This is a genomic window from Variovorax sp. EL159, from assembly GCF_900100965.1.
GTDB lineage: Bacteria > Pseudomonadota > Gammaproteobacteria > Burkholderiales > Burkholderiaceae_C > Variovorax.
The window spans coordinates 390,693-501,996 of record NZ_FMUJ01000001.1 but is presented as its reverse complement, the minus strand read 5'-3'; the positions used below and the strand labels follow the sequence as shown (position 1 = coordinate 501,996).

General features: G+C 66.9%; 109 protein-coding genes and 2 pseudogenes (2 of these 111 only partly in view). 74 read left to right on the top strand and 37 right to left on the bottom strand.

Going from position 1 to position 111,304, the window contains the following annotated elements; all coding sequences use genetic code 11:
• A protein-coding gene (gene dnaG, locus BLQ28_RS02355) for a DNA primase (RefSeq protein WP_093237669.1) crosses the window boundary here: on the top strand, positions 1 to 1,755 show its 3' portion. Its footprint begins 279 nt before the window's first position; only the last 1,755 of its 2,034 coding nucleotides appear in the window; its start codon lies off the left edge, out of view; its stop codon occupies positions 1,753 to 1,755.
• A gap of 181 nt (positions 1,756 to 1,936) precedes the next feature.
• Here the strand turns inward: dnaG and BLQ28_RS33190 are convergent, their stop codons facing one another.
• Positions 1,937 to 2,209, bottom strand: a complete 273-nt coding sequence (locus BLQ28_RS33190) for a hypothetical protein (protein ID WP_256327145.1) — start codon at positions 2,207 to 2,209, stop codon at positions 1,937 to 1,939.
• Between BLQ28_RS33190 and rpoD the strand changes: the two genes are divergently transcribed.
• Positions 2,202 to 4,406, top strand: coding sequence for an RNA polymerase sigma factor RpoD (gene rpoD, locus BLQ28_RS02350; protein WP_256327144.1), 2,205 nt, complete (start codon positions 2,202 to 2,204; stop codon positions 4,404 to 4,406). The genes BLQ28_RS33190 and rpoD overlap by 8 nt on opposite strands.
• Positions 4,407 to 4,545: 139 nt before the next feature.
• On the opposite strand, the gene BLQ28_RS02345 is transcribed toward rpoD, so the two are convergent.
• The gene (locus tag BLQ28_RS02345; RefSeq protein ID WP_093236948.1) at positions 4,546 to 5,721 is read right to left on the bottom strand and encodes a hypothetical protein; all 1,176 of its coding nucleotides are present in this window, start codon (positions 5,719 to 5,721) and stop codon (positions 4,546 to 4,548) included.
• 157 nt (positions 5,722 to 5,878) lie between these two features.
• Here BLQ28_RS02345 and BLQ28_RS02340 point away from each other — a divergent pair, with 157 nt between their 5' ends.
• The 3 genes from BLQ28_RS02340 to sugE are packed head-to-tail and all read left to right on the top strand — an operon-like array spanning position 5,879 to position 8,613.
• The gene (locus BLQ28_RS02340; RefSeq protein WP_093236947.1) at positions 5,879 to 7,114 is read left to right on the top strand and encodes a multidrug effflux MFS transporter; all 1,236 of its coding nucleotides are present in this window, start codon (positions 5,879 to 5,881) and stop codon (positions 7,112 to 7,114) included.
• Between the two features lie 22 nt (positions 7,115 to 7,136).
• A complete protein-coding gene (locus tag BLQ28_RS02335) occupies positions 7,137 to 8,273 on the top strand; it encodes an HPP family protein (RefSeq protein WP_093236946.1) in 1,137 nt (378 codons plus the stop codon).
• A gap of 19 nt (positions 8,274 to 8,292) precedes the next feature.
• Positions 8,293 to 8,613 carry a quaternary ammonium compound efflux SMR transporter SugE gene (sugE, locus tag BLQ28_RS02330; RefSeq protein ID WP_093236945.1) on the top strand — a complete coding sequence of 107 codons (321 nt, stop codon included), beginning with the start codon at positions 8,293 to 8,295 and terminating at the stop codon, positions 8,611 to 8,613.
• A 12-nt stretch (positions 8,614 to 8,625) separates the two neighbouring features.
• Here sugE and BLQ28_RS02325 read toward each other — a convergent pair whose 3' ends face one another.
• Genes BLQ28_RS02325 through BLQ28_RS02315 form a run of 3 tightly spaced genes read right to left on the bottom strand, consistent with a single transcriptional unit; the run spans position 8,626 to position 11,825 of the window.
• Positions 8,626 to 9,612, bottom strand: a complete 987-nt coding sequence (locus BLQ28_RS02325) for a tripartite tricarboxylate transporter substrate binding protein (protein ID WP_093236944.1) — start codon at positions 9,610 to 9,612, stop codon at positions 8,626 to 8,628.
• Positions 9,613 to 9,651: 39 nt separating this feature from the next.
• Positions 9,652 to 10,860: a CaiB/BaiF CoA transferase family protein gene (locus BLQ28_RS02320; protein ID WP_093237667.1), complete on the bottom strand. Its 1,209-nt coding sequence runs from the start codon at positions 10,858 to 10,860 to the stop codon at positions 9,652 to 9,654.
• A complete protein-coding gene (locus tag BLQ28_RS02315; protein WP_093237666.1) occupies positions 10,857 to 11,825 on the bottom strand; it encodes a hydroxymethylglutaryl-CoA lyase in 969 nt (322 codons plus the stop codon). Before BLQ28_RS02315 ends, BLQ28_RS02320 begins: the two co-directional genes overlap by 4 nt.
• A 126-nt stretch (positions 11,826 to 11,951) precedes the next feature.
• Between BLQ28_RS02315 and BLQ28_RS02310 the strand changes: the two genes are divergently transcribed.
• From BLQ28_RS02310 to BLQ28_RS02300, 3 genes and pseudogenes are all read left to right on the top strand, one after another.
• Positions 11,952 to 12,869 (top strand): LysR substrate-binding domain-containing protein, encoded by a 918-nt coding sequence (locus BLQ28_RS02310; RefSeq protein ID WP_093236943.1) that lies wholly within the window; start codon positions 11,952 to 11,954, stop codon positions 12,867 to 12,869.
• A gap of 124 nt (positions 12,870 to 12,993) precedes the next feature.
• Positions 12,994 to 13,887: pseudogene (locus BLQ28_RS02305) on the top strand (MBL fold metallo-hydrolase); the annotation flags it as partial.
• The gene (locus tag BLQ28_RS02300; RefSeq protein WP_093236942.1) at positions 13,881 to 14,621 is read left to right on the top strand and encodes a DsbA family protein; all 741 of its coding nucleotides are present in this window, start codon (positions 13,881 to 13,883) and stop codon (positions 14,619 to 14,621) included. The pseudogene BLQ28_RS02305 and the gene BLQ28_RS02300, both read left to right, overlap by 7 nt.
• A 24-nt stretch (positions 14,622 to 14,645) precedes the next feature.
• Here BLQ28_RS02300 and BLQ28_RS02295 read toward each other — a convergent pair whose 3' ends face one another.
• From BLQ28_RS02295 to BLQ28_RS02260, 8 genes are all read right to left on the bottom strand, one after another.
• Entirely contained in the window at positions 14,646 to 15,350 is a 705-nt protein-coding gene (locus tag BLQ28_RS02295) for an ABC transporter ATP-binding protein (protein WP_093236941.1), read from the bottom strand.
• Entirely contained in the window at positions 15,343 to 16,104 is a 762-nt protein-coding gene (locus BLQ28_RS02290) for an ABC transporter ATP-binding protein (protein ID WP_093236940.1), read from the bottom strand. Before BLQ28_RS02290 ends, BLQ28_RS02295 begins: the two co-directional genes overlap by 8 nt.
• The gene (locus BLQ28_RS02285; RefSeq protein WP_093236939.1) at positions 16,101 to 17,099 is read right to left on the bottom strand and encodes a branched-chain amino acid ABC transporter permease; all 999 of its coding nucleotides are present in this window, start codon (positions 17,097 to 17,099) and stop codon (positions 16,101 to 16,103) included. The genes BLQ28_RS02290 and BLQ28_RS02285 overlap by 4 nt, the downstream gene beginning before the upstream one ends.
• Complete coding sequence (locus tag BLQ28_RS02280; RefSeq protein ID WP_093236938.1) at positions 17,100 to 17,972, bottom strand: branched-chain amino acid ABC transporter permease; 873 nt, start codon at positions 17,970 to 17,972, stop codon at positions 17,100 to 17,102.
• 140 nt (positions 17,973 to 18,112) lie between these two features.
• Positions 18,113 to 19,285: an ABC transporter substrate-binding protein gene (locus BLQ28_RS02275; protein ID WP_093236937.1), complete on the bottom strand. Its 1,173-nt coding sequence runs from the start codon at positions 19,283 to 19,285 to the stop codon at positions 18,113 to 18,115.
• Positions 19,286 to 19,452: 167 nt separating this feature from the next.
• Complete coding sequence (locus BLQ28_RS02270) at positions 19,453 to 20,439, bottom strand: PDR/VanB family oxidoreductase (RefSeq protein ID WP_093236936.1); 987 nt, start codon at positions 20,437 to 20,439, stop codon at positions 19,453 to 19,455.
• A 44-nt stretch (positions 20,440 to 20,483) separates the two neighbouring features.
• Positions 20,484 to 21,260: a GntR family transcriptional regulator gene (locus BLQ28_RS02265; RefSeq protein WP_093236935.1), complete on the bottom strand. Its 777-nt coding sequence runs from the start codon at positions 21,258 to 21,260 to the stop codon at positions 20,484 to 20,486.
• Positions 21,257 to 22,378, bottom strand: coding sequence for an aromatic ring-hydroxylating dioxygenase subunit alpha (locus tag BLQ28_RS02260; protein WP_093236934.1), 1,122 nt, complete (start codon positions 22,376 to 22,378; stop codon positions 21,257 to 21,259). Before BLQ28_RS02260 ends, BLQ28_RS02265 begins: the two co-directional genes overlap by 4 nt.
• A 146-nt stretch (positions 22,379 to 22,524) precedes the next feature.
• Here BLQ28_RS02260 and BLQ28_RS02255 point away from each other — a divergent pair, with 146 nt between their 5' ends.
• The 4 genes from BLQ28_RS02255 (at position 22,525) to BLQ28_RS02240 (ending at position 28,016) form a co-directional block, all read left to right on the top strand.
• Positions 22,525 to 23,646, top strand: coding sequence for a 5-methyltetrahydropteroyltriglutamate--homocysteine S-methyltransferase (locus BLQ28_RS02255; RefSeq protein ID WP_093236933.1), 1,122 nt, complete (start codon positions 22,525 to 22,527; stop codon positions 23,644 to 23,646).
• A gap of 27 nt (positions 23,647 to 23,673) precedes the next feature.
• Positions 23,674 to 24,348 carry a glutathione S-transferase family protein gene (locus BLQ28_RS02250; RefSeq protein ID WP_093236932.1) on the top strand — a complete coding sequence of 225 codons (675 nt, stop codon included), beginning with the start codon at positions 23,674 to 23,676 and terminating at the stop codon, positions 24,346 to 24,348.
• A gap of 37 nt (positions 24,349 to 24,385) precedes the next feature.
• Positions 24,386 to 25,765, top strand: a complete 1,380-nt coding sequence (locus tag BLQ28_RS02245) for a phospholipase D-like domain-containing protein (protein ID WP_093236931.1) — start codon at positions 24,386 to 24,388, stop codon at positions 25,763 to 25,765.
• A 481-nt stretch (positions 25,766 to 26,246) separates the two neighbouring features.
• The gene (locus BLQ28_RS02240; RefSeq protein WP_093236930.1) at positions 26,247 to 28,016 is read left to right on the top strand and encodes an Ig-like domain-containing protein; all 1,770 of its coding nucleotides are present in this window, start codon (positions 26,247 to 26,249) and stop codon (positions 28,014 to 28,016) included.
• 42 nt (positions 28,017 to 28,058) lie between these two features.
• Here the strand turns inward: BLQ28_RS02240 and BLQ28_RS02235 are convergent, their stop codons facing one another.
• A complete protein-coding gene (locus BLQ28_RS02235) occupies positions 28,059 to 29,165 on the bottom strand; it encodes an ROK family protein (protein ID WP_256327140.1) in 1,107 nt (368 codons plus the stop codon).
• Between the two features lie 111 nt (positions 29,166 to 29,276).
• Between BLQ28_RS02235 and BLQ28_RS02230 the strand changes: the two genes are divergently transcribed.
• Entirely contained in the window at positions 29,277 to 30,830 is a 1,554-nt protein-coding gene (locus BLQ28_RS02230; protein WP_093236929.1) for a glycine betaine ABC transporter substrate-binding protein, read from the top strand.
• A gap of 7 nt (positions 30,831 to 30,837) precedes the next feature.
• On the opposite strand, the gene BLQ28_RS02225 is transcribed toward BLQ28_RS02230, so the two are convergent.
• From BLQ28_RS02225 to BLQ28_RS02195, 7 genes are all read right to left on the bottom strand, one after another.
• Positions 30,838 to 32,274 (bottom strand): aldehyde dehydrogenase family protein, encoded by a 1,437-nt coding sequence (locus tag BLQ28_RS02225; RefSeq protein ID WP_093236928.1) that lies wholly within the window; start codon positions 32,272 to 32,274, stop codon positions 30,838 to 30,840.
• Between the two features lie 93 nt (positions 32,275 to 32,367).
• The gene (gene gudD / locus BLQ28_RS02220) at positions 32,368 to 33,729 is read right to left on the bottom strand and encodes a glucarate dehydratase (protein ID WP_093236927.1); all 1,362 of its coding nucleotides are present in this window, start codon (positions 33,727 to 33,729) and stop codon (positions 32,368 to 32,370) included.
• Between the two features lie 16 nt (positions 33,730 to 33,745).
• Complete coding sequence (locus BLQ28_RS02215; RefSeq protein WP_176800990.1) at positions 33,746 to 34,732, bottom strand: Bug family tripartite tricarboxylate transporter substrate binding protein; 987 nt, start codon at positions 34,730 to 34,732, stop codon at positions 33,746 to 33,748.
• Positions 34,733 to 34,744: 12 nt separating this feature from the next.
• The gene (locus tag BLQ28_RS02210) at positions 34,745 to 35,200 is read right to left on the bottom strand and encodes a nuclear transport factor 2 family protein (protein WP_093236926.1); all 456 of its coding nucleotides are present in this window, start codon (positions 35,198 to 35,200) and stop codon (positions 34,745 to 34,747) included.
• Between the two features lie 43 nt (positions 35,201 to 35,243).
• The gene (gene kdgD, locus BLQ28_RS02205; protein ID WP_093236925.1) at positions 35,244 to 36,155 is read right to left on the bottom strand and encodes a 5-dehydro-4-deoxyglucarate dehydratase; all 912 of its coding nucleotides are present in this window, start codon (positions 36,153 to 36,155) and stop codon (positions 35,244 to 35,246) included.
• Between the two features lie 148 nt (positions 36,156 to 36,303).
• Entirely contained in the window at positions 36,304 to 37,293 is a 990-nt protein-coding gene (locus BLQ28_RS02200) for a Bug family tripartite tricarboxylate transporter substrate binding protein (RefSeq protein ID WP_093236924.1), read from the bottom strand.
• Between the two features lie 114 nt (positions 37,294 to 37,407).
• Positions 37,408 to 38,292 carry a FadR/GntR family transcriptional regulator gene (locus tag BLQ28_RS02195; protein WP_093237660.1) on the bottom strand — a complete coding sequence of 295 codons (885 nt, stop codon included), beginning with the start codon at positions 38,290 to 38,292 and terminating at the stop codon, positions 37,408 to 37,410.
• A 116-nt stretch (positions 38,293 to 38,408) separates the two neighbouring features.
• Here BLQ28_RS02195 and BLQ28_RS02190 point away from each other — a divergent pair, with 116 nt between their 5' ends.
• From BLQ28_RS02190 to BLQ28_RS02085, 22 genes and pseudogenes are all read left to right on the top strand, one after another.
• Positions 38,409 to 39,158: an amino acid ABC transporter permease gene (locus BLQ28_RS02190; RefSeq protein ID WP_093236923.1), complete on the top strand. Its 750-nt coding sequence runs from the start codon at positions 38,409 to 38,411 to the stop codon at positions 39,156 to 39,158.
• A 29-nt stretch (positions 39,159 to 39,187) separates the two neighbouring features.
• On the top strand, positions 39,188 to 39,811 hold the full coding sequence (locus tag BLQ28_RS02185; RefSeq protein ID WP_093237658.1) for an amino acid ABC transporter permease: 624 nt from the start codon (positions 39,188 to 39,190) through the stop codon (positions 39,809 to 39,811).
• The gene (locus BLQ28_RS02180; protein ID WP_093236922.1) at positions 39,795 to 40,523 is read left to right on the top strand and encodes an amino acid ABC transporter ATP-binding protein; all 729 of its coding nucleotides are present in this window, start codon (positions 39,795 to 39,797) and stop codon (positions 40,521 to 40,523) included. The genes BLQ28_RS02185 and BLQ28_RS02180 overlap by 17 nt, the downstream gene beginning before the upstream one ends.
• A gap of 57 nt (positions 40,524 to 40,580) precedes the next feature.
• Positions 40,581 to 41,375: a transporter substrate-binding domain-containing protein gene (locus BLQ28_RS02175; protein ID WP_093236921.1), complete on the top strand. Its 795-nt coding sequence runs from the start codon at positions 40,581 to 40,583 to the stop codon at positions 41,373 to 41,375.
• A 13-nt stretch (positions 41,376 to 41,388) separates the two neighbouring features.
• Positions 41,389 to 42,207, top strand: coding sequence for an NAD-dependent epimerase/dehydratase family protein (locus tag BLQ28_RS02170; protein ID WP_093236920.1), 819 nt, complete (start codon positions 41,389 to 41,391; stop codon positions 42,205 to 42,207).
• Positions 42,197 to 43,087 carry an SMP-30/gluconolactonase/LRE family protein gene (locus tag BLQ28_RS02165; protein WP_093236919.1) on the top strand — a complete coding sequence of 297 codons (891 nt, stop codon included), beginning with the start codon at positions 42,197 to 42,199 and terminating at the stop codon, positions 43,085 to 43,087. Before BLQ28_RS02170 ends, BLQ28_RS02165 begins: the two co-directional genes overlap by 11 nt.
• 58 nt (positions 43,088 to 43,145) lie before the next feature.
• Positions 43,146 to 44,138: a TRAP transporter substrate-binding protein gene (locus BLQ28_RS02160; RefSeq protein ID WP_093236918.1), complete on the top strand. Its 993-nt coding sequence runs from the start codon at positions 43,146 to 43,148 to the stop codon at positions 44,136 to 44,138.
• Positions 44,139 to 44,280: 142 nt separating this feature from the next.
• A complete protein-coding gene (locus tag BLQ28_RS02155; RefSeq protein WP_093236917.1) occupies positions 44,281 to 44,775 on the top strand; it encodes a TRAP transporter small permease in 495 nt (164 codons plus the stop codon).
• Entirely contained in the window at positions 44,766 to 46,118 is a 1,353-nt protein-coding gene (locus BLQ28_RS02150; protein ID WP_093236916.1) for a TRAP transporter large permease, read from the top strand. The genes BLQ28_RS02155 and BLQ28_RS02150 overlap by 10 nt, the downstream gene beginning before the upstream one ends.
• An 18-nt stretch (positions 46,119 to 46,136) precedes the next feature.
• Positions 46,137 to 47,717: a galactarate dehydratase gene (gene garD, locus BLQ28_RS02145; protein ID WP_093236915.1), complete on the top strand. Its 1,581-nt coding sequence runs from the start codon at positions 46,137 to 46,139 to the stop codon at positions 47,715 to 47,717.
• Positions 47,718 to 47,742: 25 nt separating this feature from the next.
• A complete protein-coding gene (locus BLQ28_RS02140) occupies positions 47,743 to 48,504 on the top strand; it encodes an SDR family NAD(P)-dependent oxidoreductase (protein ID WP_093236914.1) in 762 nt (253 codons plus the stop codon).
• A 54-nt stretch (positions 48,505 to 48,558) separates the two neighbouring features.
• Positions 48,559 to 49,539, top strand: a complete 981-nt coding sequence (locus tag BLQ28_RS02135) for a Bug family tripartite tricarboxylate transporter substrate binding protein (protein WP_093236913.1) — start codon at positions 48,559 to 48,561, stop codon at positions 49,537 to 49,539.
• A gap of 28 nt (positions 49,540 to 49,567) precedes the next feature.
• The gene (locus BLQ28_RS02130) at positions 49,568 to 50,560 is read left to right on the top strand and encodes a Bug family tripartite tricarboxylate transporter substrate binding protein (RefSeq protein WP_093236912.1); all 993 of its coding nucleotides are present in this window, start codon (positions 49,568 to 49,570) and stop codon (positions 50,558 to 50,560) included.
• Positions 50,561 to 50,710: 150 nt separating this feature from the next.
• Positions 50,711 to 51,562 (top strand): archaetidylserine decarboxylase, encoded by an 852-nt coding sequence (gene asd, locus BLQ28_RS02125; protein ID WP_093236911.1) that lies wholly within the window; start codon positions 50,711 to 50,713, stop codon positions 51,560 to 51,562.
• 177 nt (positions 51,563 to 51,739) lie between these two features.
• A pseudogene (locus tag BLQ28_RS02120) lies at positions 51,740 to 52,042 on the top strand (winged helix-turn-helix transcriptional regulator); the annotation flags it as partial.
• Between the two features lie 217 nt (positions 52,043 to 52,259).
• Complete coding sequence (locus tag BLQ28_RS02115) at positions 52,260 to 52,610, top strand: FKBP-type peptidyl-prolyl cis-trans isomerase (protein WP_093236910.1); 351 nt, start codon at positions 52,260 to 52,262, stop codon at positions 52,608 to 52,610.
• A 219-nt stretch (positions 52,611 to 52,829) separates the two neighbouring features.
• Positions 52,830 to 53,402 carry a nucleotide exchange factor GrpE gene (gene grpE / locus BLQ28_RS02110; protein WP_093236909.1) on the top strand — a complete coding sequence of 191 codons (573 nt, stop codon included), beginning with the start codon at positions 52,830 to 52,832 and terminating at the stop codon, positions 53,400 to 53,402.
• Between the two features lie 118 nt (positions 53,403 to 53,520).
• Positions 53,521 to 55,458 (top strand): molecular chaperone DnaK, encoded by a 1,938-nt coding sequence (gene dnaK / locus BLQ28_RS02105; RefSeq protein WP_093236908.1) that lies wholly within the window; start codon positions 53,521 to 53,523, stop codon positions 55,456 to 55,458.
• Positions 55,459 to 55,566: 108 nt separating this feature from the next.
• On the top strand, positions 55,567 to 56,706 hold the full coding sequence (dnaJ, locus tag BLQ28_RS02100; protein WP_093236907.1) for a molecular chaperone DnaJ: 1,140 nt from the start codon (positions 55,567 to 55,569) through the stop codon (positions 56,704 to 56,706).
• An 803-nt stretch (positions 56,707 to 57,509) separates the two neighbouring features.
• Entirely contained in the window at positions 57,510 to 59,432 is a 1,923-nt protein-coding gene (locus BLQ28_RS02095; protein ID WP_093236906.1) for a PrkA family serine protein kinase, read from the top strand.
• Positions 59,433 to 59,479: 47 nt separating this feature from the next.
• Positions 59,480 to 60,772: a YeaH/YhbH family protein gene (locus BLQ28_RS02090; protein ID WP_093236905.1), complete on the top strand. Its 1,293-nt coding sequence runs from the start codon at positions 59,480 to 59,482 to the stop codon at positions 60,770 to 60,772.
• Entirely contained in the window at positions 60,769 to 62,307 is a 1,539-nt protein-coding gene (locus BLQ28_RS02085; protein ID WP_093236904.1) for a SpoVR family protein, read from the top strand. Before BLQ28_RS02090 ends, BLQ28_RS02085 begins: the two co-directional genes overlap by 4 nt.
• Before the next feature lie 19 nt (positions 62,308 to 62,326).
• Here the strand turns inward: BLQ28_RS02085 and aroQ are convergent, their stop codons facing one another.
• Positions 62,327 to 62,767, bottom strand: a complete 441-nt coding sequence (aroQ, locus tag BLQ28_RS02080; RefSeq protein WP_093237655.1) for a type II 3-dehydroquinate dehydratase — start codon at positions 62,765 to 62,767, stop codon at positions 62,327 to 62,329.
• A 40-nt stretch (positions 62,768 to 62,807) separates the two neighbouring features.
• Positions 62,808 to 63,779, bottom strand: coding sequence for a LysR family transcriptional regulator (locus BLQ28_RS02075; RefSeq protein WP_093236903.1), 972 nt, complete (start codon positions 63,777 to 63,779; stop codon positions 62,808 to 62,810).
• Positions 63,780 to 63,937: 158 nt separating this feature from the next.
• Here BLQ28_RS02075 and BLQ28_RS02070 point away from each other — a divergent pair, with 158 nt between their 5' ends.
• The 10 genes from BLQ28_RS02070 to BLQ28_RS02025 are packed head-to-tail and all read left to right on the top strand — an operon-like array spanning position 63,938 to position 71,101.
• On the top strand, positions 63,938 to 64,615 hold the full coding sequence (locus tag BLQ28_RS02070) for a Rieske (2Fe-2S) protein (RefSeq protein ID WP_093236902.1): 678 nt from the start codon (positions 63,938 to 63,940) through the stop codon (positions 64,613 to 64,615).
• Positions 64,616 to 64,626: 11 nt separating this feature from the next.
• The gene (locus BLQ28_RS02065) at positions 64,627 to 65,478 is read left to right on the top strand and encodes an aromatic ring-hydroxylating oxygenase subunit alpha (protein ID WP_093236901.1); all 852 of its coding nucleotides are present in this window, start codon (positions 64,627 to 64,629) and stop codon (positions 65,476 to 65,478) included.
• Complete coding sequence (locus BLQ28_RS02060; RefSeq protein WP_093236900.1) at positions 65,475 to 66,125, top strand: glutathione S-transferase family protein; 651 nt, start codon at positions 65,475 to 65,477, stop codon at positions 66,123 to 66,125. The genes BLQ28_RS02065 and BLQ28_RS02060 overlap by 4 nt, the downstream gene beginning before the upstream one ends.
• 52 nt (positions 66,126 to 66,177) lie before the next feature.
• The gene (locus tag BLQ28_RS02055; protein ID WP_093236899.1) at positions 66,178 to 67,284 is read left to right on the top strand and encodes an S-(hydroxymethyl)glutathione dehydrogenase/class III alcohol dehydrogenase; all 1,107 of its coding nucleotides are present in this window, start codon (positions 66,178 to 66,180) and stop codon (positions 67,282 to 67,284) included.
• Positions 67,285 to 67,306: 22 nt separating this feature from the next.
• Positions 67,307 to 68,227 carry an alpha/beta fold hydrolase gene (locus tag BLQ28_RS02050; protein WP_093236898.1) on the top strand — a complete coding sequence of 307 codons (921 nt, stop codon included), beginning with the start codon at positions 67,307 to 67,309 and terminating at the stop codon, positions 68,225 to 68,227.
• The gene (gene fghA / locus BLQ28_RS02045; RefSeq protein WP_093236897.1) at positions 68,224 to 69,102 is read left to right on the top strand and encodes an S-formylglutathione hydrolase; all 879 of its coding nucleotides are present in this window, start codon (positions 68,224 to 68,226) and stop codon (positions 69,100 to 69,102) included. The genes BLQ28_RS02050 and fghA overlap by 4 nt, the downstream gene beginning before the upstream one ends.
• A gap of 36 nt (positions 69,103 to 69,138) precedes the next feature.
• Positions 69,139 to 69,633, top strand: a complete 495-nt coding sequence (locus BLQ28_RS02040) for a GNAT family N-acetyltransferase (RefSeq protein WP_256327139.1) — start codon at positions 69,139 to 69,141, stop codon at positions 69,631 to 69,633.
• Between the two features lie 25 nt (positions 69,634 to 69,658).
• Positions 69,659 to 70,048 carry a VOC family protein gene (locus BLQ28_RS02035; protein ID WP_093236895.1) on the top strand — a complete coding sequence of 130 codons (390 nt, stop codon included), beginning with the start codon at positions 69,659 to 69,661 and terminating at the stop codon, positions 70,046 to 70,048.
• Positions 70,049 to 70,070: 22 nt separating this feature from the next.
• Positions 70,071 to 70,493, top strand: coding sequence for a TfoX/Sxy family protein (locus BLQ28_RS02030; protein WP_093236894.1), 423 nt, complete (start codon positions 70,071 to 70,073; stop codon positions 70,491 to 70,493).
• Positions 70,490 to 71,101, top strand: a complete 612-nt coding sequence (locus BLQ28_RS02025; protein WP_093236893.1) for a 3'-5' exonuclease — start codon at positions 70,490 to 70,492, stop codon at positions 71,099 to 71,101. The genes BLQ28_RS02030 and BLQ28_RS02025 overlap by 4 nt, the downstream gene beginning before the upstream one ends.
• A 10-nt stretch (positions 71,102 to 71,111) precedes the next feature.
• Here BLQ28_RS02025 and BLQ28_RS02020 read toward each other — a convergent pair whose 3' ends face one another.
• Positions 71,112 to 71,840: an alpha/beta fold hydrolase gene (locus tag BLQ28_RS02020; RefSeq protein ID WP_093236892.1), complete on the bottom strand. Its 729-nt coding sequence runs from the start codon at positions 71,838 to 71,840 to the stop codon at positions 71,112 to 71,114.
• A gap of 138 nt (positions 71,841 to 71,978) precedes the next feature.
• Here BLQ28_RS02020 and BLQ28_RS02015 point away from each other — a divergent pair, with 138 nt between their 5' ends.
• Genes BLQ28_RS02015 through arsH form a run of 4 tightly spaced genes read left to right on the top strand, consistent with a single transcriptional unit; the run spans position 71,979 to position 74,784 of the window.
• The gene (locus BLQ28_RS02015) at positions 71,979 to 72,302 is read left to right on the top strand and encodes an ArsR/SmtB family transcription factor (RefSeq protein WP_093236891.1); all 324 of its coding nucleotides are present in this window, start codon (positions 71,979 to 71,981) and stop codon (positions 72,300 to 72,302) included.
• A gap of 21 nt (positions 72,303 to 72,323) precedes the next feature.
• The gene (locus tag BLQ28_RS02010; RefSeq protein WP_093236890.1) at positions 72,324 to 73,610 is read left to right on the top strand and encodes an arsenic transporter; all 1,287 of its coding nucleotides are present in this window, start codon (positions 72,324 to 72,326) and stop codon (positions 73,608 to 73,610) included.
• A gap of 39 nt (positions 73,611 to 73,649) precedes the next feature.
• Complete coding sequence (gene arsC / locus BLQ28_RS02005; RefSeq protein WP_093236889.1) at positions 73,650 to 74,081, top strand: arsenate reductase (glutaredoxin); 432 nt, start codon at positions 73,650 to 73,652, stop codon at positions 74,079 to 74,081.
• Positions 74,065 to 74,784, top strand: a complete 720-nt coding sequence (arsH, locus tag BLQ28_RS02000) for an arsenical resistance protein ArsH (RefSeq protein ID WP_093236888.1) — start codon at positions 74,065 to 74,067, stop codon at positions 74,782 to 74,784. Before arsC ends, arsH begins: the two co-directional genes overlap by 17 nt.
• Before the next feature lie 18 nt (positions 74,785 to 74,802).
• On the opposite strand, the gene BLQ28_RS01995 is transcribed toward arsH, so the two are convergent.
• Complete coding sequence (locus BLQ28_RS01995; RefSeq protein WP_093236887.1) at positions 74,803 to 75,774, bottom strand: AraC-like ligand-binding domain-containing protein; 972 nt, start codon at positions 75,772 to 75,774, stop codon at positions 74,803 to 74,805.
• A gap of 130 nt (positions 75,775 to 75,904) precedes the next feature.
• On the opposite strand from BLQ28_RS01995, the gene gnd reads away from it, so the two are divergent.
• The 5 genes from gnd (at position 75,905) to BLQ28_RS01970 (ending at position 84,096) form a co-directional block, all read left to right on the top strand.
• A complete protein-coding gene (gene gnd / locus BLQ28_RS01990; protein WP_093236886.1) occupies positions 75,905 to 77,326 on the top strand; it encodes a decarboxylating NADP(+)-dependent phosphogluconate dehydrogenase in 1,422 nt (473 codons plus the stop codon).
• 7 nt (positions 77,327 to 77,333) lie between these two features.
• A complete protein-coding gene (locus tag BLQ28_RS01985) occupies positions 77,334 to 77,888 on the top strand; it encodes a GNAT family N-acetyltransferase (protein ID WP_093236885.1) in 555 nt (184 codons plus the stop codon).
• 220 nt (positions 77,889 to 78,108) lie between these two features.
• Positions 78,109 to 81,342 carry an efflux RND transporter permease subunit gene (locus tag BLQ28_RS01980; protein WP_093236884.1) on the top strand — a complete coding sequence of 1,078 codons (3,234 nt, stop codon included), beginning with the start codon at positions 78,109 to 78,111 and terminating at the stop codon, positions 81,340 to 81,342.
• Between the two features lie 4 nt (positions 81,343 to 81,346).
• Positions 81,347 to 82,603, top strand: coding sequence for an efflux RND transporter periplasmic adaptor subunit (locus tag BLQ28_RS01975; RefSeq protein WP_093236883.1), 1,257 nt, complete (start codon positions 81,347 to 81,349; stop codon positions 82,601 to 82,603).
• The gene (locus BLQ28_RS01970; protein WP_093236882.1) at positions 82,600 to 84,096 is read left to right on the top strand and encodes an efflux transporter outer membrane subunit; all 1,497 of its coding nucleotides are present in this window, start codon (positions 82,600 to 82,602) and stop codon (positions 84,094 to 84,096) included. Before BLQ28_RS01975 ends, BLQ28_RS01970 begins: the two co-directional genes overlap by 4 nt.
• Here BLQ28_RS01970 and BLQ28_RS01965 read toward each other — a convergent pair.
• Positions 84,047 to 85,141: a PA0069 family radical SAM protein gene (locus tag BLQ28_RS01965; RefSeq protein WP_093236881.1), complete on the bottom strand. Its 1,095-nt coding sequence runs from the start codon at positions 85,139 to 85,141 to the stop codon at positions 84,047 to 84,049. The genes BLQ28_RS01970 and BLQ28_RS01965 overlap by 50 nt on opposite strands.
• A gap of 121 nt (positions 85,142 to 85,262) precedes the next feature.
• Between BLQ28_RS01965 and BLQ28_RS01960 the strand changes: the two genes are divergently transcribed.
• The 6 genes from BLQ28_RS01960 to BLQ28_RS01935 all read left to right on the top strand — a co-directional run bounded on the left by BLQ28_RS01960 (position 85,263) and on the right by BLQ28_RS01935 (position 89,510).
• On the top strand, positions 85,263 to 85,868 hold the full coding sequence (locus tag BLQ28_RS01960; protein ID WP_093236880.1) for a GbsR/MarR family transcriptional regulator: 606 nt from the start codon (positions 85,263 to 85,265) through the stop codon (positions 85,866 to 85,868).
• Positions 85,869 to 85,928: 60 nt separating this feature from the next.
• Positions 85,929 to 86,363 carry a thiol-disulfide oxidoreductase DCC family protein gene (locus BLQ28_RS01955; protein ID WP_093236879.1) on the top strand — a complete coding sequence of 145 codons (435 nt, stop codon included), beginning with the start codon at positions 85,929 to 85,931 and terminating at the stop codon, positions 86,361 to 86,363.
• A gap of 70 nt (positions 86,364 to 86,433) precedes the next feature.
• Positions 86,434 to 87,390 (top strand): class I SAM-dependent methyltransferase, encoded by a 957-nt coding sequence (locus BLQ28_RS01950; protein WP_093236878.1) that lies wholly within the window; start codon positions 86,434 to 86,436, stop codon positions 87,388 to 87,390.
• Between the two features lie 83 nt (positions 87,391 to 87,473).
• Positions 87,474 to 88,523 carry an SRPBCC family protein gene (locus BLQ28_RS01945; RefSeq protein ID WP_093236877.1) on the top strand — a complete coding sequence of 350 codons (1,050 nt, stop codon included), beginning with the start codon at positions 87,474 to 87,476 and terminating at the stop codon, positions 88,521 to 88,523.
• The gene (locus tag BLQ28_RS01940) at positions 88,520 to 89,155 is read left to right on the top strand and encodes a DUF4166 domain-containing protein (RefSeq protein WP_093236876.1); all 636 of its coding nucleotides are present in this window, start codon (positions 88,520 to 88,522) and stop codon (positions 89,153 to 89,155) included. Before BLQ28_RS01945 ends, BLQ28_RS01940 begins: the two co-directional genes overlap by 4 nt.
• Before the next feature lie 7 nt (positions 89,156 to 89,162).
• Positions 89,163 to 89,510, top strand: a complete 348-nt coding sequence (locus BLQ28_RS01935; RefSeq protein WP_093236875.1) for a DOPA 4,5-dioxygenase family protein — start codon at positions 89,163 to 89,165, stop codon at positions 89,508 to 89,510.
• On the opposite strand, the gene BLQ28_RS01930 is transcribed toward BLQ28_RS01935, so the two are convergent.
• Both BLQ28_RS01930 and BLQ28_RS01925 read right to left on the bottom strand, forming a co-directional pair.
• Positions 89,507 to 90,832 (bottom strand): aromatic ring-hydroxylating oxygenase subunit alpha, encoded by a 1,326-nt coding sequence (locus BLQ28_RS01930; protein ID WP_093236874.1) that lies wholly within the window; start codon positions 90,830 to 90,832, stop codon positions 89,507 to 89,509. The genes BLQ28_RS01935 and BLQ28_RS01930 overlap by 4 nt on opposite strands.
• 13 nt (positions 90,833 to 90,845) lie before the next feature.
• Positions 90,846 to 91,832, bottom strand: coding sequence for a Bug family tripartite tricarboxylate transporter substrate binding protein (locus BLQ28_RS01925; RefSeq protein ID WP_093236873.1), 987 nt, complete (start codon positions 91,830 to 91,832; stop codon positions 90,846 to 90,848).
• A gap of 109 nt (positions 91,833 to 91,941) precedes the next feature.
• Here BLQ28_RS01925 and BLQ28_RS01920 point away from each other — a divergent pair, with 109 nt between their 5' ends.
• Positions 91,942 to 92,763 carry a helix-turn-helix domain-containing protein gene (locus BLQ28_RS01920; RefSeq protein ID WP_093236872.1) on the top strand — a complete coding sequence of 274 codons (822 nt, stop codon included), beginning with the start codon at positions 91,942 to 91,944 and terminating at the stop codon, positions 92,761 to 92,763.
• 38 nt (positions 92,764 to 92,801) lie between these two features.
• Here BLQ28_RS01920 and BLQ28_RS01915 read toward each other — a convergent pair whose 3' ends face one another.
• Positions 92,802 to 93,458: a glutathione S-transferase gene (locus tag BLQ28_RS01915; protein ID WP_093236871.1), complete on the bottom strand. Its 657-nt coding sequence runs from the start codon at positions 93,456 to 93,458 to the stop codon at positions 92,802 to 92,804.
• Between the two features lie 80 nt (positions 93,459 to 93,538).
• On the opposite strand from BLQ28_RS01915, the gene BLQ28_RS01910 reads away from it, so the two are divergent.
• The 4 genes from BLQ28_RS01910 to BLQ28_RS01900 all read left to right on the top strand — a co-directional run bounded on the left by BLQ28_RS01910 (position 93,539) and on the right by BLQ28_RS01900 (position 96,732).
• Positions 93,539 to 94,756, top strand: coding sequence for a polyhydroxyalkanoate depolymerase (locus BLQ28_RS01910; protein WP_093236870.1), 1,218 nt, complete (start codon positions 93,539 to 93,541; stop codon positions 94,754 to 94,756).
• Positions 94,757 to 94,849: 93 nt separating this feature from the next.
• Entirely contained in the window at positions 94,850 to 94,984 is a 135-nt protein-coding gene (locus tag BLQ28_RS33185; protein ID WP_256327138.1) for a hypothetical protein, read from the top strand.
• Between the two features lie 205 nt (positions 94,985 to 95,189).
• Positions 95,190 to 96,098 carry a universal stress protein gene (locus tag BLQ28_RS01905; protein WP_093236869.1) on the top strand — a complete coding sequence of 303 codons (909 nt, stop codon included), beginning with the start codon at positions 95,190 to 95,192 and terminating at the stop codon, positions 96,096 to 96,098.
• A 7-nt stretch (positions 96,099 to 96,105) separates the two neighbouring features.
• Complete coding sequence (locus tag BLQ28_RS01900; protein WP_093236868.1) at positions 96,106 to 96,732, top strand: N-acetyltransferase; 627 nt, start codon at positions 96,106 to 96,108, stop codon at positions 96,730 to 96,732.
• Positions 96,733 to 96,747: 15 nt separating this feature from the next.
• On the opposite strand, the gene BLQ28_RS01895 is transcribed toward BLQ28_RS01900, so the two are convergent.
• A complete protein-coding gene (locus BLQ28_RS01895; RefSeq protein WP_093236867.1) occupies positions 96,748 to 97,701 on the bottom strand; it encodes a LysR family transcriptional regulator in 954 nt (317 codons plus the stop codon).
• A 101-nt stretch (positions 97,702 to 97,802) separates the two neighbouring features.
• Here BLQ28_RS01895 and BLQ28_RS01890 point away from each other — a divergent pair, with 101 nt between their 5' ends.
• From BLQ28_RS01890 to BLQ28_RS01880, 3 genes are read left to right on the top strand one after another with little or no spacing between them, the layout of a single operon-like run.
• A complete protein-coding gene (locus BLQ28_RS01890) occupies positions 97,803 to 98,900 on the top strand; it encodes an adenosine deaminase family protein (RefSeq protein ID WP_176800989.1) in 1,098 nt (365 codons plus the stop codon).
• Between the two features lie 11 nt (positions 98,901 to 98,911).
• Positions 98,912 to 99,889: a Bug family tripartite tricarboxylate transporter substrate binding protein gene (locus BLQ28_RS01885; RefSeq protein WP_093236865.1), complete on the top strand. Its 978-nt coding sequence runs from the start codon at positions 98,912 to 98,914 to the stop codon at positions 99,887 to 99,889.
• Between the two features lie 7 nt (positions 99,890 to 99,896).
• Positions 99,897 to 100,988 (top strand): nucleoside hydrolase, encoded by a 1,092-nt coding sequence (locus BLQ28_RS01880; RefSeq protein WP_093236864.1) that lies wholly within the window; start codon positions 99,897 to 99,899, stop codon positions 100,986 to 100,988.
• Between the two features lie 42 nt (positions 100,989 to 101,030).
• Here the strand turns inward: BLQ28_RS01880 and BLQ28_RS01875 are convergent, their stop codons facing one another.
• The gene (locus tag BLQ28_RS01875) at positions 101,031 to 101,483 is read right to left on the bottom strand and encodes a CBS domain-containing protein (RefSeq protein ID WP_093236863.1); all 453 of its coding nucleotides are present in this window, start codon (positions 101,481 to 101,483) and stop codon (positions 101,031 to 101,033) included.
• Between the two features lie 164 nt (positions 101,484 to 101,647).
• On the opposite strand from BLQ28_RS01875, the gene BLQ28_RS01870 reads away from it, so the two are divergent.
• The 3 genes from BLQ28_RS01870 to BLQ28_RS01860 are packed head-to-tail and all read left to right on the top strand — an operon-like array spanning position 101,648 to position 105,230.
• On the top strand, positions 101,648 to 102,952 hold the full coding sequence (locus tag BLQ28_RS01870) for an O-acetylhomoserine aminocarboxypropyltransferase (RefSeq protein WP_093236862.1): 1,305 nt from the start codon (positions 101,648 to 101,650) through the stop codon (positions 102,950 to 102,952).
• An 8-nt stretch (positions 102,953 to 102,960) separates the two neighbouring features.
• A complete protein-coding gene (locus BLQ28_RS01865) occupies positions 102,961 to 104,358 on the top strand; it encodes a hypothetical protein (protein WP_093236861.1) in 1,398 nt (465 codons plus the stop codon).
• Between the two features lie 56 nt (positions 104,359 to 104,414).
• Entirely contained in the window at positions 104,415 to 105,230 is an 816-nt protein-coding gene (locus tag BLQ28_RS01860) for an alpha/beta fold hydrolase (RefSeq protein ID WP_093236860.1), read from the top strand.
• Here the strand turns inward: BLQ28_RS01860 and BLQ28_RS01855 are convergent.
• Together BLQ28_RS01855 and BLQ28_RS01850 are read right to left on the bottom strand one after the other, a co-directional pair.
• Positions 105,214 to 105,876 (bottom strand): NAD-dependent epimerase/dehydratase family protein, encoded by a 663-nt coding sequence (locus BLQ28_RS01855; protein ID WP_093236859.1) that lies wholly within the window; start codon positions 105,874 to 105,876, stop codon positions 105,214 to 105,216. The two genes, BLQ28_RS01860 and BLQ28_RS01855, sit on opposite strands and share 17 nt — an antisense overlap.
• Before the next feature lie 14 nt (positions 105,877 to 105,890).
• Positions 105,891 to 106,277 carry a thioredoxin family protein gene (locus BLQ28_RS01850; RefSeq protein WP_093236858.1) on the bottom strand — a complete coding sequence of 129 codons (387 nt, stop codon included), beginning with the start codon at positions 106,275 to 106,277 and terminating at the stop codon, positions 105,891 to 105,893.
• A gap of 102 nt (positions 106,278 to 106,379) precedes the next feature.
• Between BLQ28_RS01850 and BLQ28_RS01845 the strand changes: the two genes are divergently transcribed.
• The gene (locus tag BLQ28_RS01845; RefSeq protein WP_093236857.1) at positions 106,380 to 106,718 is read left to right on the top strand and encodes an Mpo1-like protein; all 339 of its coding nucleotides are present in this window, start codon (positions 106,380 to 106,382) and stop codon (positions 106,716 to 106,718) included.
• 31 nt (positions 106,719 to 106,749) lie between these two features.
• Here BLQ28_RS01845 and BLQ28_RS01840 read toward each other — a convergent pair whose 3' ends face one another.
• Positions 106,750 to 107,961 (bottom strand): YihY family inner membrane protein, encoded by a 1,212-nt coding sequence (locus BLQ28_RS01840; protein WP_093236856.1) that lies wholly within the window; start codon positions 107,959 to 107,961, stop codon positions 106,750 to 106,752.
• On the opposite strand from BLQ28_RS01840, the gene BLQ28_RS01835 reads away from it, so the two are divergent.
• Positions 107,960 to 108,430, top strand: coding sequence for a DUF2069 domain-containing protein (locus tag BLQ28_RS01835; protein WP_256327137.1), 471 nt, complete (start codon positions 107,960 to 107,962; stop codon positions 108,428 to 108,430). The genes BLQ28_RS01840 and BLQ28_RS01835 overlap by 2 nt on opposite strands.
• A complete protein-coding gene (locus BLQ28_RS01830; RefSeq protein ID WP_093236855.1) occupies positions 108,427 to 109,857 on the top strand; it encodes an FAD-binding oxidoreductase in 1,431 nt (476 codons plus the stop codon). Before BLQ28_RS01835 ends, BLQ28_RS01830 begins: the two co-directional genes overlap by 4 nt.
• Before the next feature lie 139 nt (positions 109,858 to 109,996).
• On the opposite strand, the gene BLQ28_RS01825 is transcribed toward BLQ28_RS01830, so the two are convergent.
• The 3 genes in view from BLQ28_RS01825 to nthA are tightly spaced (each overlapping or abutting the next) and all read right to left on the bottom strand, a layout consistent with a single transcriptional unit that may run on beyond the window.
• Entirely contained in the window at positions 109,997 to 110,380 is a 384-nt protein-coding gene (locus tag BLQ28_RS01825) for a nitrile hydratase accessory protein (protein ID WP_093236854.1), read from the bottom strand.
• The gene (gene nthB / locus BLQ28_RS01820) at positions 110,377 to 111,042 is read right to left on the bottom strand and encodes a nitrile hydratase subunit beta (RefSeq protein WP_093236853.1); all 666 of its coding nucleotides are present in this window, start codon (positions 111,040 to 111,042) and stop codon (positions 110,377 to 110,379) included. The genes BLQ28_RS01825 and nthB overlap by 4 nt, the downstream gene beginning before the upstream one ends.
• Positions 111,039 to 111,304 carry the 3' portion of a nitrile hydratase subunit alpha gene (gene nthA / locus BLQ28_RS01815; protein WP_093236852.1) on the bottom strand. Its footprint extends 400 nt past the window's final position, so 266 of the gene's 666 nt are visible here — the last part of the coding sequence; its start codon lies off the right edge, out of view — the gene reads right to left on this strand; the stop codon is at positions 111,039 to 111,041. Before nthA ends, nthB begins: the two co-directional genes overlap by 4 nt.

Here is a 111,304-nt window from a genome sequence, read left to right as displayed (position 1 = left end):
CAGGTGCCCGAGGACGACGCCTCGCCCGCCGAGCGTGCCCGTGCCGCCAGCCAGCGCCAGAAACAGGCCACGCTGAGCGACGTGCTTGAAAAAGCGGGCGATGCCTACCGCAAGCATCTGCGGCAGGCGCCGGGTGCCATCGAATACCTGAAGGGCCGCGGCGTCTCGGGCGAGGTGGCCAAGCAGTTCGGTATCGGCTATGCACCGGCCGGCTGGCGCGCGCTGGCCAGCGTGTTCCCCGACTACGACGACCCGCTGCTCGCCGAAAGCGGACTGGTGATCGTCAACAACGAGGAAGGCCAGCTCAGCGAGAGCGAGGCCAAGCGCTACGACCGCTTCCGCGACCGCGTGATGTTCCCGATCCGCAACGTCAAGGGCGAATGCATCGGCTTCGGCGGGCGCGTGCTCGGCGACGAGAAACCCAAGTACCTGAACTCGCCCGAAACGCCCGTGTTCAGCAAGGGGCGGGAGCTTTACGGCCTGTACGAAGCCCGTTCCGCTTTCCGCGACCGTGGCTATGCACTCGTGACCGAGGGCTACATGGACGTCGTCGCCCTCGCCCAGCTCGGCTTTCCGAACGCGGTGGCCACGCTCGGCACGGCCTGCACGACGGAGCACGTGCAAAAGCTCTTTCGCTTCACCGAATCGGTGGTGTTCAGCTTCGACGGCGACGCCGCCGGCCGCCGCGCCGCACGCAAGGCGCTCGACGGCGCACTGCCCTACGCCACCGACGTGCGCAGCATCAAGTTCTTGTTCCTGCCGGCCGAGCACGACCCGGACAGCTTCATCCGCGAACACGGCGCCGAGGCCTTCGCGCGCTTCGTCACCGAAGCCACGCCGCTGTCGCGCTTCATGCTCGAAGCCGCTCGCGAGGGCTGCGACCTGACCACCGCAGAAGGCCGCGCGCACATGACCAGCAACGTGCGCCCGCTCTGGAGCGCCATGCCCGACGGCGCGCTCAAGCGCCAGTTGCTGAGCGAGATCGCGACGCTGGTTCAGCTCGACGCGCCCGCGCTGTCGGACCTCTGGGCCTCCACGCCCGGCCCGCGCAAGGCCGGCGGCGCACCCGCGCCGCAGCGCCACAGCGAGCCATCCGGTCATGGCGGTGGCGGCGGCTCAGGCAGCGATGGCGATTACTACCCGGACATGCCCCCGCCGCAGGACTTCGAGCCGCCTCGCTATGAAAGCGATAGCAAGCCCAAGTTCCAGCAGCGCAAGTTCACCAAGGGCAAGCGCTGGGGCGGCAAGTTCGAGGAGCCCATCGAGCCTCTGCGCGGACGCGGCGCGCCACCCAGCCGGCCCGACGTGGCGGTGCGGCTGCTGCTGTCGAACATGGCGCAATGGGATGCGCTGTCGCACGAGCTCCACCTGATGCTGTGCGACCTGCCCGGATCGCACGGCGCGCTGTTCACCTGGCTCGACAGCCAACTGCACGAACATGGCGTTCAGCCGTGGGCAGCTTTGCGCGAAGGCATGCGCGGGCTGGACTTCGAGGGCCTGGCCCAACGGCTGATGAGCGTTTCCGAAGCCGGCCCGGTTCCGGAGGGCGAAGAAGAACAACACCTGGCCGACGCCGCCAAGGAGCTCACCAGCGTGCTCGACTTCATGCTGGACGACCGCCTCAAGGCCCAGCAAAGCGAAGCGATCGCGGCTGTCGGCAAAGATCCCAAGGCCCTGGAACGCTACAAGGCGCTGGAGGCGCGGCGGCTTGAATTGCGAAATCGCTTGCGGCCGTCCGGTACAGAAACTGCTTGAAATTTCCGCAACACGCTATAATGTAGGGCTTCGCAACTGGCGAAATTAGGCAAGAGCGACAGCAGCACCTCCGGGCCGACCCCTAGCGCAACGCACTCCAACGGTAAATTCCGGCGGAAAGGGTCAATAACCGCAAGGACTGCATACCAAATGTTCGCCCGACATCTTGCCTGTTGAGGAATTACTTCCTCTTTCCCAATTGTTTTGTCCGTGCCTGTGCACGGGCTGTGGTGGCGTTGTCCAAAGGACGGCGCGCCTGTGATTCCGCTTGTCTTTTCTTGCCGTAACGAGGTCGTATGCCCAGTTCAAAGAAGCCTGCCATTTCACTTGCCAAAAGCGTCGCCACCAAGCCCGCAACAGAAAAACCGTTGAAAGCCGGCGCGAAGCCAGCAACTAAGACGGGTGCCGCCGCGTCCAAACCGGCAGCCGCAACGAAAGTGAAAACCGTGCCCACGAAATCGACCTCTCTCGACGATCCCAAAAAAGCTGCCGCCAAGACGGTTGCTGCCGCCCCCGCCGCCAAGAAAGTCGGCCGCCCGCCCAAGGCCGCCGGCGCTGCCGCACCCGCCACGGGCGCCAAGCGCGGCCGCAAGCCGAAGGCCGGCAATGAAGCCGCCGAGAGCGACATCGATCTGTCGGACATCGAAGAAGACCTGGCCGGCGAAGAGCCGGCGGCTGCAACGACCACCGAAGAGAAGGTCAAGCCGCTGCGCATGAAGATCAGCAAGGCGAAGGAACGCGCCTTGATGAAGGAGTTCGGCCTCGACGAGACCGTGCTCTCCGAAGAAGACCTGGCCAAGCGCCGCTCGCGCCTGAAGACCCTGATCACGCTGGGCAAGACCCGCGGCTACCTCACGCACGGCGAAATCTCCGACCACCTGCCCGACAAGCTGGTCGACGCCGAGACCATGGAAGTCGTGGTCACCATGCTCAACGACATGGGCGTGGCAGTGTACGAGCAGACGCCCGACGCCGAAACCCTGCTGCTGAACAACACCGCACCCACCGCCACCACGGTGGAAGAAGCCGAGGAAGAAGCCGAAGCGGCCCTGTCCACGGTGGACAGCGAATTCGGCCGCACCACCGACCCGGTCCGCATGTACATGCGCGAAATGGGCACGGTCGAGCTGCTGACCCGCGAAGGCGAAATCGAAATCGCCAAGCGCATCGAAGGCGGCCTGATGGCCATGATGGAAGCCATCTCGGCCTCCCCCGCCACCATTGCCGAGATCCTGCGCCTGGCCGCTGAAATCCGCGAAGGCAAGGTCGTCATCTCGACCATCGTGGACGGCTTTTCGAACCCCAACGAGGCCGACGACTACGTGGCCGAAGAAGACTTCGACGAATTCGACGAAGAAGACGACGACGACGGCAAGGGCGGCTCCAAGGCCCTGACCAAGAAGCTCGAAGAACTCAAGCGCGACGCGCTTGAGCGTTTCGACCGCATCGCCGCCATGTTCGAGAAGGTCCACAAGATCTACGACAAGGAAGGCTACGGCACGCCCGCGTACGAAAAGGCCCAGCAGGGCCTGTCGGACGAGCTGATGACCATCCGCTTCACGGCCAAGACCATCGAAAAGCTGTGCGACCTGGTGCGCACACAGGTCGACGACGTTCGCAAGAAGGAGCGCGAGCTGCGCCGCATCATCGTGGACAAGTGCGGCTTCCCGCAGGACGAGTTCATCCGCGACTTCAGCGGCTACGACAAGAACGGCAACCGCATCGCCTCGAACCTGCTGAACCTGAAGTGGGTCGAAAAGCAGGCCGCCGCCGGCAAGCCCTGGAGCGCCGTGCTCGCGCGCAACATCCCGCCGGTGCAGGAGCTGCAACAACGCCTGGCCGACATCCAGTCGCGCGTGGTGGTGCCTCTCACGCAGCTGAAGGACATCAACAAGCGCATGAACGAAGGCGAATCGTCTTCGCGCGATGCCAAGAAGGAAATGATCGAGGCCAACCTGCGCCTCGTGATCTCCATCGCCAAGAAGTACACCAACCGCGGCCTGCAGTTCCTGGACCTGATCCAGGAAGGCAACATCGGCCTGATGAAGGCGGTGGACAAATTCGAATACCGTCGCGGCTACAAGTTCTCGACCTACGCCACGTGGTGGATCCGCCAGGCCATCACGCGCTCGATCGCCGACCAGGCACGCACCATCCGCATCCCGGTGCACATGATCGAGACGATCAACAAGATGAACCGCATCTCGCGCCAGCACTTGCAGGAGTTCGGCTTCGAGCCCGACGCCGGCATCCTGGCCGCGAAGATGGAGATCCCGGAAGACAAGATCCGCAAGATCATGAAGATCGCGAAAGAGCCGATCTCGATGGAAACCCCCATCGGCGACGACGACGATTCGCACCTGGGCGACTTCATCGAGGACAGCAGCAACACGGCGCCTATCGAAGCCGCGATGCAGGCTGGCCTGCGCGACGTGGTCAAGGACATCCTCGACTCGCTGACCCCGCGCGAAGCCAAGGTGCTGCGCATGCGCTTCGGCATCGAGATGTCGACCGACCACACGCTGGAAGAAGTCGGCAAGCAGTTCGACGTGACCCGCGAACGCATCCGCCAGATCGAAGCGAAGGCGCTGCGCAAGCTCAAGCACCCCTCGCGTTCGGACAAGCTGCGCAGCTTCATCGACACGCTCTGAAGCCCGAGGCCCGGCACCCGTCGCGGTGCCGGTATCGCCTCTCGAAGAACAAAGGCCCGGAACCGCATCGCGCGGTTCCGGGCCTTTTCTTTTGTCCATGCGCGATCAGTTGGCCCAGCCTCTGGGCACGCGCCACAGGTCAGAGTGCCGCCAACCCCTCCACCAGCGCCTGCCGATCCAGCTTGCGCTGCTCGCCACGCGACCACGCGAAGATGTCGTAGCCATTGCTGAAGAGCACCGTGCCATCGGGCGCGAGATCGAAATGCGCGACATGCGATGCGACCACGCGAGGACTGGCGCGCCGCCCTTCCTGTGCGATCAGCTGCCACGAGCCCGGCACGAGGTTGCCCGCGTACTGCGGGTCGTTGCGCACCTTCGACAGCTCGATCATCCGGCCGTGCAGCCACAGTTGGCCCAGGTCCTGGTCCAGCTCGGGCGTGCGCGGGCCGCCGGCCGAACGCAGCGGCTCCTTGCCGTAGATCATCGAGAAGAAATTGAGATAGCCGAAGATCGCCTTGCCCAGGCGCAGCGGCATCATCAGCGTGTCCTTGACCACGCCGCCCGCGCGCTCGTGCGCCGGCTTTTCCACCGGCCGGCGGATGGCGTAGAGCGTGCCATCGGCCGCGATGCGCGGAACGATGTAGTCCCACTCGGGGTCGTCGAGCAGGCTGTCCATCTGGGCGCTCTTGTAGTCGAGCCAGTTCACCGTCGAATGCGCCATCGCGACGACCATGCCGTTGCCCGGATGCCGCGCCACGCCGCACGACTGGTAGACCAGGGTCGAGGCCGCGCCCGGCATCACGGCCGGCGCGGCATCGAGGCTGTCGCCACCGGTGATGGCGCCCTTGGCATTGCCTTCCTCGTCGAACACCTCCAGCTGCGCGGTGCCGTCGGGCTGCCCGATGGAGAGCACCAGGTGGCGGGTCTCGGGCACATAGGCCATGCCGAGGATCGGCGTCTGCTGCCGATGGAAAAGCCGTATCTCGCGCTTGTCGTCCAGCTCGTAGCGGAACAGGCCGACGGTGCGCCCCACGCTCAGCACGTAGTAGATGGTGCGCGGCCCGCCCATGCAGACGTGATGAAAGCGCGCCGGTGCCATCGCACCGCCCCCGCCGCCGCGGCCCCACAGCGCGGCACCTGAAAGCATGCCCTTCGACTCCTCGCGCTCGGCGTGCTTCCAGGAGGTGGTGCGGCGGCTGTCGGCCTCGCGCTGGATCAGCTCACGCGCAAACGGCGATTCGATCTGGACCGGCGCGGCCTCCCCGCCGCGCAGCCACAGCTCGCCATTGGTGATCGACAAGAACTCCTGAGCCATTCGTTGTCCTTCTTTCTTCAAGGCATTCAGGCGCGCAGTTTAGGGCGAACGGGCCCTGGCACACGGCTTCATCCGCCGCCCGGCGCGTCTGCTACGCTTGCACCCCTTCGGTGCGTGTCGTGCGCGCCCCCCTCTTTCTCCCGCCCTCCATCGATCCATGAATCCCGACGCCGACAAACTCTGGCAGGCCCCGCGTTGGGCGCTGGCCGTCCTGCTGGCGGTGCTGGGCATGCTCGGTCCTTTCTCGATCGACACCTACATCCCGGCGTTCTCGGGCATCGCGCGTTCCATCGGGGCCACGCCTGCCGAGATGCAACAGACGCTTTCGGCCTACCTGTTCGGCTTCGCGTTCATGAACCTGTTCCACGGCGCGCTGTCGGACAGCTTCGGGCGCCGGCCGGTGGTGCTCTGGGGGCTGGCGGTGTTCACGCTGGCCTCGCTGGGCTGCGCGCTGTCGCAGACCATCACGCAACTCGTGCTGTTCCGCGGGCTGCAGGGCCTGTCGACCGGAGCCGGCATCGTGGTGTCGCGCGCGGTGATCCGCGACATGTTCCCGCCCGCCGAGGCGCAGCGGGTGATGAGCCAGGTCACGATCTACTTCGGCGTGGCGCCGGCCATCGCGCCCATCGTGGGCGGCTTCCTGTTCGTGCACGCGGGCTGGCATGCGGTGTTCTGGTTCCTGGTGGCCGTGGGCGTGGTGCTGTTCACGGCCAACTACAAGCTGCTGCCCGAGACGCTGCACAAGGACCATCGCCAGCCCTTCCAGGTCCGCCACCTGATGCGCGGCTACTGGGACCTGTGCTCCGATCCGCGCTTCCTGCTGCTGGCCTTCGCCAGCGGCGTGCCCTTCAACGGCATGTTTCTCTACGTGCTGGCCGCGCCGGCCTTCCTGGGCGACCACCTCGCGCTGCAGCCGCAGCAGTTCTTCTGGTTCTTCCTGCTGACCATCGGCGGCATCATGCTCGGCGCGCGCGCCAGCGGACGCATGGCCGGCAAGGTGGCACCGAAGCGGCAGATCCGCGACGGCTTTCTCATCATGCTGGTGACCTCGGTGGTCAACGTGGTGGCCAACACCTTCTTCCAGGCGCACGTGGCCTGGGCGCTGTGGCCGCTGGCGGTGTTCGCCTTCGGCTGGGCGCTGATGGTGCCGGTGGTCACGCTGCTGGTGCTCGACCTGCACCCCGAGCGGCGCGGCATGGCCTCGTCGCTGCAGGCGGTCATCGGCTCCACCGCCAACGGCGTGGTGGCCGGCGCGATCGCGCCGCTGGTGATGCATTCGACGCTCGCGCTGGCGCTGACCTCCATGGGCATGCTCGCCATCGGCCTGGTCGCCTGGGTGTGGCTGCATGGCCGCTGGCCCGACATCGGGCGCCGGGTGGCCACCGAAGGCTGAAGCGGCGGAAGGCACGGGTTCGATGCGCCTCGCTTCCTCATTCCTGAATTACGCGCGCGCCTGGCTGCCGGGCCGCACCACCGTCGATGCCCGCGAGCGCCTGCGCGCCATGGGCGGCGCGGCGCTCGGCCTGCTGATCACCGCGCTGCTGTGCCGCTGGCTGGCCGGCGTGTTGGGCCATAACGCGGTGTGGCTGATCGCGCCGCTGGGCGCCAGCGCCGTGCTGGTGTTCGCGGTGCCCGCCAGCCCGCTGGCCCAGCCCTGGTCGGTCATTGGCGGCAACACGCTGTCGGCGCTGGTCGGTATTGCCTGTGCGAACTGGATTCCCGATCCGGCCCTGGCCGCCGCCGTTGCGGTCGGCGGCGCCATCGGGTTGATGTTCACGGCGCGCTGCCTGCACCCGCCCGGCGGCGCAGCCGCCCTGCTCGCGGTGCTGACGCACACGACGCATTTTTCTTCGGCGCTCTTCCCCGCCTTCGCGAACTCGCTGCTGCTGGTGCTCGCAGGCGTGGCCTACAACTCGCTCACCGGCCGGCGCTATCCGCACGTGCAGGTGGCACGCCCGCCCGCGGCCGACGCCCGCTTCAGCCAGGCCGACATCGACGCGGTGCTGGCCCGCTACAACCAGGTGCTGGACATCAGCCGCGACGACCTCGAATCGCTGATCCAGCAGACCGAGCTGGAGTCGTACAAGCGGCGCCTGGGCACGCTGCACTGCGCAGACATCATGTCAGCCCAGCCCATCTCGGTGGAGTTCGGCACGCCGCTGCAAGAGGCATGGGCGCTCATGCACGAGCGCCGCATCAAGGCCCTGCCCGTCACCGACCGCACGCGCCGCGTGGTCGGCATCGTCACGCAGGCCGACTTCTTCCGGCAGCTCGATCTGCAGCACCACGAAGGCATCGCCGGCAAGCTGCGCGACCTGATCCGCGCCACCCGCACCGTGATGTCGAACAAGCCCGAGGTGGTCGGCCAGATCATGACGCGCCAGGTGCGCGTGGCCAGCGCCGACCGGCCGGTGGTCGAACTGGTGCCGCTGTTCTCCGAAGGCGGCCACCACCATATCCCCATCATCGACAGTGAAAAGCGGCTCACCGGCATGATCACGCAGTCGGATTTCGTGCGTGCCCTCTACCGTGCCGTGCGGCCGGAGATGTGAAACTTTTCAAGGAGCGCGCATGGCTTGGGTCGTGTTGTTTTTCGCGGGTCTGCTCGAAATAGGCTGGGCCATCGGCCTCAAGTACACCGACGGATTCACCAGGCTCTGGCCATCGGTCGGCACGGCGCTTTCGATGGTGCTCAGCGTGGTGCTGCTGGGCTGGGCGATGCGCTCGCTGCCCGTGGGCACGGCCTACGCGGTATGGACCGGCATCGGCGCGGTGGGCACGGTGATCCTGGGCATCGTGCTGTTCCACGAGCCGGCCAACGCGGCGCGGCTGATCTGCGTGGGCCTCATCGTCGCGGGCATCCTGGGGCTCAAGCTCACGAGCCAGGCCTGAGCCCCGGCACCCCTACTCCAGGACCACGTTCGCCTTCTTCACCAGCGCCGCATAGCGTGCCGCCTCGCTGCGAAAGTAGCTGGCCGCCTGCTCGGGCGAGGTGGGCTTGATGATGTTGCCCTGCTTGTCCATGGCCTCGCGCACGTCGGCACTGGTGAAGGCCGCGACCACTGAGTCATGGACGCGCTGCACGTCGGCCGCCTGCATCTTCGGCGGCCCGATCACCGCGAACCAGCCTTCGATGCCGTAGTTCGGCAAGCCTTGCTCGGCGATGGTCGGAATGTCCGGCGCCGCGGGCGAGCGCGCCGGCCCGCACAGGCCGATGGCACGCAGCGCACCGCTTCGGATGTGCTGCTGCACCGCCGGCAACGCGACCACGCCCATCTCGACTTGCCCGGCGATCATGTCGGTCACCATCGGACCGGTGCCCTTGTAGGGAATGTGCCGCGCCTTCACGCCGGCCTCGTCCATGAACATCTCGCCCGCCAGATGGATGATGGTGCCGTTGCCCGACGAGGCGTAGTTGTAGCCCCCGGGCTTGGCGCGCAGCAGCGCCACCAGTTCCTTCACGTTCTTCGCCGGCAGGTTCGGATTGACCAGCAGCACCAGCGGCGTGGCGCCCACCACGCTGATCGGCGTGATGTCGTTGATGGCATCGAAGGGCATCTTCTTGAACACGCTGGGGTTGATGACGTGGTTGTTCGACACCATCCCCAGCGTGAGCCCGTCCGGCGCCGCCTTGACGATGGCCGACGCACCGGTGATGCCGCCCGCCCCGGGCAGGTTCTCGATGACCACCGGCTGGCCGAACGATTTGCCGAGCGCGACTGACGCGGCGCGCACGATGGTGTCGACGCCCGAGCCGGCGCTGATCGGCAGGATGAATCGGATGGGTTTGTCGGAGCCCTGCGCAAGCGCGGGACATGCCGCCAGCGCGGCAGCGGCTGCGCCGAAGCCCAAGGCGGCGCGGCGGTTCATCAGGGGAAGAATCCGGGTCATCGTGTTGTCTCTCTTTATGGTTTTGAAAAATCTCTGCGCTCAGCCCACGGCCGCATCGGCGTGCAGCGCGTCCACCTGCGCGTCGGCATAGCCCAACTCGGCCAGCAGCTCGCGGGTGTGCTCGCCAAGCGTCGGCGGATTCAGGCGCACGCCCAGGCGCTGCCCGTCGAGCGTGATCGGGAACAAGGTTGTCTGCGCCATCTGGCCGGCGCGCTCGCCGTCCGGCAGGCGGATGTCCGCCAGCCCGCCGGTGGCCTTCAGGTGCGGGTCGTCGTACAGGTCCTCGGGCCGGGTGATCGGCGCGAAGGGCAAGCCGTGCGCCTCGAAGATGGCGGACAGCTCCGCAGCAGAGCGGTCAGCCAACCGCCGCCGCAGGTCCGCCAGCAGCGTGGGCCGCAGGCGCACCCGGTCGTTGTTGGTGCCCAGGGCGGCATCGGTCTTCAGGTCGTTGAAGCCCAGCGCGTCGCAGAACACCTTCCACTGCGCGTCGCTCACCGCGGCCAGAAAAATCTGCTCGCCGTCTTTCACGGTGAACACGTCGTACAGCGCCCAGGCCGAGATGCGCTCGGGCATCGGCGCCGCCGCCTGCCCGGTGATGGCGTACTGCATCATGTGCTGGCCGACCAGGAACACGTTGTTCTCGAACAGCGCCGATTGCACCTCCTGCCCCTTGCCCGTCTCGGCGCGCTGCATCAGCGCGGCGATGGCGCCGATGGCGCCGAACATGCCGCCCATGATGTCGTTCACGCTCGTGCCCGCGCGCAGCGGATCGCCCGGGCGGCCGGTCATGTAGGCCAGGCCGCCCATCATCTGCACCACCTCGTCGAGCGCGGTGCGGTGCTCATAGGGGCCGGGCAGGAAGCCCGTGTGGTTCACGTACACCAGCCGCGGGTTGAGCTTGCCGAGCGCGGCGTAGCCCAGGCCGTACTTGTCCATGGTGCCGGGCCGGAAGTTCTGCGCCACCACGTCGGCGGTGGCGCACAGGCGCAGCGCCGCCTCCAGACCTTGCGGGTTGCGCAGGTCGAGCGCGATGCTCTTCTTGTTGCGGTTGAACATCGGGAAGAAACCCGCGCCCGCGCCCAGCAGGTGCCGCGTGCGGTCGCCCTCGATCGGCTCGACCTTGATGACTTCCGCCCCCAGGTCCGCCAGCACCATGCCGCAGGTCGGGCCCATGACCATGTGGGTGAACTCGACCACGCGGATGCCGGCGAGCGGCAGGCGCCTTTCTTCGGTCGGCGCCGCGCTCACGCCGCCACTCCGGCCGTGGGCACGAAGGTCTTCGGAAAGCCCGCGCGCCACACGGTGCCTTGCAGGGTTTCGCCGTCCAGCCAACCGGCCACGCGCTGGCGCAACTCGAGCAGCCGGGGCAAATCGACGCCGGTAGCGACACCCATGCTTTCGAGCATGAAGACCAGGTCTTCCGTGTCGACATTGCCGCTGGCACCGGGCGCATGCGGGCAGCCGCCGATGCCGGCCAGGCACGCGTCGAAGCGCATGATGCCGACCTCCAGCGCGGCATAGACATTGGCAAGGCCCAGACCGCGCGTGTCGTGGAAGTGGCCGCACCAGAGCCGGTCGCCCGCGATGCGCAATGCGCGTTCGAACAGGCTGCGAACCATCGCGGGATCGGCATAGCCGACAGTGTCGGCAAGGCTGACGCGATCGGCGCCCGCATCGAGCAGCGCCTGCATCAGCCGCAACGCCTCGTCGAACGCGACATGGCCCTGGATCGTGCAGCCGAACGCAGTGCCAACACCGCCCTCGATCAGCGTCTTCGAGCCCGCCGCATCGCGCGCGGCCCGGATGCGGCCAACCTCGGCCACCACCTCGTCGGGCGTCTTGCGCAGGTTGGCAAGGCTGTGCGCGTGGCTGGCCGACAGCGGCACGACCATCAGGTCGGCCTCGCCGTCGATGGCCCGCAACGCGCCCTTCAGGTTGGGCACCAGCACCGATGCGAAAAGCCCCGGCAGCGTCTTCGCATACGCCAGCAGTTCGGCGGTGTCCGCCAGTTGAGGCAGCAGGTGGGCGGGCACGAAGGAGCCGACCTCGATCTCGCGCTGACCCGCCGCATGCGCGGCGCGAATCCATTCGCGCTTGTGCGCCGTGGGCAGCACGCGCGCAATGCTCTGGAGGCCATCGCGCAGCCCCACTTCACGAACAACCGCGCGCGGCGGCAAGAAGGCATGCGTGGCAGGCGCCCCAAAAGCTTCGATCAAGAGACTGTCTCCGTGGGTGATTTGCCGCCGATATTAGGATTTCCCATCGGATTCAGAAGGTAGATTTTGGAAGCCGATTAGTTCCAAAATGGAACACCACATCCACCGCCCCACCACACGCGCATGAGAGACCTCGACCTGATCACCCTTCGCCTGTTCGTCTCCGTCTGCGAAACGCGCAGCATCGCGCGCGCCGGCGAGCAGGCCAGCATCGTCGGCTCGGCGATCAGCAAGCGCCTGGCGCTGCTCGAAGAGACGGTCGGCACGCCGCTGCTGCTGCGCAAGCGCCGCGGCGTGGTGCCCACGCCGGCTGGCGAAACGCTGCTGGAGCACGCCCGCGCCATGCTCGGCAGCGCCAACCGTATCGAGCGCGACATGGCGGCCTATGCCGGCGGCGCGCGCGGGCATGTGCGCATCCTGGCCTCGGCCTCGGTGATGGCCGAGTCGCTGGCAGAAGACGTGGCCGACTTCCTGCAGGACCCGGCGCACCGCAACATCCGCGTCGACATGGAAGAGCGCGTGAGCCCGGAGATCGTGCGCGGCATCCGCGAAGGCAGTGCATCGATCGGCCTGTGCTGGGACGCCGCCGACCTCGAGGGGCTGGAGTCGCGCGGCTACCGCACCGATCACCTGGCCATCGTCGCGCACCCCTCGCACCCCGTGGCACAGCACGGCCATGTGCGCTTCGAGCAGGTGCTCGACCATGAATTCGTCGGCATGCCCGCGCTGAGCGCCGTGCAGCTGATGCTGGCACGCGAGGCGGCGGTGGCGGGCAAGCCGATGGTGCACCGCGTGCTGGTGTCCAACTTCGACGCGGCGCTGCGCGTGGTGCGGGCCGGGCTGGCGATCAGCGTGGTGCCGGCGGAAGTGGCGCGGCCCTTCACCGACGCCTACGGCCTGCGGCTGATGCCGCTCACCGATGCCTGGGCGCGGCGCCGGTTCGCGATCTGCTTTCGCGATGAAGCAACGCTTTCGCCCTCGGCGCGGTTGCTGGTCGCGCACCTCGAACGGCGCGCGACCGATGCTCCTTTGGCTCCCTGATTCGTCCGGAAAGAGAAACTATCCATTGCGATGGAGTGGGTTTTTATTTCGTTTCCCGCAACCTAACATTCGAGGCTCATTCGACGCTGTCACGCCTTCCACCTTCCAACGAAAGACCATCATGTTGTTCCGCAGAGCCCTTCTTTCCGCCGCCGCCCTCGCCGCCACGCTGAGCCTCACCCCGCTGGCCGCCCAGGCCGCCGAGCCGCTCAAGCTCGACGTGTACAACCCCGGCGCCAAGTCGATGTTCCCGGTGTCGTCCGAACTGGTCACCGGCCAGACCGACGCCGTGCTGATCGACGCGCAGTTCCAGCGCAACGACGCCGAGGCGCTGGTGCAGAAGATCAAGGCCAGCGGCAAGAAGCTGACCACGGTCTACATCAGCCACAGCGACCCCGACTACTACTTCGGCCTCGACGTGATCCAGGCCGCCTTCCCCGACGCGAAGATCGTCGCCACGCCGCAGACCGTGGCCGCCATTCAAGCCTCGAAAGACGGCAAGCTCGCGCACTGGGGCCCGATCCTGAAGGACAACGCTCCCAAGGCGCTGGTCGTGCCGCAGCCGCTAACCGGCGACAGCATCGAACTGGAAGGCCGCAAGATCCAGGTCGTCGGGCTCGACGGCCCCACGCCCGAACGCAGCTTCGCGTGGATTCCCTCGCTCAAGGCGGTGGTCGGCGGCATTCCGGTGTCGGCCAACATCCATGTGTGGGTGGCCGACACGCAAACGCCGCAATCGCGCCGCGACTGGATCAAGACGCTGGACCGCATCGCAGCCCTGCACCCCAAGACCGTGGTGCCCGGCCACTACCTGCCGAACGCCAACGGCTCGGCGCCGTACACCGTCGCCTCGGTGAAGTTCACGCGCGACTACCTGAAGGCCTTCGAGGTGGAAGCGAACAAGGCCAAGGACTCGGCCTCGCTCATCGCCGCGATGAAGAAGCGCTACCCGAAGCTCGAAGACGCCTCGTCGCTCGAACTGGGCGCCAAGGTCATCAAGGGAGAAATGAAATGGCCGCAGTGAACGAGGCTGCGAACGCGGTCACGCTGCACTACATCTTCGATCCGCTGTGCGGCTGGTGCTATGCGGCCGCGCCGCTGGTCGAAGCGGCGCGCAGCGTGCCGGGCCTGAAGGTCGCGTTCCACGGCGGCGGCATGATGACCGGCGCCAACCGGCGCCCCATCACGCCGCAATGGCGCGACTACGTGATGCCGCACGATCGCCGCATCGCCGAACTCACGGGCCAGCCTTTCGGCGAGGGCTACTTCGAAGGGCTGCTGCGCGACACGGGCGCGGTGATGGATTCCGAACCGCCGACCACCGCGATCCTCGCGGCCGAATCGCTGCGTGCGGGCGGTGGGCTCGACATAGCGCATCGCCTGCAGCGCGCGCACTATGTCGAAGGCCGCCGCATCGCCGATGCGGATGTGATCGCGGCACTGGCCGTCGAACTCGGCTTCGATGCCGAGGCCTTCGCTGCGTCGTTCAAGCAGCTCTCGGGCGAAGCGACCGCGAAGCACATCGCGGAAAGCCGCCAGCTGCTGCAACGCGCGGGCGGCCAGGGCTTTCCGACCTTCGTGCTGACGCAGCCCGATGGCAGCGCCGGTCGCGTCGACATCGGCCCCTGGCTGGGCCGTGCGGAAGACTGGAAGGCGAAGCTCGCAGAATTCGTCGGGCCGTCGCAAGCGGCGGCCACTGCAGCCACCGACGCAACGCCGCCGATGTGCGGCCCCGACGGCTGCGCGATCTGAAGGCCTGAGGGCTGCGAAGGCCCGCTAGCGCGCCACGCCCAGCAGCCGGTCGAGCACCTCGGGCTGCGTACGCAGCACCGCCGCCTTGTCGGTGTGCACGATGGTCCCGTGGTCGAGCACCACCGCTTCGTCGGAGATCGCAAGAATCGCCTGCGGGTGCTGCTCCACGATGATCGCGGCCAGCCCTTCGTCCTGCGTGATGCGGCGGATGGCGCGCAGCAGCTCTTCCACGATGATCGGCGCCAGCCCTTCGAGCGGCTCGTCGAGCAGCAGCAGCTTCGGGTTCAGCACCAGCGCGCGGCCCACGGCCAGCATCTGCTGCTCACCGCCTGAAAGCTGCGTGCCCAGGTTGGTCTTGCGTTCGGCCAGGCGCGGGAACATCTCGTAGACGCGCTGCGGATTCCACTTGCCGGGCCGCTCCACCGCCGTCAGGTTCTCGTGCACCGTGAGCGACTTGAAGATGTTGCGCTCCTGCGGCACCCAGCCGATGCCGGCCGCGGCGCGCTGGTGCGGTGCCAGCTTGTGCAGCGCCAGCCCGCTCAGCGCGATGCTGCCGCCATGCTGGCGCGTCGCTCCTGCGAGCGTGTTGATCAGCGTGGTCTTGCCGGTGCCGTTGCGGCCCAGCAAGGCCAGCGTCTGGCCCTCGCCGAGCGTGAAGGCCACGTCGTGCAGCACCACGGCTTCGCCGTAGCCGGCACTCAGGTTCTCGATGCGCAGCAGTTCAGACATGGGCGCTTTCTCCATGGCCCAGATAGACCTCTTTGACCTTCGGATCGTTGGCGATGGTTTCGGGATCGCCCTCGGTCAGCAACGTGCCGTTGACCAGCACCGTCATGCGCGTGGCGAAACTGAACACCAGGTCCATGTCGTGCTCGATCAGCAGCACCGACACGTCGGCGGGCAGCGCGGCCACGGTCTGCAGCAGCTCTTCGCGCTCGCCGGCTGGCACACCCGCAACGGGTTCGTCGAGCAGCAGCACGCGCGGCTCGCAGGCCAGTGCAATGGCGATCTCCAGCAGGCGGCGCTTGCCGTAGGCCAGATGCTTGACCTGCTGCTTCGCCACGTCGCTCAGATGGAACTGCTCGAGCAGTTGCGTCGCACGCTCCGCCACCGCCTTGCTGGAGCCCAGCGGGCGCCACCACTGCGCACCGATGCCCTGGTGCTGCGACACCACGAGCGCCAGCGTTTCCAGCGGCGTCATTGAATCGAACAACTGGTTGATCTGGAAGGTGCGCACCAGCCCACGCGCCACGCGCTTGTGCGGTGCCAGGTTCGTGATGTCTTCGCCGAGCAGCGTGATGCGGCCTTCGGTCGGCGTGAGCACGCCCGTCAGCTGGTTGATGAGCGTGGTCTTGCCCGCGCCGTTGGGGCCGATCAGCGCATGGCGTGCGCCGCGCTTCAGGTCCATCGTCACGTTGTTGGTGGCCGTGATGCCGCCGAAGCGCATCACCAGCCCGTGGGTAGAAAGCACGGTGTCTGTCATGCCGCACCGCCCTTCTTCTTGCCGGCGCCGAACCAGGTCCAGGGCTTGAGCAGGCGGTCGCGCCCCACGAGCACCAGCAGCACCAAAATCAGCCCGATCCAGAACATCCAGTACTGCGGCGTGACGGCCGAGAGCCAGGTCTGCAGCAACTTGAACACGATGGCACCGGCCACGCCGCCATACAGCCAACCCACGCCGCCGATGACCAGCATCAGCAGCACGTCGGCCGAGCGGTCGAAAGCCAGCACGTCGAGCGAGGCGAAGCCCGTGGTCTGCGCCAGCAGCGCGCCGGCGGCACCGGCCACACCGGCGGCGATGGTGTAGACCGTCGCAAGCCGCGACACCACCGGAATGCCGATGGCCATGGCGCGCAGCCGGTTGTCGCGAATCGCCTTGAGCGTCGCGCCGAACGGCGAATGCACCAGCCGGCGCATCAGCAGAAACAGCACCAGCATCACGGCCAGCGAATACCAGGCGGCCGTGCGGCCGTACAGGTCGAAGTCGAACAGGCCGAGCACCGGCCCCATCACCACGCCCTGCAGGCCGTCGGCGCCACCGGTGAGCCAGTCGAGCTTGTTGGCCAGTTCGAGCAACAGCAGCGCGGTGCCGAGCGTGACCATCAGCCGTGTGAGATCGCTGCCGCGCAGGATCGTCACGCTCGCCACGAGCCCCAGCACGGCCGACAGCACGGTCGCCACCACAAGGCCCACCGTCGGGTCGGGCATGACGAGCTTGGCGAACAGCGCCGCCGCATACGCACCGAAACCGAAGAAGGCGGCGTGGCCCAGCGACACGATGCCGGTGTAGCCAAGGATCAGGTCGAGCGACATCGCGAACAGCGCGACGATGGCGATCTCGTTGACCAGCAGTGAATGCGAAGGCATGACCAGCGGCAGCGCGAAGGCCACGGCCCACACCACGAATTCAAGCGGACGCCAGCGCGCCTTGCGCAGCAGCGCCGACTGGAAATCAACCGAAGAAGAAGGCGCGCTCATTCAACGGCCCCCTTTGCGCGTGAACAGGCCTTGCGGCCGCCACATCAGGATCAGGATCATCAGCAGGTAGACGGTGAACGCCCCCATCTTCGGAATGAAGTACTTGCCCGCCACGTCGGCAATGCCGAGCAGCAGCGCGGCCGCCAACGGCCCGGTGATCGACGAGGTGCCGCCGACCGACACCACGATCAGGAAATAGATCATGTACTTGAGCGGGAAGGTCGGATCGAGCCCGAGAATTTCCGCGCCCAGCGCGCCGCCCAGCCCCGCAAGGCCGGAGCCCACGGCAAAGGTCAGCAGGAACACGATGTTCACGTTGATGCCCAGCCCCGCCGCCACGCGCGGGTCGTCGACCGCGGCGCGCAGCCGGCTGCCGAAGCGGGTCTTCGACAGGATGAGCTGCAGCACCACGGTGAGCACCGCGCACACGCCGATGATGAACAGCCGGTAGTGCCCCATGCCCAGCAGGAAGGCGCCGTCGCCGATCTCGGTGCGCCCGCGCAGCCACTCGGGCAGTTGCACGTTCTGCTGCGAAGAGCCGACGAAGTAGTCGATGGCAGCCACAGCCATGAAGGCCAGGCCGATGGAAAACAACACCTGGTCCAGGTGCGACTTGCCGTACATCGGCCGGTAGAGCGTGCGTTCGAGCAACGCCCCGGCCAGTGCGACGACGATGAATGCGAGCGGCAGGCAGGCCAGGAACGGCACGCCGAACTTCTGCATCGCGAACACCGTCAGGTAGCCGCCCGCCATCGCAAAGGCGCCGTGCGCGAGGTTGATGAAGTTCATCAACCCGAGCGTCACGGCGAGCCCGACGGCAAGCACGAACAACAGCATGCCGTAGGCGATGCCGTCAAAAAGAATGGTCAACATATCAGCTACTCACACAATGGCTGCGCATCGCGGTCTGTTCGGGAAACACCGAGGAACCGGCTTCGCCGGGCCTCAGGTGTTGCCCCCGGTGGGGGTTGGCGAAGCGACACGAAGTGCGCGCAGCCTGGGGGCGAGCCTTGTTACTTCGCCTTGCCCGGGTCCTTCACGCTCTTGATCACGTCGAACTCGACGTTGTAGAGCTGGCCGTCTTTCTTCTCGACCTTGCGCAGGTACACGTCCTGCACGATGTCGCGCGTCTGCGCATCGATCAGCACCTGTCCGCGCGGGCTTTCGAAGACCTGGCCCTTCATGGCCGCCAGCAGCGCTTCGCCGCCGCCCTGGCCCTTGGTGGTCTTGAGCGCTTCGTAGATCACGCGCATGCCGTCATAGCCGCCCACGGCCATGAAGTTGGGGCGCATCTTCGGGTTGGCCTTCTGGAAGGCTTCGACGAACTTCTTGTTCATCGCCGAGGGGTGCGCGGCCGAGTAGTGGTGCGAAGTGACCACGCCGAGCGCGCCGTCGCCCATGTCGTTGAGTTGATCGTCATCCGTCACGTCACCGGTGGCGATCATCTTGATGCCGGCCTTGTCCATGCCGCGCTCCAGGAACTGCTTCATGACCGCAGCGCCCGCGCCCGAGGGCACGAAGACGAACAGCGCATCGGGCTTGGCGTCGCGCACCTTCTGCAGGAACGGCGCGAAGTCGGGGTTGCGCAGCGGCACGCGCAGCTTCTCGATCACCTTGCCGCCGTTGAGGACGAAGCGCTCGCTGAAGAACTTCTCGGCGTCGTTGCCGGGACCGTAGTCGGCCACCAGCGTGACGACCGTCTTCACGCCGTTCTTGGGTGCCCAGTCGCCCATGGCAACCGACACCTGCGGCAGCGTGAAGCTCGAACGGATGATGTAGGGCGATGCCTCGGTGATGCTCGACGTGGCGGCGGCCATCACGACTTCGGGCGTCTTCGACTGGGTGGCGATGGGCGCCACGGCCAGCGCCAGCGGCGTGAGGCCGAAGCCGGCCAGCACGTTGACCTTGTCGTTCACCACCAGCTCTTGCGCCAGGCGCTTGGTCACATCGGGCAGGCCGGTGTCGTCCTTGACGATCAGCTCGATCTTCTTGCCGGCGACGGTGTCGCCGTTCTGGGCCATGTACAGGCGCGCCGCGGCTTCGATCTGGCGGCCGGTGGAGGCCGACTGCCCCGTCATCGGGAGGATCAGGCCGATCTTGAACTTGTTGTCCTGGGCACTGGCCAGGGACATGGAAAGCGCAAGCGCCGAGAGGGCTGCGGTCTGGATGAGATGGCGCCTTTGCATGGAAATCTCCTTAGGGGGCGGGAAACGGAACCGGGGCTATTTTCAACACTTTGCAACATTCGGCGGAGCAGGCAATCACCTACCCGGCCTCCGCCGCGAGGCTTTGTTGCGCGATCAACAAATGAACTGCGCGATGATCGCGCAAGGCTGTCTTCGACTTGAAAGAATCAGCTGTCGGCGCGGTACGCGGAGTCCAGCGTGAGCGTACCGACCGCGCGTGACACGCACGCGCAGATGCGGGTGGCGGCCTGCTTTTCATGCTCGCCGAGGAACACGTCGCGGTGGTCGATCTCTCCGTCGACCGCGAGCACGTCCATGGCGCACAGGCCGCACTCGCCGCGCTTGCAGTCCCACAGCGTCTGCACGCCGGCCGCGTCGAGCGCTTCGAGCAGCGTGCAATCGGCCGGCACGGTGATGGCCAGGTCGTGCCGGGGAATGCGGACCTGGAAGGATTGCGTTGCCAGCCGGCCGCTGCTGCCGAAGGTCTCGAAGCGCAGGTCTTCGAGGGGGCGGCCGGCCGCATGCCAAGCGCGCTTGACGGCCTCGAGCATCGGCACCGGGCCGCAGGTGTAGAGCTGGCCGCCGGGCGGCAGCGCGGCGATGGCGGCGGCGAAGTCGATGGGCGCCGAGCCTTCGTGTGCGGCGACGCCCTCGCCCAGCGCTTCGCGCAGTTGGTCGAGGTAGCCGAACTCGCCCGCATGGCGCGCGCCATAAAGCATCTGCACCGGCACGCCGCTGCGCCGCGCATGGGCACCGAGGCGCTGCGCCATCAGCACCAGCGGCGTGATGCCGATGCCGCCCGCCACCAGCAGGTAGCCGGGTGCCGAGAGGTCGAGCGCAAAGTGGTTCTGCGGCGCGCTCACCTGCAGGCGGTCGCCCACGGCCAGCCGCCACATCGCGAGCGAACCGCCACGGCCGTCGTCGAGCCGCTTGACGGCGATGCGCCAGCACTGGCCGTCGCCCTCGCCGACCAGCGAATACGAGCGGGTCTGCACACGGCCCTGCGCCGTCATCACCTGCACCTGCAGGTGAGCGCCGGGCTCATAGGCAGAGGCAAAGCCCGCATCGGGCCGCAGCTCGAACTCGCGCACGGTGGGCGTGACGTCGCGCAGCGCAACGACCTGCGCCTGCATCCATTGAAGATCGCTTTTCATCGGGGGAACACCAACAAGCAAACAGAGAGAGGGAAAAAAGTCGGTCAGCCGCGGCGGCGGATCAGTTGCACGCCGGGCAGCGGGCGTTGTTCGGCGGTAGGCGTGCCATGCAGCGCCTCGCGCAGGTTGCGCCGTGCAATGCGGCTGTGCTCGCGCATGAGCGCTTCGGCGCGCGAGCCTTCGCCGGACTCGATGGCGTCGAGCACCTGCACGTGCTGGTCTTGCGCGATCACGAGCATGTCGCGTGCGGCGGGCGAGTTGGCCTGCACGATCACGAAGCCCGAGGGCGAAGCGAACGGCAGGTTGACCACGCGCTCCAGCTGCTGCGCGATGACGGGGCTGCCCGCCATTTCGCAGAGCAGCGCATGAAAGCGCTCGTTGTGCGTCACGTAGCGAGAGAAGGCCGCGTCGTCGAGTGCGGGCTCGCGCAGCAGTTCGTCGATGCGCTGCAGGCAGGCGCGCGCTTCGCGCAGCACCACCGGCGGCGCGCCGCGTTCGGCCGCCAGCCGCGCGACCAGCCCCTCGAGCGTGCCGCGCAACTCGATGGCATCGGCCACGTCGCGCTCGGAAAAGGTACGCACCGCATAGCCGCCGTTGGGCAGCGCTTCGAGCAGGCCTTCCTGTTCGAGCCGCATGAGCGCGGTGCGCACCGGCGTGCGCGACACGCCGAGCTGTTCGGAGATGGCCACCTCGGCAATGCGCGCGCCACCGGGCAGGTCGCCCGCGAGGATCATTTCGCGCAGCCGCAGCTGCGCCTTCACGGCCTGCGAGCTGCCGCTGTCGCCGGGCTCGGTGGCGGGGGAAACGGCGGCGACCTTCATGCTGTCTGCACCTGTGTTTGCGCTGCCTCGACCGGGCGGATCGGAATCGCGGCGCGCGCGGGCTTTTCCTTCTCGACCATGCGGTCGATCAGCCGGCGCGCCCACATCGAGCCGGCGTCGATGTTGAGGTTGTAGAACTGATGGTCGGGGTGGTCGTCCATCGCCTTCTGCTGCGCTTCGAGCACGAGTTCGTCTTCGCGGAAGATGCCCGCCACGCCCTCGCGCAGCTCGTGCGTCAGGCGCTGTTCGCCCAGGCAGTAGTTGCGCGCGAAGGCCCAGAAGTACAGGCAGGTCTTGTCGGTCTCGGGCGTGATGGTGTTGAGCACGTAGCCGTTGACGCCCTTGCTGCGGTCGCCGGGGTTGCCGTTGCTGGGCACCGCGCCGCTGCCCGCCTCGGCCACGCCGACGTCGATGTTCACGGTGCACGGGCCTTCGAAGCGAATGATCTGCCAGCGGTCGACCTTGCCGGTGTAGCCGCGTGCATGGCGGATCTGGCCGCCCCAGAACGGTGGCGGGTCGATGCTTTCCATCCAGCGCGTGACAGTGGCCGAGCGGTCGCCGTGCGTGGCGACGAAAGGCGCCTCGGCCACTTCGCGGTTGCCGATCGAGGAGCCGTGCACGAAGGTCTCGTGCGTGAGGTCCATGAGGTTGTCGACCACGAGCCGGTAGTCGCAGTTGACGCGAATCATCTTGCCGTCGCCGGCCCAGGCGGGGTCGTCGTTCCAGTGCATGTCGGGCACCAGCGCCGGGTCGGCCTTGGCCGGGTCGCCGGGCCAGATCCACACGAAGCGGTGCTTCTCGACCACCGGAAAGCTGCGCACGCAGGCCGAGGGGTTGAGCGTTTCCTGGCTCGGCATGTGGGTGCAGCGGCCCTGGCTGTTGTAGACAAGGCCGTGGTAGCCACAGACCAGCTCGTCGCCTTCGAGGCGGCCGAGCGACAGCGGCATGAGGCGGTGCCAGCAGGCGTCTTCGAGCACGGCGACCTGCCCGTCGGTGCGGCGGAACAGCACCACCTTCTGGTTGCAGATCGTGCGAGGCAGCAGGGCGTGACGCACTTCGACGTCATAGGCGGCGGCGTACCAGGCGTTCAGTGGAAAGGCGGTCGTGGGCGTTTTCATGAATACTCAATGTATACAGAAATTAAGAAATTTCCAGCTCGAATCGCCAATTCGAGGGTAAATACCGAGTCATCTGTATACAAACAAGGCGACTTCGAAGGCTTTACGATTTGCCGTTCGTTTCCCAGCCACGACGGAGTTCATCCATGTCCCAGCACGCCGCCCTGCCCGCCCGCTACGACCACGTGGGCAGTTTCCTGCGCCCCAAATACCTGCTCGAAGCCCGCGAGCAGAAGGCCAAGGGCGAGATCACGCCCGAGCAACTGCGCAAGGTCGAAGACCAGGCCATCACCGAGATCGTCAAGTTCCAGGAAGACATCGGCCTCAAGAGCATCACCGACGGCGAGTTCCGCCGCACGTACTTCCACATCGACTTTCTCGACCAGCTCGGCGGCGTGAAGACCGACATCCCGGTCACCATCCGCAAGCCCGACGGCACCGAAGAACTGGCACCGCCCGCGATGCGCGTGATCGACAAGGTGCGCCACGTCAAGGACATCCAGCTCGCCGACTTCCAGTACCTCAAGAGCCAGGTCTCGGCGGGCCGCACGCCGAAGGTGACCATTCCTTCGCCGACCATGCTGCACTTCCGCGGCGGCCGCGCCGGCATCAGCAAAGAGGCGTATCCCGAACTCGACCCGGTGTTCTACGACGACGTAGCCAAAGCCTACGGCGACGAGCTGCGCTCGCTGGCCGCCGCCGGCTGCACCTACGTGCAGATGGACGACACCAACCTCGCCTACCTGTGCGACGAGCACATGCGCGAAGCCGCCCGCAAGCGCGGCGACGACCCGAACGAACTGCCGCACCGCTACGCCGCCTTCATCAACAAAGTGGTCGCGCAGAAGCCGCCGGGCATGCTGCTGGCCATGCACCTGTGCCGCGGCAACTTCAAGAGCACGCACGCCGCCGCCGGCAACTACGAGCCCGTGGCCGAGGCGCTGCTGAAAGAGATGGACCTCGACGCCTACTTCATGGAATACGACGACGCCCGCTCGGGCGACTTCAAGCCGCTGCGCTACCTGCCCAAGGGCAAGACGGTGGTGCTGGGCCTCGTGACCACGAAGTTCGGCCAGATGGAAGACAAGGACGAGCTCAAGCGCCGCATCGAAGACGCCGCCAAGTACGTGCCGCTCGAGCAGCTCGCGCTGTCGCCGCAGTGCGGCTTCTCGAGCACCGTGCACGGCAACAACATCGCGGTGGAAGCGCAGCGCAACAAGCTGCGCCTGGTGGTCGAGACCGCGCAGGAGGTCTGGGGCTCGACCTGAGGCGCCGTTTCTGGTGAAGTCGGGGGCATGACGACTCACATCTATTCCGGCCCCCTCAGCATGTTCGGCGCCAAGGTCGAGATCGCGGCACGCGAAAAAAACGTGCCCTTCGAACTGGTCATGGTGCCCTTCGTCGAAGGCGACGCCTACGAGCCCAAGCACCCCGAGGTGCTTCGGGTCAACCCCGTCAAGCAGCAGGTGCCCGTGCTGGTCGACGACGAGGTTTCGCTGTTCGATTCGACGCAGATCTTCGAGTACCTCGAAGACCGCTACCCCGCACCCACATCGCTCGCGTTGTGGCCCCAAGGCATTGCCGAGCGGGCCCGCGCGCGGCAGCTGGAGCAGAAGTCCGACGAGGTCTTCTTTCCGAACGTCATCAAGCTCTTCGGCCTGCAGGAGGCCATGCAGAGCCCTCCGGCGATCGCGGCCTGTGCCGGCTGCGCGCGCTTCTACGAAGAAATGGAAGGCCTGCTGGCCACGCGCGAGTACCTCGCGGGCCCGTATTCCTTCGCGGACATCGCCTTCTACATGGCGCACGTGTTCGCCGACCGCAAGGGTGCCGGCATGACCGGCGCCACGCCGCGCCTCGTGGCGTGGCGCGACCGCGTGGGCGACCGGCCGGCCGTGCGCGCGGTGGTCGATCCGATGATGCGGTTCCTGGCCTCGCAAGGGCGCGGCGTGCCGGCCTTCCTGCAGCGCTGACCGGGCGAGAGCGCGGCACTGAGGCATCATCGGCCCCATGCCGAATACAAGGTTCGACTGGCTGCCTTCGCCGTCGCAGCATTTCCTCGTCGTCACTTTTGCGCTGCTTGTCTACGTACTGACCACGCGTGCGCGCCGCGAGCAGCGCGCGCCCACCACGGCCATCGCCTGGGTCATGGGGCTGGTGCTGCTGCCCTATTTCATCCTGCCGATGTACCTGCTGTTCGGCCAGCGCAAGCTGCGCCCGGCGGGCTCGCCGCGGCCGCCGCGCTCGGTGCCGCCGGGGCACTGGGCGGCCGACCTGATCGAGAGCTTCGGCCTTGCGCCGCCGGGGCGCTGCGCGATCCGCATGCACGCCGACGGCGAGGCCGCGCGCGAGGCGCTGTGGCAGGTGATCGACGGCGCGCGCGAGCGCATCGACGTGTGCACCTTCATCATCGGCAACGACGATCTCGGCCACGCGGTGCTCGCGCGGCTGGCGAAGCGGGCGCGCGAAGGCATCAAGGTGCGCGTGCTGCTCGACGGCTTCGGTGCGCTGTCGCTGCCGCGCCATCACTTCGACCTGCTGCGCGCGGCGGGCGGCGAGGTGGCGGTGTTCCGCCCCTTCTTCAGCCTGCGCCGCATCGGCCCTCGCAACCTGCGCAACCACCGCAAGTTCACCATTGCGGACGACAGCTGGCTCTGGTCGGGCGGGCGCAATCTTGCGGGCGAGTACTTCAGCGGCAACGCCAAGCACCCCGAGGCCTGGCGCGACCTGTCCTTCGACCTGCACGGCAGCGTGGCCGCGGCGGCCTCGCGCCAGTTCGACCACGACTGGACCTCGGTGCGCCCGCGCAAGGCCCGCGCGATCACGGCCGAAGACGTGCCCGAAGGCCCGGGCACCGCCATGGCCCAGTTCCTGCCGAGCGGCCCCGACCAGACCGAAGACACCGCGCACGCCCTCCTGATCGACGCGTGCTTTCGCGCCGAGCACCGCCTGCTGGCGATCACGCCCTACTTCGTGCCCGGCGACGGCCTGCGCGATGCGCTGCGGCTGGCCGCACGGCGCGGCGTGCAGGTGACCATCGCGATGCCCGCGCAGTCGAACCACCGCCTGGCCGACTTCGTGCGCGCACGCGCCATGCGCGACCTGGCGCGCGCCGGCGTGAGCTTTCGCATGCTGCCCTTCATGGCGCACGCCAAGGCCGTGGTGGTCGACGACGAACTCGCCATGTGCGGCTCCATCAACCTCGACCTGCGCAGCCTGCTGCTCAATCACGAGGCGAACGTGGTGTTCTACGGGCAGGCCGACATCGAATGGCTGGCCGAGTGGATCGAGACCACCGCCTCGGCCGGCGAGCCCTACCGCGCGCGGCGTCCGGGGCTGGTGCGCGACGTGGCCGAGGGGCTGCTGCTCACCGTCGCTTTTCAGCTGTAGGTGCCGTCGCGGCCGTTGCCGCACGCGATTTGCGGCGCCAGTGCTCGGCATCCGTGAACTAGATCACGGTCCTCCGCGGGCTCTGCAGCAGCAGCTTGCGGAGCCTCGCCACCTCGCCACGCATCCGGTGCTCCGCGTCGTGACAAACTGCCCAAATAATAGGCAGGCACTACAGCGGGGCAAGCCCCATTCCTACGGGCTCAAAATTTAAAATTGAGGCCTTACTGGTTACCTCAACGTCGTGTTGGGGAATGAGCGGTCCGCTCTTCATCTCATCGACAGGCAACCAGCCCCCGCACTTCGGAAGCATCGGCGCCCTTCAGGGCGCATCGCCTTCGGCGAATTCGATGCGATGCAAAAGCGTGACCGGCAAAGGTGGTCTCGGGCGGGGGTTTGCGTGCTTCCTGCAGCCCGGGTCCATCGGGTCGCCTGAAGCGACTCCCCTTTGATTTTTGCCGAGTCCCCCTGCGGGAAAAAATCGATGCGATCCGTTGATTCGCTGCTGGCGCGTGCGCGCCGGCTGGGCGCAGCCATGCCTTTTTTTGCATTGGCCTGCGCGATGTTGCTGCTGCTTTCCGTGTGCGTGCCCGCCCGGGCCGCCATGGACGAGGTCGGCCGTGCCACGCCCAGCGTGCACCGCCTGAAGTTCTTCGTCGACCCCCAGCTGGTGGCCGACATCGGCGTGCCCGAAGCGGGACGCCGGCTCGCACAGTACGTGGCCGACATCAACACGGTGTTCACGCGCGAAACCGTGCGCAGCTTCGTCTTCGATCCCGCGAAAGACCTGCGCGTCGTCGCACCGGGGTCGGCGCCGCAGTGCGGCTTCAATGGCGTGGCCGAGCGCGAGGTCGTGCTGTGCGTGTCGAAGTCGCAGAGCGGCTACAGCCACGGCGGCCTGACCACGAGCACCACCTTCCCGCCCAAGGGCGTGACCTGGAACCTCAACTGGACCGCCATTCACGACCCGCTGCGCCTGACGCGCACGATCTCCCCCGCCGCGCCCGAGTCCACCGAGAAGGACTACCTCGGCCGCCAGCTCAAGACCCTGCTGCATGAGCTCGAACACGTCTTCGGCGCGGGCTCCGGCGAGTACTACAACGCCACCGCCGTGACCGACACCACCGGCATCGCACCGAAGGCCGACCTGGAACTGGCGAACCCGACCGACCGCTACTGGTGGCCGCGCCAGCACTGGCGGCTCGACCCCTTGCTGGGCACCGTCTTCGAGGAGCGCTTCGCCCCCCCCGCCAACCGCGTCGCCACGCTGGAGATGATCCGCTTCACCGCGGGCACCAAGGCCAACATCAACACCGACTGGAGCGACTGGCCCCGCCTCGGCACCTCGAAGTACATGGCCGCAACCACCGCCACGCAGGTGCGCGTGACCGACGCCGCGACCGGCACCGCACTGGCCGGCGCACTGGTCTCGGTCTGGCGCGACCCCGGTGCACGCAAGCCGCTGGAGCTTCTGGTGCAAGGCGCGACCGACGCGAACGGCCGCTTCGCCTTCGACTGGCACTGCGGCTTCAGCTGCTTCGCCGTCGGCAAGACGAACCTGCTGGTGAAGGCGCAGTCGCCGGAGCGCGCACCGGGTGCGACCTGGTTCACGATCTTCGATGCCTTCGAGCAGAAGGCCGTGCAGGGCCAGTCGGCCTTCACCATCGACCTGCCGCTCGGCATTCGCGACACCGACAAGCCGACCGTGTCGCTCGCCGCCCCGGCCATGGCCACGGTGGGCCAGCCCACCACCCTTGCGCCGGTGGCGATCGACAACGTCGGCGTGGCCGGCGTCAAGGTCGTCGGCACCAACAGCCTGCCGATCTGCACCTTCACCGCGCCGCCGTACACCTGCACGTGGACGCCGACCACACCCGGCACGCAGACGATCCACGTGATCGCGATCGATGCGGCGGGCAATGCGTCCGTCGCATCCGCGAACGTGATCGTCAACCCGCCGGCCGACACCATCGCTCCGAGCGCGACGCTGGCCGCGCCGCCGGACGCAGTGGTAGGCATGGCAACGCGGCTGTCTGCCACGGCGTCCGACAACGTCGGCGTGGCCGAGCTGAAGTTCATCGTCGACGGCCGCACCGTGTGTACGCTGAAGGCCGCGCCCTATGTGTGCGCATGGACGCCCGCGAAGGCCGGCGCCGCCAACATCGAGCTGCGCGTTGCCGATGCGGCCGGCAACATCGTGGCCACCTCGGCCAATGTCCGCGTCGATGCGGGCCTGCGACCCGAAGACATGTAGTGCAAGGCAAGGCGGCGAGAAAGAACGCCGTCGCCTTGCTTGTCACCCCCGGTTGGTGAAGCTCGCGTTGCCCAGCCCCGTGCCGATGGTCAGCACGCCCCAGTGCCGCACGTCGCGCATGAAGGGCAGTTCGCTCAGGCCCTGCACCACCGCGTCGTTGTGCATCAGCACCAGCGTCGCGCCCGAGTCCATCATCGGCATGCGGCGCCACAGTGCGCTGGGCAGATGGAAGGCCTCGCTCTCCCAATCGCCGGGCAGGTTCTGCGCGCCGCGTGCGATCGAGCCGTCCTGCCGGATCAGCCCCGGGCAGCCGATGCCGATGAAGGGCGCGAGCCGGATCTTCTTGCGCTCGCTGTGGACCACCATGTCTTCGAGCATGTCGGCGATGTGCTCCACCATGCCGCCACGGTTCGGCCCTTCGTCGGCGTGGTGCCATTTCTCGCGCCGCACCACCTCGGCCAGCGAGAAGTCGGGCGCCCTGCGGTGCCGCGTCTTGACGATGCCGCAGCGCACGTTGGTGCCGCCGATGTCCACCGCGAGGATCGCGTCGTGCTTCTTCAGCATGGCGGGCGGCGTGAGATGCACCCAGCCGATCAGGCCGCCGTCATCCACGTTGTGCGACAGGCGGCCGAGCTGCACGTGCAGGCCCATGTCTTCGAGGATGGCACCCGCTTGCAGGATCGCGCGCTCGCCCACGTCGCTCTCGGGAAAGCCGCCACCGACCACGATGCGCTGCACCTTCCGCCACGAAGGCTGGCGCATGAAGCGCTGGATCACGAAGGCCAGCTCTTCCGCGAATTCCTCGATGGCACCGTGCATCACATCGGCGGCTTCGGAGGCCTTCTTCTCCTGCAGCGCGCGGTCGAGTTCCTTCTTGCTGAGGTCGCGCGAATGCGATCGGCCCAGCGGGTCCTTGCCGGCCTTGCGGCGTCGCTTGCGCCATCGTTCGAGCAGCTCCCTGAAAGCCGTCTGGCTCGCCTGGTCGCCGACGAAGCCGTCCTTGTCGCGCAACTGCAGGCTGTAGCCGTCGACCTGCAGGCCGGGCAGCTCGCGCAGGCCATGGACGTCGGGGCCGGGCAGGTCGCTCTTGTGCGGCTTGTGCGGTTGGGGTTTGGTCGTGGCTTTGGTCTTGGTCTGCTTGGACTTCATGGCCACTGACTATGGGCCGCTGCACAGCCCCGGCGCATCGGCTCCGCGCACCTCGGCGTGTAGGAGACGGACGGGTACTCCGCGCAAAGAGATGTCTATACACTGGCCCGGATGCCCCTGCACCGCCGCCTTTGGCACACAGCCCTGTTGCTCTCCCTTGCCTGGCTTGCGGCCATCTCGCCCGCGCAGGCCGCCGACGAGCCGCTGCGCGTCGGCTCCAAGCGCTTCACCGAGTCGTACATCCTGGCCGAGCTGCTGGCACAGACCGCCGCGCCGCACACCGCATCGCCGCCCGTGGTGCGGCAAGGGCTGGGCAACACGGCCATCGTCTACGAGGCGCTGCGCTCGGGCGCCATCGACCTCTATGCCGAATACACCGGCACCATCGCACTCGAAATCCTCAAGGGCTCGCCAGCGGAAACGCGCGAGGCCATGAACGCCTCGCTCGCGCCGATGGACCTGGGCGTGGCCATTCCGCTCGGCTTCAACGACGGCTATGCGCTGGCGGTGCGGGCGGCCGATGCCGACCGGCTCGGCCTGCGCACGTTGAGCGACCTGGCGAAGCACCCCGAACTCAAGCTCGGCCTGTCGAATGAATTCCTCGGTCGCGCCGATGGCTGGAAGGGGCTGGCCTCGCGCTACGGCTTCACGCAGACGCCGACCGGCCTCGATCACGGCCTGGCCTACGAGGCGGTGGCCGCCAAGCAGATCGACGCCATCGACATCTACACCACCGACGCCAAGATCGATCACCTCGGCCTGCGCGTGCTCGAAGACGACAAGAAATACTTTCCGCGCTACGACGCGGTGGTGCTCTACAGGCTCGACCTGCCCACGCGGCTGCCCAAGGCATGGGCCGCGCTGCAAACGCTCGAAGGAAAGGTCGACGAGCACGCGATGATCGCGATGAACGCACGCGCCGAGCTGCAGAGCGTGCCCTTCGACGTGATCGCGCGCGACTTCATCGCCAGCACCGGCAAGACCGGCGCGGCACCGGCGCAGGAAGCCCGGCGCGGCTTCACCGCCAAGCTGTTCGGCCCCGACCTCTGGAAGCTGGCGCGCCAGCACCTGCTGCTGGTGGCGTTGTCGGTGGGCGTCGCCATCCTGATTGGCGTGCCCATCGCGATCCTGGTGTTCTCGCATGTGCGGCTGCGCGCCGTGGTGCTCGGCATCGCGAGCCTGCTGCAGACCGTGCCGTCGCTCGCGCTGCTGGCGGTGCTGATCTCGATGCTCGGCGCCATCGGCGCACTGCCCGCGCTGATCGCGCTCACGCTCTATTCGCTGCTGCCGATCATGCGCAACACGGTGACGGGCCTGGCCGAAGTGCCGAACGGCCTGCGGCTGGCCGGCACCGCGCTCGGCATGACACCGCCGCAGAGCCTGCAGCTCGTGCTGCTGCCGTTGGCGCTCCCCACGCTGCTCGCAGGCGTGCGTACGGCCACGGCGATTGCCATCGGCACCGCGACCATCGCGGCCTTCATCGGTGCGGGCGGTTTCGGCGAACGCATCGTGACGGGGCTGGCCCTCAACGACCGCGAGCTGCTGCTGGCCGGCGCGCTGCCGGCCGCCGCGATGGCGCTGCTGAGCGAAGGCATTTTCGAGCTGATCGAATTCGCGATGCGCCGCCGCCGACGCGCACCGCCAAGCTCGCTGCCGCCCGCCTGAAGACCGGTCAGGCCAGCGTGTAGGCGGTCTTCACCGTGGTGAAGAACTCCTGCGCGTACTTGCCCTGCTCGCGCGGGCCGTAGCTGCTGCCCTTGCGGCCGCCGAAGGGCACGTGGTAGTCGACGCCCGCCGTCGGCAGGTTGACCATCACCATGCCGGCCTGGCTGTGGCGCTTGAAGTGCGTGGCGTACTTCAGCGAGGTGGTGGCGATACCGGCCGAGAGGCCGAACTCGGTGTCGTTGGCGGTGGCCAGCGCCTCTTCGTAGTTCTTCACGCGGATCACGCTCGCGACCGGGCCGAAGATTTCTTCCTTGTTGATGCGCATGGCGGCGGCCGATTCGCTGAACAGCGCGGGCGACATGTAGTAGCCATCGGTCTCCAGCTTCAGGCGTTCGCCGCCGGCTGCGAGCGTGGCGCCTTCGCCCTTGCCGATGGCGATGTATTCCATGTCCTGGTCGAGCTGCGACCTCGACGAGACAGGGCCCACGTCGGTGCCTTGCGCGAGCGCATCGCCGACCTTGATCTTGGCCATGCGCGCCTTCATCGCCTCGATGAACTTCGGGTAGATGCCTTCGGTCACGATGAGCCGGCTCGATGCGGTGCAACGCTGGCCGGTCGAATAGAAGGCGCTCTGCACGCTCAGTTCCACGGCCTGTGCCAGATCGGCGTCGTCCAGGATCACCTGCGGGTTCTTGCCACCCATTTCGAGCTGCACCTTCTTGTGGTTGGTGACGCACTGGATCGCGATGTTGCGGCCCACGCCCACCGAGCCGGTGAAGCTGATCGCATGAATGCCGGGGTGTTGGACCAGCGCCTCGCCGATCACGCTGCCACGGCCCATCACGAGGTTGAACACGCCCGCCGGAATGCCCGAGCGGCTGATGATTTCACTCAGTGCCCAGGCGCTGCCCGGCACGAGGTCGGCGGGCTTGAGCACCACGCAGTTGCCGAAGGCCAGTGCCGGTGCGATCTTCCACGCGGGAATGGCAATCGGAAAGTTCCACGGCGTGATGAGGCCGACCACGCCGACCGGCTCGCGCGTGATCTCGACGCCGATGTTGGGCCGCACCGAAGGCAGCACCTCGCCCGACAGGCGCAGGCATTCGCCCGCGAAGAACTTGAAGATCTGGCCCGCGCGCGTGGCCTCGCCAATGCCTTCGGCCTTGGTCTTGCCTTCTTCGCGCGCGAGCAGCGTGCCCAGCTCTTCCTTGCGCGCCAGGATCTCGTTGCCGATCTTGTCGAGCGCGTCGGAGCGCGCCTGGATGCTGCCCGTGGCCCAGGCCGGAAAGGCCGCGGTGGCGGCGGCCACGGCGGCATCGACATGCGCCGCGTCGCCTTGCGTGTACTGGCCCAGCACATCGGCCAGGTTGCTCGGGTTGACGTTGGGGCTGTAGCTTGCGCCGGCACGCCATTCGCCCGCGATCAGGTTGTCGAAGTTCTGCATGAGGGGTTCCTTGCTTTGCTGCTGCTCGATGAAAAGAAAGAAGCCGGAGCGATGAGGCTCCGGCTGCGGGAATGGAAAACGAAGGCTACGCTTTCAACGAACCATGCATGGTTTCTTGTTGTCGAAAGTCCAGTCGGGAATCAGGTATTGCATCGCCTGCGCATCGTTGCGCGCACCGAGGCCGTGCTTCAGATAAAGCTGGTGCGCCTTCTCGACTTCGTCCATGTCGAGTTCGATGCCCAAGCCGCCGCGCGTCGGCACCTGCACGAAGCCGCCTTCGATCTGCAGCGGTGCCTTGGTCAGGCGTTGGCCGTCCTGCCAGATCCAGTGCGTGTCGATGGCCGTGACCTTGCCGGGTGCGGCCGCAGCCACATGCGTGAACATTGCGAGCGATACATCGAAGTGGTTGTTGGAATGCGAGCCCCAGGTCAGGCCCCAGGCCTGGCACAACTGCGCCACGCGCACCGAGCCCTGCATGGTCCAGAAGTGCGGATCGGCCAACGGGATGTCGACCGACTGCAGCGAGAGGCTGTGCACCATCTCGCGCCAGTCGGTGGCGACCATGTTGGTGGCCGTCGGCAGGCCGGTGGCACGGCGAAACTCGGCCATCACCTCGCGGCCCGAGAACACGCCTTCGGCACCGCACGGGTCTTCGGCATAGGCCATCACGCCATGCAGGTCGCGGCACAGGCGGATCGCATCGGCAAGCAGCCAGCCACCATTCGGGTCAAGCGTGACGCGCGCCTTCGGAAAGCGCTCGTGCAGCGCACGGATCGCCTCGACTTCTTCTTCGCCGCGCAGCACGCCGCCCTTGAGCTTGAAGTCGGTGAAGCCGTAGCGCGCATGCGTGGCTTCGGCCAGGCGCACGATCGATTCGGGCGTCATGGCTTCTTCGTGGCGCAGGCGGAACCAGTCGTTGTCGGCCCCGGGGTCGGTCTCGTAAGGCAGGTCGGTCTTCTTGCGGTCGCCCACGTAGAAGAGGTAGCCGAGCATCTGCACCGCATCGCGCTGCTGGCCTTCGCCGAGCAATGCGGCCACGGGCACTTCGAGGAACTGGCCCAGCAGGTCGAGCAGCGCGGCCTCGACGGCGGTGACCGCGTGGATGGTCACGCGCAGGTCGAAGGTCTGCTGACCGCGGCCGCCGCTGTCGCGGCCGGCAAAAGCGCTGCGCAGGCTGTTGAGCACGGCGTTGTGGCGGCCGATGGGCTGACCCACGATGAGTCCGCGCGCATCTTCGAGCGTCTGGCGGATCTTCTCGCCGCCCGGTACTTCGCCGACGCCGGTGTGGCCGGCGCTGTCGGTCAGGATCAGCAGGTTGCGCGTGAAGAAAGGGCCATGGGCGCCGCTGAGGTTCATCAGCATGCTGTCGTGGCCCGCAACGGGCACCACGCGCATGCCGGTGACGACGGGCGCGCCCGGCACGGCGTTGGAAACAACGGATTCAGGACTTGTCATCTTCGGGCTTGCTGCTTCAGTCTGCAGTGATGTGGCGTGTGTCGATGAGCGTCTTCCAGCGCGTCCATTCGCGCAACTGGAAGGCGGTGAAATCTTCGGGCGTGCTGGCGACGATTTCAAGACCCTGGTCGAGCATGCGCTTCTTCGTCTCGGGGTCTTGCATGGCGGCGATCACCGCGTCGCTCAGCTTCTTCTTCAGCGCGGGTGGCAGCCCCTTGGGCGCAGCCATGCCTTGCCATGAGTAGACCTCGGCACCCTTCACGCCGGCTTCGGCCAGCGTGGGTACGTCGGGCAACACGGGCGAACGCTTGTCGCCGGTGACGGCAATGGCGCGCAGCTTGCCCGCGCGGATGTGCGGCAGCACGGCATTGACGTTCTGGAACGAGAAGTCGACCTGGTTGCCCAGCAGGTCGTTGACTGCCGGCGCACCGCCCTTGTAGGGCACGTGCACGCCTTCGGTTTTCGTCTGCTGCCAGAAGAGTTCGGCCGAGAGATGGTCGGACGAGCCGTTGCCCGAGCTCGCGAACGAGACCTTGCCCGGCGTCTTGCGCAGCAGCGCGAGCACGTCGGCCACGGTGCGCTCGGGCCGCGCGACATTCGCGACCAGCACGTTGGGCGCCTGCACGGGCACGCTGATGTAGTCGAAGTCTTTGGTGGCGTCGTAGGGCACGCTCTTTTGCAGATGCGGCGTGACGACGAAGGCGCCGAGCGACGACACCAGCAGCGTGTAGCCATCGGGCGCCGCGCGCTTGACGAAGCCGGTGCCGATGGTGCCCGTGGCACCGGGTCGGTTGTCGACGACGAAGCTGCCGCCGAGTTTGTTCTGCAGCTGCAGCGCCAACGCGCGCGCCACCATGTCGGTGGAGCCGCCGGCGGGGAACGGCACGACGATGGTCACCGGCTTCTGCTGCGGCCATGCATCGGCCTGTGCCAGGGCATGCAGGGGAAGCAGCGCGGTGGCGGCGAGCGCGAAGCCCGTCGCAAGAAGTTTTCTTCTGTTCATTCGCGCATCCGGTCAGGGTGCGACGCGCACGGCCTGGCGCGCGAGCAGCTTCCAGTCGCCGCCCTGCTTCTGCCAGACGCCGAGGATCTTCAGGCCGACCTTGCCGGGCTTGCCCGAATCGTTGGTGTCGGCCGTGAAGGTGTGGCGCACGATGGCGGTATGGGCATCGACGACCTTGATGGTCTGGTCGGTGATGGCGATGGTCACGAAGTCGGACTTGCCGTCGAGCAGGTCGCTGATGAAGCTGGCCTTGGTGTCGACCTTGCCGCCCGAGTGGCCGTAGCTCAGGTCGTCGGCCACCAGCGCGCCGAGCGCGGCGGCGGTCGGATCGACCATGGCCACGCGCAGCCGCTCGGCGGCCGCGGCCACATCGGAGGGTGCCGATGCGGCACTGCCCGCGGGCATCATCGCGCAGCCCGAGAACATGGCGGCCGCGGCGGCCACCAGCAGGAACTTCTTGAGGCACATGACGTGTTGTCTCCGTCTTTCTTGTTGTCGCCGTCGAAGTTTTTTACTGCGGGCCGAGCGTGGCGATCAGCGCCTTGAGCTGCTCCATCTCGGCGGGCTTCAGGTCGGTGAGCGGTGCGCGTACCGGGCCGGCGTCGTGGCCGACGATCTTCGCGCCGGCCTTGACGATGCTCACGGCATAGCCGGGCACGCGGTTGCGCAGCTCGAGGTAGGGCATGAAGAAGTTCTTCAGCAGACGGTGCTGCGTGGGCAGGTCGTCGTTGGCGACCGCGTGATAGAAGTCCATCGCCGTCTTCGGAATGAAGTTGAAGACGGCCGACGAATACACCGGCGTGCCCATGGCCTTGTAGGCCGCGGCATAGACCTCGGCCGTGGGCAGGCCGCCCAGGTAAGCGAAGCGGTCGCCCATCTTCTGGTAGATCGCGACCATGGCTTCGATGTCGCCCACGCCATCCTTGAAGCCGACGAGGTTCGGGTTGCGCTCGGCCAGGCCGGCCAGCGTGTCGGGCTTGAGGCGGCTGGTGGCGCGGTTGTAGACGATCACGCCGAACTTCACGCTCTTGCACACGGCCTCGACGTGCGCGGCCAGGCCTTCCTGGCCGGCTTCGGTGAGGTAGTGCGGCAGCAGCAGGATGCCGTGCGCGCCGGCCTTTTCGGCGGCTTGCGCGCACTGGATGGCAAAGCGCGTCGGGCCACCGGCGCCGGCAATGATCGGCACCTTGCCGCGGCAGGTGTCGACCGCCGTCTGGATGATGCCGGGGTACTCGTCGCCGGTGAGCGAGAAGAACTCGCCCGTGCCGCCGGCCGCGAACAGCGCACTGGCACCGTAGGGCGCGAGCCATTCGAGGCGCTGCTGGTAGCCCTTCTTGTTGAAGTCGCCGTTGCTGTCGAAGTCGGTCAGCGGAAACGAGAGCAGGCCGGAGCCCATGATGGTCTTGAGTTCTTGCGGGTTCATCGGGGATTCCTGGAAAGAGGGAGAAAAAAACTTGAGGGAGCGGGAAGGCGGCTGCCGCCGGGCCGCCCCAAGGCGAGCCGCGCCTCCCCCTCGGGGGGTGGCGAACTACACGGAGCGAAGCGAGTGAGAAGCCGGGGGGCAGGCATGACTAGTCGAGCCGAACGTTGGCTTGCTGGATCACTTGCGCCCAGCGCGCGCGCTCCTTGGCGAAGAACTGGTCCTGCTCGGGCGCGGTCATGGTCACGACCTCGGCGCCCTGCCCCGCGAGGCGGGCCCGGATGTCGGGGGTGCGGATGATGCGGGTCAGCTCGCGGTTGAGCCGCGCGACTACCGCATCGGGCGTGCCGCGCGCCGCGACCACGCCCTGCCAGGTGCCCGACTCGTAGCCGGGCACGCCTTGCTCGGCGATGGTCGGCACGTTGCCGATCAGCGGCATGCGCGTGGCCTTGGACACGGCGATCAGCTTGAGCTTGCCGGCCTGCACCTGCGGGTAGGTGGCGAGCATGCCGTTCATGAGCACCTGCGTCTGGCCCGAGACGGTGTCCAGCACGGCCTGCACGCCGCCCTTGTAGGGCACGTACTCCCACTTGGCACCGACCTTGCGCTGCAGTTCGATGCCGGCCAGGTGCGCGGTGCTGCCGCTGGCGGTCACGGCAAAGTTCAGGTCGCTCTTCTTCGACAGGTCGACGAGTTCCTTGAGTGTGCTCGCCTGCACCGACGGGTGCACCACCAGCAGGTGCGGCGAGTAGGCCAGCATGGCCACGCTGCGCAGGTCTTTCGAAGGATCGAAAGGCAGCTTGGGGTACAGCGACGGGCTGATGGCCAGCGCGCCGAGGTCGCACAGCATCAGCGTGTAGCCGTCGGCCGGCGCCTTGGCCAGCAGGTCGGCGCCGAGGTTGCCGTTGGCACCGGCGCGGTTGTCGATGATGACCGACTGGCCCAGCGCCTCCGACAGCGGCTGGCTGATGGACCGCGCAATGATGTCGGACGATCCGCCCGGCGGGTACGGAACGATGAGCCTGAGCGGCTTCGACGGCCAGTTGCCGCCGCCGCCCTGCGCGAATGCGCGCACCGGCAAGGTGGCGGCCAGCGTCGTGGCCAGTGCGGCACTGAGCGCGCCGCGTCGGTTGAGGGTCATGCTTGCTGCCTCCTGTTGTTCGATCTGCCTCATGGCTTCGCCCGGATACCGGACAAGAGATCAGTCATCGTACAACTAGAAAAACAACTTGTCCAGCAGGCCGGACAAGAAAATTCAGCGGGAGGGGGTGTTGTCTGACGAAGCAGCGCCCGCGCCCGTACCCGCCGCAGCCGCTTCGGCCTTCGCCTTCTGCTGCGCGGCCTCTTGCGCCATGCGCAGGCGCTCGCGGCTGTTGGTCAGGTGGATGCGCATGGCGGCGCGCGCCGACTCGGGGTCGCGGCGCGCGATGGCCGCATAGATCTCTTCATGCTCGCGGTTGACGCGGCTCAGATAAGGCGCCCCGCCCTCGTGCGTGCGGATGGCGCTGATGCGCGTGCGCGGAATGATCGTGGTGCCCAGGTGCCGCATGATGTCGGCAAAGTACGGGTTGCCGGTCGATTGCGCGATCTGCAGGTGAAAGCGGAAATCGGGCGCCACCGTGTCGCCGGCCACCGTCACGTTGTGCTCAAAGTCGTCGAGTGCCTGGCGCATGGCCACCAGTTGTTCATCGGTGCGCCGGCTGGCGGCGAGCCCGGCCGACTCGGTCTCCAGGCTGATGCGCAGCTCGAGCACGGCCAGCACATCGACGGAGGCGGCGATCTCGCCGGGGTCAAGGCGAAACACCCCGCCCGCCCGCGGCTGCAGCACGAAGGTGCCCACGCCATGCAGCGTCTCGACCAGCCCGCCGGCCTGCAGCTTCGACAGCGCCTCGCGCACCACGGTGCGGCTCACGCCATAGGCTTGCATGATGGCCGACTCGGTCGGCAGCTTGTCGCCGGGGCGCAGCGACTGGTTGCGGATCTTCTCGCCCAGGTCTTCCACCAGCCCGTGCGCCAGGCCGCGCGCACGCGGACGCGGGCGCCCCACGAAGGCGGCGCCGGCCGCCGCCGGAGCGGCAGAGGCAGCCGTTTCCGCCGCCTCATCTGACACCAAGGGATTACCCGCAGTCGACTGAACCATGGCCACGATGATAATCTCCAATTAGTTGTACGACAACAGATAACTTATCACTCTGACCCCTTAGCAGCCGCTTCGCATGCCTCTCAGGGGACATTGGCGATCTCTGCGGCACTCACATGAAGTATTCCCTCGACTTCGCTCCGTTGGCATCGTACTGGCCCGTTTTCATCAACGGCGCATGGCTGACGCTCAAGATGACCGCGCTCGCGGTCGTCGTCGGCGTTTGCGTCGTAACGCTCGTGGCCTTTGCCAAGCGAAGCAGGATCAGGCCGCTGTCGCGCGCCTGCACCGTCTACATCGAGATCGTGCGCAACACGCCCTTCCTGGTGCAGATCTTCCTCCTGTACTTCGGGCTGGCCAGTTTCGGCGTGCGCATGCCGACCTTCGCGGCGGCCGTGCTCGCGATGGTCATCAACATCGCGGCCTATGCGGCGGAGATCATTCGGGCCGGGCTCGAGTCGGTGCCGCGCGGGCAGATCGAGGCGGCCGAATGCCTGGGCCTTTCGAAATGGCGCATCGGCTGGCACGTGATGCTGCAGCCGTCCATCGAGAAGGTGTACCCCGCCCTCACGAGCCAGTTCCTCCTGATGATGCAGGCCTCGGCCATGGCTTCGCAGATTTCGGCGGAAGAACTCACGGCCATCGCGAACACCGTGCAGTCGGACACCTTCCGCTCGCTTGAAACCTACATCGTGGTCGCGGCGCTGTACCTCGTGCTGTCGCTCTTCATCAAGCTCGTGACCTGGGCGCTGGGCGAATACCTGTTCCGCCGCCGCCGCGTGGTGCGGCGCGCCGCCGCGCAGGCGGGCAAGGCGCAACCGGCGGCCTCGACGGCCACCGTCGCGATCCACGGGAGCGCCGCGTGAGCCTGGGGCACTTCACCTTCACGCACCTGATGTACCTGGTGCAGGCCATCGGCTGGACGCTGGTGCTCTCGGCCATCGCCTTCATGCTCGGTGCGGTCGGCGGCTTCGGCCTGATGCTCGCGCGCATCTCGCCGCGTGCGTGGCTGCGCTGGTTCGCGGTGGTCTACATCGAATGCATCCAGGGCATTCCGTTGCTGATCCTGCTGTTCATCGTGTACTTCGGGCTGTCGGTGTATGGCCTGTCGCTGCCCTCGCTGGTGGCGGCCGGCCTGGCGATGATGATTTACGTGAGCGCCTACCTGGGTGACATCTGGCGCGGCTGCATCGAGGCCATGCCCAAGCCGCAGTGGGAGGCCTCTGAGTGCCTGGCCCTCTCGCGCTGGCAGACGCTGCGCCTGGTGATCATTCCGCAGGCCGTGCGCCTGTCGCTGCCGCCCACGGTCGGCTTCCTGGTGCAGATCATCAAGATGACCTCGCTGGCCTCGGTGATCGGCTTCGTCGAGCTCACGCGGGCCGGCCAGATCATCAACAACACCATCTTCCAGCCCTTCCTGGTTTTCTTCCTGGTCGGCGCTTTCTATTTCGCCCTGTGCTATCCGCTGTCGCGCTGGAGCGAAGCGATGGAGAAGAAGCTCAATGTCGCCAATCGTTAAGTTGGACCATGTCTACAAGAGCTTCGGGGCCAACCAGGTCCTGAAGGGCGTTTCGTTCGAAGTCGCCAAGGGCGAGATGATCGCCATCATCGGCGCCAGCGGCTCGGGCAAGAGCACGGCGCTGCGCTGCATCGACCGGCTCGAGGTGATCGACAAGGGCACCATCGAGGTCTGCGGCATCCGCGTCGACAGCCCTGGCGTCGACCTGAAGCAGCTGCGGCTCGAAGTGGGCATCGTGTTCCAGAGCTACAACCTGTTCCCCCACCTCACGGTGCAGGAGAACATCATGCTGGCGCTGCGCCACGTGAAGAAGCAGTCGCGCGGCGAAGCGCACGACGTTACCCTGCGCGTGCTCGACCAGGTGGGCCTGAAGGAAAAGGCCGGCGCCTACCCAGAACAACTCTCCGGCGGCCAGCAGCAGCGCGTGGCCATTGCGCGCTCGCTCGCGATGTCGCCCAAGGTGATGCTGTTCGACGAGGTCACCTCCGCGCTCGACCCGCAGCTCACCGGCGAAGTGCTGCGCGTGATGGAAGACCTTGCCGCCGGCGGCATGACCATGCTGCTCGTCACGCACGAGATGGCCTTCGCCAAGCGCGTGGCCGACCGGATCATCTACATGCACCAGGGCACCGTCTGGGAGACCGGCCCCGGCGAAATGCTCGACGCGCCCAAGACGCAGGAGCTGCGCGCCTTCCTGAACAACGGGCTGTAAGCAGGCAGCCCGGGTCACTTCATTCGCTCCCACACCAGACAACACCAGGAGATATTCATGAAACTCGGCACCACCTTCACCCGCACATGCATCGCGCTGGCCCTCGTGGCCGGCGTTGCGCAGGCCGCCATGGCCGACCAGCTCGACGACATCAAGAAGGCCGGCAAGGTGCGCGTGGCCATCGCCATGGGCACGCCGCTCTTCAGCTTTGCCGATGCCAACCTGCAGCCCACCGGCTCCGACGTGGACACCGCCACGCAGCTCGCGAAAGACCTGGGCGTGAAGCTGGAGATCGTGTCGATCACCAACGCCGCGCGCGTGCCCACGCTGCAGGCCCAGCGCGCCGACCTCGTGATCGCCGACCTGTCCATCACGCCCGAGCGCGAGAAGGTGGTCGACTTCTCGGTGCCCTACGCCGTCATCAGCATCATCGTGGGCGGCCCCAAGAGCATCAAGGTGACCGACTACGCAGACCTGAACGGCAAGCGCATCGGCCTGACGCGCGCCACGGTGAACGACACGCTCACCACGCAGCAGGCCAAGGGCGCCGAGATCGTGCGCTACGAAGACGACGCCACGCTCATCACCTCGATGGTCACCGGCCAGATCGACCTGTTCTCCAGCACGCCGTCGAACCTGAGCGAGATGGTCAAGCAGGCGCCGGCCAAGAACCTGGAGCTGAAGTTCGCGCAGAAAGATTTCGACCTGGGCATCGCGCTGAACAAGGAGCAGCCCAAGCTCAAGGAATGGGTCAACAACTGGGTCGTGACCAACCAGAAGAACGGCAAGCTCAACGCCATCTACAAGAAGTACCACGGCCGCGACCTGCCCGAGCGCATCACCAAGCTATGAACGGACAAGAACGATGCAAGACAAGAACAAACTTCATCGCCTGCTGCTGACCGGCGCGGCCGGCGGCCTGGGCAAGGTGCTGCGCGAGCGGCTCAAGCCGTATGCCGACGTGCTGCGGCTCTCGGACATCGCATCGCTGGCCCCGGCCACCGACGCGCACGAAGAGGTCGTGCCCTGCGACCTGTCGGACAAGGCGGCGGTCGATGCGCTGGTGAACGGCTGCGACGCCATCGTGCACCTGGGCGGCGTGTCGGTCGAGCGGCCGTTCGAGGAAATTCTCGAAGCCAACATCAAGGGCGTGTTCCACATCTACGAAGCCGCGCGCCGCCACGGCGTCAAGCGCGTGGTGTTCGCCAGCTCGAACCACGTGATCGGCTTCTACAAGCAGAGCGAGCACATCGACGCGCACGCCGCGCGCCGGCCCGACGGCTACTACGGCCTGTCGAAGTCTTTCGGCGAAGACGTGGCGCAGTTCTACTTCGACCGCTGGGGTATCGAGACGGTGAGCATCCGCATCGGCTCGTCGTTCCCCGAACCGGCCAACCGCCGGATGATGAGCACCTGGCTCAGCTACCGCGACCTGACCACGCTGATCGAGAAGTCGCTGTTCACGCCCGACGTGAAGCACACGGTGGTCTACGGCATGTCGAACAACCGCGACGTGTGGTGGGACAACGGCGCGGCCGCGCACCTGGGCTTCGTGCCGCAAGACAGCTCGGAGGTGTTCCGCGACAAGGTCGAGGCACAGCCGCCCGTCGCGCCGACCGACCCGAACGCCATCTACCAGGGCGGCGCCTTCACCGCACAGGGCCCGTTCGGCGATGCGCGCTGAACTCGTCCTCGACGCGCGCAACGGCACCGGCGAAAGCCCGGTGTGGCATGCGGGTGAGCAGGCGCTCTACTGGGTCGACATTCCGGCGCGCACGCTGAACCGCTGGCACGCGGGCGAAGGCCATGCGAAGTGGACGGCGAACGAAATGATCGCCTGCGTCGCGCCGCGCGCCGACATGGCCGGCGAATGGATCGCCGGCATGGAAAGCGGCCTCTTCTCGCTGAAGCCGCAAGCCAACGGCACGCTGGCCGCCACACCGTTGGCGCCGGTCGAACACGCAGCCCCGGCCATGCGCTTCAACGACGGCCGCTGCGACCGCCAGGGCCGCTTCTGGGCCGGCACGATGCTGCTCGACATGGCGGCGGGTGCACGCGTCGGCCGCGTCTACAGCTACGGCAAGGGCGACAGCAAGGCCGCCCAGCGCCTCGATGATTTCATCGTGCCCAACGGCCTGGCCTTCAGCCCCGACGGCCGCACGATGTACCTCTCCGATTCGCACCCCACGGTGCAGGCCATCTGGGCCTTCGACTACGACACCGACAGCGGCACGCCGTGCAACCGCCGCCTGTTCGTCGACATGAAGCCCCTGCCCGGCCGCCCCGATGGCGCGGCGATGGACGTCGACGGCTGCTACTGGATCTGCGGCAACGACGCCGGCCTGGTGCACCGCTTCACGCCCGACGGCCGGCTCGACCGCTCGCTCGAAGTGCCGGTGAAGAAGCCCGCGATGTGCGCCTTCGGCGGCGCGGGGCTCGACACCCTTTTCGTCACCTCCATCCGACCCGGCGGCATCGACCTGTCGGACCAACCACTGGCCGGCGGCGTGTTCGCGCTGCGGCCCGGCGTGCAGGGCATTGCGGAGCCCGCTTTCGGCATCTGACCCCGTTCATCGATTCATCCGCTGCGTTTTCTTTTCATCCACCGAGGAGCCATCAAAAATGAAATCACTACAAATGAAGAAGCTGTCGGGCCTGATCGCGATCGGCCTGATCGCCCTCACGGCAAGCAACGTCACCGTGGCACGGACCTTCCGTTCCGCCGAGGTGCACGCCAAGGACTTCCCGACCAACCAGGCGGTGAAGTTCATGGGCGATGAACTGTCGAAGGCCACGGGCGGCAAGGACAACATCAAGATCTTTGCCGACAGCTCGCTGGGCTCCGAAAAGGACACGGTCGAACAGGTGAAGATCGGCGCGCTCGACATGGTGCGCGTGAGCAGCGCGTCGTTCCACGGCATCGTGCCGGAGTCGGTCATTCCGTCGCTGCCCTTCCTGTTCCGCGACATCGAGCATTTCCGCAAGGCGATGTACGGCCCGGCCGGCGACAAGGTGCTGGCCGCCTTCGAGAAGGCCGGCTTCATCGGCCTGTGCATGTACGAAAGCGGCGCGCGCTCGGTCTACGCCAAGAAGCCGATCAAGTCGGTGGCCGACATGAAGGGCCTGAAGATCCGCGTGCAGCCTTCCGACCTGATGGTGAGCCTGGTGAGCGCCACGGGTGCATCGCCCACGCCGATGCCCATCGCCGAGGTCTACACGGGTCTCAAGACCGGCCTGGTGGACGCCGCCGAGAACAACTACCCCTCGTACGAAGAGGCCAAGCACTTCGAAGCCGCACCGGTCTACTCCGAGACCATGCACGTCATGACGCCCGAAGTGCTGGTGTTCTCCAAGAAGATCTGGGACACGCTCACCAAGGAAGAGCAGGCCGCGATCCGCAAGGCCGCGAAAGACTCCGTGCCCTACTACGTGAAGCTGTGGGAGCCGCGCGAGAAGGACGCCAAGGCGGCCGTCATCAAGGGCGGCGCCAAGATCGTCGCGGCCTCCGAGATCGATCGCAAGGGCTTCGTCGATGTCGAGAAGCCGGTGTGGGACAAGTTCGCGACCACGCCGGAGCAGAAGGCGCTCGTTCAAGAGATCGTCAACACCAAATGAGGCCCATGGTCTTGCGCCCTCCCCTTCCGGGGGAGGGTTGGGGTGGGGGCACGGCGGCCTTGGCCACTGAATGGCGCTCATTGGGCGCAGCCTCCATCCCGACCTTCCCCCGAAGGGGGAAGGAGCAAGACAGGAAACTCCCATGCACTTGCTGACCCACCTGAACGCGCGGCTGTCCCGCTGGGCGATGTACATCGCGTGCGCATGCCTTGTCGGCCTGCTCGCGGTCGTCGTCTATGGCGTGGTGCTGCGCTACGTCTTCAACGACGCCCCGCCGTATGTCGAGCAGGTCGCGCTGCTGCTGGTGATCTCGGTCGCCATGTTCGGCGCCTCCGCCGGCGTGCGCGACGCGGGGCACATCGGCCTCGATTCGCTGGTCAAGGCGCTGCCCGAGAAGGCGCAGTTCTGGTGCAAGGCGCTGGTCTATGTGCTGACCATCGGCTTCGCCATTGCGCTGTTCGCGGGCGGGGCCGAGATGGCCGTGTCCACGCGCGAGTCGACGATTCCCACGCTGGGGATTTCCGAAGCCGTGCGCTACGTGCCCGTTCTCTTCGCGGGGGTGCTGATCACCCTCTTCTCTCTCGAGCACCTGGCTGCTCAATTCACCGGCCTGAAGGTCGTTCCATCATGGCATTGACAGTGCTGTCGCTGAGCTTCGTGCTCTTCCTGCTGCTCGGCATGCCGGTGGCCTTCGCCATCGGGCTGAGCTGCCTGGCGACCTTCGCGTACGAAGGCCTGCCGTTCGAGACCGCCATCCAGATGATGGTGTCGGGCATGAACGTGTTCTCGTTCCTGGCCATTCCGTTCTTCATCTTCTCGGGCGAGCTGATGCTGCATGGCGGCATCGCCGACAAGATCGTCGCCTTCGCGCGCAGCCTGGTCGGCCACTGGAAGGGCGGCCTGGGCCTGGCCAACGTGGTGGCCTCCACGCTCTTCGGCGGCGTCTCTGGCTCGCCGGTGGCCGACACCTCGGCCATGGGCGGCGTGATGATCCCGATCATGAAGCGCGAGGGCTACAGCGCGGCCTATGCGGTGAACGTGACCACGCATGCATCGCTCTCGGGCGCGCTGATGCCGACCTCGCACAACATGATCATCTATGCCTTCGCCGCGCAGGCCGCGGTGGGCACGATCGACGGGCACATCATCAAGGGCGTGTCCATCGGCGACCTGATGTTCGCGGGGCTGATCCCGGTGTTCTGGATCATGGTGTGCATGCTGGTGGCTGCCTACTGGCAGGCCGCCAAGCACGGCTACCCCAAGCGCACCGATGGCAGCACGATGGTCGAGCGCTTCCCGGGCTGGGGCATGGTGTCCAAGACCTTCCTGGCAGCCATCCCCGGCCTGATGGTGATCGTGATCATTCTGGTGTGCGTGATGCAGGGCGTGGCAACAGCCACCGAGGCGGCGGCCATCGCGGTGACGTATTCGCTATTGCTCACCGTGGTGGCCTACCGCACGATGACGCGCGAAAAACTCTTCAAGTCGCTCGCCAAGGCCTCGAAGACCACGGGCGTGATCCTGCTGCTGATCGGTGTGTCGAACATGCTGCGCTACCAGATGGCCTACCTGGAGATTCCGGATGCCATCGAGACGGTGCTGCTGGCCGCGACCTCGAGCCCCTGGCTGATGCTGCTGTACATCAACATCATCCAGATCTTTCTGGGCATCTTCCTGGACATGGCGGCGCACATCCTGATCACCACGCCGCTCTTCTTGCCGCTGGCGATCCAGATGGGCGTGGGCCCGGTGCAGTTCGGGATGATGCTGCTGCTGAACTGCGCGCTGGGCCTGGTGCACCCGCCGGTGGGCACGGTGCAGTTCATCGGCTGCGCGATCGGCAAGATATCCATCGGGGAGGCAACGAAAACGGCCTGGCCCTACTATCTGGCGATCTTCATCGCCATCACCCTGGTGACCTACGTGCCGGCCTTCTCGACCTGGCTGCCCACGATGCTGACCGGCCACAAGGTGCTGTAAGCAACAAAGGCCCTCACGATGAGCAACGCTGCCGCCGGAGCCTCGCCGCTCTACATCCGCATCCACGCCAACGACAACGTGGCCATCGTCGCGAACGACGGCGGCCTGAAGGCCGGCGCCGAGTTCACCGATGGGCTCCGGCTGGTGGACAACGTGCCGCAGGGCCACAAGGTGGCGCTCGCCGACCTGGCCGAAGGCGCGGCCATCGTCCGCTACAACGTGGTGATCGGCTACGCGCAGAAGGCACTGCCACGCGGCAGCTGGGTGCACGAGCGCGTGATGCGCATGCCGGTCGCACCCGAACTGGACGGCCTGCCGATCGCGACCGTCAAGCCCCCCGCCCTTCCGCCGCTGGAGGGCTACACCTTCGAGGGTTATCGCAACGCCGACGGCTCGGTGGGTTCGCGCAACATCCTCGCCATCACCGAGACGGTGCAGTGCGTGGCCGGCGTGATCGACTTCGCGGTGCAGCGCATCAAGGCCGAGCTGCTGCCGAAATACCCGAACGTCGATGACGTGGTGGCGCTGGCGCACAGTTATGGCTGCGGCGTGGCCATCGACGCGCCCGACGCCGTCGTGCCGATCCGCACGCTGCGCAACATCAGCCTCAACCCGAACTTCGGCGGCGAGGTGATGGTGGTGAGCCTGGGCTGCGAGAAGCTGCAGCCCGAGCGGCTGCTGCCGCCCGGCAGCATTCCCATTGCCGACAAGCGCGGCGAAGCCGATGGCGATGCGGCGCTTGACGTGGTCTGCCTGCAGGACGAGGAGCACGTCGGCTTCATGTCGATGATCGATTCGGTCATGCGGCAGGCCGAAACCCATCTGGCGCGCCTGAACGCCCGCCGCCGCGAGACCGTGCCCGCCAGCGAACTGGTGGTGGGCGTGCAGTGCGGCGGCAGCGACGCCTTCTCGGGCGTCACCGCCAACCCCGCCGTGGGCTTTTGCACCGACCTGCTGGTGCGCACGGGCGCCACCGTGATGTTCTCGGAAGTGACCGAGGTGCGCGACGGCATCGATCAGCTCACCTCGCGCGCGTCCACGCCCGAAGTGGCCGAGGCCATGATCCGCGAGATGGCCTGGTACGACGCCTACCTGCAGAAGGGCCGCGTCGACCGCAGCGCCAACACCACGCCGGGCAACAAGAAGGGCGGGCTGTCGAACATCGTCGAGAAGGCGATGGGCTCCATCGTCAAGTCGGGCTCGGCACCGATCACGGGCGTGCTGGCACCGGGCGAGAAGGCCACGCAGAAAGGCCTGATCTACGCCGCCACGCCGGCCAGCGATTTCATCTGCGGCACGCTGCAGCTCGCAGCCGGCATCAACCTGCACGTGTTCACCACCGGCCGGGGCACGCCGTACGGGCTGGCCGAAGTGCCGGTCATCAAGGTGGCCACGCGCAGCGACCTCGCGCGCCGCTGGCACGACCTGATGGACGTGAACGCGGGCCGCATCGCCGATGGCGAAGCCAGCATCGAGGACGTGGGCTGGGAGCTGTTCCGCCTGATGCTCGACGTGGCCAGCGGCCGCAAGAAGACCTGGGCCGAGCACTGGAAGCTGCACAACGCGCTGGTGCTGTTCAACCCCGCGCCCGTCACCTGAACACCTTCACACGGAGCTCATCATCATGGAAGACCTCAAGGGCAAGACCGCGCTCGTCACCGGCGCCAGCACCGGCATCGGTGCCGCGGTGGCCATTGCGTTCGCAGCGCGCGGCATGCGCGTGGCGGTGCACTACAACAGCTCGGCCGATGCGGCGAACCAGGTGGTCGCCACCATTCGCGCAGCCGGCGGCACGGCCTTCGCGGTCAAGGCCGACGTGCGCGACACCGCCGCGATCCGCGACTGCGTGAAGCAGACGGTGGCGGAGTTCGGCCGCATCGACGTGCTGGTCAACAACGCCGGCAGCCTGGTCAAGCGCGTGCCCATCGCCGAGTTCGACGACGCGCTGTTCGACGAAGTGATGCACATCAACGCACGCTCGGTGCTCGCCTGTTGCCGCGAGGTGGTGCCGCTGATGCGCGCGCAGGGCGGCGGCAACATCATCAACGTGACCTCGGTCGCGGCGCGCACCGGCGGCGGGCCGGCCGCGTACCTGTACGCAGGCTCGAAGGGCTTCGTGAGCACCGCGACGCACGGCCTGGCGAAGGAGCTGGTGGGCGACCGCATCCGCGTCAACGCGGTGGCGCCGGGCGTGATCCAGACGCCCTTTCAGGACCGCTTCTCGACGCCCGCGATGCTGGAGAACTTTCGCGCCAGCATCCCGATGGGCCGCATCGGCACGTCCGAGGAATGCGTCGGTGCTTTTCTGTATCTCGCCTCGGAACAGCTCTCGGGCTATGTCACGGGGCAGGTGATCGAAGTGAACGGAGGGCAGTACATGCCCTGAGTTCCATCGCTTTTTCTTTTCTGCAACCCAAGACCAATAACGGAGACAAGACAGATGACGACGAAATTCCTGCGCAAGCTCGCGGCCCTCTCGGGCGCGGCCTGCCTCGCATTCGGTGCCGTGGTGCCCGCCGCGCAAGCCGCCGGCAACGATTACCCGAACCACACGGTCGAGCTGATCGTGCCCTATCAGCCCGGCGGCGGTACCGACGCGCTGGCCCGCGCCTTTGCCGACGCGAGCCGCAAGCACATGTCGGAGAGCATCGTCATCGTGAACCGCCCCGGCGCGGGCGGCGCCATCGGCTGGAACGAGGTGATCCATTCGCGGCCCGACGGCTACAAGCTCGCGGTGCTCACGGTCGAGCTGCTGACGCTGCCGCACCTGGGGCTGGCCAAGTTCAACTACGACGACTTCCAGCCGATCGCGCAGCTCAATGCCGATCCGGCCGCCATCACGGTGAAGGCCGACTCGCCCTACAACACGATCGAAGAGTTCCTGGCGGCCGCCAAGAAGAAGCCGGGCGAGATGGGCGTGGGCAACTCGGGCACTGGCTCGATCTGGCACCTGGCGGCCTCGGCGCTGGAAGACAAGACGGGCGCGAAGTTCAACCACATCCCGTTCCAGGGCGCGGGCCCCGCCGTGCTGGCGCTGCTCGGCGGCCACGTCGATGCGGTGGCCGTGAGCCCTGCGGAGGTGTCGACCTATGTGCAGGCCGGCAAGCTCAAGATGCTGATGGTGATGGCCGACAAGCGCCTGGCCGCCTTCGACAAGGTGCCGACCGCCAGGGAGCGCGGCATCGACATCTCGATCGGCACATGGCGCGGCCTCGGCGCGCCGAAGAACACGCCGCCCGACGTGATGGCCAAGCTGCGCGACATCGCCGCCAAGACCGCGAAGGAGCCGCTGCTGCGCGAAGTGATGGACAAGCAGAACCTGGGCTACGCCTACACCGATGGCGCCGCCTTCAAGGAAACGCTGGCCAAGGACAACGAGTACTTCAAGGCGCTGATCAACAAGCTCGGCATCAAGCCCTGAGCCGCATGGCAATGAAAGAGACAAGACCATGCAGCGCCGCACACTGATCCGCACCGCCCTCGCCTCTTCGCTTGCCGCCGGCCTTCCGGCCTTCGCGCAGAGCAGCAACAACTGGCCGACGGGCAAGACCATCACCTACCTCGTGCCCTTTCCCGCGGGCGGCACCACCGACGTGCTGGGCCGGCTGATCGGGCAGAAGCTCGGCACCGCGCTGGGCACGACCGTGATCATCGACAACAAGGGCGGCGCGGGCGGCAGCGTGGGCTCGGAGGTGGGCGCACGCGCGGCGCCCGACGGGTTCACGCTGGTCGGCGGCACCATCAGCTCGCACGCGATCAACGTTAGCCTGTATCCGAAGATCGGCTACGACCCGATCAAGTCGTTCGCGCCGGTCACGCTGATCGGCACCAACCCGGTGGTGCTGGTGGTGAATCAGGCCAGCCCCTACAAGACCTTGAAGGACGTGATGGCCGCAAGCAAGGCCCGGTCGGGCGGGCTGTCGTCGGCCTCGGCCGGCACGGGGACCTCGCAGCATCTGGCGCTGGAGTTGCTGGCCTACAGGTCGGGCGTGAAGTTCACGCACATTCCGTACAAGGGGAGCGGTCCGGCCATCCAGGACGTGATCGGTGGGCAGGTGGACATGATGTTCGACACCACGGTGGTGGCCGGCCCGCACATCCAGAGTGGCAAGCTGCGCGCCATTGCGGTCACGTCGGCCAAGCGGCTGGCCTCGATGCCCGACGTACCGACGGTGGCCGAGTCGGGCGTGCCGGGGCTGCAGGATTTCGAGGTGGTGTCGTGGCAGGCGATCTTCGTGCCGGCAGGAACGCCGGTGCCTGTCGTCGACCGGCTGCACACCGAGATTCGCAAGATCCTCGCGACGCCGGAGATGCAGGACAAGCTGAAGGGCTTCGGCATGGAGCCCACGGACCTGTCGACCGTGCAGATCGCGGCGTTCCAGAAGGCCGAAGTTGAAAAGTGGGCGCAGGTCATCAAGGCCGCGGGCATCAAGGCCGAGTAGCTTTTTTGTTTTCGGGCGCGGCCGGGGGGATTGCGCCGCCGGCCGCCGCACCGCGTGCCGGTGGCCCCAAACCAAGGGAAGCTTCCTACGCCCCGCATGAAGAGCCCTTTATAGAATGCCCCTCCATTCCGAATTCCAGGCTCTCCCCACGTGTCCGACCGCTCTGCCGTACTGCCCCAATATCTGTTTCCGAAACAGGCACTGACCAATTTCGCCGGCTGGGTCGCGGGCAAGGAACGGGGGGCCGTCACGACGTGGATCATCCGGCGCTTCGTGGCCAAGTACAGCGTGAACATGGGCGAGGCGCTCGAATCGGACATCACCTACTACAAGAGCTTCAACCAGTTCTTCACGCGCGCACTGAAACCCGATGCGCGGCCGCTTGCGCAAGCCGACCTCATCTGCCCCGTGGATGGCGCGATCAGCCAGTTCGGCGCCATCAAGGGCGACCAGATCTTCCAGGCCAAGGGCCACAACTACACGACCACCGCGTTGGTCGGCGGCGACGCCGCGCTGGCCGCGAAGTTCGCGCACGGCAGCTTCGCCACGCTGTACCTGAGCCCCAAGGACTACCACCGCATCCACATGCCCTGCGACGGGCGGCTGGTGCGCATGATCCACGTGCCGGGCGACCTGTTCTCGGTCAACCCGACCACGGCGCGCGGCGTGCCGGGCCTGTTCGCGCGCAACGAGCGCGTGGTGTGCGTCTTCGAATCGGCGCGTGGCCCGTTCGTGCTGGTGCTGGTGGGCGCCACCATCGTCGGCAGCATGGCCACGGTGTGGCACGGCGTGGTCAATCCGCCGCGCGTGGGCGAACTGCGCGAGTGGCGCTACGACGACCAGCAGATCGACATCCGCAAGGGCGAGGAGATGGGCCGTTTCTTGCTGGGCTCCACGGTCGTCATGCTGTTCCCGGCGCCCGCGCTGGCTTTCAACCCGGACTGGTCGCCCACCCGTGCGATCCGCCTGGGCGAAGCCATGGCAAATTACGCGAATTTGTGAGGCTTTGTCTCACAACCCGCATCCAGCGTGACCCTACAGCTATAAAACTAGTAGCATCCTGATCCTTGCGCTATAGTCGCCGGCCAGCAAGGCGGTCCATAACCAAACACAAGAGCGCGCGACATCGGCCCTGTCCACAAGGCCGCTGGCCCGCCCAGCTTCGAGGAGATGATGTCGATGAGTACCAAGGAAAACGCAGCCGTCAGCCAGTTGCTCGCACTGCTCGAGGCCCGTTATGCGCTCCGTGTGCTCTGGGCCCTGCGCGACGGCCACGCCCAAACCTTCCGGCTGCTGCAGGACAGCGTGGGCGGCATCACTCCCAACACGCTCAACACCCGCATCAAGGAGCTTCGCGAGGCCGGCATCGTGAGCCATGGCAGCGACGGCTACTGCCTCACGCTCAGCGGGCAGGACCTGCTCAAGCGGCTGTCCGACCTGCAGGCCTTTGCCGGCAAGTGGCAGCTGGGCCAGGCCAAGAAGGCGGCAGCCCCTGCCGCTGCGCCAGCCACCGCGCCCGCTGCGGCTGCGGCCCCGACGCCGGCACCTGCCGCCGCAGTGACGGCGCCTGCGGTTCCCGCCGCGCCGCCCACCGACGACACCAGCACCAGCTGACCACCGGCAGGCCGCCCCGCCCGGCCTCGGTAAACTCCGCGCCTTCGATCCATTCTTCTCACATCGACGCAAGGAGCGTTTCAAGATGCCTACCACCCCCTCCGGCCTGCAGTACGAAGACACCACCGTCGGCACCGGCACCGAAGCCAAGGCTGGCCAGCACGTGCACGTGCACTACACCGGCTGGCTCTACAACGACGGCGTGCAAGGCGCCAAGTTCGATTCGAGCCGCGACCGCAACGACCCCTTCGCTTTCTCGCTGGGCGCCGGCCAGGTCATCAAGGGCTGGGACGAAGGCGTGGCCGGCATGAAGATCGGCGGCCAGCGCACGCTGATCATTCCCGCATCGCTGGGCTATGGCGCCCGCGGCGCCGGCGGCGTGATCCCGCCGAACGCCACGCTGAAGTTCGACGTCGAGCTGCTCGACGCGCACTGATCCGGGCTCGCCCCCAAGCGGCGGCACACATCGTGTCGCTCATTGGGGGCTGCACCAGCGGCCCGGCAAAGCCGGTTTCGCTGTGCCTCTGTCTGAAAACATCGGTTTTTGGCCCTCCTGCGGCCCTTTCGGCCGCATTTTTTCGCTTGAAATGCCTTTGGACAGCCCCATGTGGCTGGCTATCGTTTGTTTTCCGGCATCACGCCGGTTCTTTGAAAAATGTCTGACCCGCAACAATCCGCACAGAATTCGCAAATGCTGCAAGGCGAGCCCAGCCCCGAAGAACTGGAGGCCGCGCAAGCCGCCAACGAAGCCGATGCCGTCGCCGCCCTGGCGCAAGCCCAAGGCGAACTCGCTGCCCTTCAGACCAAGAACGCCGAACTGGCCGACCAGTACCTGCGTGCCCAGGCCGACGTGCAGAACGCCCGCCGCCGCGCCGACGACGAGATCACCAAGGCCCGCAAGTTCGCTGTCGAAGCGTTTGCCGAGAGCCTGCTGCCGGTGACCGACAGCCTCGAAGCCGGCCTGGCCATCAAGGACGCCACGCCGGAGCAGATCCGCGAAGGCGCCGAAGCCACGCTGCGCCAGCTCAAGAGCGCGCTCGAACGCAACAAAGTGATCGAAGTGGCCCCGGCCCCCGGCACCAAGTTCGACCCGCACCAGCACCAGGCCATCTCGGTGGTGCCCGCCGACCAGGAACCGAACACCGTGGTGACCGTGCTCCAGAAGGGCTACACCATCAACGACCGCGTGCTGCGCCCGGCGCTGGTCACGGTCAGCGCACCGAAGTAACCGGCTCGCATCGGCACACAAGATTCCCACAGGAAATCCCCGCTTCATCCCTTGAATCGCGCTGGGTTATCCACAAGTTCATAACAACATATTTTTCAGGCTTTCAGGAGTAAAGAACATGGCAAAGATCATCGGCATCGACCTCGGCACCACCAACTCGTGCGTGTCGATCATGGAAGGCAACACCACGCGTGTGATCGAGAACTCGGAAGGTGCGCGCACCACGCCGTCGATCGTCGCGTACCAGGAAGACGGTGAAGTCCTCGTCGGTGCCTCGGCCAAGCGCCAGGCCGTCACGAACCCCAAGAACACGCTGTACGCGATCAAGCGCCTGATCGGCCGCAAGTTCGAGGAAAAGGAAGTGCAGAAGGACATCGACCTGATGCCCTACACCATCACCAAGGCCGACAACGGCGACGCATGGGTCGAAGTGCGCGGCAAGAAGATGGCCCCGCAACAGGTCAGCGCCGACATCCTGCGCAAGATGAAGAAGACCGCCGAAGACTACCTCGGCGAAACCGTGACCGAAGCCGTGATCACGGTGCCGGCCTACTTCAACGACGCACAGCGCCAAGCCACCAAGGACGCCGGCCGCATCGCGGGCCTGGACGTCAAGCGCATCATCAACGAGCCCACCGCAGCAGCCCTGGCCTTCGGCCTGGACAAGCAGGACAAGGCCGACCGCAAGATCGCCGTGTATGACCTGGGCGGCGGTACCTTCGACGTGTCGATCATCGAAATCGCGGACGTCGACGGCGAGAAGCAGTTCGAAGTGCTGTCGACCAACGGCGACACCTTCCTGGGCGGAGAAGACTTCGACCAGCGCATCATCGACTACATCATTGCCGAGTTCAAAAAGGAACAAGGCGTCGACCTGAGCAAGGACGTGCTGGCCCTGCAGCGCCTGAAGGAAGCCGCTGAAAAGGCCAAGATCGAACTGTCGAACAGCGCGCAGACCGACATCAACCTGCCCTACATCACGGCCGATGCCTCGGGTCCGAAGCACCTGAACATCAAGCTCACCCGTGCCAAACTGGAAAGCCTGGTCGACGAGCTGGTCGAGCGCACCATCGCGCCATGCCGCCTGGCCATCAAGGACGCCGGCATCAGCGTGAGCGACATCAACGACGTGATCCTGGTCGGCGGCATGACCCGCATGCCCAAGGTGCAGGAAAAGGTGAAGGCCTTCTTCGGCAAGGAACCGCGCAAGGACGTGAACCCCGACGAAGCCGTGGCTGTCGGCGCCGCCATCCAGGGCCAGGTGCTCTCGGGCGACCGCAAGGACGTGCTGCTGCTCGACGTGACCCCGCTGTCGCTCGGCATCGAGACCATGGGCGGCGTCATGACCAAGATGATCGCCAAGAACACCACGATCCCGACGAAGTTCGCACAGACCTTCTCGACCGCCGAAGACAACCAGCCGGCCGTGACGATCAAGGTGTTCCAGGGCGAGCGCGACATCGCTTCGGGCAACAAGGCGCTCGGCGAGTTCAACCTCGAAGGCATTCCGCCGGCAGCGCGCGGCACGCCGCAGATCGAAGTGAGCTTCGACATCGACGCCAACGGCATCCTGCACGTCGGCGCGAAGGACAAGGGCACCGGCAAGGAAAACAAGATCACCATCAAGGCGAACTCCGGCCTCTCCGAAGACGAAATCCAGAAGATGGTGAAGGACGCCGAGATCAACGCAGCCGACGACAAGAAGAAGCTTGAAATCGTGCAGGCCCGCAACCAGGGCGAAGCGATGGTGCACAGCGTGAAGAAATCGCTGGGCGAGCATGGCGCCAGCCTCGAAGCCACCGAGAAGGACGCGATCGAAACCGCGATCAAGGACCTCGAAGAAGTCCTCAAGGGCGAAGACAAGGCCGCGATCGAGGAAAAGACCAACACGCTGATGACCGCAAGCCAGAAGCTCGGCGAGAAGATGTATGCCGAATCGCAGGCTGCAGCCGGCGCCTCGGCCGCCAGCGGCCCCGGTGGCGCTGAAGCTTCCGCCAGTGCACAGGCCGACGACAACGTGGTCGACGCCGAAGTCAAGGAAGTCAAGAAGGGCTGATCTTCAGTCCCTTGAGCAAGGCTGGATCACCTCACGGGGTGCTCCAGCCTTTCTCGCTTCAAGTCACCCGAGTTCCCGCTGCTCCCCTGATCTCCCGATCGACCTGCCATGGCCACCAAACGCGACTATTACGAAACCCTCGGCGTCCCCAAGAACGCGAGCGAGGAAGAAATCAAGAAGGCTTATCGCAAGCTCGCGATGAAGCACCACCCCGACCGCAACCACGGCGACACCTCGAAGGAGGCCGAGGCCAAGTTCAAGGAGGTGAAGGAAGCCTACGAAATGCTGTCGGACGGCCAGAAGCGTGCGGCCTATGACCAGTACGGCCACGCAGGCGTCGACCCCAACATGCGCGGCGGTCCGGGTGCGGAAGGCTTCGGCGGTTTCGCCGAGGCTTTCGGCGACATCTTCGGCGACGTGTTCGGTGGTGGCGGCCGCGGCCGCACCAGCAGCGGCCGCCAGGTGTTCCGCGGCAGCGACCTGAGCTACGCCATGGAGATCACGCTGGAAGAAGCCGCCGAAGGCAAGACCACCGAGATCCGCATCCCCACCTGGGACGAGTGCGAGACCTGCCACGGCTCGGGCGCCAAGCCCGGTACCAAGCCCATCACCTGCACCACCTGCCATGGCGCCGGCGCCGTGCAGATGCGCCAGGGCTTCTTCAGCGTGCAGCAGACCTGCCCCACTTGCCACGGCAGCGGCAAGATCATTCCCGAGCCCTGCACCGCGTGCCACGGCCAAGGCAAGATCAAGCGCAACAAGACGCTCGAAGTGAAGATCCGCGCGGGCATCGACGACGGCCAGCGCATGCGCGTCACCGGCAACGGCGAGCCGGGTGTCAACGGCGGCCCTCCGGGCGACCTGTACATCGAAGTGCGGCTCAAGAAGCACGACATCTTCGAGCGCGACGGGGACAACCTGCACTGCGTGGTGCCGGTCAGCATGACGACGGCGGCGCTCGGCGGCGAGATCAACGTGCCGACGCTCAAGGGCGCAGCAGCCATCGACATTCCCGAGGGTACGCAGAGCGGCAAGCAGTTCCGGCTGCGCGGCAAGGGCATCAAGGGCGTGAACTCGAGCTACCCGGGTGACCTGTACTGCCACGTGCGCGTCGAGACGCCGGTGAAGCTCACCGAGCACCAGCGCAAGGTGCTGAAGGAGCTCGACGAATCGCTCAAGAAGGGTGGCGACAAGCACAGCCCGACCGACAAGGGCTGGTTCGACAAGGCGAAAGAATTCTTCAGCTGAAGAACTGGCCGACTCCTGCGGCCATGAGCCGCAGGAAATCATTGCGCTAACGCGCACCAAGGAAGTGCAAGGCCCGTTCAAGGGTCTCGCCCCCACGTTCATCCAGTTGCCACGCGGGGGTCGCGCCATTTCTTCGTCTGCCACGCAGTGCCAGGCACGCAACTCTTGGCCGCAGACTTCACATCGACCTCCGGCTGCTTCACGCCGACCCGAGGCGCCGGCCTCATCGAAATGGTGCGTGCCACCGGCCACCGAGCCGGCTTCAAGCACACAGAAGGTGCTTCTCGCACCCATGCGGAACACGCCGACCGGCGCCCACGCTTCTTTCCCACGCCAACACGCGCAAGCGCCTTCTCAAAAAGTGGCGCGGGGATTGCTTTTATATTTTTTTTTGGTGTGCAATAAACCAAACGGCGGATCACACGTTATTGCAGGGAGAGGCCGTTTTATTGAGCCCGGAGGCTCAATAGGCGGTGCTTTCTCGGGGAAAACCGAAAAGCGGCTGATGGCCATTCGGTATAGGTGTTTTCACCCGGAGATAATTAAGAAAGCGAGCCCTTGAATTTAACTGAAAATTGAATAGTAGTTCCTCTTTTTTCGAGGAACTTTACTTGTTGGTGTGGTTCTGATTTATGAAATGATTTGCCGGGTTCAATCTTTGCTTTATGCTGATTGTTAGCAGATTGTTGTAGGGGAGTTTTCCACCGCAGGCAGCGGAGGCGGGCACACCTTTTAAATGGCGCGCATTGCCTTTGCTGCAGGCTCCGGGGCCAAAAGCCCACTGACCTGATGGAGGCGTGACCATGGATGTGATCAGCAACTTTGCCGCCCGCTACGAGCGCACTCGCGAGGAAGTCATCTCGCTGCAGGACTACCTTGACACCTGCAAGCGCGATCCTTCGGCCTATGCCACCGCCTCCGAGCGGATGCTGAAGGCCATTGGCGAGCCGGAGCTGGTCGATACGCGCAACGATCCCCGGCTGTCGCGCATCTTCGCGAACAAGGTCATCAAGATCTACCCGGCGTTCAAGGAGTTTTATGGCATGGAAGACGCCATAGAACAGGTGGTCTCGTATTTCCGCCATGCCGCGCAGGGACTGGAAGAAAAGAAACAGATCCTTTACCTGCTGGGCCCCGTCGGCGGCGGCAAGAGCTCCATCGCCGAGCGCCTGAAGCAGCTCATGGAGCGCGTGCCCTTCTATGCCATCCAGGGCTCGCCGGTGAACGAATCGCCCCTGGGCCTGTTCGACACCATCGAAGACGGCGAGATCCTTGAAAAGGAATACAGCATCCCCCGTCGCTACCTGAATCGGATTCTCTCGCCCTGGGCCGTCAAGCGGCTCGAGGAATACGGTGGCGACATCCGCCAGTTCAAGGTGGTCAAGCGCTACCCCTCGGTGCTGCGGCAGATCGCGGTCGCCAAGACCGAGCCGGGCGACGAGAACAACCAGGACATCTCTTCGCTGGTCGGCAAGGTCGACATCCGCAAGCTGGAGACCTATGCCCAGGACGACCCGGACGCCTACGCCTACTCCGGCGGCCTGTGCCTGGCCAACCAAGGCCTGCTGGAATTCGTGGAAATGTTCAAGGCGCCGATCAAGGTGCTGCACCCGTTGCTGACCGCCACGCAGGAAAGCAACTTCAAGGGCACCGAAGGCTTCGGCGCCATTCCCTTCGATGGCATCGTGCTGGCGCACAGCAACGAGAGCGAGTGGAAGGCCTTCCGCAACAACAAGAACAACGAAGCGTTCCTCGACCGGATCTACATCGTCAAGGTGCCCTACTGCCTGCGCGCCTCGGAAGAAATCAAGATCTACGAGAAGCTCGTGCGCAACTCGTCGCTGGCCCAGGCGCCCTGCGCCCCCGGCACGCTGCGCATGATGGCCCAGCTCTCGGTGCTCACGCGCCTGAAGGAGCCCGAGAACTCCAGCACCTTCAGCAAGATGCAGGTGTACGACGGCGAGAGCCTGAAGGACACCGACCCCAAGGCCAAGTCGATCCAGGAGTACCGCGACTACGCGGGCGTCGACGAAGGCATGAGCGGCGTCTCGACGCGCTTCGCCTTCAAGATCATCTCGAAGGTCTTCAACTTCGACAGCTCCGAAGTTGCCGCCAACCCGGTGCACCTGATGTATGTGCTCGAGCAGCAGATCGAGCGCGAGCAGTTCCCGCCCGAGATCGAGCAGAAGTACATCAGCTACATCAAGGAACTGCTGGCGCCGCGCTATGCCGAGTTCATCGGCAAGGAAATCCAGACCGCCTACCTGGAGAGCTACAGCGAGTACGGCCAGAACATCTTCGACCGCTACGTGACCTACGCCGACTACTGGATCCAGGACCAGGAGTTCCGCGACGTGGACACCGGTGAAGTCTTCGACCGCGCATCGCTCAATGCCGAACTCGAGAAGATCGAGCGGCCTGCCGGCATCGGCAACCCGAAGGACTTCCGCAACGAGATCGTCAACTTCGTGCTGCGCGCACGGGCCGGCAACGCGGGGCGCAACCCGGCGTGGACCAGCTACGAAAAGCTGCGCGCGGTGATCGAGAAGAAGATGTTCTCCAACACCGAAGAGCTCCTGCCGGTGATCAGCTTCAACACCAAGAGCAGCGCCGACGAGCAGAAGAAGCACGAAGACTTCGTGACCCGCATGGTCGAGAAAGGCTATACGGCCAAGCAGGTTCGCCTGCTGTGCGAGTGGTACCTGCGCGTGCGCAAGAGTTCATAACGACGACCCTTCGTTCGTCCTCTTTTGCAAGGAGCTTTGAAACCATCGTGGCCATCCTGCAGCAGATCATCGACCGCCGGCTATCGGGCAAGAACAAGTCCATTGGCAACCGCGAGCGCTTCCTTCGGCGCTACAAGGGACAGATCCAGGAAGCGGTGAGGCGCGCCGTCAGCGGCCGCAACATCCGCGAACTGGAGCAAGGCGAAGACGTGACCCTGCCGCGCCACGATGTGTCCGAACCGGTGTTCGGCCACGCCCGTGGCGGTGACCGCGAGTACGTGCATCCGGGCAACCAGGAGTACCTGAAGGGCGACCGCATCAAGCGCCCCGAAGGCGGCGCGGGCGGTGGTTCCGGCAGCGGCGAGGCCAGCGACAGCGGCGAAGGCGAGGACGACTTCGTCTTTCACCTCACGCGCGAAGAATTCATGCGCGTGTTCTTCGACGACCTCGCGCTGCCGCACCTCATCCGCACGCAGATCGCCGACGTGCCCGAGTGGAAGAGCCATCGCGCCGGCTTCACGAGCGACGGCTCGCCCAACAACCTGCACGTGGTGCGCTCGATGCGCGGGGCGCTGGCACGCCGCATTGCGCTCGGCGGCGAACCGCGCAAGGAACTCAAGCGCCTCGAAGCGCAGCTCGAACGTCTCCAGCAGCATCCACAGGTGACGTCGGCGCTGGTCCAGAAAGAGATCCACGAGGTCGAGGAGCGCATCGCCGAGCTGCGCCGCACCATGCGGCACGTGCCCTACATCGACCCCATCGACCTGCGCTACCGCAACCGCGTGAAGACGCCGGTGCCCAGTGCCAAGGCCGTGATGTTCTGCCTGATGGACGTGTCGGGTTCGATGGACGAGGCGCGCAAGGACATGGCCAAGCGCTTCTTCATGCTGCTGTACATGTTCCTCACGCGGCACTACGAAAAAATCGACCTCGTGTTCCTGCGCCATCACACGCAGGCACAGGAAGTGACCGAAGAAGAGTTCTTCCATGCCACCGAAACCGGCGGCACGGTGGTGTCAAGCGCGCTGGTGCTGATGGACGAGATCATCAAGGCGCGCTACCCCAGCGGCGAATGGAACGTCTACGGCGCGCAGGCCAGCGACGGCGACAACTGGCACCAGGACAGCGGCCGCTGCCGCGAGCTGCTGGTCGACAACATCCTGCCGGTGGTGCGCTACTACGCGTACGTGCAGGTGGCCGAGACCGAGCAGAACCTGTGGCAGGAGTACCAGCAGCTCGAAGGCGTGCAGCCCAACTTCGCGATGCGCAAGGTGTCCGACGCGCAAGACATCTACCCGGTCTTCCGTGACCTGTTCAAGAAGGAAGGGGTCAACTCATGAACACCGACCGCCCTCCGCCCGACCGTGTCCTGGAGCGCCTGCCCAGCCCCTCCGACTGGACCTTCGAGCTGATCGAGACCTACCACACCGAGATCGCCAAGACCGCCAAGGGCTACGGCCTGGACGTGTACCCGAACCAGCTCGAAGTGATCACGGCCGAGCAGATGATGGACGCCTACGCCAGCGTGGGCATGCCCATGATCTACAGGCACTGGTCGTACGGCAAGCAGTTCATCGCGACCGAGAAGAACTACAAGCGCGGCCACATGGGCCTGGCGTACGAGATCGTCATCAACTCCGACCCGTGCATCGCCTACCTGATGGAAGAAAACACCATGGCCATGCAGGCCCTGGTGATCGCGCACGCGGCCTATGGCCACAACAGCTTCTTCAAGGGCAACTACCTGTTCCGGATGTGGACCGATGCGTCGTCCATCATCGACTACCTCGTCTACGCCCGGCACTACATCGCCGAGTGCGAAGAGCGCCACGGCCTCGATGCGGTCGAGGAACTGCTCGACTCCTGCCACGCGCTGATGAACTACGGTGTCGACCGCTATCGCCGTCCGCAGAAGCGCTCGCTGGCGCAGGAAAGCGCACAGCGCGCGGACCGCGAGCGCCACATGCAGCAGCAGGTCAACGACCTCTGGCGCACGCTGCCGCGACGCGCCGAGCAGGCCGCCGAATCCGAAGCCGGACGGCGCTTTCCGCCAGAGCCCCAGGAGAACCTGCTCTACTTCATCGAGAAGAACGCCGCGCTGCTCGAACCCTGGCAACGCGAGGTGGTGCGCATCGTGCGCAAGATCGCGCAGTACTTCTATCCGCAGCGCCAGACGCAGGTCATGAACGAAGGCTGGGCCACCTTCTGGCACTACACGCTGCTCAACACCATGTACGACCGCGGCCAGCTCGCCGACGGCTTCATGATGGAGTGGCTCAGCTCGCACACGGGCGTGATCTTCCAGCCGCCGGTCGGGCACCGCGCCTACAGCGGCATCAACCCGTATGCGCTGGGCTTCGCGATGTACACCGACCTGCGGCGCGTCTGCGAGAAGCCGACCGAGGAAGACCGCCGCTGGTTCCCCGACTTCGCGGGCAGCGACTGGCTCAAGACGCTCGACTACGCCATGCGCAACTTCAAGGACGAGAGCTTCATCGGCCAGTTCCTGAGCCCGAAGACGATGCGCGACTTTCGCCTGTTCTCGATCCGCGACTACCAGAGCGAATCCGAACTCGAGGTGTCGGCCATTCACGACGACAGCGGCTACCACGCCCTGCGCGAGTCGCTGTCACGCCAGTACGACATCAGCAGCCGCGAGCCCGACATCCAGGTGTGGAACGTGGCCACGCGCGGCGACCGCTCGCTGACGCTGCGTCATACGCAACGCAACAACCTGCCGTTGCACGACGGCGCGGAAGAAGTGCTGAAGCACGTCGCAAGGCTCTGGGGCTTCGACGTGCACCTCGAGAGCATCGACAGCGCCGGGCGTATCAGCCGCAGCTGGAAAGCCGCGGCGCCCAGGCAGCAGAACTAGCGGCGGCGGGCGCCGCCGCTCAGGGCACCAGCGCTGCGATGGCCAGCGTGTAGCCCTTCACGCCCAGCCCCACGATGATCCCGCGCGCGGCAGGCGAGATGTAGGAGTGATGGCGAAACTCTTCGCGCGCATGCACGTTCGAGATGTGCAGCTCGATCACCGGCACGCTCGCACCCTTGATCGCATCGTGCAGCGCGATCGAGGTGTGGGTGTAGGCACCGGGGTTCATGACCACGCCCAGCATGTTGCCGGCGGCCACTTCGCGGCCGGCTTCCTGGATCCAGTCGATCAGCACGCCTTCGTGGTTCGACTGGCGGCATTCGATCTCGACGCCGTGCTTCGCACCCGTCTCCTTGCACAGACGCTCGACGTCGGCCAGCGTGTCGCGACCGTATTGCTCGGGCTCGCGCGTGCCGAGCAGGTTGAGGTTGGGGCCGTTGAGGACGAGTATTTTCTTCATGATGAGTAAGGCCATGAGGGCAGCAGTCGGACGGCGCCAATTATGGTCTTGTGCCGGCCCTGCGGCGCCTGGCCGCCGACGATCCGACGTAGTAGTTGTACGAGTCGATGTCCACTACGCAGCGCGCCATCAGGTCGACGAAATCGCGCAGCTTCTGGCCCATGTAGCGCTGCCGCTGGTAGGCGCAGTAGATGCGGCGCGGCTCGGGCTGCCACTGCGGCAGCACCGGCACCAGCACGCCCTGCTCCACCTCGGGCCGCACGAAGAAGGCCGGCAGCAGCGCAATGCCCAGGCCGTCGATGCAGAAGGTCTTCATGACCCAGTGGTCGTTGGTCTCGAAGGCGGGCTCCGGGCGAAAGGCATGGCTGCCCAATGCACCCGACACCAGCAGCACCTGCGACTGCCCTGAAAGCGCCTTCATCACGATCGACTGGTGCCGTGCCAGTTCATCGGGCGCCTGCGGCGTGCCGTGGCGCGCCAGGTACTGCGGGCTCGCATAAAGCCCGTAGTTCAGCTTGCCCAGCAGCTTGGCCACGAGGTTCGGCGCATCGGGCGGCTCGGAGCACACGTAGCAATCGACGTCGCCGACCTGCGGCGCATGGAAGCCGTTCGCCACGTCGAGCTGGCAGCGCACGTTCGGATGCGACTCCAGGAACAGCTTGACCACGTGGCAGACGAAGGAGGTGCTGAACTGCGTGTCGGACAGCAGCGAGAGGCTGCCCGACACGCCGGTGGTCAGCTCGTGGATCTCGGTGCTGGCGGCTTCGAGCCGGCCCGTCACCTCGTCGAGCAGCCCTTCGCTGCGCGCAAAGAAAGCGCGGCCGGCCTCGGTGAGCGTGATGCGGCGCGGGCTGCGCATCAGCAGTTGCGCACCCAGCAGTTTTTCGAGCCGCGTGAGCTGCCGGCTCAAGGTGGCCTTCGACACGCCCGAGAGGCTTTCGGCCTTGGTGAGGCTGCCGCTCCTTGCGACCAGCACGAAGGCCTCGACCAGTGCGAGATCGATGCGGCTCATGGGGACAGGGGCCGGCGTTGCAGGAATGAAAAGTTGCGTCTCTTCATATGGCTTTCATCGATGCGGCAGACGCGGTACGGTAGACGGCACGGCCGGGGGTGGCGCCAATGCTATGCCATCACCGGCGCCGAGCCCCACGCCCCTGCGCCCCACGCACCATGAACACAAGCAACACCGCCCCCTGGCATCCCGTGGCACGGTCGGCCGACCTGCGCCCCGGCGCCAACATCGTCGCCGGCTTTGCCGAAGGCCAGGAACTCGCCCTCTGGCGTTCGGCCGACGGCACCGCGCAAGCATGGGAAAACCGCTGCCCGCACCGCAGCGTGCGCTTCACGCTCGGCCGGGTGATCGAGAACCGGCTGGCCTGCGCCTACCACGGCTGGCAGTACGCGGCCGGCAGCGGGCAATGCACGAGCATCCCGGCGCACCCGGCCATGCAGGCGCCACGCAACGTCTGCGCGAAGACATTCAACGTGGCCGAGGCGGCGGGAATGCTCTGGGTTCACCTGTCGCCCGAGCCCCTCGTTGCGCCCGCAGAACTGGCCAGCGCCGTCCCCGCCGGCTGGCGCTTCTGCCGCACATTGACCGTGCGCGCACCCGCCGGCACGGTGCGCGAAATGCTGGCCCGGCGCGGCCTGGTCGCCGATGCGGCACCGGACGCATGGCGCGGCCAGCTCGATGAGGCCAACACGGTCGCTCTCGTCCTCGACGCCCAGCCCCACCTCGCCTTCGTGCATTTCTGGAGCGATGCGGACCCCGCCTCGAATGCAATGGCAGCCCTGCACACCGCCGTCCGCCGCCTGCGCAGCGAGATCGAAGCCCTTCCCAAAGGTTGAAAGAAGAAGCCATGCCCTTCGTCACCGACGACCCCAACATGCGCGACGACTGGCTGGTCGTCGGGCCTGCCACGACCGAAGCGCGCACCACCCGCCTGCTCGGCGAAACGGTGCGGCTCTGGATCGACGCCGACGGCACGCCTCAATGCCGGCTGCCTCACCTGGACGACCAGCCGCTCACGGTGCAATCCCGCTACGGCTATCTCTGGGTCTGTCCCAGCGGCCAGCCCGCACGCCCGCTGTTCGACTTCCCCGAATACAGCGAGCCCGGCCGCCGCACCATCGATTGCGGCGGCATCGGTGTCGCGGTGTCGGGCCTGCGGGTGATCGAGAACTTCCTGGACATGGCGCACTTCCCCTTCGTGCACGCCGACTACCTCGGCAAGGTGCCGCACACCGAGGTGGCGCAATACCAGGTGCAGGTCGAACCCGCCACCGGCGAGATCTGGGCCACCGACTGCCGCTTCTGGCAGCCGCGCGCCTCGGCCGCCCACGATTCGGGCAGCGAGGTGTTCTACAGGTACCGCGTGATGCAGCCCTTCTCGGCCATGCTCTACAAGTCGAGCTTTCGCGCGGGCGAACTCGATGCCATCGGCCTTTTCCTGCAGCCCATCGACGACGAGCACGTCATCGCCCACACGGTCCTCGCCTGCTACGACGACGACTCCACCGACGCCGAACTCATCGCCTTCCAGCACACGATCTTCGGCCAGGACAAGCCGATCCTGGAGAACCACGCCTTCAAGCGCATGCCGCTCGAAGGCCGCGCCGAGACGCCCACGCGCGGCGACACCTCGTCCGTGACCTACCGCCGCTGGTTGCGCGAGCGCGGCATGCGCTTCGGCGTGAGGGCCGCCGCATGACCACGATGCTGAAGCTCTACGACTACCCGCTCTCGGGCAACTGCTTCAAGGTGCGGCAGATGCTGGCGTGGCTCGGCGTCGCCCATGAAACCGTGCCGGTCGATTTCTATCCCGGGCGCGAGCACAAGTCGGCCGCCTTCCTGGCGAACGTCAACCCGCTCGGCCAGCTCCCGGTGATCGACGACGGCGGCTTCGTGCTGCGCGATGCGCAGGCCATCCTGGTCTATCTCGCGAGCCGCCACGACACGCAAGGCCACTGGTACCCCGACGACCCCAGGCTGCGCGGCCAGATCGCGATGTGGCTCGCCACCGCCGACGACATCACCCGCACCGCCTCGGCCGCGCGGCTGCACGACGCGCTCGGCTACCACCACCTGGACATCGACGCCTGCCGCGCCGGCGCGCGCGCCGTGTTCCGCGTGCTCGACGACCACCTCGCCGAACAGGCCGGCATGGGCCTGCGCTGGCTGGCTTCGGCGCCCAAGCCGACCATTGCCGACCTGGCCTGCTTTCCGTATGTCGCGCTGGCCGGCGAAGGCGGCATTTCGCTGGACGAATTTCCGGCCCTTCGTAACTGGGTCTGGGATTTCCGACACCTGCCCGGGTTCATTGGCATGTCGGGTATCTTCCCTGCCGGCCCCGCCTGAGTATCCTTGGGCCTTCGCGCCTCTTTCCCTCCCTCTTTTCCCCGAACCCGCCATGAAAACCAAAGCCGCCGTCGCCTGGAAATCCGGAGCCCCGCTCACCATTGAAACCGTCGACCTCGACGGTCCCCGTTTCGGCGAAGTGCTGGTCGAGATCAAGGCCACCGGCATCTGCCACACCGACTACTACACGCTCTCGGGCGCCGACCCCGAAGGCATCTTCCCCGCGATCCTGGGCCATGAAGGCGCGGGCATCGTGGTCGACGTCGGCCCCGGCGTCACCACGCTGAAAAAAGGCGACCACGTCATTCCGCTGTACACGCCCGAGTGCCGCCAGTGCAAGTTCTGCCTCTCGCGCAAGACCAACCTGTGCCAGCTGATCCGCGGCACGCAGGGCAAGGGCCAGATGCCCGACGGCACCAGCCGCTTCAGCCTCGACGGCAAGCCGATCGCCCACTACATGGGCACCAGCACTTTCAGCAACTACACCGTCGCGCCCGAAATCTCGCTCGCCAAGATCCGTGAAGACGCGCCCTTCGACAAGGTCTGCTACATCGGCTGCGGCGTCACCACCGGCATCGGCGCGGTGATCTTCACGGCCAAGGTCGAAGCGGGCGCCAACGTGGTGGTGTTCGGCCTCGGCGGCATCGGCTTGAACGTGATCCAGGGCGCCAAGATGGTGGGCGCCGACAAGATCATCGGCGTCGACCTGAACCCCGAGCGCGAGGCCATGGCCCGCAAGTTCGGCATGACGCACTTCATCAACCCGAAGAACACCGAGAACGTGGTCGACGCCATCGTGCAGCTGACCGACGGCGGTGCCGACTACAGCTTCGAGTGCATCGGCAACACCAAGGTGATGCGCCAGGCGCTCGAATGCACGCACAAGGGCTGGGGCCGCAGCATCATCATCGGCGTGGCCGAAGCGGGTGCAGAAATCAGCACGCGGCCGTTCCAGCTGGTCACCGGCCGCAAGTGGGAAGGCTCGGCTTTCGGCGGCGCACGCGGCCGCACCGACGTGCCGAAGATCGTCGACTGGTACATGGAAGGCAAGATCAACATCGACGACCTGATCACGCACACCATGCCGCTGGAAGACATCAACAAGGGCTTCGACCTGATGAAGCGCGGCGAGTCGATCCGCGGCGTGGTTCTCTACTGAAGTCGACGGGAGGCGCCCCGCCATGAACCGCATGGAACCCTTGCGCAAGGTCGAGGCGGGCGTCCTCGACATCGCGTACTTCGAGACCGGGCCCGCCGACGGCCCGCCCGTGCTGCTGATGCACGGCTTTCCGTACGACATCCACACCTACGCCGAAGTGGCGCCGATGCTCGCGGCGCAAGGCTGCCGCGTGATCGTGCCGTACCTGCGCGGCTATGGCGCCACGCGCTTCCTGAGCGACACCACGCCGCGTTCGGGCGAACAGGCCGCACTGGGTGCCGACCTGCTCGCGCTGCTCGATGCGCTGGCCATTCCGCGCGCGGTGCTGGCCGGCTACGACTGGGGCGGGCGCGCCGCCTGCGTGGTGGCGGCGCTGTGGCCCGAGCGCTGCGCGGGGCTGGTGTCCTTCAACAGCTACAACATCCAGAACATCGCCAAGGCGATGGAGCCGGACGCACCGGCCAACGAACACAGCCTCTGGTACCAGTACTACTTTCACAGCGAACGCGGCCGCGCCGGGCTCGCGAAAGACCGCAAGGCGTTCACGAATCTGCTGTGGAAGCTGTGGTCGCCCACATGGAAGTTCGACGACGCCACCTTCGAGCGCAGCGCCGCCGCCTTCGACCACCCTGATTTCGTGGACGTGGTGATCCAGTCGTACCGCCATCGCTTCGGCCTCGTGCCCGGCGACCCGGCGTATGCAGACATCGAGCGCCGCCTCGCGGCCCAGCCTGCGATTACCGTGCCCACCATCACCTTCGACGGCATCGACGACGGCGTGCGCCCGCCGGCCGAGGCCTCGGCCCACGCGCATCGCTTCAGCGGCCCCCGCTCGCACCGCCTCGTGCCGGGCGTGGGCCACAACATGCCCCAGGAAGCGCCGCGCACCTTTGCCGACGCCGTGCTCGAACTGGTGCCCGCACTGCACAACCCATCCCGATGACCGACACCTCCCTCAAGACCCTTTCCGAGCACCACGCCTTCGGTGGCGTGCAGAGCTTTCACGAGCACCGCTCGCACGAGATCGGGCTGCCGATGCGCTTCTCGGTCTACCTGCCGCCGCAGGCCGCGCACGAGCGTGTGCCCGCCCTGCTCTACCTTGCGGGCCTGACCTGCAACGAAGAAACCTTCGCGACCAAGGCCGGCGCCCAGCGCATGGCCGCGAGCCTGGGCCTCGCGCTGATCGCGCCCGACACCAGCCCACGCGGCGCCGAGCCCGAAAGCCTGCCGGGCGCGAAAGACGACTGGGACTTCGGCATCGGCGCCGGCTTCTACCTCGACGCGACCGCCGAGCCCTGGTCCACCCATTGGCGCATGGAAAGCTGGATCGTCCACGAGCTGCTGCCGCTCGTGGCGCAGCACTTCGCCATCGATGGCCAGCGCCTGGGCATCTTCGGCCACTCGATGGGCGGCCACGGCGCGCTCACGCTCGCCATGCGGCACCCGGGGCGCTTCAAGTCGCTCTCGGCCTTTGCGCCGATCTGCGCACCCACGCAATGCCCATGGGGCAAGAAAGCGTTCAGCGGCTATCTGGGCGCGCCCGGCGACGACCGCGCCCAGTGGCTCGCGCACGACGCCAGCGCGCTGATGCAGTCGCAGACCGTCGCGCCGTATCCCCACGGCATCCTGATCGACCAGGGGCTGACTGATAAATTCCTGGCCGAGCAACTGCACCCCGAAGCGTTCGAGGCCGCCTGCTTCGCGGCCGGCCAGCCGCTCACGCTGCGCCGCCATGCGGGCTACGACCACGGCTACTACTTCATCCAGAGCTTCATGGCCGACCACATCGCGCATCACGCGCAAACGCTGCACGGCTGATCGACCTCGGCGGGCACGCGCCGTATCATGGAACGCATGTCCGCCGCTCAAATTCCTGCCTTCCATTTGCGGTCGCGCGATGGCTCCGCCGAAGAGAGCATGGTGCTGGCCGGCATCTGGCGGCGCGCGTGGATTTCCGCCAACCGGGGCGCGGTTTCCGTCGAGCCGATCGCGCACTGGCTGCACCGCGTGCAAACCGAATTCGTGCCGCCCGCCGAAGTCGTGCTGGCAGAGCGCGACGGGCAGGTGCTGGCCTTCATGGTGCTGCTGGAGCGGCGCGAGTACGTGGCCCAGCTCTTTGTCGAGCCGCACCTGCGCAACCAGGGACTGGGCAAGGCGCTGCTCGACGAAGCCTGCGTGCGCATTCCCACCGGCTGGCGGCTGCACGTGGCCACCACCAACACCTCGGCCCAGCGCTTCTACGAACGCTATGGCCTCGAACGCGGCACGGTCGACCGGCACCCGACCAGCGGCCGCGAACGCATTGCCTACCATTGGTCGCCTTCGCGCCCGCCGTGGCGCGTGGGTTGAACGGCTCCCCGATTTTTTCTTCTCCATGCGCATCGACCACATCGCACTCTGGACCACCGACCTCGAGCGCTGCAAGCGCTTCTACATCGACTACTTCGGCGCCACGGCCGGCGCGGGCTATGTCAATCCGGTGAAGGGTTTTGCCTCGTGCTTCCTGAGCCTGGGCGACGGCGCCCGCATCGAGGCCATGACCACCAGCACGCTCTCGCCCGTGGCGGTCGAAGCCGGCGCGCAACGCATGGGCTGGACGCACCTGGCCATCAGCGTGGGCTCCGACGCCGCGGTCGACGAACTCACCCAGCGCCTGAAGAACGACGGCTACCCGCTGCTCGATGGCCCGCGCCGCACCGGCGACGGCTACTACGAGAGCGTGGTGCTCGACCCCGACGGCAACCGCATCGAGATCACCGCATGAACAACAACACAAGGCCCGCACCATGAGCGCCTTCGTCCAGAGCCTGCATGAAATCTTCGAGCGCCTCGGCCGCATCGAAACGCGCCGCATGTTCGGCGGCCACGGCGTGTGGCACGAGGGCCGCATGATCGCGCTGGTGGCCCGCGACACGCTCTACCTGAAGGCCGACGCCGAAAGCGGCCCGCACTTCGACAAGCTGAACCTGCCGCCCTTCACCTACGAGCGGCAGGGCAAGGCGATGCCGATGTCGTACCGGCAGGCGCCGGCCGACCTGTTCGAAGACCGCGAAGAAGCCGCCCTGTGGGGCCGTCGCGCCTACGAAGCCGCGCTGCGCTCGGGCCAGCCACCGAAGAACAAGACACCGGCCGCCAAGAAGAAGGCCGCCAGCAAAACACCCGCAAAGAAAGCCGCAGTGAAGAAGACCAGGAAAGCAGTTCCACGGTGAGCAACAACAGCCCCGCGTTGCCCCCTTTGCCCGAGCGCGAACAGATCGCGCTGCTCGACCCCTTCGAAGGCCTCGGCCTGAAGAACATCGTCGTCGTTGCCACGCTGCAAGACGCCGAGCGCGCCGCCGACACGCTGCTGGCCGCGCGCGTGGCCGGCTTCGACACCGAGTCCAAGCCCACCTTCGCCAAGAACGAAGTTTCCGGCGGCCCGCACGTGGTGCAGTTCTCCACGCGCGACACGGCCTGGCTGTTCCAGCTGCACCGCACCGAATGCAACCCGGTGGTGGCCGCGCTGATCGCCTCGACCGAACTGCGCAAGGTGGGCTTCGGCCTGTCGGGCGACCTCACGCTGATCCGCAACAAGCTGCAGATCGAGCCGCAGGCGGTGTTCGACATCGACACCGAGTTCCGCCATCGCGGCTACCGCAAGTCGGTGGGCGTGAAGGCGGCAGTGGCGCTGGTGTTCAACCGCCGCTTCATCAAGTCGCGCAAGGCGACGACCTCGAACTGGGCGCACAAGCAGCTCACGGAAGCGCAGATCCGCTATGCGGCGAACGACGCCTACGCGGCGATCCGCGTGTTCGACGCGCTGTTTCCCGGTGCCTGAAACCGAGGGCTCAGTCCCGGCCCGCTTCGACGATGGCTTGCGCCAGCCGCCGCGGGTTCGAGAAAAACATCTCGTGGCTACCGGGGCATTCGACGAGCCTGAACAACCCCAGCCGCTCCGACAGGCGCGGGTGCCACGGCAGGCTGTGCGGCAGCGCGATGTCCTGCTGGCAGTTGATGTACGACTTGCCCAGCGCCAGTTCGGCCAGCGGCTTCTGCAGCCTGATCTTGTCGGTGAAGGTGCGGTACGGATGCGGGTTCAGCTTCTCGTACGCGGCCTGCGCGAGCGCGAGGTCGGCATCGTTGATGAAGGCCTCGCGCCAGACCTCGAAGGGCAGCATCACCGCGTTGCCATTCGCTGAGGCGATGGCATCGAACATCGCCAGGTAGTGCGGCGGCACCATGTCGTTGAGCGATTCGCCATCGAGCGGCACGAAGGCGTTGATGTAGATCAGCCTGCGCAGCCGGTGCGCGATGCGGTCGGCCACGCCCGAGATCACCATGCCGCCGTAGCTGTGGCCCGCGAGTCGGACCTGCGTCAGGTCTTTCTCTTCGATGTAGCGCACGGCCGAGTCGATGGCGTCGCCGAGGCCGGTGCGCGCGCGGTCGTCGCCGGCGCCATTGCCCGCGAGCGTGGGGCAATGCACGGTGTGCCCGGCTTCGCGCAGGCCATCGGCCACGGCTTCGATCTCGGCGCCGGTGTGCCAGGCGCCATGGACGAGAACATAGGTGTCGGACATGGTTGTCTCCTTCGTGGTGGGTGAAGGAGCACGACTGTAGAAAAACCAATGCAGTGCCGATGGCCGCTGCCTGCCAGCCCGATGGCCGTTTCGTGCCTGGCCTTTGCCTTCATTCAATAATTCAACGATACTTGAAATATGGAAGAAAACGATGTCGTTCGATCTTTGGCTGCCCTTGCACAGCCAATCCGCCTGCGGGTGTTTCGCGCGCTGGTGGTGGCCGGGCCCGAGGGCCTGACGCCGGGCGCGCTGACCGAAGCGCTCGACGTGCCGGCCACGGGCCTGTCTTTCCACCTCAAGGAATTGACGAACTCGGGGCTGATCTCGCAGGAACGGCAGGGCCGCAACCTCGTCTACCGCGCGGCCTTCGAGCGCATGAATGCCCTGCTCGGCTACCTCACGGAAAACTGCTGCCAGGGCGAGCCCTGCCTTGCCGACGGCGCAGCGGGCTGCGGCTGCTGACGACCCCTTGCGTTCGCCGACATGCTGACTGCCGCTTTCATCTTCGTCTGCACGCTCGTGCTCGTCATCTGGCAGCCGCGCGGGCTGGGCATCGGCTGGAGCGCTTCGCTCGGCGCGCTGGTCGCGCTGGCCCTCGGCGTGGTGCACCTTGCGGACATCCCGGTCGTGTGGGGCATCGTGTGGAACGCCACCGCCACCTTCGTCGCGGTGATCGTCATCAGCCTGCTGCTCGACGAGGCCGGCTTCTTCGAGTGGGCCGCCCTGCACGTGGCGCGCTGGGGCGGCGGGCGCGGCCGGCTGCTGTTCGCGTTCATCGTGCTGCTGGGCGCGGCGGTATCGGCGCTCTTCGCCAACGACGGCGCGGCGCTGATCCTCACGCCCATCGTGATGGCGATGCTGCTGGCGCTCGGCTTCACGCCCGCCGCCACACTGGCCTTCGTGATGGCGGCCGGCTTCATCGCCGACACGGCGAGCCTGCCGCTGGTGGTGTCGAACCTCGTGAACATCGTGTCGGCCGACTTCTTCAAGATTGGCTTCCGCGACTACGCAGCGGTCATGGTCCCGGTGAACATCGCGTCGGTGCTCGCCAGCCTGGCGATGCTGATGCTCTATTTCCGCCGCGCTATTCCCGCACGCTACGACGTGGCGCAGCTCAAGGCGCCCGCCACCGCCGTGCGAGACTTCGCGACCTTTCGCGCGGGATGGGTCGTGCTGGTTCTGCTGCTCGTCGGCTTCTTCGGGCTCGAACCGCTCGGCGTGCCGGTCAGCGCAGTGGCTGCCTTCGGTGCCGTGGTGCTGTTTGCGGTGGCAGCGCGTGGCCATGCGATCGACACGCGCAAGGTGCTGCGCGAGGCACCGTGGCAGATCGTCGTCTTCTCGCTGGGCATGTACCTCGTGGTCTACGGGCTGCGCAATGCCGGGCTGACGAGCCACATCGCATCGCTGCTCGACGTGTTCGCCAGGGGCGGCGTGTGGACCGCGGCGCTGGGCACCGGGATGCTCTCGGCCCTGCTCTCATCGGTCATGAACAACATGCCGACCGTGCTCGTCGGCGCGCTGTCCATCGACGCATCGGGCGCGAGCGGCGTGGTGAAAGAGGCCATGGTCTACGCCAACGTGATCGGCTGCGACCTGGGCCCGAAGATCACGCCCATCGGCAGCCTTGCCACGCTGCTGTGGCTCCACGTGCTCGCGAAGAAGGGCACCACCATCGGCTGGGGCTACTACTTCAAGGTCGGCTTCGTGCTGACGGTGCCGGTGCTGCTGGTCACGCTGGCGGCGCTGGCGCTGCGGCTGAGCGTCAGCTGACACATCCACCCCTCAAGACTTACCTCAAGACGCCACACCATGAGCGACATCACGATCTATCACAACCCCGTCTGCGGCACGTCCAGGAACGTGCTCGCATTGATCCGCAACACGGGCGACGAGCCCGAGGTCATCGAGTACCTGAAGCACCCGCCCGACCGCGCCACGCTGCAGCGCCTGATCGCCGCGATGGCGATGCCGGTGCGCGAGGTAATGCGCCGCAAGGGCACGCCCTACGACGAGCTGGGTCTGGACGATCCGAAGTGGAGCGACGACCAGTTGATCGACTTCATGCTGCAGCACCCCATCCTCATCAACCGGCCCATCGTGGTGACGCCGATCGCCACGCGCCTGTGCCGGCCGTCCGAGGCGGTGCTCGACATCCTGCCGCACCCGCAGCGCGGCGCCTTCACGAAGGAAGACGGCGAGATGGTCATCGACGCAAAGGGCCAGCGTGTCGCCAAGCCCTGAACTGCCCAACCTCGATGCCGAGGCCTTCCGCAAGCCGGACCTGCAACGCCTGCTGCCCGCCAGGCGCGCCAGCCACGCCCCGCGCATCCTGCTGCTCTACGGATCGCTGCGCGAGCGCTCCTACAGCCGCCTGCTGACCGAAGAGGCTGCGCGCCTTCTGCGCGCCATGGGGGCAGAGCCCCGCATCTACAACCCGCACGGCCTTCCGCTGCCCGACGGCGCACCCGACGACCATCCGAAGGTGCAGGAGCTGCGCGACCTCGCGCAATGGGCCGAAGGCATGGTGTGGACATCGCCCGAACGCCACGGCGCGATGACCGGGATCATGAAGGCGCAGATCGACTGGATACCGCTGTCCGTCGGCTCGGTGCGGCCCACGCAGGGCAAGACGCTCGCGGTCATGGAAGTGTCGGGCGGCTCGCAATCGTTCAACGCGGTGAACCAGTTGCGCGTGCTCGGACGCTGGATGCGCATGCTCACCATCCCCAACCAGTCGTCGGTGGCCAAGGCCTTTCTCGAATTCGACGAGAGCGGCCGGATGAAGCCTTCGCCGTACTACGAGCGCGTGGTCGATGTGATGGAAGAGCTGGTCAAGTTCACGCTGCTCACACGCGATTGCGCGGACCATCTGGTCGACCGCTACAGCGAACGGCGCGAGAGCGCGCAAGAGCTGTCGAAGCGGGTCAACCTGCGCAGCATCTGAGCACGGGGTTGCGCTGCGTCAACGGCGACGACGCAATTCGCCGGGCGTGCCGCCCAGGTGCCGGCGGCACTGGCGAACGAAGTGCGATGCATCGGCCAGCCCGACGCGAAACCCGATCTCCGCAATGCTCAGGCGGTCGAAGCGCACATCGCGCAGCATGCGTTGCGCCGCCTGCATGCGAAAGCCGGCCAGCGCGGTCGCGAAGGTGGTGGCGCCCTCGCCCAGGCAGCGATGCAGGCTGCGTTCCGAGATACCCAGCCCGCGCGCCACGCCGGCCGCCGTCAGGCCGGGTTCTGCATGGCGCTCGCGCGTGGCTTCCAGCACGCGCCGCCGCAAGGCGGCACGCCCCGCATCCGGCGCCTGCACGGGGCCATGCCCCATGGCCAATGCCAGCAGGCCGCCGAGCTGGTCGCCCAGCAGTTCGGCCGGCAGCGGCGGGTTGGTGGCCAGCGCCGGCGTCAACTGACGCACGAAGCTGCTGAGCACGCCGCCCCAGCCCGCCTGCCCGTCTATGCGGCGCGCCACCAGGTCGCCGGCATCGGGCAGCCATGCATCGACCCAGGCGGTCGGCAGTTCGAGCGAGATGGTGTCGGCCGACTGCAGCAGATGAAATTCATAGAGGCGGCGCGAATCGACCAGCACCGCGTCGCCCGGCAGCAGGCGCGCGGCGCGGCCGTCCTGCACGGCGACCCAGGCCGAGTCGGTCTTGCACAGCAGGTAGAAGTAGTTGTGGCGGCTCTGGGCAATGGCCCGGCGCGTGCGGTAGACGTCCTGCGCGCTGCCGCGCACCTCGTTGACGACGATGGGGCCGAGCGGCGCCGACACCAGCGTGGCCCCGAAATCCCCTGCCGCCGGGCTGGTCACGTCCATCTCCAGAAAGCCTTCGCAGACTGCGCCGACCCAGTAGTCCAGCCGCTGCGCAGGCGGCACGGTGTCGGTCGACCAGGTGTGGATCGCTGCAGAGGCGGATGCGGGTGCGATGGCGTTCATGCCGCCAACATAGCCAGCCCGGGCGCATTTGCCAAGCGGGTATAGACGCTCTCCGACGGCGCCCCGGCGCGCCCCCCGGCACAATGGCCGCCATCTCCAACCGTCTCCTACCGCACACGAAAGAAGGGCCATGAGCAACAAAAGCGATTTCGGACTGATCGGCCTGGCCGTGATGGGCCAAAACCTCGTGCTGAACGTGGAAAGCCGCGGCTTCCAGGTCAGCGTGTACAACCGCACCGAAGCCACCACCGAGGCCTTCATCGCCGCCAACCCCGGCAAGAAACTGGTGGGCGCCAAGACGCTCGAAGAGTTCGTTCAAAGCCTGGCCAAGCCCCGCAAGATCCAGATCATGGTCAAGGCCGGCGCACCGGTCGACCAGGTGATCGAGCAGCTCATTCCGCTGCTCGACAAGGACGACATCGTCATCGACGGCGGCAACAGCCTCTACACCGACACCGAGCGCCGCGACGCGTACCTCTCGAGCAAGGGCCTGCGCTTCATCGGCGCGGGCGTATCGGGCGGCGAGGAAGGCGCGCGCAAGGGCCCGTCGATCATGCCGGGCGGCCCTCTGTCGACATGGGAAGTGATGAAGCCGATCTTCGAGAGCATCGCGGCCAAGGTCGATGGCGAGCCTTGCGTGATTCACATCGGCCCCGGCGGCGCGGGCCACTACGTGAAGATGGTGCACAACGGCATCGAGTACGGCGACATGCAGCTGATCTGCGAGGCCTACAGCCTGTTCAAGGCAGCCGGCTTCAGCACCGACGAAATGGCCGCGATCTTCAACGAGTGGAACGACGGCGAGCTGCAGAGCTACCTGATCCAGATCACCGCCAAGGCGCTGGAGCAGAAAGACCCGGAAACGGGCAAGCCGATCGTCGACCTGATCCTCGACAAGGCCGGCCAGAAGGGCACGGGCCAGTGGACGCTCATCAACGCGGCCGAGAACGCGGTGGTCATCAGCACCATCAACGCCGCCGTCGAGGCGCGCGTGCTGTCGTCGCAGAAGAAGCAGCGCGTGGTGGCCAGCAAGCTGCTGCAGGGGCCGAAGATCGAACTGTCGCTCGAGAAGAAGGCGCTGGTGGCCAAGGTGCACGACGCGCTCTATGCCTCGAAGGTCATCAGCTACACGCAGGGCTTCGACCTCATCAAGACGATGGGCGACAAGAAGGACTGGAAGCTCGACCTGGGCGGCATCGCGTCGATCTGGCGCGGCGGCTGCATCATCCGCGCGCGCTTCTTGAACCGCATCACCGACGCCTTCCGCACCGACCCGGCGCTGGGCAACCTGATGCTCGACCCGTTCTTCAAGGACCTGCTCAACCGCACACAGCAAAGCTGGCGCGAAGTGGTGGCGCTGGCGGTGAGCAACGGCATTCCGGTGCCGGCCTTCAGCGCGTCGCTGGCCTACTACGACAGCTACCGCACGGAGCGCCTGCCGGCCAACCTGCTGCAGGCGCAGCGCGACTTCTTCGGCGCCCATACCTACGAGCGCATCGACAAGCCCGAAGGCCAGTTCTTCCACACCGACTGGCCCGAAGTCATCGGCTGATGCCGCCATGCCGGCCCTCGACTATCCCAGCCACCTGGTCGAGGACTGGCAACTGCGCGACGGCACGCCGGTGCGCATCCGCCCGATCCGCGCGGAAGACTTCGACATGCACTCCGCCTTCGTGGCGGGGCTGTCGAACGAAACGGGCTACCACCGCCTGCTGTCGCCGCGCAAGCCGCAGCCCGACGAACTCTGGCGCATGACCCACATTGACTACGACCGCGAGCTGGCGCTGATCGCGACCACCGGAGCCGATGGCGCCGAGCAGCAGATGGGCGTGGTGCGCTATGTGCGCGGCGACACGCCGGAGACGGCAACGACGGCCGAGTTCGCCGTGGTCATCGCCGATGCCTGGCAGCACCGCGGACTGGCCGAAAAACTCATGCGCAAGCTGATCGATGCGGCCACCCAGGCCGGCGTGCGGCAGCTGGCGGACATCACCCTGTTCGACAACCTCGCGATGCTGCACCTGGCGCGCAAGCTGGGCTTCAAGGTGCAGCGCGATCCGGGCAACCCCAATGTCACGCGACTGCGGCTGATGCTCGAGGCGCCGGTGCGCTGAACCAGAGCGCCCCAAAAACAAGCCATACAGCGGCTCACGGATCGCCAACAGGCCGGCCGCCCGAGTGGCCGAAGACCTGTGCCCGCCGACGGCCGCCGGTGGCCATTGGCGGCAGACATGCACCCTTTTGGTAAAGCGCAACGCCCAAAAAAGCGGCACCAGCAAACTTAAATCTACTTCCTTATGATGCGAAACCTTTTTCCGTCGGAAGCAGAGAGCCCTGTCCATGGTCCAGCTCGCATTGCGTCGCCCGTACACCTTCATCGTCATGGCGATGCTGATCGTGCTGGCCACGCCGTTTGTCCTGGCGCGCATGGCCACGGACATCTTTCCGGAAATCAACATCCCGGTGGTCAGCGTCATCTGGAACTACACCGGCCTGCCGGCGCAGGAGATGGGCCAGCGCATTTCGGGGCAGGTCGAGCGCGGGCTGACCACGACGGTGAGCGACATCGAGCACATCGAGTCGCAGTCGCTGGCGGGCGTGTCGATCATCAAGGTGTTCTTTCAGCCCAGCGCCAACATCGAGATGGCGATCTCGCAGGTGGTGGCCTCGATGCAGGCGCAGGTGCGGCAACTGCCGCCGGGCATCACGCCGCCGCTGGTCATCAAGTATTCGGCCTCGAGCGTGCCGGTGATCCAGCTGGCGCTGTCGAGCCCCACGCGCTCTGAAAACTCGCTGTTCGACGCCACCGTCAACCAGCTTCGACCGCAGCTCATCACGGTGCCGGGCGCGGCGATTCCTTTTCCGTACGGCGGCAAGAACCGGCTGATCTCGGTCGACCTCGACACCCAGGCGCTGCAGGCGCGCGGCCTCTCGCCGGCCGACGTGGTGAACGCGGTCAATACACAGAACCTGATTCTTCCCTCGGGCACGGCCAAGTTCGGGGCCACCGAATACAACGTGCGCATGAACGGCTCGCCCGATGCCATCGCGGGCCTGAACGACCTGCCGGTGCGCACGGTGAACGGCGCCACCACCTACCTGCGCGACGTGGCCTATGTGCGCGACGGCTTCTCGCCGCAGACCAACGTGGTGCGCCAGGACGGCGTGCGCGGCGTGCTGCTGTCGGTGCTCAAGAACGGCGGTGCGTCCACGCTGGACATCGTGTCGAACATCCGCGCCATGCTGCCCATCGCGGCACAGACGATGCCCGAAGACATCAAGATCACGCCGCTGTTCGACCAGTCGGTGTTCGTCAAGGCAGCCGTGAAGGGCGTGGTGTTCGAAGCCATTCTGGCCGCTGCGCTCACCGCTGCGATGGTGCTGCTGTTTCTGGGCAACTGGCGCAGCACGCTCATCATCGGGCTGACCATTCCGCTGTCGATCCTGGCATCGATCCTAGTGCTGTATTCGCTGGGCGAAACGCTCAACCTCATGACGCTGGGCGGGCTCGCGCTGTCGGTGGGCATATTGGTGGACCAGGCGATCGTGACCATCGAGAACATCGAGCGGCACCTGCACATGGGCACGCCATTGAAGGAGGCCATCGAGGTCGGCGCGGGCGAGATCGGCTCGGCGGCTTTCGTTTCGACGCTGTGCATCTGCATCGTGTTCGTGCCGATGTTCTTTCTTTCGGGCGTGGCGCGCTTTTTGTTCGTGCCGCTGGCCGAGGCGGTGGTGTTCGCCATGATTGCCTCTTACCTGCTTTCGCGCACGCTGGTGCCGACGCTGGTGATGCTGCTGATGGGCGGCTCGCACGGCGAACACGCACCCGCCGAAGGCGCGAAGCAGAGCGCGCTGCAACGCCTGTACCGCGCGTTCGACCGCCGCTTCGAGCGCGTGCGCCGCGCCTACACGCTGGTGCTGTCGGCGGTGCTGTCCAAGCGCGCGGGCTTCATCGGCCTGTTCCTTGGCTTCTGCCTGCTGTCGTGCCTGCTCTACCCGGCGCTGGGCCGCGACTTCTTCCCGACTGTCGATGCCGGCCAGATCCGCCTGCACCTGCGCGCGCCCACCGGCACCCGCATCGAGGAAACCGCGCGCCTGACCGACCAGGTCGAGGCCGCCATCCGCGAGCTGGTGCCGCCCGACCAGCTCGAAACCATCCTGGACAACCTGGGCGTGCCCAACAGCGGCATCAACCTGTCGTACAGCAACGCCGGCACCATCGGCACCTTCGACGGCGAGCTGCTGCTGTCGCTGAAGGAAGGCCACAAGCCGACCGAGCAGCATGTGTCGCTGCTGCGGGCCGAATTGCCCAAGCGCTTTCCGGGCACGGAGTTCTTCTTCCAGCCGGCGGACATCGTCACGCAGATCCTGAACTTCGGCCTGCCCGCGGCCATCGACGTACAGTTCAGCGGCAACGACATGGCCGGCAACGCGGTTCGCGCGGCCGAACTGACCAAGGCGATCCGGCAGATTCCCGGCGCGGTCGACGCTCACGTGCACCAGCGCCTGGACGGCCCCTCGCTGAGCCTGCAGATGGACCGCACGCGGCTGCAACAATACGGACTGACCGCTTCGAACGTGGGGCAGAACGTGCTCATCGCGCTGTCGGGCAGCTCGCAGACGGCGCCCGCCTTCTGGTTGAATCCGGCGAACGGCGTGGTCTACAGCATCGCGGTGCAGACGCCGCAGTACACGGTCGATTCGCTCGACTCGCTGCTCAACATTCCGGTGGGTGCGGGCGGTGGTGCGGGCGGCGGCACAGGCGGGCCCGGCTCGCAGCAACTGCTGGGCAACCTCGTGAGCACGCAGGCCGACCGGCAGCCGGCCGTGATGTCGCGCTACAACATCGCGCCGGTGATCGACGTGTACGTGAGCGTGCAGGGCACCGACCTGGCGAGCGTGGCGTCGAAGGTGCAGAAGCTGGTCGACGAGATGCGGCCCAAGCTCTCGCGCGGCAGCCGGGTCGACGTGCGCGGGCAGGTGCAGACCATGCAGTCGTCGTTCATCGGCCTGGGCGTGGGCCTGGCGATGGCGATCGTGCTGGTGTACCTGCTGATCGTGGTCACCTTCCAGTCGTGGCTCGACGCGGCCATCATCATCACCGCCCTGCCCGCAGCGCTGGCGGGCATCGCGTGGATGCTGTTCATTACCGGCACCACGCTGAGCGTGCCCGCGCTCACGGGCGCGATCATGACCATGGGCGTGGCCACGGCCAATTCGATCCTGCTGGTGTCGTTCGCGCGCGAGCGTCTGGCCGCGGGCATTCCGCCGCTGTCGGCCGCGCTGGAAGCCGGCGCCACCCGCATCCGGCCGGTGCTGATGACGGCGCTGGCGATGATCATCGGCATGATCCCGATGGCGCTGGGCCTGGGCGAAGGCGCCGAGCAGAACGCGCCGCTGGGCCGCGCCGTGATCGGCGGGCTGATCTTCGCCACGGTGTCGACATTGTTTTTCGTGCCCGCCGTGTTCGCGGGGGTGCACAGTCGGCTTGCGCATCGCCGGGCGGCAAGCGAAGCCTCGCAGCCTCCCCAACCCCCAGCGGGCGCAACGCCCCAGGAGAACTGATTCCATGACGGAGCAACGCCACTCGGCATTGGCCATCCACCCCATCGCTGTAGAAGAAGGCGAAGGCGAGTTGCTGCGCCGACGGCAGATCGTGCGGCGCACGCGCTGGCTGGTGCTGGTCGTCCTCGTGCTGCTGGCGCTGGGCGCGACGCGCACGGTGGTCGTGCGCATCGCGAATGCGCGTGCGCTCGAAACCGGCACCACCGAGCGCGCAAAGCAGTACGTGCAGACCGCCCTGCCCCGCACGCCCACCGCCGGCCAGACGCTCGCGCTGCCGGGCACGCTGCAGGGCTTCGTGCAGTCGCCGATCTCGGCGCGCGCCAGCGGCTACCTCAAGCGCTGGACCAAGGACATCGGCAGCCGCGTCGAAAAGGGCGAGCTGCTGGCCGAGATCGAGACGCCGGAAATCGACCAGCAGCTTTCGCAGGCCGTGGCCGCGCGCGCGCAGGCCGCATCGGGCCTGGAGCTGGCACGCAGCACCGCCGACCGCTGGGAGGCGCTGCGCAAGAAGGACGTGGTCTCGCAGCAGGAACTCGACGAGCGCCGCAGCGCCGTGGCGCAAGCGATCTCGAACGTGGCCGCGGCCGATGCCAACGTGCAGCGGCTCAAGCAGACCGAAGGCTTCAAGCGCGTGGTGGCGCCCTTCGCGGGCGTCATCACGCGGCGCAACGTCGACGTGGGCGACCTGATCGACGCGGGCGCGGGCGGCGGCGCGGGCCGTGCCCTCTTCCTGCTGTCGCAGACCGATCCGCTGCGCGTGTACATCAACGTGCCGCAGGCTTATGCGCAACTCGTCAAGCCGGGCCAGCCGGTGGTCGTGACGCAGGCCGAGCTGCGCGGCCAGAACTTCAAGGGCCAGGTGGCGCGCACGGCGGGCTCGATCGACACGACCACGCGGATGATGCAGGTCGAGGTTTCATTGCCCAACAGCGACGGCGCGCTGCTGCCGGGCGCCTATGTGCAGGTGTCGTTGCCGCTGGCCGCGAGCCGCTCACTCACGGTGCCGTCGAATGCGCTGCTGTTCCGCGCCGAGGGCACGCGCATCGCGGTGGTCGATGCGCAGGGCCGCGTCGGCCTGCGGGCCGTGACGCTGGGCCGCAACTATGGCGAGAACGTCGAGGTGATCGACGGACTCGACGGCAAGGACCGCATGGTACTGAACCCCTCCGACTCGCTGGCCGAAGGCGACGTGGTGGCCATCGCGCCCGACGCGCCCGCACCGGCGGCCCCGAAGGCGCCCACGCCCAAGGCCCCCGCGTGACACCGCGCCTGCTCGCCACGGTGCTGGCCGCCCTGCTCGTGGCAGGCTGCGCGGTCGGACCCGACTACAAGGCGCCGGACACCCCGCTGCCCGTCAGCTGGAAACTGGAAGAGCCCTGGCGCGTGAGCGCACCCAACGACAGCGCCGACAAGGGCCCTTGGTGGAAGCGCTTCGGTGACCCGAAGCTCGACGCACTGCAAGAACGGGCACTGGCCGGCAGCCCCACGCTGGCAATTGCCAGCGCGCGGCTGGCACAGGCACGCGCCACGCTCGCGGGCAGTGAAGCCAGCCAGCTCCCGCAGCTCGGCCTGGGCACGCGCGCCTCGCGGCTCAAGATTTCTGCCAACCGGCCGCTGACCAGCTATGCAACCGCCAACTCGTCGACGGTGCAGAACGACTTCACGGTGTCGCTCAACGCGAGCTACGAGGTCGATCTGGCGGGGCGCGTGCGACGCACCGTCGAAGGCGCGACGGCCTCGGCCGAGCAATCGGCGGCGGACCTGGAAAACACGCGCCTGCTGCTGGGCGCCGATGTCGCCAGCAACTACTTCAACCTGCGCTCGACCGACATCGAACTCGACGTGGTCGAACGCTCCATCGGCCTGCAGCGCCGCGCGCTGGAGCTGGTCACGGCGCGCCATGACCTGGGCGCGGTGTCGGGGCTCGACGTGGCGCAGCAGCAGTCGCTGCTCGAAACCACGCTGACGCAGGTCGACGTGTTGAAGAAGCAGCGCGCGCAGTACGAGCACGCGCTCGCCACCCTCACGGGCACGCCGGCGCCGAGCTTCGCGCTGCCGGTCGACCTGCGTGCGATCAGCCCGCCGGCGGTGCCACTGGGTGTGCCTTCCGAGATCCTGCAGCGCCGGCCCGACGTGGCCTCGGCCGAGCGCGCGATGGCCGCCGCCAATGCGCAGATCGGCGTGGCCACCGCGGCCTTCTATCCGAGCTTCATGATCTCGCCGACCGTGGGCGTGGACAGCCGCCTGATCGAAAGCCTGTTCAACGGCCCCAGTCTGCTGTGGTCGGTCGGCGTGTCGGCCACGCAGGTGCTGTTCGACGGCGGCCGCGTGCGCGCGAACGTCGACTTTGCCAAGGCCGGCTATGACGTCACCGTGGGCAACTACCGCCGCACCGTGCTGACGGCGATGCAGGAAGTCGAAGACGGCATCACGGGCCTGTCGGCGCTCGACCGCGCCAACACCCAGGCCCAGTCGGCGGTGGCTGCGGCCCGCCGCGTGCTCGACATGGCGACCAGCCGCTACGAAGGCGGTGCCTCGACCTACCTCGACGTGATCACCGCGCAGCAGTCGCTGCTGACGGTGGAGCGTCAGGCCGCGCAGTTGCAAGGGCAGCGGCTGTTGACCTCGGTGTTCCTGGTAAAGGCGCTCGGTGGCGACTGGTGCGCCCCTGGTGCCGCCGCTGAATCCGGTGGCACGGCGGACGCTAGAAGAGGCTGCCCTGCCCCACAGCGCCAGGTGGTCGGAACGCGGTGAGGTCGAGCGGAATCCGCTCGCGATTGAAGCCCAGCCGGTTCGTCGCCTTCTGGAAGCGCTGGTGGATCAGGTCGGCCCACAGGCCGCTGCCCTTCATGCGCGTGGCGAAGTCTGCGTCGTAGTCCTTGCCACCGCGCATCTCGTGGATGCGCGCCATGATGCGGTCCGCACGCTGCGGGTAGTGCAACGCCAGCCACTCCTTGAAGAGCGGTGCCACCTCCCACGGCAGCCGTACCACCGTGTAGAAGGCGCGGCGCGCGCCGGCCTCCCACGCCGCTTCGAGCACGTGCTCCATGTCTTCGGTGACGAAGGGAATCTGCGGCGCCACGCTCACGCCCACCGGCACGCCGGCCTCGGCCAGCGTGCGGATGGTGCGCAGGCGCCGGTGCGGCGCGGCCGCGCGCGGCTCCAGCTTGCGGGCCAGTTCGCCGTCGAGCGTGGTGACCGTGATGTACACGGCGGCCAGGTGCTCGGCCGCCATCGGCGCGATCAGGTCGAGGTCGCGTTCGATCGCGCTCGACTTGGTGACCAGCGCGAAGGGGTGCCGCACTTCTTTCAGCAGCTCGATGACCGAACGCGTGAGCCGAAGCTCGCGTTCGATGGGCTGGTAGCAATCGGTGGCGGTGCCGATGGCGATCTGGCTCGGCCGATAGCTCTTGCGCCCGAGTTCGGCGCGCAGCACCTCGACGATGTTGCGCTTGGCGATCAGCTTGGTCTCGAAGTCGAGGCCGGGCGAGAGGTTCAGGTAGCTGTGCGTGGGCCGCGCAAAGCAGTAGATGCAGCCGTGCTCGCAGCCGCGATAGGGGTTGAGCGAGCGGTCGAAGTAGATGTCGGGCGATTCGTTTTCGGTAAGCACCGACTTCACGTCCTCGAAGCGCACCTCGGTCGCGAGGGGCATCAGCTCTTCGGCTTCGGCCGCGCCTTCTTCGAGCGTGCCCCAGCCGTCGTCGAAGGCATTGCGCTCGTCCTTCGAGAAACGGTGCGCCAGCCGCGTGGCCGCACCACGGCCCTTGATGATGTGGATGGGAACCTGGGCAGCGGGCATGGCAAATCCTTTGGAGTGGAATTTACTGTTTATTCATACAGTATTCCATCAATCCATTGGCACCATCCTGTTTTTACATTTCTCTCTTGACAGAAATTTAGGAAATCCTAGACTCACGGGCATGGAACTCACCGACATTCAACGCAAGTTCGTTCTGCACTGGGGCGAAATGGGGTCCATGTGGGGCGTCAACCGCACCGTCTCGCAGATCCACGCCCTGCTCTTCGCCCATGGCAAGCCGATGCATGCCGAAGAGCTGTCCGAGACACTGGGCGTCGCGCGCTCCAACGTCAGCAACAGCCTGAAAGAGCTGCAGGCCTGGAACCTCGTGCGCATCACCCACACCATGGGCGACCGGCGCGACTACTTCGAAACCAGCGTCGACGTGTGGGAGCTGTTCCGCACCGTCGTGCGCGAGCGCAAGGAGCGCGAGTTCGACCCCACCGTGCGCGTGCTGCGCGAGCTGGTGTCCAGCCCCGACTTCCAGAAGGAGCCGGCCGACGCGCAAGACCGCATCCGCTCCACCATGGAACTGATGGACAAGCTCGCCACCTGGGCCGACGAAATGCTGCGGCTGTCGCCCGGCACGCTCGACAAGGTGCTGACGCTGGGCGCCAGCGTGCAGCGGTTCGTGCGCGGCGATACGGCAGCCACCGACAAGAGCGGCGGCAAGGGCGACAAGGGCGATGACCCCGACGCGCACCACGCCAGCCTGCCGATGATCTGAGGCCTCTTTTTTTGCCCATTCATTTCTGTTTTGACTGAAATATCGATAACGAAGAACACCATGCCTCGCGCAGCCCTCGCCACCTATCCGCTGACCGTCTATTTCGACGCCACCTGTCCGCTCTGCGTGGCCGAGATGGGTGCGATGAAGGCACGCGATGCGGCCGGCCGGCTCGACCTTATCGACTGCTCGCCCACCGGCTTCTGCGGCGGCCCGGCCCCGCGCGAGGCACTGATGACGGCGATGCACGCGGTCGATGCCAGCGGCCGCGTGCTGTCCGGCGTCGCGGCCATCCGCGCCTGCCGCACGGCGGTGGGCCTGCCGGCTGGCGGCTTCCTGCTCGACCTGCCTGTCGTCGGGGCGTTGGCCGACCGCGCCTATGCCGGGCTCGCGCGCAACCGCTACCGGCTGCCGCGCTGGCTTGTCGCGCGGCTCGTGGGGCGCGGCGCCGTCGCACCGGCCACCTGCGCCGACGACGACAACTGCCGCGTCTGAAAAAGAACGCACGAATCACGCTGTCACACCCCCAGGGAATCACAAGAAACCAACGTCCGAAGGAGCCTCGATGCCCAACGTCTTCCAGCCCGACTTTCGCATGCCCGGTGCACCCGACGCGGCACGGCCCGCGATGGCTTCGCCGGCCCCGTCGGCGATCACCCGTGAAGACACGCAAACCTACTTCACCGAGGTTGCCGTCGACTACAGCGCCTGGAGCCCGAGCTACAACATGCACTTCGGCTTCTGGCGCGCGGGCCTCAACCCGCTGCGGCGCGAAGGCATGCTGGTGGAGATGAACCGCACGGTCGGCCGCGCGCTCAGGCTCGATGCATCGGCCAACCCCTCGCAGCGCCGCTGCGTGCTCGACCTGGGCTGCGGCGCCGGCGCCACCGCGCGCACGCTGGTCGGCGACGACCCCTCGCTCTACGCGGTCACCGTGACCAACGTGCCGGTGCAGAACGGCATCGCCGCACGGCTCGACGCCAAGGCCGGCGTGGCCGATCGCGTCGCGCACATCGAAGCCGACTACACGCGCACCGGCCTGCCGGCCGCGCAGGCCGATGGCGCCTGGGCCCTCGAAAGCGCCTGCTACGCCGAGGGCACGGCCAAGGCCGACTTCGTGCGCGAGGCCGCGCGCCTGCTGAAGCCCGGCGCACGGCTGGTGGTGGTCGACGGCTTCCTGCTGCGCAAGAAGCCCGGCCGCATCGCCGGCTGGCTGCACCGCCTGTGGGCCGACAGCTGGGCCGTGCCGACGCTGGCCATGCGCGAAGACTTCATGGCCGCGCTGCGCAACAACGGCTTCGAGGACATTCAATTCAAGTCGCTGCGCTGGCGCATCGCGCCCAGTGCGCTGCACATCCCCGTGCTGGCCACGCGCTTCACGCTCGCTGAACTCTGGAAGGCGCGCGGCCGCCTGAGCCCCTGGCGCCGCAAGCACATCGTGGCGAGCTACTGTGCGTTGGCGCTGGGCATGTTCTGGCGCGACTTCGACTACGGCATGGTGACGGCCACGCGCAGCGCCTGACAAGGAACCCCGGCACACAAGACGTCGCAGACGACACAAGCAAACGACCGAACAAGCAAGCGCATCGAGGAGAAGAAGATTCCATGAGCACCGAACCCGAAGAAACCCGGCTGTCCGAACTGGCACCGGCCACGACTGAAAACGGCGAGCCGGACGAAACACCGCGGCGCCGCATGCCCTTCGCCTGGTTCTGGCCCCTGCTGGTCGGCGCGGCGGTGGCACTGCTGCTGCGCATCGTCTTCAGCGGCGGGCCGGGCCATCGCTTCTCGCCGATGCTCGGCGCCTTCGTCTATTTCGTGCCATCACTTTGTGGCGCGGTCACTGTCTACATGGCCGAGCGCATCGAGCGGCGCAGCTGGGGCTACTACCTCTGGGCGCCCTGGGTCTCGACCGCGCTGTTCGTCACCGGCACGCTGGCGGTCTTCATCGAAGGCCTGATCTGCGCGATCGTCATCATCCCGCTGTTCGCCATCATGGGCAGCGTCGGCGGGCTGGCGATGGGCATCGTGTGCCGCATCACCAACTGGCCAAAGCCCGCGCTGTACAGCTTCGCGATGCTGCCGCTGGTGCTCGGGGCCATCGAGCCGCAACTGCCCGACCCCGACCAGTTCTCCTACACCTCGCGCACGCTCTTCATCGCCGCGCCGGCCGAGCGCGTGTGGCACGAGCTGAACGACGCGCGCGACATCCGCCCGAGCGAAGTCGGCGATGCCTGGGCCTACCGCATCGGCGTGCCGATGCCGGTGTCCGGCGTGACCGTCGATGCGCCCGAAGGCCGCGTGCGCCAGGTGCAGTGGCAAAAGAACGTGCACTTCGACGAAATCATCACCGACTGGCAGCCGGGCCGCGTGCTGAAGTGGCGCTACCGCTTCACGCCCGACTCGTTCCCCGCCGGCGCGCTCGACGACCACGTGATGATCGGCGGCCAGTACTTCGACCTGCGCGACTCCACCTACACGCTGACCCCGCGCGACGGCGGCACCGAGTTGCGCATCGATGTGTCGTGGCGCGTGAGCACGCGCTTCAACTGGTATGCGGGCCCGGTCCTGCAGTTCCTGCTTGGCGATGGCGCGGAACACATCCTGCGCTTCTACAAGGCGCGCAGCGAAAGCGCCGTGACGGCCGCGGGATGACGCGAAAGAACGTGCAGCCCGTCTTCCAGCAGGCGCTGGGGCCGGCGTGGGAGCAACTCGGCGACGTGATCCGGCGCCACTACACGATGGCGCCGTTCTCCAGCGACCACGTGTGCGTTCGCGGCACGATGCGCGAAGTCCACCACGCGCGCTGGGCCGCGCTGCTGATGCCCTTCGGCCGGCTCTTCGGCGCGCTGGTGCCCCACACCGGCACCGACGTGCCGATCGAAGTGCACTACCGCTGCCACCCCGACAACCCGCACCTGTACTGGGACCGCGTCTTCCACTTCAAGGGCCGGCCGGACTTCCACTTCCGCTCGCACATGGAGCACACGCTCGCGCAGGGCAATGAAGTGATCGAGTACGTGCGCTTCGGCATCGGCATGCGGCTCGCGGTGAGCGCCGAAGAAGGCGCGCTGGTGTTCCGCGACCTGGGCTACATCTGGCGCGTGGCCGGCCTGCGCATTCCGCTGCCGCTGGGCCTGCTGCTGGGCACGGCCTATGTGGAAGAAAGGCCCGATCCGTCCGACCCCGACCACTTCACGATGAAGATGCTGCTGCGCCACCGCTGGTTTGGCGATGTCTTCCGCTACAGCGGGCGCTTCCATCTGGCGCGCTTGGGGCCACAATGAGCGCACCATGCCGCGCCGCCCCGAAAACCTCTACGCCCAATACCACGCCCACGTCTACTTCGCTCCCGCCACGCTGGCGCAGGCCCGCGCGCTCTGCGAGCGGGCGGGCCACGAACTGATGGTGGTCGTGGGCCGCGTGCACGAGCGGCTGGTGGGCCCGCATCCGCACTGGAGCTGCCAGCTGGCCTTCGATGCCGCCGAGTTCGACCAGGTCATCGGCTGGCTCGAAGCCAACCGCGACGGCCTCGACGTCTTCGTGCACGGCGTGACGGGCGACGACTTCGCCGACCACACCGCGCATGCGATGTGGCTGGGCAATGAAAGCGTGCTCGACCTGCGAATGTTCCGCCACTAGCCCTTCTGCGGCTCTTCCCCGGCCGGCGCGCCGTGCACCTTGAAGAACCGCGCGCCCTCGACCTTCTGGCCGATCGCCTCTTCGTAGGCCGCTCGCACATCGTCGGGCTGCCCGGCCTGGCCGAAGAAATCCTTGAGGTAAGGCCCCAGCAGCGGATGCGCGGCCAGCTCGGCGCGCGGCAGGCCGTTGTGCATTTCATCGCGGCAGGCCGATGGCAGGTGCACGTCGCGGTTCTTTTCCGGATCGCGGATCAGCCCCTTGGGCTCGTGCGCCGGGTCGGCCTGCAGCGCCTCGAGTTCCTCGAAGAAGCGGCGGCGCATCATCACCACGCCCTTGTCGCTCTGGCCCAGCTTCTCGCGCGTGCGGTCAGTCACCGTGCCCTGCCCGACCCAGACCACGAAGTCCTGGTTGGCCACGTGGCTGGTGATCCAGCGGCCGGTGACCGGGTCCTTGATGGGGCCGTACCACGAGGGAATGCGCGGCTGCACATACGGCTCCTGCTCGGTCGGCACGCGGCTGAGCACCCACAGCACGCTCAGCGTGTGGTGGTCGTCGATGGGCACGCGCCATTCGAAGTGATGACCGAGGAAGAAGCCGTTGGGCCACAGCGTGACGCGGCCGGTGGTCCACATCACGTTGTCTTCGCGCTCGCCGCCGCGCAGCCGCTTGTAGACGAAGCCGTGCTCGAACTCTTCGAAGGCGAGCTTGAGGTGCGTGGGCACGTAGGGGCCTTCTTCGCCCTGCAGGCGCGTGGTCCAGTTGTTATGCGTCCACTCGAAGTGCACGGGGTCGATGGAGTTTTCCTGGCACTGGAACCAGTTGCACGGAATCTCTGCGAACACGGCCTGCGCAAAGCCATTTTTGACATTGAACAGCTCCCAGTCGGGCAAGAGCGGCGCAGGTTGCGGACCCATGTAGGCCCACAGCAGCCCGGCCTTCTCCTGCACCGGGTAGGCCTTGATTTTGGTGTTCTTGCGCATGCGCGCATCGGGGTCCAGCGTTTCCTCGAAGGGCTGGTGAATGCATTGCCCGCTCTGGTCGTATTGCCAGCCGTGGTAGCTGCAGCGCAGGCCGCATTGCTCGACGTAGCCATAGGACATGTCGGCATTGCGGTGCGGGCAGCGCCGGTCGACCAGCCCGTAGTTGCCGCTCAGGTCCTTGTAGAGCACGAGGTCTTCGCCCAGGATGCGCAACGGCTTGACGGCCTTGTCGTCGAACTCGCTTGCGCCCGCGATCGGGTGCCAGTAGCGGCGCAGGTAGTCGCCCATCGGCTTGCCGGGGCCCACTTCGGTCAGCAGGCGGTTCTTTTCTTCGCTCAGCATGTGTCGTCTCCCTTCAATCGGCGCGGATGCCGAACTCGCGCACCAGCTTGCCGAAGCGCTGGTCGTCGTCCACGATCTGCTGCGCCAGCACCGACGGCGCACCGCCGACGGGCTCGATGCCGAGCGCGGCCATCTTGGCCTGCACGTCGGGCATGCGCAGGATGTCGTTGAAGTGCCGGTTCAGCATCTGCACGACCTCGGGCTGCATGCCCTTGGGGCCGAGCAGCCCCATCCACGCGCTCACGTCCACGTCCTTGTAGCCCAGCTCGATGAGGGTGGGCACGGTGGGCATCAGCTTCGTTCGCTGCCGTTCCGCGACGGCGAGCGGCACGAGCTTGCCGGTGGCGATCTGCCCTGCCACGGCACCCGGCGTGATCCAGCCCACGCTGACATGCCCGCCCAGCGCATCGTTGACGACGGGCGCCACGCCGCGGTACGGCGCATGCGTGATCGCGACGCCGCCATCCTTGTTGAGCAGTTCACCCGCGATGTGCATCGGCGAGCCCGCGCCCGGCGTGCCGTAGGTCAGCGCCTTGCCGGCCTTCGCGTCGGCGATCAGCTGCGGTACGTTCTTGATGCCAGTCGTCGGCGAGGTCACGAGCAGCAGCGGGATGTTGCCGGTCTTCACGATGGGCGTGAAGTCTTTCACCACGTCGTGCGCCACGCCGCTGCCCACGCGCAGCACGTGCTGCGCAATGGGGAAGGTGCTGGGCGTGAACAGCAGCGTGTAGCCGTCCGCCGGCGCCTTGGCGACCCAGACGTTGCCGATCATGCCGCTCGCACCGGGCCGGTTGTCGATCAGCACGGGCTGGCCGACACGCTGCGAGAGCTTCTCGGCATAGGTGCGCGCGATGGCGTCGGTGTCGCCGCCGGCCGGATAGGCCACGACGATGGTGATGGGCTTGCTGGGCCAGGGCTGCGCGATGGCGGCACCGGCAAGCAGCAGGGCAAGACCGGCTCCAGCAGCGGCACAAACCGCGTTTCGTCGGGTGAACTTCATGTTGTCTCCTTCTGTGGGAACGACTGTGGTGGGTCGACGCACTGTAGGAACGCGGCTTTGAAGGCAGAAGATATAGTTTCACCAGGTGAACCATTTTTCTGGAGACGGCATGTCGGACATCACCGGTGCACAGAGCGTCAAGTCGATCGATGCGCTGCGTCGCGGGCTCGACGTGATGCTGGCGATCCAGCGTTCGTCGGCCGTCACGCTGTCCGAGCTGCACCGGCAGACCGGGCTGTCGAAAGCCACGCTGCTGCGCATCCTCAAGACACTGCAGCAGGCCGGATGGACCGAGCGCAGCGAACTCGACAAGCGCTACGTGCCCACGTCGGCCACGGGAGAGTCGGGGCCGGCCGTGGCATGGCGCACGCGCCTTTCGGCGCTCGCGGCGCAGTCGCGCGCCACGCTGCAGCGCGTGGTGCCGTGGCCCATCGACCTGGGCGTGCGGGACGGCACGGCCATGCTGATCCTCGATACCGACCGGCCCCGCAACGGCCTGGCGGTCAACTACCGGGTGCTGGGCTTTCGGCCGCCGATGCTGCTGTCGTCGCTGGGGCGCTGCTACCTGGCGTTCTGCCCCGAAGGCGAGCGGCGCGAGATCCTGGCGGCACTGGCGCGTTCGCCGAACGACTTCGACCGCAATGCACGGCGGCCGGAGAACGTCCGCCGCATGGTGGCGCATGCGCGCGACCTCGGGTACGTCGCGCGCGATCCGACCTCGACGCGCATGGACTCACCCGACCGCTTCGGTGCGGTCTCGGTGCCGGTGCGTCTTGGCGACCTCGTCGTGGGGTGCCTGAGCTGCGCGTGGCTGCCGGCGGTAAAGAGCGAGCGCGAGATCGTGGCGGCGCATCTGGCCGACCTGCAGCGGGCGGCGCAGGGCATCGAGCGCAAGCTGCAGCAGGCCGGCTTCGGGCCGCCGCCTGCCTGAGGCTTGCAGCTTGGGGCTTGAGAAGGCCTTCTGGCCTACTAGAACTCCGCGTCGAGTTCGTCGATCTCTTCGGGTTCCTGCTTCGCGGCGGCCACCCACTCCTGCATGGGCGGCAGTTCCATCACGCGCTTGCAGTAGGCGGCGCAAGTGCTGTCGAGCGCCACGTCGTAGCTCAGGAAGCGCGTGACGACCGGCGCGTACATCGCGTCGGCCATGCCCGGCTGCTTGCCGAACAGGAAAGGCCCGCCATAGGCCTTGAGGCATTCGCGCCAGATCGCGACGATGCGGTCGATGTCGGCCTGCGCGCGCGACCACACCTTGAAGTTCTTGAAATGCGCCTTGATGTTCATCGGCAGCGCGCCGCGCATCGAGCTGAAGCCGGAGTGCATCTCGCCGCAGATCGCGCGGCAATGGGCGCGGGCCGCCACGTCGGCCGGCAGCAGCCCGGCCTTGGGCTTGATCTCGTTGAGGTACTCGCCGATGGCCAGCGTGTCCCACACCTTCACGCTGCCGTGCTGCAGCGAAGGCACCAGCATCGACGACGACAGCAGCAGCATCTCGGCCTTCATGGCCGGGTCGTCGGGGGGAATGACCTTCTCGCTGAAGTCCAGCCCGGCCAGCCTGCACATCAGCCAGCCGCGCAGTGCCCACGCGCCGTAGTTCTTGCTGCTGATGGTGAGAACGGGTTTGGCCATCCTGAAGCTCCTTGACGATGTGGGCCTGCGTGCAAGCGCCATGCCACCCGGCTGGCCCGCAACTTGCCTGCACCCCTTGCATGCTGTACCGGGCCTACCAGAACCAAGCCGACATGCTTTCGCCATCGCGGCTCGCGGCGCAGTACCTCGGCCAGGCCCTCTGGAAAGAGGGCACCGAGCGCACCATCATGCGGCGCATGGCCGCCCAGTTCGAGGTGTTCTCGCGCATGCGGCTGACCCATTCAAGGCCGCCCTACGGTATCGACGCCGTGGTGGTCGATGGCGCGCAAGTGGCTGTCCATGAAGAGAAAACCCTGGTCTCGCCTTTCGGTACGCTGTTGCATTTCCGCAAGGACACCCAGGCCGTGCACCCGCCTGTGCTGCTGGTTGCACCACTCTCGGGCCATTTCGCGACCTTGCTGCGCGAAACCGTGCGCACCCTGCTGCGCGACCACGACGTGTACCTGACCGACTGGCACAACGCGCGCGACGTGCCGCTATGGCATGGCGGCTTCAGCCTCGACGACTACACGCTGCAGCTCATCCGCTTTCTCGAAGCCATCGGCCCCGGTGGCCACATGGTCGCGGTGTGCCAGCCCTGCGTGGCCGCGCTCGCCGCCACGGCCCTCATGGCGGAAGACGACAACCCCGCCACGCCGCGCAGCCTCACGCTCATGGCCGGCCCGGTCGATTGCCGCATCAACCCGACGGGCGTGAACACGCTGGCCACCAGCAAGCCCATCGAATGGTTCCGGCGCAACCTCATCAGCCACGTGCCATGGCCACATGCGGGCGTGATGCGGCGCGTGTACCCCGGCTTCCTGCAGCTTGCGGCCTTCATGAGCATGAACCCCGAGCGCCACAAGAAGCAGTTCCAGGACATGCTCACGCACCTTGTCGAAGGCGACATCGAGAAGGCCCGCACCATCGGCACCTTCTACGACGAATACCTCGCGGTGAACGACCTGCCCGCCGAGTTCTACCTGGAGACCATCGAGCGCGTCTTCCAGACCTACGACCTGCCGCGCGGCGTGCTCACCGTGGGCGACCGCACCGTGAAACCCGCCGCCATCCGCCGCACCGCGCTGCTGACGGTGGAAGGCGAACGCGACGACATCTGCGCGGTCGGCCAGACGGTGGCGGCGCAAGACCTCTGCACCGGCATCCGGCCTTACCTCAAGACCCACCACCTGCAGGCCGGCGTGGGCCACTACGGCGTGTTCAGCGGCAGCAAGTGGAATGCGCAGATCTATCCACGGGTACGCGAAACCATTCACGCCGCGGCCGAGCTGCACTGAGGCCACGGCCTCCTTCATTCGATCTGCCAATCTGGCAGAGGGTGCGGGGCCTTTGATTGCAGACAGGCGTGGGCCTTCCTACACTCGGGGCCCATGCAACGCAAGGCTTTCATCCGCAGCAAGAACCGCTCTCCGGTCGACCTCGAGTCGCTGGCATCGAGCGAATCGCGCGCGGCCGCGCAGGCGGCGGTGATGGCAGGGTCAGAGCTGACCCTCGCACATCCCTGAGCCCGGCGGTCAGCCTCCCCCTTTACAGCGCCATCCACCGACCGCCGGGCCACCACAGCCCCGCGCGGTAGCACCCGCCCGCCCCTCGCGACGGGTTGCCCTCGCGCACGGCACGGTCGCGCTCTCGCCCTCCGATCTTCCGGCTCGCCGCCGCAGCACCGCTGTGGCCGTGCGGCCTGCTTTCTCCTGCGGAAGGAACAGAAGCATGCATATCCAATCCATCCTCGCGATCACCGACCTGTCCGCGCGGGGCCATCGCACGGTTCGACGCGCGGCATCGATTGCCGCGGCGCACGGCGCGCTGCTGAAAATCATGTACGCGCCCATGGCATTCGCCGGCGCCACCGAAACGGGCGCGCATGCCGCGCGCCATCTGGCGGGGCTCGCCATCGAGATGGCCGAAGGCTTCGGCATCCTCGTCAAGAAGGTCGACGACCTGAGCGGCCGCCTCGAAGCCATCGCGCAGGAGGCACGCTGGTGCGACCTGCTGGTGGTCGGCGACGCACGCGACCCTTGCACGCTCGCCGTCTTTCACGGACAGCCCGTGGCGCGATTGCTGCGCGCCGTGCGCAAGCCGGTCCTGGTCGCGCGCCTCGATGCGGCCACGCGCTACCGGCGGATTCTGGTGGCGGTCGACCTCACGGATGCATCGAGGCATCTGGTCGAGCTGGCCTGGGCCTTCGACGACACCGCCGAGGTCGAGCTCTTTCACGCGCTCAACACCTTGCACGAGGGCAAGCTGCGCTACGCGGACGTGTCCGACTACACCATCAAGTCGCTGCGCCACGCCTGCGCACGGCATGCGCGCGAGCGGATGCTGTCGCTGTCCGACTCGTCGACGGCGCGGCGCAACCGCGTCGTCTCCGCGATCGGCCAGGGCGACCCGGCACGACAGGCGACCGTTCAGCAGCAGTACTCGAAGGCGGAGCTTCTGGTGGTCGGCAAGCACGGGCACTCGGCCATCGCCGACTTCGTGTTCGGCAGCGTGGCGCAGCGCGTGCTGAAGTGGTCTGTGAGCGATGTTCTGGTCGTGCCGCGTGGCAGCGGCTTTTCATTGCCCGCCCATGCGGAACCGGCAACGCAGGGTGCGTTGCCGCCGGCCTTGAGGCAGTGAGGGCAGCATGGTATTTGCATTGCCCCTCTTCGCCTCGCGCCCCTTTCGGATCATGCGGCCGGCCGAGCTGCGCATCGACGTCGATCCCAGCAAAGGCCGGCCGAGCGAGCCACTCACGCCCGTCCACGAACGCATGCGCGCGCTGGAAGATCGCCTGCGGCCGCTGCACCTGCCGGCGCAGAACGCCCCCGACCTGCGCGCCCGCTACCGCGAAGCGGATGGCGAGCTGTATGTCTACATCGAAGACATCCGCCACGAACGCCTCGTCGGCTACACCGTGTTCAACCGGTTGATCGAACTGGGCCGCAGGGCCGACCGCCACATCAGGGCACCGCACTCCCAGTACGACCCGGCTTATCAGCGGCGGGGACTCGCCACGGCGGTGTATCGCTGGGCGCTCGGCAGCGGCATCTGCCTGATGAGCGGCGCACGGCAATCACCGGGGGCCAATGCGCTTTGGCAGCGCCTTGCCCGCAGCCACGAGGCAGGGTTCGTCGACTTGCGCGACAAGCGCCTGACTTACCTCGGGGCGGAGATCGACGACGCGACGCTCGGCGAACTCCACACGCGGATGTTTCTGCTCGGCAACGGCTGGACGCTGGCGCGGTTCGGGCAGGAGGTGCAGATGACCTGAACCATCCAGGGCAGCCTATCGCTTCGCTCGCATCCCCTTACTCACACGTCGCACAACGGCCTCCCCCGCCTGCGGCAACCGCTCGCGCAGAAAGGCGATCAGCTCCTGCGCCACCACGTTGCGCATCGGCCCCGGCAGGTAGGCGAGCACCACGCGGCGTTCGACGCGTGGCTTCAGCAGCGGGACAACCACCAGTTCCGGGTCGCGCAGCGAGGACGTGTACAGGCGCGGCATCAGCCCAAGGGCCTGCCCGCTGCGCACCAATGCGTAAAGAGTTTCGGAATAGCTCACGCGATAAGGCTCCGCGCCCTGCGCGAACTGGGCGCGCGCCGGATTGCCCAGCGCCGGCATGCTGCCGCTTTCGAACAGCACCAGCCGCTCCTTGCCGATGGCCTCCCAGTTCGCATCGCCGGCTGCGGCCAGCGGGTGATCGCGTCGCACCACCAGCACGAGCGGATCGCGAAAGAGGTCGATGCAGGTCAGGCCGCCCGGCGGCTCGGTGATGGCGGCCACCGCCATGTCGAGCTGGCCGCTGCGCAGTTCGGCGAGCAGCGTGGTCGATGGCGCATCGCGCCAGGCCAGTTCCACATCGCGCTGGCCGTTCTTGAGAAATTCGCTGGCCTCTGCGGCGACGCGCGCGCTGGCCGAGGGAATCACGCCAATGCGCACGAAGGCGCGGCCGCGTTGCACCGTGCTCTCGATGTCGCGCAGCGCCACCTCGAAGGTGTTGACGAGGAAGTCGGTGCGCGCGAGCACTTCGGCGCCCACGGGCGTGAGTTCGAGCCGATGGGTGGAGCGGGTGAGCAGCTCGGCACCGAGCAGCTTTTCCATCTGCTTGATGGCATTGCTCAAGGCCGGCTGCGTGATCGCCAGCCGTCGCGCGGCGCGCCCGAACTGGCCTTCTTCGACCAGCACCGAGAAGAACTGCAGCTGGCGCAGCGTGAGCGCACGCAGGGGCAAGGTGGCCATGGGCGTTGTTCCGGTTGCCGGCTCTGGTTATTGATTCAGTGAATCAAATTATAGAAATTCAAAATTTTCCTTATACGGCCCCGATCCCTAGACTGGTCAGCATGACCAGCAGCGCCGCCCCCACCTCTGCACCCTACACGCTGGAATCGATGCTGCATGCGATTCCCAAGGTCGAGTTGCACTGCCATCTGTTCGGCACCGTGCGCCACGAGACCTTCAAGCAACTCAACCTGCGCGCCGGCGCGCCGCTGGCGGCCGACGAGATCGAGAGCTTCTACACGCGCGGCGAAAAACCGGTGGGCGTGCTGCGCGTGCTGCGTGCGCTCGACGCGCAACTGGTGCGCGGCGCCGGCGACCTCTACCAGCTCACACTCGAGTACCTGCAGGACGCGGCCTCGCACAACGTGCGCTATGCCGAGTTCTTCTGGAACCCGACCGGCACGGTGCACGGCTCCGGCATCCCCTACGCCATGGCACAGGGCGCCATCGTTCGCGCGATCCACGATGCGCAGCAGGAGTTCGGCATCGTCGGCCGGCTCATCGCCGCCATCGACCGCGAGGCCAGCGCCGAGGCGGCCGTGGAAATGGTCGAGTGGGTCAAGGCCCACCGTTGCGACGAAGTGATCGGCATCGGCATCGACTACCGCGAGAACGACCGGCCGCCCGAGCTGTTCACGCAGGCCTATGCCGATGCGAAGAAAGCAGGACTCAAGACCACAGCGCATGCCGGCGAGTTCGGCATGCCCTGGACCAACGTGCGCACCGCGCTCGACGTGCTGCAGGTGGACCGCATCGACCACGGCTACACGGTGGTCGACCAGCCCGACTTCGCGCGCCAGTGCGCCGAGCGCGGCGTGATCTTCACGGTGGTGCCCACCAACTCCTACTACCTGCGCACGCTGCCGCCCGAGCGCTGGGCGCTCGACCATCCGATCCGCAAGATGCCCGGCCTGGGCCTGCGCATCCACCCCAATACGGACGACCCGACACTGCACAAGGTCACGCCCACAAAGGCCTGGCTGATGATGGTGCGCGACTTCGGCTTCAACCTCGACGACCTGCGCGGCTTCATGCACAACGGCCTGGACGGCGCGTGGATCGACGACACGCAACGCCGCGCCTGGCGCACGCAGTGGAGCGAGGCCTTCGACACGCTGCGCGCCCGCCTCGACACAGAACCCACTTCCTCTCCTCTTTGATTGCCCACGCCATGAATACGCCCCGCCGTCTGCTCCTCGCCGCTGCGCTCTGCGCTGCCCTGCCCACAGTTGCTCTCGCGCAAGCATGGCCCGCCGCCAAGCCCATCACGCTGATCGTTCCCTACACCGCCGGCGGCAGCGTGGACGTGAACGCCCGGCTCGTCGCCCAGCGGCTCGGCGAACGACTCAAGCAGTCGGTGGTGATCGAGAACGTGAGCGGCGCGGGCGGCGCCATCGGCGTGGCCAAGGCGGTGAATGCCACGCCCGACGGCTACACGCTGGTGGTGGGCCCCGACAGCGCCATCGCCATCGGCAAGCTGGTCAACCCGACCGCCTTCCGCTTCGATCCGCTGAAAGACCTGGCACCGGTCGGCCTGCTCAACACCGCGCCGATGGTGCTGGTCGCGCGGCCCGGCCTCGAAGCCCAGACTTTCACCGACTTCGTGAAGCTCGCGAAGGCCAAGCCCGGCCGGTACAACTACGCGACCTCGGGCGTGGGCACCGTGCTGCAACTGGCGATGGAGTTGCTGAAGGAACGCAGCGGCATCTTCGTGACGCACGTGCCCTACCGCGGCGGTGCGCAGATCGCCACCGACGTGATCGGCGACCAGGTCGACCTGGCGATGCTGGTGAGCACCAGCGCCATTCCGCATGTGAACGGCAAGCGGCTGAAGGCGCTGGGCATCACCAGCAGCAAGCGGCTGGCCGCGCTGCCCAACGTGCCCACCTTCGACGAGATGCCTGGCCTGAAGGGCTTCGACATGGTGAGCTGGACCGGCGTTTTCGCGCCTGCGAAGACGCCGCCGGCCGTGGTCGCGCAGATCAACCACGAGCTGAACGCGGTGCTGCAGGAAGAAGGCGTGCGCAGCAAGCTGATGGAGCAAGGTGCGTTGCCGGGCAGCGGCACGCCCGAGTCTTTCGCGAAGTTCGTGCAGGCCGAGTACGCACGCAACCAGAAGATCGTGCAGACCGCCAACATCAAGGAGTGAACGTGCGATGAATACCTTCTTGCTGTCCCGCCGCGCGCTGGTCGCTTCCGCCGCCGCCGGCCTGGCCGGCATGGCTTTCGCGCAAGCCAACAGCCCGGCCGCGCTGGCACAGGCCATGGCCGGCACGCCGGCCACGCAACTGCCGCCCGCGGCACCGGGCAAGCGACAGGTCATCATCGACACCGACCCCGGCCAGGACGACGCCATCGCGCTGCTGATGGCCATGGCCGCGACCGACAAGCTCGACATCTTGGCGCTGACCGTGAGCGTGGGCAACCTGCCGCTCAGCGTGACCGAGAAAAACGCGCGCATCGTGCGCGACTGGGCCAACCGGCCCGACATTCCGATCTATGCGGGCTACCCGCGCCCGCTGGTGCGCGAGCCGATCTTTGCCGACGACGTGCACGGCAAGACCGGCATGGAAGGCCCGACGCTGCACGAGCCACGCGGCCCGCTCATGCCGACGCATGCGGTGCAGTACCTGATCGAAACGCTGCGCGCCGCCGCGCCCAAGAGCATCACGCTGGTCGGCCTGGCGCCGCTCACCAACTTCGCGGCCGCCCTCAACGCGGCGCCCGACATCAAGCCCGCCATTGCCGAGATCGTGGTGATGGACGGTTCGTGGGGCGTGGGCGGCAACATCACGCCGGCGGCCACCTTCAACATCTACGCCGACCCCGAGGCGGCATCGATCGTGTTCCGCAGCGGCGTGCCGGTGACGGCCTTGTCGCACGACGCGGCGCGCCGCGTGCTGCTGACGCCCGAGTGCATCGTGCCCTTCCGCGCCATGGGCAACAACGCCGGCAAGGTGGTGGCCGACATCTTCGATTCGATGATGGCCTACGGCCTGCGCCGCCGGGGCATGGCGGTCGGGCCGATCTACGACCCGTGCGTCATCGCCTATCTGCTGCAGCCCGAGCTGTTCAAGGGCGCGAAGGTGAGCGTGGATGTGGAAACGAAGGGGGAGTTCACGACCGGCGCGACGGTGGTCGACTTTCGCGGCTACAACCGCCGCACGCCCAACACGCTGTGGATCAGCGAGGCCGATGCCGAGGGCTTCTACGCGCTGCTGCGCACGCAGATCGCGCGACTGCCCTGAGCGAGCGGGCCGCCGCGCCTTTGCCGGGCCCGCAAGGCCGGATCAGCCGGCCTTTTCGTCTTCCGCCGGCCAGTCGCGGATGTAGGCCTTGAGCATCTTGTTCTCGAAGTTCTGGCTGTCGACCACGGCCTTGGCCACGTCGTAGAAGCTGATCACGCCCATCAGCATGCGCTTGTCCATCACGGGCATGTAGCGGGCGTGGCGCTCCAGCATGATGCGGCGGATTTCGTCGAGGTCGGTTTCGAGCGTGCAGGTGACGGGGGCGTCGTCCATGGCCTTGCGGACCAGGGTGGTGCCGAGCTGTCCGCCGTTGCCGACGATGGTGACGATGACTTCACGGAAGGTGAGCATGCCGACCAGGTCGCCGTGTTCCATGACCACCAGCGAACCGATGTCCTTTTCCGCCATGGTGTTGGCGGCTTGCGCCAGCAGGTCGTCTGGTGTGATGGTGAAGAGCGTATTGCCCTTGACGCGAAGGATGTCGCTGACTTTCATCGTGTGCTCCTCTCGGACTCAATCTCGGCTATCTCGGCGGGCGTGCCGTTTTTGAATATAGCCCACAATCGACGCCGACCTGAGCGCCCCTGTCGCGCACGCATGAATTGCGGACGTAACGGAGCATTGCCAGGAGACAACAGCTCAGACCCTGAAAGGCCCTCATGCCCGGATATTCCGACCCCGGTTTCGACACCCTCGCGCTGCACGCCGGCGCCTCGCCCGACCCCGCCACCGGCGCGCGGGCGGTGCCGATCCACCTGACCACCTCCTTCGTCTTCGAGTCCAGCGACCACGCCGCGGCGCTCTTCAACCTGGAACGCGCGGGCCACGTGTATTCGCGCATCAGCAACCCGACCAACGCGGTGCTGGAGCAGCGCGTGTCGGCGCTCGAAGGCGGCATCGGCGCCATCGCCACCGCCAGCGGACAGGCAGCGCTGCACCTGTCGGTGGCCACGCTGATGGGCGCCGGCTCGCACATCGTGGCCAGCACGGCGCTGTATGGCGGCTCGCAGAACCTGCTGCACTACACGATGCGGCGCTTCGGCATCGAGACCACCTTCGTGAAGCCCGGCGACCTCGACGCCTGGCGCGCGGCGGTACGCCCCGAAACCAAGCTCTTCTTCGGCGAGACCGTGGGCAACCCCGGCCTCGACGTGCTCGACATCCCGGCCGTGAGCGACATCGCCCACGAGGCCGGCGTGCCGCTGCTGGTCGACTCCACGCTCACCTCGCCCTACCTCATCAAGCCCTTCGACTGGGGCGCCGACCTGGTCTATCACTCGGCCACCAAGTTCCTCTCGGGCCACGGCACGGTGATCGGCGGCGTGGTGGTCGACGGCGGCAGCTTCGACTGGGAAAAGTCGGGCAAATTCGCCGAGCTGACGCAGGCCTACGACGGCTTCCACAACATGGTCTTCAGCGAGGAAAGCACCGTCGGCGCCTTCCTGCTGCGCGCCCGCCGCGAAGGGCTGCGCGACTTCGGCGCCTCGATGAGCCCGCACACGGCGTGGCTGATCCTGCAGGGCATCGAGACGCTGCCGCTGCGCATGGAACGGCACATCGGCAACACGCAGAAGGTGGTCGAGTTCCTGGCCACGCATCCGTTCGTGTCGCGCGTGGGACACCCGCTGATCGAATCGCATCCGAGCCACGCGCTCGCACAGAAGCTGCTGCGCCACGGCGCGCGCGGTGCCGGCGCGGTGTTCAGCTTCGACATCAAGGGCAGCCGCGCGCAGGGCAAGGCCTTCATCGAGGCGCTCAAGCTCTTCAGCCACCTTGCGAATGTGGGCGACTGCCGCAGCCTGGTGATTCACCCGGCCAGCACCACGCACTTCCGCATGACCGACGAGGCGCTGGCGGGTGCGGGCATTTCGCAAGGCACGATCCGCCTGTCGATCGGCCTCGAAGACCCGGCCGACCTGATCGACGACTTGAAGCGCGCGCTGAAGGCGGCGGAAAAAGCCTGACCGCGCCGATGGAGCCGACACCGTTCTTCGAATGGCTGAAGGGCCCGGACGCGCTCGGCGTCGCGCCGCATTTCTTCGCCATGCGCCCCGACGGCACGCGCGACCGCGAGACCTATTGCGGCTACGGCGACGCGCCGCCGATCACCCGCGAGCATTTCTGGGCCGCGCCGCAGCGCATCGAGATGTCGCAGGACTGGGGCCATCCGCCGCGATTTCCCGACCTGGCCGACTGGTCGGGCGACGGCTCGCCGCACGCGAGATGCCTGCTCGTCAGCCTCAGGCTGCACGCGCTGCTGACGCAGTTCAAGCTGCCGGCCCACCGCGCGTACGACGTGGAGGCCCGCTTTCCTGCGTACCACCACGCACGCTTCGGTGGCCAGCGCGCCGAGTACCGGCTGATGCACTGGCTCGGCGACGGACAGTGGCTCGACGGCCTGGACCTGGCGCGCACCGCGCTGCGCATCACTGTGCGGCTGCAGAAAGACCGGCCGCGCTACCACCGCGTCTTCGCGGCAGGCAGCTTTGAGACGGCGGCCCAGGTCGCGCAGGCCGCGGCCGAGTTCGAAAAGGAGTTGCCCCGCACGCCCGGCTACGTGCCGCCGGGGCGCGCACTCGAACATGAGGCGCATGTCATGGCCGAAGCGTTCCAGCCCACCGGCGTGTCCCGCCATGGGCGGCCGGTGCTCGACATGGCATCGGCCCATTGGCCCGTCCATCTCCAGCCGCTGGACCTGCTCTGGCTGCCCGATGAAAGCGCCCCGCTGGTCAGCAACGACCTGCGGCAGGCGCTGGCGAACGGCGGCTTCACCGGCATGCGCTTCGGCAAGGAATGGCGCTCGGCCTTCGCCCAGCCCGCCGAGATGCAGGGCCCGGCGTTCCGTGCGGAGCGCGCCGCGCTGCTGTCGCGGATCGCCGCCTCACCCGACGCCGACCCCAGCGCTCGCTCGGTGCAAATCTTTGCCGCGCTCCAGGCCCGGCAGCAGGCGCTGACCGCGCAGCCGATCGACGTCGCGCAACTGGTGCTGCCCACGGCCTACGCCGAGTTGCTGCGCACCGGCCTGCCGGTTCATGCGGAGCCCGACGAGGGCGATGAAGACCAGGATGACGGCGACCTCGGCGCGCAAGATCCTCGCCAATGGCACTGGTTCCCGCGCGAGCGCCTGTGCATGCTGGACGACATCGGCGACGACGGCGACTGGGTGGCCAGCCACCCGGAAGCCGCGCGTGCGCTGCTCGTCGCGCAAGACGAAGGCGGCGACTACCTCGGCTTCCTGCTGCGAGACGGTTCGGACCTCGAGCTCGACGACACGCTGATGCATTTCAAGCACGAGACGGGCGAGATCCTGCCGAGCGCGGTCCGCGACTGGGCGCCGCCCCTGCACGCCCGGCCCGCGTCGGCGCGCTGATTGATCCGCCACCTCACACGAACACAAGACAAACAAGAACCCCAGAAAGAGACGCCATGAGCATCCTTCAAGTCAACGGCCACAGCACCTACTGCTACACCGGCGGCAAGCCCTTCGATGCGGCCAAGCCCACCGCGGTGTTCATCCACGGCGTGCTGAACGACCACAGCGTATGGATTCTTCAGACGCGCTGGTTCGCCAACCACGGCTGGAACGTGCTGGCGGTCGACCTGCCCGGCCACTGCAAGAGCGACGGCCCGCCGCCCGCGAGCGTGGAAGAAGCGGCGCAGTTCGTCATCGCCCTGCTCGATGCGGCCGGCGTGGACAAGGCCGCGCTGATCGGCCACAGCTTCGGCTCGCTGATCGCGCTCGAAGCCGCCGCCCGTGCGCCGCAGCGCGTGACGCACCTGGCGATGGTCGGCACGGCGTATCCGATGGTGGTGTCGCCCGCGCTGCTCGAAAGCTCGGTCAGCGATCCGCAACGCGCCATCCATATGGTCAACACCTTCTCGCATTCGCTGATGGCGCCGCCGCCCTCTTCGCTCGGCCCGGGCACCTGGCTCTACGGCAGCTCGCGCGCGCTGATGCGCCGGGTGCTGGCCAGCAACCGCGAGCACAACGTGTTCCACATCGGCTTCAAGGCCTGCAACGACTACGCGAACGGCGAAGCCGCGATGGAGGCCGTGCAATGCCCCGTGCTGTTCCTGCTCGGCGACGCCGACCAGATGACGCCGCCGCGCGCCATCAAGGCACTGGCCGGCAAGGCGCGGCACGGCAAGGTGGTGACGGTGCACGCCGGCCATGCGCTGATGAGCGAGGCACCCGACGAGGTGCTGTTCGCACTGCGCGATTTCGTCAGCGCAGCGCGTTGATGTCGGGCGTTTCGAGCAGCACCTTGGGCGCGCCGCGTCGCGCCACGATCAGCATGGCGCGGCCGACCTGCTCGGTGGTCGTCATCCTGTCGGGCCAGAGCCGGTAGGCCAGGCTGAGCAGCGGCGCGATGACGACGTAGATGCCGTTGTACAGCGGCGTCTTCGAGCGTGCGCCGTTCAGCGGCTGGATGACGCCGGGGCGGAACATGTAGGCGGCCTTGAACGGCAGGCGCAGCAAGGCGTTTTCGGTTGCGCCCTTCACGCGCGCCCACATGCTGCTGCCACGCTCCGTGCTGTCGGTGCCGGCGCCCGTCACGTAGGTGAAGGTCATGCCCGGGTTGAGCCGCGCGAGCACCGTGGCGGCCGCAAGCGTCAGGTCGTAGGTGACGCGCTTGTAGTCGGGCTCCTTCATGCCGACGGACGACACGCCCAGGCAGAAGAAGCAGGCATCGAAACCCTTCAGCTCCGACTCGATGCCGCTGTAGTCGTACATGTCCTTGTGGACCAGCTCGTACAGCTTCGGGTGCGTGTTCCCCGTGACGCTGCGCCCGATCGTCACGACGCGCTCCACGTCGGGGGCGAGCAGGCACTCGCGCAGCACGCCCTGCCCCACCATGCCGGTGGCGCCAAAGATCAGGATGTTCATGGAGGAGGTTCCGGTCAGACCGTGAAGACGGTCGGCTTCTTGTTGAGCACGGCAAGCAGCAGGTCGACGTCGAAGCTCGACGGCTTGGGCGGCTGCAGCGCCGAGAGCATGCGCGAGAGCGTCTCGGCATGCGGCAGCAGCGGGCCCAGGAAACGCGTGCCGTCGGCACCGGCGACCAGCAGGGTCGGGAAGGTCTCGACATCGAAGGCGTCGGCGATGTCGGCGTGGTCTTCGATGTCGACCCAGGCGAAGCGGAACTGCGGATGCGCGCGCGCCACCTGCTCCAGCAGCGGCCGGTAGTCGCGGCAGGTGCCGCACCATTCGGCGCACAGGCACACGACCCAGGGCGCATCGCTGCTGGCCGGCTCGGCGGATTCGGGGGCGGCGGAAAGAGCGCTCAAGGCAGATGCGACAGAGGTGTGAAAGGTGAGCCGGGGTGGTGCGGCCGGAAGGTCGTGGCTATTATGGACAAAGCCCCTCCCGGGGCGCAGGAGACTCGCACGATGAACACAACGACTGCCACGGGATCTGCCGTCGATCCGCGCCGTTTCAAGAGCTTTGCGGAGTTCTATCCGTTCTACCTGACCGAACACGCCAACGTCACCTGCCGGCGGCTGCACTTCGCCGGCTCGACGATCTCGCTGCTGTGCCTGGTGGCGCTGGTGGTCACGCTCAACCCGCTGTGGCTGCTGGCCGGGCTGGTGGCGGGCTACGGCTTTGCATGGGTCGGGCATTTCGGCTTCGAGAAGAACAAGCCCGCCTCGTTCAAGCGGCCGCTCTACTCGTTCATGGGCGACTGGGCGATGTACCGCGACATCTGGCTGGGCCGGGTCAAGATCTAGGCCCCACAGCGCGCGGCGGGCGAATTTGCTCCTAAATCAATAGCACGTCACCCAGGCGCAGCGTGCGCAACGGGCCTTTTTGCCAGAGGTCTTCGAGCGGCTCAGCCTGCGGCATCAACAACTCTTTAAGCAGCGGTTCGATGGGCGTCGAGGGGTCGGCCAGCAGCACGTAGCGCGGGTCTTCGTTGGCAGGTTCTTCAGCCAGCGGCGCGATCCAGTCGAGCGCCACCAGCGTTTCGAGCACCGGCGCCAGTTGCAGCGCATCGACCCGCATGCGCGTCACCAGTTCGGCCGCACCCATGCCTTTGGCCGGCGTGGCTTGCGCGCGCGCCAGGTGCTGCAGCGTTTCCATCGCCAGTTGCAACGGCCAGCCGGCGCTGCCGCCACGCCGCGCCACGCCCGTGAGCAGGCTCGGCAGATAGGCCGCGATGACCGCGCCCAGCAGCACGATCACCCAGGCCACGTAGATCCACACCAGCAGGATCGGGAACGTGGCGAAGGCGCCGTACAGCACCGAGTAGGTCGGCACCAGGCTCAGGTAGTAGGCCAGCACGCGCTTGGCGATCTCGATGGCGGCGGCCACGAAGATGCCGCCGGCCCAGGCATGCGACCAGCGCACATTGGTGTTGGGCACGTAGTGGTACAGCGAGGCCATGCCGACCGCGAGCAGCGCGAACTCGAAGGTGTCGAAGAACAGCTTGACCATGCCGCGCCCGACCACGTCGCTGGTGGCCGAAACCACATAGGAAGTGGTCGACAGGCTCACCGCGAGGATGATCGGCCCCAGCGTGATGGCCGCCCAATAGATCAGCACCCGCTGCGCGAACGGCCGCGGCGTGCGCACGCGCCAGATGTTGTTGAGCGTCTTGTCGATGGTGAGGATCAGCGCGATGGCCGTGATCAGCAGCACGATCAGGCCCGCAATGCCCAGGCCGCTGGCCTTGCTCGCGAACTGGTTCAGGTAGCCGAGCACCTGGCGCGCGATGTTGTCCGGAATCAGGCTCTCGATCAGCCAGCGCTGCAGGCGGCCCTGCATCTTCGCGAACATCGGAAACACCGTGAACAACGCCAGCGCCACCGTGAAGAACGGCACCATCGCGATGGTGGTGGTGAAGGTCAGGCTGCTGGCCGTGAGCCCGAGCCGGTCTTCGCGAAAACGCTCGCCCAGCACCGCTGCCGTGTTGCGCCACGGAAAGCGCGAAAGATCCCTCCAGAGCTGCCTGCGATTCATGGCAGCTATCATGCCATCCGCTCTTTTCGTCGCCGCTGGCCGCCTGCCCGGCGCCCCCTCTTCGCCGCCCACCGTGTCCGCCACTCCACTCCCGCCTTCTTCCGTCCGCGCCACCCGATGGCTTGCAGTGGGCAGCCTTGTCGGCCTCATCGTGCTGGGCCTGGCCTGGGAGCTGTGGCTGGCGCCGCTGCGCCCGGGCGGCTCGCTGCTCGCGCTCAAGGTGCTGCCGCTCGTCATTCCGCTCGCGGGGCTCTACAAGAACCGGATGTACACCTACCGCTGGGTCAGCCTGATGATCTGGCTCTATTTCACCGAAGGCGTGGTGCGCGCCTGGAGCGATACCAATGGCGTGGGGCAGGTCCTCGCGCTCATCGAAGTGCTCCTGTGCCTCGTGCTCTTCGCCGCATGCGCCTGGCATGTGCGCCTGCGCTTGCGCCACGCCAAGGCCTCCGCTCATTCCCTGGAAGCTTCCACCCCATGACCACTTCTTCCACTGCCCTGATCGACCAACTGCGCGCCATCGTCGGCGCATCGCACGTTCTGAACGAAGGCGACCTGACGGCCTACGAACAGGACTGGCGCAAGCGCTCGCGCGGCAAGTCGCTGGCCGTGGTGCGCCCCGGCAGCACGCAGCAGGTGGCCGACGTGGTCAAGGCCTGCGCGGCGGCCGGCGCGGCCATCGTGCCGCAAGGCGGCAACACCGGACTGGCGGTCGGCTCCACGCCCGATGACAGCGGCACGCAGGTCGTGCTGAGCCTGCAGCGGCTGAACACCATCCGCACCATCGACGGCGCCAACCTCACCATGACCGTCGAGGCCGGCTGCATCCTGCAGACGCTGCAGGAGACGGCCGAGAAAGCCGGCTACCTGTTCCCGCTGAGTCTGGCGGCCGAGGGCAGCTGCACCATCGGCGGCAACCTCGCGACCAATGCCGGCGGCACGCAGGTCGTGCGCTACGGCAACACGCGCGAACTGTGCCTGGGCCTCGAAGTGGTCACGCCGCAAGGCGAAATCTGGGAAGGCACCAGCGGCCTGCGCAAGGACAACACAGGCTACGACCTGCGCGACCTGATGATCGGCAGCGAAGGCACGCTGGGCATCATCACCGCAGCGACGATGAAGCTCTACCCGCTGCCGGCCGCGCAGCTCACGGCCTGGGCGGCCGTGCCTTCGCTCGACCACGCGGTCACGCTGCTGGGCCTGGCGCACAAGCAACTGGGCTCGGGCCTCACGGGCTTCGAGGTGATGGGCAAGTTCGCGTTGAGCCTGGTCGCCAAGCACATGCCGCAACTGCGCGTGCCCTTCATCGACGATGCGGCCGTGCCTTACTGCGTGCTGCTGGAGAACTCCGACAGCGAGTCCGAAGACCATGCCCGCGCGCGCTTCGAGGCGCTGCTCGAAACCGCCTTCGAAGACGGCTGCGTGACCGATGCGGTGGTGGCCGAGAACCTCACGCAGGCGCACCAGCTCTGGCACATCCGCGAGAACATTCCGCTCGCCCAGGCCGAAGAAGGGCTGAACATCAAGCACGACATCTCGATCCCGGTGTCGCGCATCCCCGCCTTCGTGGCCGAGACCGACGCGCTGCTGGCGCGCGAGATCGCCGGCGTGCGGCTGGTCAACTTCGGCCACCTGGGCGACGGCAACCTGCACTACAACGTGCAGGCGCCGGAGAACATCGACACCAAGGCCTTCCTTGCGAACGAGGAAGAGCGCATCAACACGCTGGTGTACGACGCGGTCGAGAAGTTCGGCGGCTCGTTCTCGGCCGAACATGGCGTGGGCTCACTCAAGGTCGACAAGCTTGAAAAACACAAGTCGCCAGTGGCGCTGGAGATGATGCGGGCGATCAAGCGCGGGCTCGATCCGAAGAACATCCTGAACCCAGGCCGCGTGATTCGCGTCTAGGTCTTTGCATTCCTCCCTCCCCCGCTGGGGGAGGGCCGGGGTGGGGGCACGGCGGCGTTCACATCAAAGCTGCCGCCAATGCGGGGGCAGCCCCCATCCCAACCTTCCCCCAGAGGGGGAAGGAGCAAGACAAACCAGCTCAGCTCGGAAAGTCTTCGCCGCGCAACTCGATCGGCTGCCCATGCGGCGTGCGATCGGCCGCATGGTCCCAGGCATGGCGATAGCGTTCGAGTTCATCGCCGGAGCTGGCGCCCTTGTGCGCCACCAGATGCTCCAGTGCAGCAAGCCAGTGCCGGTAGTAGGTCTCACCGGTGTCCGGGTCGCCCGCGGCCTGCGCAGCCGAAATCTGCATGGCCAGCGCCTCGGCCCATTCGGTCCATGTGAACAAGCCACCTTCATGCAACGCGAGCGTCATCGCGAAGGCCTGGGCTTCCCATGGCGCATTGAACACCGGACCATCGGCATCGCGGGGCATGCCGGGCGTCAGCGGCACGCCGTTGTGCGGCATGTCGTCGCGCTTCATGCGACCGCCTCCAGATAGCTCTCCCACGCATCGACGGACACCGAGAGGTTCTGGCGCGGTGCACCGTCGCCCCACAGCTCGGCTTCATCGAAGACCACCGTGTACAGCCACTGCGGCTGCTCGCCCAGGCCCTGCGCATTGGCATCGGCGAAGACGTGCGCGCCATGCAGATGCTCGATCACACCCCGCTTGCCCTGCACATAGCCAGGCAGCCGCGTGTGGTGGTCGACCTTGCCCCGATGCATGCGCACCGGCTGGCCGATGGCAAAGCGTGCAGGACTCGTCGCGGGGCGTTCGGTCGCCGAGCCCTTGGCCAACACGGCCGGCACGTTCGCGGCCTGCAGCACACGTGCGACGGGCGCGGCCGCGTGGCGCATTTCGCCGGCCGCGATCTCGTCGGGAAATATCTGCCCACGCTGCAGCATCAACTGCTCCAGCGCGGCGAGCCAGATCTGGTAGTAGCTCAGGTCGCGGTAGTCGGGCAGCGTCTCGCGCACGGCGCGGCTCGCATCGATGTTCCACGAGCCGGTCGCGCCCATGGCCAACGTGAGCGCCAGCGCGCGCGGCTCCCATGCGGCATGGAACAACTCGCCTTCGGGCTCGGGCGTGACCGGCCCGAAGCCCGGCTGGCCGCCGAGGTCTGCCTTGGTGGCGTAGCTCATGCGGGGCTCCCCTGTTCGGCGGGCGCTTCGACCAGCCGCGTGCCGATCATCGAATCGCGCGAGACCAGCGCGGCCAGTTCGTCTTCGCCCAGATCGCCGGTGCCTGGCGGGCGTTGCGGAATCACGAGGTAGCGCACCTCGGCGGTCGAATCCCACACGCGGATGCGCGTGCTGTCGGGCAGCGTCACGCCGAAATCGGCCAGCACGCCGCGCGGGTCCTTGACGACCCGCGAGCGGTACGGCGCGCTCTTGTACCAGGTGG

Coding starts and splice junctions, on each gene's coding strand:
- BLQ28_RS02020 (WP_093236892.1), bottom strand. CDS start 71,840: ATGTCCGACACCTATGTTCTCGTCCATGGCGCCTGGCACACCGGCGCC.
- BLQ28_RS01895 (WP_093236867.1), bottom strand. CDS start 97,701: ATGGCCACCTTGCCCCTGCGTGCGCTCACGCTGCGCCAGCTGCAGTTC.
- BLQ28_RS02300 (WP_093236942.1), top strand. CDS start 13,881: ATGGCCGCAGTGAACGAGGCTGCGAACGCGGTCACGCTGCACTACATC.
- BLQ28_RS01975 (WP_093236883.1), top strand. CDS start 81,347: ATGACGGAGCAACGCCACTCGGCATTGGCCATCCACCCCATCGCTGTA.
- BLQ28_RS01925 (WP_093236873.1), bottom strand. CDS start 91,832: ATGAAGTTCACCCGACGAAACGCGGTTTGTGCCGCTGCTGGAGCCGGT.
- BLQ28_RS02075 (WP_093236903.1), bottom strand. CDS start 63,779: ATGAGCCGCATCGATCTCGCACTGGTCGAGGCCTTCGTGCTGGTCGCA.
- BLQ28_RS02325 (WP_093236944.1), bottom strand. CDS start 9,612: ATGACCCGGATTCTTCCCCTGATGAACCGCCGCGCCGCCTTGGGCTTC.
- fghA (WP_093236897.1), top strand. CDS start 68,224: ATGACCGACACCTCCCTCAAGACCCTTTCCGAGCACCACGCCTTCGGT.
- BLQ28_RS01870 (WP_093236862.1), top strand. CDS start 101,648: ATGCCCGGATATTCCGACCCCGGTTTCGACACCCTCGCGCTGCACGCC.
- BLQ28_RS02335 (WP_093236946.1), top strand. CDS start 7,137: ATGCGCCTCGCTTCCTCATTCCTGAATTACGCGCGCGCCTGGCTGCCG.
- BLQ28_RS01875 (WP_093236863.1), bottom strand. CDS start 101,483: ATGAAAGTCAGCGACATCCTTCGCGTCAAGGGCAATACGCTCTTCACC.
- gudD (WP_093236927.1), bottom strand. CDS start 33,729: ATGACAAGTCCTGAATCCGTTGTTTCCAACGCCGTGCCGGGCGCGCCC.
- BLQ28_RS02310 (WP_093236943.1), top strand. CDS start 11,952: ATGAGAGACCTCGACCTGATCACCCTTCGCCTGTTCGTCTCCGTCTGC.
- BLQ28_RS01835 (WP_256327137.1), top strand. CDS start 107,960: ATGCCATCCGCTCTTTTCGTCGCCGCTGGCCGCCTGCCCGGCGCCCCC.
- BLQ28_RS02030 (WP_093236894.1), top strand. CDS start 70,071: ATGAGCGCCTTCGTCCAGAGCCTGCATGAAATCTTCGAGCGCCTCGGC.
- BLQ28_RS02015 (WP_093236891.1), top strand. CDS start 71,979: ATGGAAGAAAACGATGTCGTTCGATCTTTGGCTGCCCTTGCACAGCCA.
- BLQ28_RS02185 (WP_093237658.1), top strand. CDS start 39,188: ATGTACCTGGTGCAGGCCATCGGCTGGACGCTGGTGCTCTCGGCCATC.
- BLQ28_RS02130 (WP_093236912.1), top strand. CDS start 49,568: ATGCAGCGCCGCACACTGATCCGCACCGCCCTCGCCTCTTCGCTTGCC.
- BLQ28_RS02270 (WP_093236936.1), bottom strand. CDS start 20,439: ATGAAAAGCGATCTTCAATGGATGCAGGCGCAGGTCGTTGCGCTGCGC.
- BLQ28_RS01855 (WP_093236859.1), bottom strand. CDS start 105,876: ATGAACATCCTGATCTTTGGCGCCACCGGCATGGTGGGGCAGGGCGTG.
- BLQ28_RS02170 (WP_093236920.1), top strand. CDS start 41,389: ATGCAAGACAAGAACAAACTTCATCGCCTGCTGCTGACCGGCGCGGCC.
- BLQ28_RS02230 (WP_093236929.1), top strand. CDS start 29,277: ATGCCCCTGCACCGCCGCCTTTGGCACACAGCCCTGTTGCTCTCCCTT.
- BLQ28_RS01920 (WP_093236872.1), top strand. CDS start 91,942: ATGTCGGACATCACCGGTGCACAGAGCGTCAAGTCGATCGATGCGCTG.
- BLQ28_RS02160 (WP_093236918.1), top strand. CDS start 43,146: ATGAAATCACTACAAATGAAGAAGCTGTCGGGCCTGATCGCGATCGGC.
- BLQ28_RS01910 (WP_093236870.1), top strand. CDS start 93,539: ATGCTGTACCGGGCCTACCAGAACCAAGCCGACATGCTTTCGCCATCG.
- BLQ28_RS02115 (WP_093236910.1), top strand. CDS start 52,260: ATGCCTACCACCCCCTCCGGCCTGCAGTACGAAGACACCACCGTCGGC.
- BLQ28_RS01825 (WP_093236854.1), bottom strand. CDS start 110,380: ATGAAGCGCGACGACATGCCGCACAACGGCGTGCCGCTGACGCCCGGC.
- BLQ28_RS01935 (WP_093236875.1), top strand. CDS start 89,163: ATGCCGCGCCGCCCCGAAAACCTCTACGCCCAATACCACGCCCACGTC.
- BLQ28_RS01890 (WP_176800989.1), top strand. CDS start 97,803: ATGACCAGCAGCGCCGCCCCCACCTCTGCACCCTACACGCTGGAATCG.
- dnaK (WP_093236908.1), top strand. CDS start 53,521: ATGGCAAAGATCATCGGCATCGACCTCGGCACCACCAACTCGTGCGTG.
- BLQ28_RS02260 (WP_093236934.1), bottom strand. CDS start 22,378: ATGAAAACGCCCACGACCGCCTTTCCACTGAACGCCTGGTACGCCGCC.
- BLQ28_RS02285 (WP_093236939.1), bottom strand. CDS start 17,099: ATGAGCGCGCCTTCTTCTTCGGTTGATTTCCAGTCGGCGCTGCTGCGC.
- BLQ28_RS02280 (WP_093236938.1), bottom strand. CDS start 17,972: ATGTTGACCATTCTTTTTGACGGCATCGCCTACGGCATGCTGTTGTTC.
- BLQ28_RS02250 (WP_093236932.1), top strand. CDS start 23,674: ATGACGACTCACATCTATTCCGGCCCCCTCAGCATGTTCGGCGCCAAG.
- BLQ28_RS02235 (WP_256327140.1), bottom strand. CDS start 29,165: ATGAAGTCCAAGCAGACCAAGACCAAAGCCACGACCAAACCCCAACCG.
- BLQ28_RS02010 (WP_093236890.1), top strand. CDS start 72,324: ATGCTGACTGCCGCTTTCATCTTCGTCTGCACGCTCGTGCTCGTCATC.
- BLQ28_RS01950 (WP_093236878.1), top strand. CDS start 86,434: ATGCCCAACGTCTTCCAGCCCGACTTTCGCATGCCCGGTGCACCCGAC.
- BLQ28_RS01905 (WP_093236869.1), top strand. CDS start 95,190: ATGCATATCCAATCCATCCTCGCGATCACCGACCTGTCCGCGCGGGGC.
- BLQ28_RS02035 (WP_093236895.1), top strand. CDS start 69,659: ATGCGCATCGACCACATCGCACTCTGGACCACCGACCTCGAGCGCTGC.
- aroQ (WP_093237655.1), bottom strand. CDS start 62,767: ATGAAGAAAATACTCGTCCTCAACGGCCCCAACCTCAACCTGCTCGGC.
- arsC (WP_093236889.1), top strand. CDS start 73,650: ATGAGCGACATCACGATCTATCACAACCCCGTCTGCGGCACGTCCAGG.
- BLQ28_RS01940 (WP_093236876.1), top strand. CDS start 88,520: ATGACGCGAAAGAACGTGCAGCCCGTCTTCCAGCAGGCGCTGGGGCCG.
- BLQ28_RS01930 (WP_093236874.1), bottom strand. CDS start 90,832: ATGCTGAGCGAAGAAAAGAACCGCCTGCTGACCGAAGTGGGCCCCGGC.
- BLQ28_RS02140 (WP_093236914.1), top strand. CDS start 47,743: ATGGAAGACCTCAAGGGCAAGACCGCGCTCGTCACCGGCGCCAGCACC.
- BLQ28_RS01915 (WP_093236871.1), bottom strand. CDS start 93,458: ATGGCCAAACCCGTTCTCACCATCAGCAGCAAGAACTACGGCGCGTGG.
- BLQ28_RS02265 (WP_093236935.1), bottom strand. CDS start 21,260: ATGAAGGTCGCCGCCGTTTCCCCCGCCACCGAGCCCGGCGACAGCGGC.
- BLQ28_RS01830 (WP_093236855.1), top strand. CDS start 108,427: ATGACCACTTCTTCCACTGCCCTGATCGACCAACTGCGCGCCATCGTC.
- BLQ28_RS01955 (WP_093236879.1), top strand. CDS start 85,929: ATGCCTCGCGCAGCCCTCGCCACCTATCCGCTGACCGTCTATTTCGAC.
- garD (WP_093236915.1), top strand. CDS start 46,137: ATGAGCAACGCTGCCGCCGGAGCCTCGCCGCTCTACATCCGCATCCAC.
- BLQ28_RS02150 (WP_093236916.1), top strand. CDS start 44,766: ATGGCATTGACAGTGCTGTCGCTGAGCTTCGTGCTCTTCCTGCTGCTC.
- BLQ28_RS02135 (WP_093236913.1), top strand. CDS start 48,559: ATGACGACGAAATTCCTGCGCAAGCTCGCGGCCCTCTCGGGCGCGGCC.
- BLQ28_RS01965 (WP_093236881.1), bottom strand. CDS start 85,141: ATGCCCGCTGCCCAGGTTCCCATCCACATCATCAAGGGCCGTGGTGCG.
- BLQ28_RS02295 (WP_093236941.1), bottom strand. CDS start 15,350: ATGTCTGAACTGCTGCGCATCGAGAACCTGAGTGCCGGCTACGGCGAA.
- BLQ28_RS02215 (WP_176800990.1), bottom strand. CDS start 34,732: ATGAACAGAAGAAAACTTCTTGCGACGGGCTTCGCGCTCGCCGCCACC.
- BLQ28_RS02095 (WP_093236906.1), top strand. CDS start 57,510: ATGGATGTGATCAGCAACTTTGCCGCCCGCTACGAGCGCACTCGCGAG.
- nthB (WP_093236853.1), bottom strand. CDS start 111,042: ATGAGCTACGCCACCAAGGCAGACCTCGGCGGCCAGCCGGGCTTCGGG.
- BLQ28_RS01885 (WP_093236865.1), top strand. CDS start 98,912: ATGAATACGCCCCGCCGTCTGCTCCTCGCCGCTGCGCTCTGCGCTGCC.
- gnd (WP_093236886.1), top strand. CDS start 75,905: ATGAGCAACAAAAGCGATTTCGGACTGATCGGCCTGGCCGTGATGGGC.
- BLQ28_RS02165 (WP_093236919.1), top strand. CDS start 42,197: ATGCGCGCTGAACTCGTCCTCGACGCGCGCAACGGCACCGGCGAAAGC.
- BLQ28_RS01960 (WP_093236880.1), top strand. CDS start 85,263: ATGGAACTCACCGACATTCAACGCAAGTTCGTTCTGCACTGGGGCGAA.
- sugE (WP_093236945.1), top strand. CDS start 8,293: ATGGCTTGGGTCGTGTTGTTTTTCGCGGGTCTGCTCGAAATAGGCTGG.
- BLQ28_RS02070 (WP_093236902.1), top strand. CDS start 63,938: ATGAACACAAGCAACACCGCCCCCTGGCATCCCGTGGCACGGTCGGCC.
- BLQ28_RS01900 (WP_093236868.1), top strand. CDS start 96,106: ATGGTATTTGCATTGCCCCTCTTCGCCTCGCGCCCCTTTCGGATCATG.
- dnaJ (WP_093236907.1), top strand. CDS start 55,567: ATGGCCACCAAACGCGACTATTACGAAACCCTCGGCGTCCCCAAGAAC.
- BLQ28_RS02180 (WP_093236922.1), top strand. CDS start 39,795: ATGTCGCCAATCGTTAAGTTGGACCATGTCTACAAGAGCTTCGGGGCC.
- BLQ28_RS02225 (WP_093236928.1), bottom strand. CDS start 32,274: ATGCAGAACTTCGACAACCTGATCGCGGGCGAATGGCGTGCCGGCGCA.
- BLQ28_RS01840 (WP_093236856.1), bottom strand. CDS start 107,961: ATGATAGCTGCCATGAATCGCAGGCAGCTCTGGAGGGATCTTTCGCGC.
- BLQ28_RS33185 (WP_256327138.1), top strand. CDS start 94,850: ATGCAACGCAAGGCTTTCATCCGCAGCAAGAACCGCTCTCCGGTCGAC.
- BLQ28_RS02290 (WP_093236940.1), bottom strand. CDS start 16,104: ATGACAGACACCGTGCTTTCTACCCACGGGCTGGTGATGCGCTTCGGC.
- BLQ28_RS02340 (WP_093236947.1), top strand. CDS start 5,879: ATGAATCCCGACGCCGACAAACTCTGGCAGGCCCCGCGTTGGGCGCTG.
- BLQ28_RS02055 (WP_093236899.1), top strand. CDS start 66,178: ATGAAAACCAAAGCCGCCGTCGCCTGGAAATCCGGAGCCCCGCTCACC.
- BLQ28_RS01995 (WP_093236887.1), bottom strand. CDS start 75,774: ATGAACGCCATCGCACCCGCATCCGCCTCTGCAGCGATCCACACCTGG.
- BLQ28_RS02245 (WP_093236931.1), top strand. CDS start 24,386: ATGCCGAATACAAGGTTCGACTGGCTGCCTTCGCCGTCGCAGCATTTC.
- kdgD (WP_093236925.1), bottom strand. CDS start 36,155: ATGAACCCGCAAGAACTCAAGACCATCATGGGCTCCGGCCTGCTCTCG.
- BLQ28_RS01865 (WP_093236861.1), top strand. CDS start 102,961: ATGGAGCCGACACCGTTCTTCGAATGGCTGAAGGGCCCGGACGCGCTC.
- BLQ28_RS02200 (WP_093236924.1), bottom strand. CDS start 37,293: ATGACCCTCAACCGACGCGGCGCGCTCAGTGCCGCACTGGCCACGACG.
- BLQ28_RS01945 (WP_093236877.1), top strand. CDS start 87,474: ATGAGCACCGAACCCGAAGAAACCCGGCTGTCCGAACTGGCACCGGCC.
- BLQ28_RS02060 (WP_093236900.1), top strand. CDS start 65,475: ATGACCACGATGCTGAAGCTCTACGACTACCCGCTCTCGGGCAACTGC.
- BLQ28_RS02155 (WP_093236917.1), top strand. CDS start 44,281: ATGCACTTGCTGACCCACCTGAACGCGCGGCTGTCCCGCTGGGCGATG.
- BLQ28_RS02190 (WP_093236923.1), top strand. CDS start 38,409: ATGAAGTATTCCCTCGACTTCGCTCCGTTGGCATCGTACTGGCCCGTT.
- BLQ28_RS01860 (WP_093236860.1), top strand. CDS start 104,415: ATGAGCATCCTTCAAGTCAACGGCCACAGCACCTACTGCTACACCGGC.
- BLQ28_RS02275 (WP_093236937.1), bottom strand. CDS start 19,285: ATGCAAAGGCGCCATCTCATCCAGACCGCAGCCCTCTCGGCGCTTGCG.
- BLQ28_RS02255 (WP_093236933.1), top strand. CDS start 22,525: ATGTCCCAGCACGCCGCCCTGCCCGCCCGCTACGACCACGTGGGCAGT.
- BLQ28_RS02085 (WP_093236904.1), top strand. CDS start 60,769: ATGAACACCGACCGCCCTCCGCCCGACCGTGTCCTGGAGCGCCTGCCC.
- BLQ28_RS02240 (WP_093236930.1), top strand. CDS start 26,247: ATGCGATCCGTTGATTCGCTGCTGGCGCGTGCGCGCCGGCTGGGCGCA.
- BLQ28_RS02210 (WP_093236926.1), bottom strand. CDS start 35,200: ATGTGCCTCAAGAAGTTCCTGCTGGTGGCCGCCGCGGCCGCCATGTTC.
- BLQ28_RS02175 (WP_093236921.1), top strand. CDS start 40,581: ATGAAACTCGGCACCACCTTCACCCGCACATGCATCGCGCTGGCCCTC.
- BLQ28_RS02040 (WP_256327139.1), top strand. CDS start 69,139: ATGTCCGCCGCTCAAATTCCTGCCTTCCATTTGCGGTCGCGCGATGGC.
- BLQ28_RS02065 (WP_093236901.1), top strand. CDS start 64,627: ATGCCCTTCGTCACCGACGACCCCAACATGCGCGACGACTGGCTGGTC.
- BLQ28_RS02195 (WP_093237660.1), bottom strand. CDS start 38,292: ATGGTTCAGTCGACTGCGGGTAATCCCTTGGTGTCAGATGAGGCGGCG.
- grpE (WP_093236909.1), top strand. CDS start 52,830: ATGTCTGACCCGCAACAATCCGCACAGAATTCGCAAATGCTGCAAGGC.
- BLQ28_RS02345 (WP_093236948.1), bottom strand. CDS start 5,721: ATGGCTCAGGAGTTCTTGTCGATCACCAATGGCGAGCTGTGGCTGCGC.
- BLQ28_RS02050 (WP_093236898.1), top strand. CDS start 67,307: ATGAACCGCATGGAACCCTTGCGCAAGGTCGAGGCGGGCGTCCTCGAC.
- BLQ28_RS01985 (WP_093236885.1), top strand. CDS start 77,334: ATGCCGGCCCTCGACTATCCCAGCCACCTGGTCGAGGACTGGCAACTG.
- BLQ28_RS01845 (WP_093236857.1), top strand. CDS start 106,380: ATGAACACAACGACTGCCACGGGATCTGCCGTCGATCCGCGCCGTTTC.
- BLQ28_RS01880 (WP_093236864.1), top strand. CDS start 99,897: ATGAATACCTTCTTGCTGTCCCGCCGCGCGCTGGTCGCTTCCGCCGCC.